This is a genomic window from Ralstonia pickettii (assembly GCF_016466415.2).
Lineage (GTDB): Bacteria > Pseudomonadota > Gammaproteobacteria > Burkholderiales > Burkholderiaceae > Ralstonia > Ralstonia pickettii.
The window spans coordinates 844,964-956,871 of sequence record NZ_CP066771.1; the positions used below are offsets into that span (position 1 = coordinate 844,964).

Annotated in this window: 104 protein-coding genes, 1 tRNA gene and 2 pseudogenes (2 of these 107 running past the window's edge); 57 read left to right on the forward strand and 50 right to left on the reverse strand. The window is 64.2% G+C overall.

Annotated elements, in window-relative coordinates:
• On the forward strand, positions 1-667 hold the 3' portion of the coding sequence (locus RP6297_RS04025; RefSeq protein ID WP_009238633.1) for a PA0069 family radical SAM protein. It extends 458 nt beyond the left edge of the window; 667 of the gene's 1,125 nt are visible here — the last part of the coding sequence; its start codon lies beyond the left edge, outside the window; its stop codon occupies positions 665-667.
• Here RP6297_RS04025 and RP6297_RS04030 read toward each other — a convergent pair whose 3' ends face one another.
• From RP6297_RS04030 to RP6297_RS04045, 4 genes are all read right to left on the reverse strand, one after another.
• Entirely contained in the window at positions 668-1,123 is a 456-nt protein-coding gene (locus RP6297_RS04030; protein ID WP_009238632.1) for an NINE protein, read from the reverse strand.
• A gap of 187 nt (positions 1,124-1,310) precedes the next feature.
• The gene (locus RP6297_RS04035; protein WP_009238631.1) at positions 1,311-1,490 is read right to left on the reverse strand and encodes a hypothetical protein; all 180 of its coding nucleotides are present in this window, start codon (positions 1,488-1,490) and stop codon (positions 1,311-1,313) included.
• 124 nt (positions 1,491-1,614) lie between these two features.
• Entirely contained in the window at positions 1,615-2,004 is a 390-nt protein-coding gene (locus RP6297_RS04040) for a hypothetical protein (protein ID WP_009238630.1), read from the reverse strand.
• A 193-nt stretch (positions 2,005-2,197) separates the two neighbouring features.
• A complete protein-coding gene (locus tag RP6297_RS04045; RefSeq protein ID WP_037027451.1) occupies positions 2,198-3,271 on the reverse strand; it encodes a PQQ-dependent sugar dehydrogenase in 1,074 nt (357 codons plus the stop codon).
• A 145-nt stretch (positions 3,272-3,416) separates the two neighbouring features.
• Here RP6297_RS04045 and rpsP point away from each other — a divergent pair, with 145 nt between their 5' ends.
• From rpsP to RP6297_RS04075, 6 genes are all read left to right on the forward strand, one after another.
• Entirely contained in the window at positions 3,417-3,671 is a 255-nt protein-coding gene (gene rpsP / locus RP6297_RS04050) for a 30S ribosomal protein S16 (protein ID WP_004629147.1), read from the forward strand.
• Positions 3,672-3,804: 133 nt separating this feature from the next.
• The gene (rimM, locus tag RP6297_RS04055) at positions 3,805-4,359 is read left to right on the forward strand and encodes a ribosome maturation factor RimM (RefSeq protein WP_009238628.1); all 555 of its coding nucleotides are present in this window, start codon (positions 3,805-3,807) and stop codon (positions 4,357-4,359) included.
• A gap of 23 nt (positions 4,360-4,382) precedes the next feature.
• Positions 4,383-5,171 carry a tRNA (guanosine(37)-N1)-methyltransferase TrmD gene (gene trmD, locus RP6297_RS04060; RefSeq protein ID WP_009238627.1) on the forward strand — a complete coding sequence of 263 codons (789 nt, stop codon included), beginning with the start codon at positions 4,383-4,385 and terminating at the stop codon, positions 5,169-5,171.
• A 73-nt stretch (positions 5,172-5,244) separates the two neighbouring features.
• Positions 5,245-5,631: a 50S ribosomal protein L19 gene (gene rplS / locus RP6297_RS04065; RefSeq protein WP_004629138.1), complete on the forward strand. Its 387-nt coding sequence runs from the start codon at positions 5,245-5,247 to the stop codon at positions 5,629-5,631.
• A 106-nt stretch (positions 5,632-5,737) separates the two neighbouring features.
• The gene (locus RP6297_RS04070) at positions 5,738-6,442 is read left to right on the forward strand and encodes a CoA pyrophosphatase (RefSeq protein WP_009238626.1); all 705 of its coding nucleotides are present in this window, start codon (positions 5,738-5,740) and stop codon (positions 6,440-6,442) included.
• Positions 6,443-6,549: 107 nt separating this feature from the next.
• On the forward strand, positions 6,550-7,491 hold the full coding sequence (locus tag RP6297_RS04075; protein ID WP_009238625.1) for a CobD/CbiB family protein: 942 nt from the start codon (positions 6,550-6,552) through the stop codon (positions 7,489-7,491).
• Positions 7,492-7,527: 36 nt separating this feature from the next.
• Here the strand turns inward: RP6297_RS04075 and RP6297_RS04080 are convergent, their stop codons facing one another.
• Genes RP6297_RS04080 through RP6297_RS04090 form a run of 3 tightly spaced genes read right to left on the reverse strand, consistent with a single transcriptional unit; the run spans position 7,528 to position 10,087 of the window.
• Positions 7,528-7,842, reverse strand: a complete 315-nt coding sequence (locus tag RP6297_RS04080; RefSeq protein WP_009238624.1) for a putative signal transducing protein — start codon at positions 7,840-7,842, stop codon at positions 7,528-7,530.
• A gap of 32 nt (positions 7,843-7,874) precedes the next feature.
• Positions 7,875-8,822 carry a ribosome small subunit-dependent GTPase A gene (gene rsgA / locus RP6297_RS04085; protein WP_009238623.1) on the reverse strand — a complete coding sequence of 316 codons (948 nt, stop codon included), beginning with the start codon at positions 8,820-8,822 and terminating at the stop codon, positions 7,875-7,877.
• Entirely contained in the window at positions 8,819-10,087 is a 1,269-nt protein-coding gene (locus RP6297_RS04090) for a M48 family metallopeptidase (protein WP_009238622.1), read from the reverse strand. The genes rsgA and RP6297_RS04090 overlap by 4 nt, the downstream gene beginning before the upstream one ends.
• A 166-nt stretch (positions 10,088-10,253) precedes the next feature.
• Between RP6297_RS04090 and orn the strand changes: the two genes are divergently transcribed.
• Complete coding sequence (gene orn, locus RP6297_RS04095; protein WP_253913043.1) at positions 10,254-10,811, forward strand: oligoribonuclease; 558 nt, start codon at positions 10,254-10,256, stop codon at positions 10,809-10,811.
• Here orn and mog read toward each other — a convergent pair whose 3' ends face one another.
• A complete protein-coding gene (gene mog / locus RP6297_RS04100; RefSeq protein WP_009238620.1) occupies positions 10,812-11,459 on the reverse strand; it encodes a molybdopterin adenylyltransferase in 648 nt (215 codons plus the stop codon).
• Complete coding sequence (yjgA, locus tag RP6297_RS04105; protein ID WP_280525955.1) at positions 11,456-12,073, reverse strand: ribosome biogenesis factor YjgA; 618 nt, start codon at positions 12,071-12,073, stop codon at positions 11,456-11,458. The genes mog and yjgA overlap by 4 nt, the downstream gene beginning before the upstream one ends.
• A gap of 93 nt (positions 12,074-12,166) precedes the next feature.
• Here yjgA and pmbA point away from each other — a divergent pair, with 93 nt between their 5' ends.
• Positions 12,167-13,540, forward strand: a complete 1,374-nt coding sequence (gene pmbA / locus RP6297_RS04110; protein ID WP_009238618.1) for a metalloprotease PmbA — start codon at positions 12,167-12,169, stop codon at positions 13,538-13,540.
• Positions 13,541-13,604: 64 nt separating this feature from the next.
• Here pmbA and RP6297_RS04115 read toward each other — a convergent pair whose 3' ends face one another.
• Together RP6297_RS04115 and RP6297_RS04120 are read right to left on the reverse strand one after the other, a co-directional pair.
• Positions 13,605-14,108: a dihydrofolate reductase gene (locus RP6297_RS04115; RefSeq protein WP_009238617.1), complete on the reverse strand. Its 504-nt coding sequence runs from the start codon at positions 14,106-14,108 to the stop codon at positions 13,605-13,607.
• Positions 14,109-14,112: 4 nt separating this feature from the next.
• The gene (locus tag RP6297_RS04120) at positions 14,113-14,907 is read right to left on the reverse strand and encodes a thymidylate synthase (protein WP_009238616.1); all 795 of its coding nucleotides are present in this window, start codon (positions 14,905-14,907) and stop codon (positions 14,113-14,115) included.
• A 215-nt stretch (positions 14,908-15,122) separates the two neighbouring features.
• On the opposite strand from RP6297_RS04120, the gene RP6297_RS04125 reads away from it, so the two are divergent.
• Positions 15,123-16,124, forward strand: a complete 1,002-nt coding sequence (locus RP6297_RS04125) for a threonine dehydratase (RefSeq protein WP_009238615.1) — start codon at positions 15,123-15,125, stop codon at positions 16,122-16,124.
• On the opposite strand, the gene RP6297_RS04130 is transcribed toward RP6297_RS04125, so the two are convergent.
• Entirely contained in the window at positions 16,121-16,813 is a 693-nt protein-coding gene (locus RP6297_RS04130) for a TerC family protein (protein WP_009238614.1), read from the reverse strand. The two genes, RP6297_RS04125 and RP6297_RS04130, sit on opposite strands and share 4 nt — an antisense overlap.
• 515 nt (positions 16,814-17,328) lie before the next feature.
• On the opposite strand from RP6297_RS04130, the gene egtD reads away from it, so the two are divergent.
• Both egtD and egtB read left to right on the forward strand, forming a co-directional pair.
• Positions 17,329-18,375 (forward strand): L-histidine N(alpha)-methyltransferase, encoded by a 1,047-nt coding sequence (gene egtD, locus RP6297_RS04135; RefSeq protein WP_009238613.1) that lies wholly within the window; start codon positions 17,329-17,331, stop codon positions 18,373-18,375.
• Positions 18,376-18,442: 67 nt separating this feature from the next.
• On the forward strand, positions 18,443-19,741 hold the full coding sequence (gene egtB / locus RP6297_RS04140; protein ID WP_009238612.1) for an ergothioneine biosynthesis protein EgtB: 1,299 nt from the start codon (positions 18,443-18,445) through the stop codon (positions 19,739-19,741).
• Between the two features lie 137 nt (positions 19,742-19,878).
• Here the strand turns inward: egtB and RP6297_RS04145 are convergent, their stop codons facing one another.
• Positions 19,879-21,762, reverse strand: coding sequence for a DEAD/DEAH box helicase (locus tag RP6297_RS04145; RefSeq protein WP_009238611.1), 1,884 nt, complete (start codon positions 21,760-21,762; stop codon positions 19,879-19,881).
• A 499-nt stretch (positions 21,763-22,261) separates the two neighbouring features.
• Between RP6297_RS04145 and RP6297_RS22750 the strand changes: the two genes are divergently transcribed.
• Entirely contained in the window at positions 22,262-22,450 is a 189-nt protein-coding gene (locus RP6297_RS22750) for a hypothetical protein (protein WP_009277350.1), read from the forward strand.
• 113 nt (positions 22,451-22,563) lie between these two features.
• Here the strand turns inward: RP6297_RS22750 and RP6297_RS04155 are convergent.
• A tRNA-Arg gene (locus RP6297_RS04155) sits at positions 22,564-22,638 on the reverse strand.
• A gap of 308 nt (positions 22,639-22,946) precedes the next feature.
• Between RP6297_RS04155 and RP6297_RS04160 the strand changes: the two genes are divergently transcribed.
• Positions 22,947-23,162, forward strand: coding sequence for a hypothetical protein (locus RP6297_RS04160; protein ID WP_004629101.1), 216 nt, complete (start codon positions 22,947-22,949; stop codon positions 23,160-23,162).
• Between the two features lie 80 nt (positions 23,163-23,242).
• Here RP6297_RS04160 and RP6297_RS04165 read toward each other — a convergent pair whose 3' ends face one another.
• Both RP6297_RS04165 and RP6297_RS04170 read right to left on the reverse strand, forming a co-directional pair.
• Positions 23,243-24,154, reverse strand: coding sequence for an amino acid ABC transporter substrate-binding protein (locus RP6297_RS04165; protein ID WP_009238609.1), 912 nt, complete (start codon positions 24,152-24,154; stop codon positions 23,243-23,245).
• Positions 24,155-24,624: 470 nt separating this feature from the next.
• Complete coding sequence (locus tag RP6297_RS04170; RefSeq protein ID WP_009238608.1) at positions 24,625-24,831, reverse strand: hypothetical protein; 207 nt, start codon at positions 24,829-24,831, stop codon at positions 24,625-24,627.
• A 173-nt stretch (positions 24,832-25,004) separates the two neighbouring features.
• Between RP6297_RS04170 and RP6297_RS22855 the strand changes: the two are divergent.
• The 10 genes and pseudogenes from RP6297_RS22855 to RP6297_RS04210 all read left to right on the forward strand — a co-directional run.
• Positions 25,005-25,838, forward strand: a pseudogene (locus RP6297_RS22855) (ABC-F family ATP-binding cassette domain-containing protein); the annotation flags it as partial.
• Between the two features lie 201 nt (positions 25,839-26,039).
• A pseudogene (locus tag RP6297_RS22860) lies at positions 26,040-26,351 on the forward strand (ATP-binding cassette domain-containing protein); the annotation flags it as partial.
• Positions 26,352-26,654: 303 nt separating this feature from the next.
• The gene (locus RP6297_RS22865; RefSeq protein ID WP_411172363.1) at positions 26,655-26,915 is read left to right on the forward strand and encodes a hypothetical protein; all 261 of its coding nucleotides are present in this window, start codon (positions 26,655-26,657) and stop codon (positions 26,913-26,915) included.
• Positions 26,916-27,087: 172 nt separating this feature from the next.
• Positions 27,088-29,073, forward strand: coding sequence for a DNA topoisomerase IV subunit B (locus RP6297_RS04180; protein ID WP_009238606.1), 1,986 nt, complete (start codon positions 27,088-27,090; stop codon positions 29,071-29,073).
• Positions 29,074-29,089: 16 nt separating this feature from the next.
• Positions 29,090-29,980, forward strand: a complete 891-nt coding sequence (locus tag RP6297_RS04185) for a lytic transglycosylase domain-containing protein (protein ID WP_009238605.1) — start codon at positions 29,090-29,092, stop codon at positions 29,978-29,980.
• A gap of 49 nt (positions 29,981-30,029) precedes the next feature.
• Positions 30,030-32,372, forward strand: a complete 2,343-nt coding sequence (parC, locus tag RP6297_RS04190) for a DNA topoisomerase IV subunit A (RefSeq protein WP_009238604.1) — start codon at positions 30,030-30,032, stop codon at positions 32,370-32,372.
• Positions 32,373-32,376: 4 nt separating this feature from the next.
• Positions 32,377-32,955 carry a chromate transporter gene (locus tag RP6297_RS04195; RefSeq protein WP_009238603.1) on the forward strand — a complete coding sequence of 193 codons (579 nt, stop codon included), beginning with the start codon at positions 32,377-32,379 and terminating at the stop codon, positions 32,953-32,955.
• On the forward strand, positions 32,937-33,482 hold the full coding sequence (locus RP6297_RS04200; RefSeq protein ID WP_171924770.1) for a chromate transporter: 546 nt from the start codon (positions 32,937-32,939) through the stop codon (positions 33,480-33,482). Before RP6297_RS04195 ends, RP6297_RS04200 begins: the two co-directional genes overlap by 19 nt.
• 238 nt (positions 33,483-33,720) lie before the next feature.
• Positions 33,721-35,103 (forward strand): amino acid permease, encoded by a 1,383-nt coding sequence (locus tag RP6297_RS04205; RefSeq protein ID WP_009238601.1) that lies wholly within the window; start codon positions 33,721-33,723, stop codon positions 35,101-35,103.
• 43 nt (positions 35,104-35,146) lie between these two features.
• Positions 35,147-36,466, forward strand: coding sequence for an MFS transporter (locus tag RP6297_RS04210; RefSeq protein ID WP_009238600.1), 1,320 nt, complete (start codon positions 35,147-35,149; stop codon positions 36,464-36,466).
• A gap of 3 nt (positions 36,467-36,469) precedes the next feature.
• Here RP6297_RS04210 and RP6297_RS04215 read toward each other — a convergent pair whose 3' ends face one another.
• On the reverse strand, positions 36,470-38,302 hold the full coding sequence (locus RP6297_RS04215) for an ABC transporter ATP-binding protein (protein WP_009277352.1): 1,833 nt from the start codon (positions 38,300-38,302) through the stop codon (positions 36,470-36,472).
• Positions 38,303-38,745: 443 nt separating this feature from the next.
• Positions 38,746-40,422, reverse strand: coding sequence for an L-lactate permease (locus RP6297_RS04220; RefSeq protein WP_009238598.1), 1,677 nt, complete (start codon positions 40,420-40,422; stop codon positions 38,746-38,748).
• Between the two features lie 268 nt (positions 40,423-40,690).
• On the opposite strand from RP6297_RS04220, the gene RP6297_RS04225 reads away from it, so the two are divergent.
• The 3 genes from RP6297_RS04225 to RP6297_RS04235 all read left to right on the forward strand — a co-directional run bounded on the left by RP6297_RS04225 (position 40,691) and on the right by RP6297_RS04235 (position 47,563).
• The gene (locus RP6297_RS04225; RefSeq protein WP_037027444.1) at positions 40,691-43,054 is read left to right on the forward strand and encodes a patatin-like phospholipase family protein; all 2,364 of its coding nucleotides are present in this window, start codon (positions 40,691-40,693) and stop codon (positions 43,052-43,054) included.
• A gap of 169 nt (positions 43,055-43,223) precedes the next feature.
• On the forward strand, positions 43,224-44,405 hold the full coding sequence (locus RP6297_RS04230; protein ID WP_009238596.1) for an efflux RND transporter periplasmic adaptor subunit: 1,182 nt from the start codon (positions 43,224-43,226) through the stop codon (positions 44,403-44,405).
• 2 nt (positions 44,406-44,407) lie between these two features.
• On the forward strand, positions 44,408-47,563 hold the full coding sequence (locus RP6297_RS04235; RefSeq protein ID WP_009238595.1) for an efflux RND transporter permease subunit: 3,156 nt from the start codon (positions 44,408-44,410) through the stop codon (positions 47,561-47,563).
• Positions 47,564-47,575: 12 nt separating this feature from the next.
• Here the strand turns inward: RP6297_RS04235 and RP6297_RS04240 are convergent, their stop codons facing one another.
• The 7 genes from RP6297_RS04240 to RP6297_RS04270 all read right to left on the reverse strand — a co-directional run bounded on the left by RP6297_RS04240 (position 47,576) and on the right by RP6297_RS04270 (position 53,966).
• On the reverse strand, positions 47,576-48,388 hold the full coding sequence (locus RP6297_RS04240) for an alpha/beta hydrolase (RefSeq protein WP_009277354.1): 813 nt from the start codon (positions 48,386-48,388) through the stop codon (positions 47,576-47,578).
• Positions 48,389-48,396: 8 nt separating this feature from the next.
• Complete coding sequence (locus RP6297_RS04245) at positions 48,397-49,683, reverse strand: MASE1 domain-containing protein (protein ID WP_009238593.1); 1,287 nt, start codon at positions 49,681-49,683, stop codon at positions 48,397-48,399.
• Positions 49,684-49,771: 88 nt separating this feature from the next.
• Complete coding sequence (locus tag RP6297_RS04250) at positions 49,772-50,413, reverse strand: glutathione S-transferase family protein (RefSeq protein ID WP_004629060.1); 642 nt, start codon at positions 50,411-50,413, stop codon at positions 49,772-49,774.
• Between the two features lie 47 nt (positions 50,414-50,460).
• Positions 50,461-51,651 (reverse strand): aminotransferase-like domain-containing protein, encoded by a 1,191-nt coding sequence (locus tag RP6297_RS04255; protein ID WP_009238592.1) that lies wholly within the window; start codon positions 51,649-51,651, stop codon positions 50,461-50,463.
• A gap of 131 nt (positions 51,652-51,782) precedes the next feature.
• A complete protein-coding gene (locus tag RP6297_RS04260) occupies positions 51,783-52,253 on the reverse strand; it encodes a RidA family protein (RefSeq protein ID WP_009238591.1) in 471 nt (156 codons plus the stop codon).
• Positions 52,254-52,298: 45 nt separating this feature from the next.
• Positions 52,299-53,237, reverse strand: coding sequence for a DMT family transporter (locus RP6297_RS04265; protein WP_009238590.1), 939 nt, complete (start codon positions 53,235-53,237; stop codon positions 52,299-52,301).
• Positions 53,238-53,246: 9 nt separating this feature from the next.
• Positions 53,247-53,966, reverse strand: a complete 720-nt coding sequence (locus RP6297_RS04270; protein ID WP_009238589.1) for an alanyl-tRNA editing protein — start codon at positions 53,964-53,966, stop codon at positions 53,247-53,249.
• Positions 53,967-54,021: 55 nt separating this feature from the next.
• Here RP6297_RS04270 and RP6297_RS04275 point away from each other — a divergent pair, with 55 nt between their 5' ends.
• The 6 genes from RP6297_RS04275 to RP6297_RS04300 all read left to right on the forward strand — a co-directional run bounded on the left by RP6297_RS04275 (position 54,022) and on the right by RP6297_RS04300 (position 60,716).
• Positions 54,022-55,575, forward strand: a complete 1,554-nt coding sequence (locus RP6297_RS04275) for an aminotransferase-like domain-containing protein (RefSeq protein ID WP_171924915.1) — start codon at positions 54,022-54,024, stop codon at positions 55,573-55,575.
• 104 nt (positions 55,576-55,679) lie between these two features.
• The gene (gene htpG, locus RP6297_RS04280; RefSeq protein ID WP_037028706.1) at positions 55,680-57,602 is read left to right on the forward strand and encodes a molecular chaperone HtpG; all 1,923 of its coding nucleotides are present in this window, start codon (positions 55,680-55,682) and stop codon (positions 57,600-57,602) included.
• Between the two features lie 8 nt (positions 57,603-57,610).
• Positions 57,611-58,108, forward strand: coding sequence for a DNA-deoxyinosine glycosylase (locus tag RP6297_RS04285; protein WP_009238586.1), 498 nt, complete (start codon positions 57,611-57,613; stop codon positions 58,106-58,108).
• A 278-nt stretch (positions 58,109-58,386) separates the two neighbouring features.
• Positions 58,387-58,896 carry a DUF1993 domain-containing protein gene (locus RP6297_RS04290; RefSeq protein ID WP_037028705.1) on the forward strand — a complete coding sequence of 170 codons (510 nt, stop codon included), beginning with the start codon at positions 58,387-58,389 and terminating at the stop codon, positions 58,894-58,896.
• A gap of 177 nt (positions 58,897-59,073) precedes the next feature.
• A complete protein-coding gene (locus tag RP6297_RS04295) occupies positions 59,074-59,832 on the forward strand; it encodes a tetratricopeptide repeat protein (RefSeq protein WP_009238584.1) in 759 nt (252 codons plus the stop codon).
• Between the two features lie 8 nt (positions 59,833-59,840).
• Positions 59,841-60,716, forward strand: a complete 876-nt coding sequence (locus tag RP6297_RS04300; RefSeq protein ID WP_037027443.1) for a class I SAM-dependent methyltransferase — start codon at positions 59,841-59,843, stop codon at positions 60,714-60,716.
• A gap of 68 nt (positions 60,717-60,784) precedes the next feature.
• On the opposite strand, the gene RP6297_RS04305 is transcribed toward RP6297_RS04300, so the two are convergent.
• The 4 genes from RP6297_RS04305 to RP6297_RS04320 form a co-directional block, all read right to left on the reverse strand.
• On the reverse strand, positions 60,785-61,183 hold the full coding sequence (locus tag RP6297_RS04305; RefSeq protein WP_009238582.1) for a nuclear transport factor 2 family protein: 399 nt from the start codon (positions 61,181-61,183) through the stop codon (positions 60,785-60,787).
• A 148-nt stretch (positions 61,184-61,331) separates the two neighbouring features.
• Complete coding sequence (locus tag RP6297_RS04310; RefSeq protein WP_009238581.1) at positions 61,332-62,507, reverse strand: vWA domain-containing protein; 1,176 nt, start codon at positions 62,505-62,507, stop codon at positions 61,332-61,334.
• Between the two features lie 16 nt (positions 62,508-62,523).
• Positions 62,524-63,132: a GNAT family N-acetyltransferase gene (locus tag RP6297_RS04315; protein WP_009238580.1), complete on the reverse strand. Its 609-nt coding sequence runs from the start codon at positions 63,130-63,132 to the stop codon at positions 62,524-62,526.
• Positions 63,133-63,145: 13 nt separating this feature from the next.
• Positions 63,146-64,027, reverse strand: a complete 882-nt coding sequence (locus RP6297_RS04320; RefSeq protein ID WP_009238579.1) for an AAA family ATPase — start codon at positions 64,025-64,027, stop codon at positions 63,146-63,148.
• Positions 64,028-64,327: 300 nt separating this feature from the next.
• Here RP6297_RS04320 and RP6297_RS04325 point away from each other — a divergent pair, with 300 nt between their 5' ends.
• Both RP6297_RS04325 and RP6297_RS04330 read left to right on the forward strand, forming a co-directional pair.
• Positions 64,328-64,696, forward strand: a complete 369-nt coding sequence (locus RP6297_RS04325) for a c-type cytochrome (protein ID WP_009238578.1) — start codon at positions 64,328-64,330, stop codon at positions 64,694-64,696.
• Positions 64,697-64,707: 11 nt separating this feature from the next.
• The gene (locus RP6297_RS04330; protein ID WP_009238577.1) at positions 64,708-65,106 is read left to right on the forward strand and encodes a c-type cytochrome; all 399 of its coding nucleotides are present in this window, start codon (positions 64,708-64,710) and stop codon (positions 65,104-65,106) included.
• Between the two features lie 59 nt (positions 65,107-65,165).
• Here RP6297_RS04330 and RP6297_RS04335 read toward each other — a convergent pair whose 3' ends face one another.
• A complete protein-coding gene (locus tag RP6297_RS04335; RefSeq protein ID WP_009238576.1) occupies positions 65,166-65,600 on the reverse strand; it encodes a DUF1841 family protein in 435 nt (144 codons plus the stop codon).
• Between the two features lie 114 nt (positions 65,601-65,714).
• On the opposite strand from RP6297_RS04335, the gene RP6297_RS04340 reads away from it, so the two are divergent.
• Positions 65,715-66,650 carry a DMT family transporter gene (locus tag RP6297_RS04340; RefSeq protein WP_009238575.1) on the forward strand — a complete coding sequence of 312 codons (936 nt, stop codon included), beginning with the start codon at positions 65,715-65,717 and terminating at the stop codon, positions 66,648-66,650.
• Between the two features lie 72 nt (positions 66,651-66,722).
• Here RP6297_RS04340 and RP6297_RS04345 read toward each other — a convergent pair whose 3' ends face one another.
• On the reverse strand, positions 66,723-68,528 hold the full coding sequence (locus RP6297_RS04345; RefSeq protein ID WP_169743512.1) for a S10 family peptidase: 1,806 nt from the start codon (positions 68,526-68,528) through the stop codon (positions 66,723-66,725).
• Between the two features lie 608 nt (positions 68,529-69,136).
• Between RP6297_RS04345 and RP6297_RS04350 the strand changes: the two genes are divergently transcribed.
• Positions 69,137-69,724: a malonic semialdehyde reductase gene (locus tag RP6297_RS04350; protein ID WP_009238573.1), complete on the forward strand. Its 588-nt coding sequence runs from the start codon at positions 69,137-69,139 to the stop codon at positions 69,722-69,724.
• A 60-nt stretch (positions 69,725-69,784) separates the two neighbouring features.
• On the opposite strand, the gene nth is transcribed toward RP6297_RS04350, so the two are convergent.
• Positions 69,785-70,429: an endonuclease III gene (gene nth, locus RP6297_RS04355; RefSeq protein WP_009238572.1), complete on the reverse strand. Its 645-nt coding sequence runs from the start codon at positions 70,427-70,429 to the stop codon at positions 69,785-69,787.
• 13 nt (positions 70,430-70,442) lie between these two features.
• Positions 70,443-71,273, reverse strand: coding sequence for an electron transport complex subunit RsxB (gene rsxB, locus RP6297_RS04360; RefSeq protein WP_009238571.1), 831 nt, complete (start codon positions 71,271-71,273; stop codon positions 70,443-70,445).
• A 140-nt stretch (positions 71,274-71,413) separates the two neighbouring features.
• Here rsxB and RP6297_RS04365 point away from each other — a divergent pair, with 140 nt between their 5' ends.
• Positions 71,414-72,109 carry a TetR/AcrR family transcriptional regulator gene (locus tag RP6297_RS04365; protein ID WP_009238570.1) on the forward strand — a complete coding sequence of 232 codons (696 nt, stop codon included), beginning with the start codon at positions 71,414-71,416 and terminating at the stop codon, positions 72,107-72,109.
• Positions 72,110-72,177: 68 nt separating this feature from the next.
• On the opposite strand, the gene RP6297_RS04370 is transcribed toward RP6297_RS04365, so the two are convergent.
• Entirely contained in the window at positions 72,178-73,449 is a 1,272-nt protein-coding gene (locus tag RP6297_RS04370; protein WP_009238569.1) for a polyhydroxyalkanoate depolymerase, read from the reverse strand.
• 205 nt (positions 73,450-73,654) lie between these two features.
• Complete coding sequence (locus RP6297_RS04375) at positions 73,655-74,851, reverse strand: amino acid aminotransferase (RefSeq protein ID WP_009238568.1); 1,197 nt, start codon at positions 74,849-74,851, stop codon at positions 73,655-73,657.
• 336 nt (positions 74,852-75,187) lie between these two features.
• Here RP6297_RS04375 and uvrB point away from each other — a divergent pair, with 336 nt between their 5' ends.
• Both uvrB and RP6297_RS04385 read left to right on the forward strand, forming a co-directional pair.
• Positions 75,188-77,278 carry an excinuclease ABC subunit UvrB gene (gene uvrB, locus RP6297_RS04380; RefSeq protein WP_009238567.1) on the forward strand — a complete coding sequence of 697 codons (2,091 nt, stop codon included), beginning with the start codon at positions 75,188-75,190 and terminating at the stop codon, positions 77,276-77,278.
• Positions 77,279-77,442: 164 nt separating this feature from the next.
• Positions 77,443-79,527: a site-specific recombinase gene (locus RP6297_RS04385; protein ID WP_009238566.1), complete on the forward strand. Its 2,085-nt coding sequence runs from the start codon at positions 77,443-77,445 to the stop codon at positions 79,525-79,527.
• Here the strand turns inward: RP6297_RS04385 and rbsK are convergent.
• The 5 genes from rbsK to RP6297_RS04410 are packed head-to-tail and all read right to left on the reverse strand — an operon-like array spanning position 79,524 to position 85,152.
• Positions 79,524-80,489: a ribokinase gene (gene rbsK / locus RP6297_RS04390; protein ID WP_009238565.1), complete on the reverse strand. Its 966-nt coding sequence runs from the start codon at positions 80,487-80,489 to the stop codon at positions 79,524-79,526. The two genes, RP6297_RS04385 and rbsK, sit on opposite strands and share 4 nt — an antisense overlap.
• A gap of 37 nt (positions 80,490-80,526) precedes the next feature.
• Positions 80,527-81,567: a LacI family DNA-binding transcriptional regulator gene (locus tag RP6297_RS04395; protein WP_009238564.1), complete on the reverse strand. Its 1,041-nt coding sequence runs from the start codon at positions 81,565-81,567 to the stop codon at positions 80,527-80,529.
• 18 nt (positions 81,568-81,585) lie between these two features.
• A complete protein-coding gene (locus tag RP6297_RS04400) occupies positions 81,586-82,593 on the reverse strand; it encodes an ABC transporter permease (RefSeq protein WP_009238563.1) in 1,008 nt (335 codons plus the stop codon).
• Positions 82,583-84,163: a sugar ABC transporter ATP-binding protein gene (locus RP6297_RS04405; RefSeq protein WP_009238562.1), complete on the reverse strand. Its 1,581-nt coding sequence runs from the start codon at positions 84,161-84,163 to the stop codon at positions 82,583-82,585. Before RP6297_RS04405 ends, RP6297_RS04400 begins: the two co-directional genes overlap by 11 nt.
• Before the next feature lie 29 nt (positions 84,164-84,192).
• Positions 84,193-85,152 (reverse strand): sugar ABC transporter substrate-binding protein, encoded by a 960-nt coding sequence (locus RP6297_RS04410; RefSeq protein WP_009238561.1) that lies wholly within the window; start codon positions 85,150-85,152, stop codon positions 84,193-84,195.
• 423 nt (positions 85,153-85,575) lie between these two features.
• Here RP6297_RS04410 and iscR point away from each other — a divergent pair, with 423 nt between their 5' ends.
• The 9 genes from iscR (at position 85,576) to iscX (ending at position 91,609) form a co-directional block, all read left to right on the forward strand.
• Positions 85,576-86,169 (forward strand): Fe-S cluster assembly transcriptional regulator IscR, encoded by a 594-nt coding sequence (gene iscR, locus RP6297_RS04415; RefSeq protein ID WP_009238560.1) that lies wholly within the window; start codon positions 85,576-85,578, stop codon positions 86,167-86,169.
• Positions 86,170-86,242: 73 nt separating this feature from the next.
• The gene (locus RP6297_RS04420) at positions 86,243-87,460 is read left to right on the forward strand and encodes an IscS subfamily cysteine desulfurase (protein ID WP_004635713.1); all 1,218 of its coding nucleotides are present in this window, start codon (positions 86,243-86,245) and stop codon (positions 87,458-87,460) included.
• A gap of 59 nt (positions 87,461-87,519) precedes the next feature.
• On the forward strand, positions 87,520-87,921 hold the full coding sequence (gene iscU, locus RP6297_RS04425; protein ID WP_004635709.1) for a Fe-S cluster assembly scaffold IscU: 402 nt from the start codon (positions 87,520-87,522) through the stop codon (positions 87,919-87,921).
• 26 nt (positions 87,922-87,947) lie between these two features.
• Positions 87,948-88,268, forward strand: a complete 321-nt coding sequence (iscA, locus tag RP6297_RS04430; protein ID WP_004635708.1) for an iron-sulfur cluster assembly protein IscA — start codon at positions 87,948-87,950, stop codon at positions 88,266-88,268.
• 10 nt (positions 88,269-88,278) lie between these two features.
• Positions 88,279-88,479, forward strand: coding sequence for a DUF3565 domain-containing protein (locus tag RP6297_RS04435; protein WP_009277356.1), 201 nt, complete (start codon positions 88,279-88,281; stop codon positions 88,477-88,479).
• 44 nt (positions 88,480-88,523) lie between these two features.
• A complete protein-coding gene (gene hscB / locus RP6297_RS04440; RefSeq protein ID WP_009238559.1) occupies positions 88,524-89,063 on the forward strand; it encodes a Fe-S protein assembly co-chaperone HscB in 540 nt (179 codons plus the stop codon).
• Positions 89,064-89,132: 69 nt separating this feature from the next.
• Entirely contained in the window at positions 89,133-90,998 is a 1,866-nt protein-coding gene (hscA, locus tag RP6297_RS04445) for a Fe-S protein assembly chaperone HscA (RefSeq protein WP_009238558.1), read from the forward strand.
• Positions 90,999-91,044: 46 nt separating this feature from the next.
• Positions 91,045-91,383, forward strand: coding sequence for an ISC system 2Fe-2S type ferredoxin (fdx, locus tag RP6297_RS04450; RefSeq protein ID WP_004635701.1), 339 nt, complete (start codon positions 91,045-91,047; stop codon positions 91,381-91,383).
• Positions 91,384-91,414: 31 nt separating this feature from the next.
• Entirely contained in the window at positions 91,415-91,609 is a 195-nt protein-coding gene (gene iscX / locus RP6297_RS04455; protein ID WP_009238557.1) for a Fe-S cluster assembly protein IscX, read from the forward strand.
• 97 nt (positions 91,610-91,706) lie between these two features.
• Here the strand turns inward: iscX and RP6297_RS04460 are convergent, their stop codons facing one another.
• From RP6297_RS04460 to RP6297_RS04480, 5 genes are all read right to left on the reverse strand, one after another.
• A complete protein-coding gene (locus RP6297_RS04460; protein WP_009238556.1) occupies positions 91,707-92,450 on the reverse strand; it encodes an outer membrane lipoprotein in 744 nt (247 codons plus the stop codon).
• 265 nt (positions 92,451-92,715) lie between these two features.
• Positions 92,716-94,260: a lysine--tRNA ligase gene (gene lysS / locus RP6297_RS04465; protein ID WP_009238555.1), complete on the reverse strand. Its 1,545-nt coding sequence runs from the start codon at positions 94,258-94,260 to the stop codon at positions 92,716-92,718.
• Between the two features lie 24 nt (positions 94,261-94,284).
• Positions 94,285-95,025: an SDR family oxidoreductase gene (locus RP6297_RS04470; RefSeq protein WP_009238554.1), complete on the reverse strand. Its 741-nt coding sequence runs from the start codon at positions 95,023-95,025 to the stop codon at positions 94,285-94,287.
• A 25-nt stretch (positions 95,026-95,050) separates the two neighbouring features.
• A protein-coding gene (gene prfB, locus RP6297_RS04475) for a peptide chain release factor 2 (RefSeq protein WP_012435212.1) occupies positions 95,051-96,155 on the reverse strand; the annotation gives its coding sequence in 2 pieces (ribosomal slippage) (positions 95,051-96,073 and positions 96,075-96,155; 1,104 coding nt in all).
• Complete coding sequence (locus RP6297_RS04480) at positions 96,072-96,344, reverse strand: hypothetical protein (RefSeq protein ID WP_037027439.1); 273 nt, start codon at positions 96,342-96,344, stop codon at positions 96,072-96,074. Before RP6297_RS04480 ends, prfB begins: the two co-directional genes overlap by 84 nt.
• Between RP6297_RS04480 and pncB the strand changes: the two genes are divergently transcribed.
• From pncB to rmuC, 5 genes are all read left to right on the forward strand, one after another.
• The gene (pncB, locus tag RP6297_RS04485; RefSeq protein WP_009238551.1) at positions 96,337-97,506 is read left to right on the forward strand and encodes a nicotinate phosphoribosyltransferase; all 1,170 of its coding nucleotides are present in this window, start codon (positions 96,337-96,339) and stop codon (positions 97,504-97,506) included. The two genes, RP6297_RS04480 and pncB, sit on opposite strands and share 8 nt — an antisense overlap.
• 89 nt (positions 97,507-97,595) lie before the next feature.
• Positions 97,596-98,315, forward strand: coding sequence for a LutC/YkgG family protein (locus RP6297_RS04490; RefSeq protein ID WP_009238550.1), 720 nt, complete (start codon positions 97,596-97,598; stop codon positions 98,313-98,315).
• Between the two features lie 141 nt (positions 98,316-98,456).
• Complete coding sequence (locus tag RP6297_RS04495; RefSeq protein ID WP_009238549.1) at positions 98,457-99,866, forward strand: sodium:proton antiporter; 1,410 nt, start codon at positions 98,457-98,459, stop codon at positions 99,864-99,866.
• A 19-nt stretch (positions 99,867-99,885) separates the two neighbouring features.
• Positions 99,886-100,887, forward strand: coding sequence for a 2-hydroxyacid dehydrogenase (locus RP6297_RS04500; protein ID WP_009238548.1), 1,002 nt, complete (start codon positions 99,886-99,888; stop codon positions 100,885-100,887).
• Between the two features lie 12 nt (positions 100,888-100,899).
• Positions 100,900-102,372 (forward strand): DNA recombination protein RmuC, encoded by a 1,473-nt coding sequence (gene rmuC / locus RP6297_RS04505; protein ID WP_009277359.1) that lies wholly within the window; start codon positions 100,900-100,902, stop codon positions 102,370-102,372.
• A gap of 84 nt (positions 102,373-102,456) precedes the next feature.
• On the opposite strand, the gene RP6297_RS04510 is transcribed toward rmuC, so the two are convergent.
• The 5 genes from RP6297_RS04510 to RP6297_RS04530 all read right to left on the reverse strand — a co-directional run bounded on the left by RP6297_RS04510 (position 102,457) and on the right by RP6297_RS04530 (position 109,160).
• Positions 102,457-102,735: a hypothetical protein gene (locus tag RP6297_RS04510; protein ID WP_004635681.1), complete on the reverse strand. Its 279-nt coding sequence runs from the start codon at positions 102,733-102,735 to the stop codon at positions 102,457-102,459.
• A gap of 151 nt (positions 102,736-102,886) precedes the next feature.
• Positions 102,887-104,167, reverse strand: coding sequence for a molybdopterin molybdotransferase MoeA (gene moeA / locus RP6297_RS04515; protein ID WP_009238546.1), 1,281 nt, complete (start codon positions 104,165-104,167; stop codon positions 102,887-102,889).
• A gap of 32 nt (positions 104,168-104,199) precedes the next feature.
• A complete protein-coding gene (gene mobA / locus RP6297_RS04520; RefSeq protein ID WP_009238545.1) occupies positions 104,200-104,814 on the reverse strand; it encodes a molybdenum cofactor guanylyltransferase MobA in 615 nt (204 codons plus the stop codon).
• 20 nt (positions 104,815-104,834) lie between these two features.
• Positions 104,835-105,956, reverse strand: coding sequence for a GTP 3',8-cyclase MoaA (gene moaA / locus RP6297_RS04525; RefSeq protein ID WP_009238544.1), 1,122 nt, complete (start codon positions 105,954-105,956; stop codon positions 104,835-104,837).
• Between the two features lie 183 nt (positions 105,957-106,139).
• Positions 106,140-109,160, reverse strand: coding sequence for an Rne/Rng family ribonuclease (locus tag RP6297_RS04530; RefSeq protein WP_009238543.1), 3,021 nt, complete (start codon positions 109,158-109,160; stop codon positions 106,140-106,142).
• A gap of 739 nt (positions 109,161-109,899) precedes the next feature.
• Between RP6297_RS04530 and RP6297_RS04535 the strand changes: the two genes are divergently transcribed.
• The 3 genes in view from RP6297_RS04535 to RP6297_RS04545 are tightly spaced (each overlapping or abutting the next) and all read left to right on the forward strand, a layout consistent with a single transcriptional unit that may run on beyond the window.
• A complete protein-coding gene (locus RP6297_RS04535) occupies positions 109,900-110,934 on the forward strand; it encodes an RluA family pseudouridine synthase (protein WP_009238542.1) in 1,035 nt (344 codons plus the stop codon).
• Complete coding sequence (locus RP6297_RS04540; protein ID WP_004635673.1) at positions 110,915-111,574, forward strand: HAD-IA family hydrolase; 660 nt, start codon at positions 110,915-110,917, stop codon at positions 111,572-111,574. Before RP6297_RS04535 ends, RP6297_RS04540 begins: the two co-directional genes overlap by 20 nt.
• Positions 111,567-111,908 carry the 5' portion of a Rieske (2Fe-2S) protein gene (locus tag RP6297_RS04545; protein ID WP_009238541.1) on the forward strand. It continues 60 nt past the right edge of the window, so only the first 342 of its 402 coding nucleotides appear in the window; its start codon is at positions 111,567-111,569; its stop codon lies beyond the right edge, outside the window. The genes RP6297_RS04540 and RP6297_RS04545 overlap by 8 nt, the downstream gene beginning before the upstream one ends.

The window sequence follows — 111,908 nt, forward strand, 5'->3', positions numbered from 1 at the left end:
ACGCGACGTGCTGCAGGTGCTGCACGATTGCGATCACCCCGTCGGGCTGATCACCAAGTCGACACTGATTGAGCGCGACATCGATCTGCTCGCCACGATGGCGGCGAAGAACCTTGTCGTAGCCGCCGTCACCCTCACCACGCTCGACGCTGATCTGGCGCGCAAGCTGGAGCCCCGCGCTGCCACGCCATCGCGCCGCCTGCGCACGATTCGCACGCTGGCCGAGGCCGGTATTCCGGTGGGTGTCAGCGTCGCTCCAATGATCCCCTTTGTTACCGACGACCACATGGAGCAGATCCTGGAAGCCGCGCGCGAGGCGGGCGCCACGTACGCGAGCTACATCGTGCTGCGCTTGCCGAACGAGCTGAACGCGGTGTTCCAGGATTGGCTGATGGCGCATTTCCCCGACCGCGCGCAACGCGTGATGAACCGCATCCGCGATCTGCACGGCGGGCAAGACTACAAGGCGGATTTCGCCACGCGCATGCGCGGCACCGGCATTTGGGCCGATTTGTTGCGGCAGCGTTTCTACAAGGCCGCAGACAGGCTCGGCTTCAGCTACCACCGCTACAACGAACGGGTGCTCGACACCTCGCAGTTCAAGCCGCCCGCGCGTGCCATCAAACCGCGAAAACCGACTGACGAGCGCCAGGGCAGCTTGTTTTGACTACTGCGACAGTTCTTTCGCTGCCTGCACCTGCGTTTCGAAATAGGTCTGAAAGGTGATGGCGAGGCCCGCCATGAGCAGGCCCGTGCCGATCATCAGCGTGAGAATGCTCAGCAGTACGACAGGCCAGCCCGAATGTGTGGGCGTGCCGTCGGGATTGAATTGAGCGTCCCATTTTTCGTCGGGGCGCAAACCGTAGACGAGCGCAGACAGATAGCCCGCCAACACGGAAGCCCCGCCGATCATCGCGCAGACCCAGCCCGGGACGCTCGCCCGCTGGGTGGACCACAGCAGCGCCACGCCAATCACACCGAGCACCATGGCAAGCACTTGCGACCACGCCCAGAAGTCGCGTCCGCCCTTGAGGTAGAAACGATGCGCGCCCACGCTTCCGAACAGGAAGGCGAGCAGCACGGTCAGCAGCTTGGATTTTTTTTGAAGAGCGGTCGTAGGCATAGCGGGCGGTGAACACACGGCGAGACACAGCGCCGCGCATTCTACGCCCAACATCCACCACGGCGCAGCCCAGTGGCGGCGCCGGGAGCGCGTCCTAAAGACGCATCAGCAACGGGGAGAAGAGGCCGTCAGTTCGGCCGGATGCGCACAACGCTGCTCGACGCTTGCGGCAGGTGGGGCAGGATCACTAAATCGGAACCGGACGCAGCGACGGCACGCTCATAGAAATCGTCGTCGATTCCTGCTGCGGCGCCCGATGGTGGGATGCTGCTTCACCGTAGAGCAGGTGAGCCAGCATCAGCATGAATGCCGTGGTCCAGACCAGACCGAGGATAAGCCGCACATGGCGGTGGAGAGGAAATGACATTGGAGCACCTGTTGTCGTTGTGATGGGTGTGATGGCACCGTCGCTTCAAACGTATGCGTGCCACCCGATACGACCCAGGCGTCCCGGCCAAGTTCCGGGATGTGAAATGGGACGGCGACTCAGCTCAACCGCGGCGGGAGCCGTGCCAGTTCCCCTGATCGCCGTTCCCGCGTTCCTGGCGCATACGTTCCTGTTGCTGCCAGTCCCCACGGCCGCCGCCGTCGCGGGGCTGAATCCGACCGTTCAGGCGGTCATCAGCGCGGGCGCGCGCTTCCATCCGCTCCATCTGCGCGCGGATACGGGCGGCCTGTTCGCCTCGGCTGTCCGCGAAGAGTTGCGCCACCAGCGGGCGCGCCCGCGGCATGGTCTGTGCCGCTTGCGTCCATGTGGGCATGGTGGATTCTGCAAAGGCGGCGGCGGTTTGACGCCCCGTTGCGTTGGCAGCCACAGCGCCCGCAGAGGCGACGATCAGAACGCCTGCCGCGAAGGTGCGAAGCAATGCACGGATCGGCATGGCTATCTCCTGTCGGGCAAGAACTCGAAAGCGCGACGCGCCGCGTGCTTCTGGCAGTTGAGAGAGAGATCGACAGCGCGTGTTCATGCCTGTCAATGTAAGGCTTCACTCATCGGGCATCCACTGTCCGAACGTTACCCATGTAACGAGATGTTTCGTGCACGCTTTGCCCGAGCGGTGGGCGACGCAAAGATCATTTCCCGGTGTAGTGGATGCGATACACCGCGCCCGCCAAGTCGTCTGAGACCAGCAGGCTGCCGTCCGGTGCCACGAGCACATCTGCGGGGCGTCCCCAGGCTCTCTCGCCTTGCAGCCAGCCCTGGGCGAACGGCTCCTGCTTCGTGACATTGCCGGCGGCGTCCAGAACGACGCGCACGACGCGGTAGCCCACCTTTGACGATCGGTTCCACGAACCATGCTCCGCAATGAAGACATTGTTTCGGTATTCCGGCGGAAAGCTGCTGCCCGTATAAAAGCGCATGCCTAATGCCGCTACGTGGGCTCCCAGCTTCGCGGCCGGTGGTGTGTAGTCTGAGCACGGATGTCCGGCACCGAACTCAGGGTCCGGAATGTCGCCGGCGTGGCAGAACGGATAGCCAAAGTGCGGATTGGGCTTGGTGATGCGGTTCAGTTCGTCGTCTGGCACGTCGTCACCCATGAGATCGCGGCCGTTGTCGGTGAACCACAATTCGTGCGTGCTCGGGTGCCAGTCGAAGCCGACCGTATTGCGGATGCCGCGCGCCACGAGTTCCAGTCTGCTTCCATCGGCGTTCATGCGCATGAGGTTGGCGTACCGGTTCTCATCGGGGCGGCATATGTTGCAAGGTGCGCCCACCGGCACATACAGCTTGCCGTCCGGCCCGAACGCAATGAATTTCCACCCGTGATGCGTTTCCGTCGGCAGCTTGTCGTTGACGATCACCGGGTCCGGCGGATTACCGAGCCGGCTGTCAATGCCGTCGATCCTCAGCACGCGTGAAACGGCCGACACATAAAGGTTGCCGTCACGCCATGCCACGCCCACCGGCAATTGCAGCCCAGACGCGACCACATGGATCGGCGCATCCGGCGTTTGCAACGACATCGCGTACACCTTGCCCGCGCGGCTGCCTACATAAAGAATGCCGGCTGGAGAGAGTGCCATTTCGCGGGCTGCTGGCATTGCGTCGGTCAGCACTTCGACATGGAAACCCGGCGGTACCCGCACTGACTCGACGGGCAGCTTTGCGAGCGCTGCCGGCCCCGCGCCAAGCCAAGCGGCGAGCACAACCGCCGGCCACAAGCATCGTCCCCGCAAGGCGCGCCAACGGCTACATCGTTTGGATACGCCTAAGTGTTTGTTTGGTCGGAGAAATTGCGCTATACTTGCGCGTTTCTCTGTACGCATATCCAGTTTTTCAAGGAAAAGATCCATGGTCGTGATCCGTCTGGCCCGCGGTGGCTCCAAGAAGCGCCCGTTCTTCAATATCGTTGCGACCGACTCGCGTAACCGCCGTGATGGCCGTTTCATCGAGCGCGTCGGTTTCTACAACCCGCTCGCCGGTGAAGGCGAAGAAGGTCTGCGCATCGTGCAAGACCGCCTGACCTACTGGGAAGGCGTGGGCGCACAGCTGTCGCCGACGGTTGCCCGTCTGGTGAAGCAAGGCGCCAAGAAGGCGGCTGCCTAAGTTTTAGCATGCGTCGATCGACGGTGCCGTCCGAGCACTTCCTGCTGTGACGCGCGCCGCATCGACACGGCCCGGTCCTGTGGCTGCTGCAACGCAGGCAACCTCGCAAAAGGTTGCCGAACGGCTGCAAGCCATGCGCCCGGGCACGGGCACCAACCCGACGCTCCCCGACGATCTCGTCGAGGTGGGTTATGTGGGTGGGGCCTACGGTATTCGCGGCTGGATCAAGGTCCAGTTGCACGGCGACGCCGACGCGCTGCTGAATGCCCGTACCTGGTGGCTCAAGCCGGCTGCTGGCGCACTGGCAACGTCAGCGGACTGGCGGGTGTTTCCCGTTGGCACGTCGCGTGAGCATAGCGGCACGGTGGTGGCGGGTTCGCCTGCCGCACCCGATCGCAATGTCGCCGAAGCTCTGCGCGGCTATGCCGTGTGGGTCAGCCGGGCCGACTTTCCCGAGCCTGACGATGACGAGTTCTACTGGGTCGACCTGATCGGCGCCACGGTTGTCAACGAGCAGCAGGAAACGCTTGGCACGGTGGGTGGCCTGATCGACAACGGTGCGCATCAAATCCTGCGTGTCGTTGGTGAGGGCGAGGTCGAGCGGCTGGTGCCGTTTGTCGAGGTTTACGTGAAGTCGGTGGATGTGGCAGGCAAGCGCATCGTCGTCGACTGGGGTCTGGATTACTGAACATGCGGCCGGAGAATTCGGCGATGCAGTTCGACGTCGTCTCGCTGTTTCCGGATATGTTCCGGGCGCTGACGGACTGGGGTATCACCAGCCGCGCAGTCAAACAGCAGGTGTACACGTTGCGCACCTGGAACCCGCGCGATTTCACGACGGACAACTACCGTACCGTGGACGACCGCCCTTATGGCGGTGGTCCAGGCATGGTGATGTTGGCCAAGCCGCTGGAAGCTGCACTGGACGCGATTCGCCAGGCGCAAGCGCCGGCGGCGTCGCATGTGGTGCTGCTGTCGCCGCAAGGCAAGCCGCTCACGCACAAGCGGGTGATGGAGCTGGCGCAGCTGCCGGCACTCACGTTGCTGTGTGGGCGCTACGAAGCGATCGATCAACGCTTGGTCGACCGTCGCGTTGATGAGGAAATCAGCCTTGGCGATTTTGTCCTCTCCGGCGGCGAGATTGCGGCGATGGCGATCATCGACGCGGTAGTGCGACAGTTGCCTGGCGTGCTGGGCGATGCGCAATCGGCAGTGCAAGACAGCTTCGTCAACGGTCTGCTCGACTGCCCGCACTACACGCGGCCGGAAGAGTACGAAGGTGTGCGTGTGCCCGATGTGCTGCTGGGTGGCCATCACGCCGAGATCGAGAAGTGGCGCCGCCAGCAGGCGCTGATGAACACAATGCGCAAGCGGCCCGATCTCATCGAGGCGGCGCGCAAGCAGGGTTTGTTGTCCCGCAGCGATGAGGTTTTCCTCGCTGCCGCGGCGATAACGGCAAAGGGGTCAGAGGCTTCCGTCCCGGAAGGCTCGGCCAAGTGAAGTTCCCATCCTCTACCGGGGCCGCGGTCTACCGACTGGGCAAAACGCCGGCATGATGGTCAAGGAGAAAAAGATGAATCTCATCGAGCAAATCGAGCAGGAAGAAATCAAGCGACTGACGGCCAACAAGACGATCCCCCCGTTCGCCCCTGGCGACACTGTGATCGTCAACGTGAACGTCGTTGAAGGCACCCGCAAGCGTGTGCAGGCGTATGAAGGCGTCGTGATTGCCAAGCGCAATCGTGGCCTGAACTCGTCGTTCATCGTTCGCAAGATCTCTTCTGGCGAAGGCGTGGAGCGTACGTTCCAGCTGTACTCGCCGCTGCTTGCCAGCATCGAAGTGAAGCGTCGCGGTGATGTGCGCCGTGCGAAGCTGTACTACCTGCGCCAACGCTCGGGCAAGTCGGCACGCATCAAGGAGAAGCTGACCTTCAAGCGCAAGGAAGCCGCTGCGGAGTAATCTGCGCGCGTTGCGAAAAGGCACCTTCGGGTGCCTTTTTTCTCTTCTGCGGCGGAAGATTGACCCCATCTATTTCTTTCGCCCTCGACTCATTCATTCCCATCGTATGCGCCGTCCCGTGTTCGACCCTGAGCAGTTGCCGGTGGTGCCGACCGAGGCATCCTTGCCGGCGCTCGGGCTCGCGCGGCTGACCGCCGAGTTCGTGCGCGAGCGGCTGCAGACGCAGCCCGACTGGCAACCGGAACAGACGGATGAATCCCGCCTGATCGACGCTTCGCTCAAGTTGCGCGAGGCGGCGGTGCTGGTGCCGCTGGTGCAGCGCGAGGCGGGTCTGACGGTGCTGCTGACCCAGCGCAATGCGTCGCTTAGCCAACATGCCGGTCAGGTCAGCTTTCCCGGCGGCGGGCGTGAAGACTTTGATCGGGACATGGTCGACACGGCGCTGCGCGAGACGATGGAAGAGGTCGGCATCAGTGCGGACCACATCGAGGTGATCGGTCGCTTGCCGGACTACATCACCGGAACGGGCTTTCATGTGAGCCCGATCGTCGGATTGCTGGCGCCCGATTTCACGCTGCAACCCGACCCAAGTGAAGTGGCCGAGGTGTTTGAAGTGCCGCTGGCCTTTTTGATGGATCCGGCCAACCACGAAGTGCGCGAGCTGCGGTGGGAAGACCGCGTGCGTCGTTTCTATGCGATGCCTTACCGGCGATCTGGGCGATCTGACCAAGCGCCTGACTCTGGCCACCACTTCATCTGGGGCGCGACGGCGGGCATGCTGCGCAACCTGTATCACCTGCTGGCAGCGTAACGCTGGCGCGAATATGGGCACCCTGTGCGCTGTTGCGCGCACGCTGTGTGCTATCGTCTTGCACATCGCATTCACCGCGTGATTCACGCCCTCGCAACGCCCTTCCAATGACTTTTTTCTCCGTACTCTGCGCGCTGATTCTCGAACAGTTCCGTGCGCTCAGCCGGGACAACCCGATCTACGACGTCGTGCGCGCACTGGCCGCCAGGGCGGAAGAATGGTTCGATACCGGTCATCGTCGCGATGCCGTGCTTGCCTGGTGCGTGGTCACGCTGCCGGCAGTGGTGGTCGTAGCACTGGTGCACTACCTGCTGTCGTCAATCAGCCTTGGGCTGGCGTTCCTGTGGAACGTAGTGATGGTGTACTTGACGCTCGGCTTCCGCCAGTTCAGCCACTACTTCACCGATATCCACGAGGCCTTGCGCAGCGATGACGTTGTCACCGCGCGCCTGCTGCTGAATGAATGGTCGGGACGCGACACGACCGACATGCCGGTCAATGAGATCGTCCGTCACACGCTCGAATGCGCGATTGTGGCGGCACATCGACACGTGTTTGGCGTGTTTTTCTGGTTCTTGGTGCCGATTGGGCCGGCGGGTGTTGTGCTGTATCGCGGCGCTGAATACCTCGCCCGACACTGGAGCGATACGTCCACGGAACGCAGCCCTGCGCTTGGTCTTTTCGCCCGGCAGGCCTTTTTCATCATCGACTACATCCCCGCGCGTCTCACTGCGATCGGCTTCTCCATCGTCGGCAACTTTGAGGATGCCGTGTACGCGTGGCGCAACCGTGCGGCCAAGTGGAACGATGAAGTGAATGGCATTCTGCTCGCGGCCGGCGGCGGAGCGCTTGGCGTCCGGCTCGGCACGCCCATTCCGCAACGCGATTCGGCCGATAGCATTGCCGATGAGGACGGCGCCTATCCGATGGAAGTAGGGCAGGAGCCGAACGTTCGGACGCTGCAGTCGGCTGTAGGTTTGGTGTGGCGTGCTGTGGTGCTGTGGATGCTGCTGCTGGCAATGCTGTCGATTGCCGTGTGGCTCGGCTGATTGGGCACGACACCTAGCCGCTGAAGGATCGTTCAATCAGGCCGCATTTTCACGGTCTTTGCCGCAGCGCCAGCACTGGGCGAACTGCGGTTCATGGCTCTCTCCACAATAGGCGCAACGCCATGCCGGGCCGGTCGGCGGGTGCTGCGCCTGATCGAGCAGCGCGCGGGCCTGCGCTTCCTGCGCGGGGTTCACCAGCCAGACCTGCGCTGCGCAATCCTGCGGCGGAACGTCACCCGCCACACTGCTCAAGTAGATGTTGCGCAGCTCGGTGCGAATGCCGGCGGCAGACAGCACGTTCTGCCAGTGCGCCGCCATGCCGAGCGATGAACTGCTGATCAGCAACTTCATCCCAGCCTCCCTTCGAGCGTTTTGCTACGCCGTTACCAGGGCTTCTGCTGTTCCGATTCATGCAGCAGTTGCGCGTAAAGCTGGTGCCGGCGTGGATCGATCTTGCCTTCGGCCATCGCGCCCAGAATGCCACAGCCGGGTTCCTGCAGGTGCCGGCAGTTATAAAAGCGGCACTCGGTCAGGCGCGGGCGGAACTCCGGGAAGGCGCGTTCCAGCATGCCTTCGCTGAGGTGATGCAAGCCGAATTCCTGGAAGCCCGGCGAGTCGATCAGCACGCCGCCCTGGCCCCATTCGGCGGGGAGGTGATAGAGCCGCGTGAACGTGGTCGTGTGCTTGCCGGAGTCGAGTTTCTCGGAGATCTCGCGCGTTTGCGCATCCACACCCGGAATCAGCAGATTCAGCAGCGACGACTTGCCCATACCCGACTGCCCGATCAGGATCGATGCGCGCCCGGCTACGTGCGGTTCGAGCGCGGTATGCGCGGCTTCTGGCGCGCCGTGCACGGTCAGTTCGACGATGGTGTAGCCCAGGTCCCGATAGAGCGCCAGGCGCGAGCGAGCCGTCTCGAGTCGCGCGGTCAGGTCGATCTTGTTCAGCAGGATCAGGGGGGTGATGCCGAGGGATTCTGCAGCGACGAGCGCGCGGCCGAGCAGGTCTTCCGAAAAACTCGGCTCGGTGCCGAGCATGATGATGATCTGATCCAGATTCGCGGCCAGCACCTTCGATTTGAACTGATCTGAGCGATAGAGCAGGTTGCGGCGCTCGTCCACACGCACCACCACGCCCTGGTCGACGGCGGTGGTTTCATAGACCACGCGATCGCCGACAGCGCATTCGCTGCGCTTGCCGCGTGGGAAGCATTGCAGGAAACCGCCGCCCTCGCGTTCTACCAGGTAATGGCGTCCGTGTGCCGCGATGACGAGCCCGTGCTCGCCAGCGGCAGCCTGCTTATGGGCGCGGCCCGGTTTGCCGCGCGTCATGCCGTGCGGGCCTGCACGAGGCGCTCCACGCGCTGCGATGCAGTGGGGTGCGAATAGTAGAACGTCGAATAGACCGGATCCGGGGTAAGCGTTGAGGCGTTGTCCTGGAAGAGCTTGACCAGCGCCGAGACAAGTTGATTGGCGTCGGCGTGCTCGGCGGCAAAGGCGTCTGCTTCGTACTCGTCCTTGCGCGACGACAGGCTCGCCAGCGGCGAGACGAAGAACGTGAACACCGGCAGCACCAGGAAAAACAGCATCAGTGCCAGCGCATGGTTGTCGGAGAACAGGTTCGGGGCGACGCCAAGGCCCAGGTAAAACCACGTGCGCGTCATCAACCAGCCGAGCAGAGCTAGGGCGCCAAGGCTCAGCACGAACGTGACGGCGATCCGCTTGGTGATGTGGTGGCGCTTGAAATGGCCCAGCTCATGCGCCAGCACGGCTTCCATTTCGCAGGGGTTCAGGCGCGCGAGCAGCGTGTCGAAGAAGACGATGCGCTTGGTTGCGCCAAAGCCGCTGAAGTAGGCGTTGCCGTGGGCGCTGCGGCGGCTGCCGTCCATCACGAACAGGCCCTTGCTGGCGAAGCCGCAACGCTGGAGCAGGCTTTCAATGCGCGAGCGCATTTCCTCGTCCTGCAGCGGAGTGAACTTGTTGTAGAGCGGTGCGATGACGTTCGGGTAGATCGCCTGGACAAACAGCATGAAAGCCATCCACACGATCCAGGTGTACAGCCACCAGTAGGCGCCCATCTTGTCCATCAGCCAGAGCACTGCCAGCAGCAGCGGCAGACCCAGCACGGTACCAATGGCCAGGCCCTTGAGGTTGTCGGCCAGCCAAAGCTTGAACGTCATGCGGTTGAAGCCGAAACGCTCCTCGACCACGAACTGCCCATACAGCGAAAACGGCAATTCGATCACACTGCTGATCGCGATGACCGACGCGATCAGAGCCACCCCATATGCGTAACCGGGGCCAAAAACCCCCAGCCACGCCTGGTTGATCCAGTTCAGGCCGCCGAGCAGCGTCAGGGCGATCAGCAGGGCCGCCTGGACCGGCACTTCCAGCATCGCCAGGCGCGTGCGGGCGATGGTGTAGTCGGCAGCCTTGCGGTGCATGTCCAGTGTGATCGATGCGGCAAACTGCGCGGGCACGGCATCGCGGTGACGCGCGACGTGACGGACTTGCCGCGCGGCCAGCCACAGGCGCGTGGCGGACATCAAGACAAGGGCGATCAGGAAGACAACGCTAAAGACGGTCGGGGCGGGCATGTGGGGAAACACCTATCAGATATGCGAAAATTATAGCCTTCAGTCATTTTCTCAAGGCCCTTGAGTGAGCACCCCAGTGAGTACCCCTGTTTCCCCGTCAGCCGGTTCCCCGTCGACCCCGAACCGCGTTGCAGCCAAGAGCGACAACAACCTGATCTGGCTCGACATGGAGATGACCGGCCTGAGCCCCGAGAACGACCGCATTATCGAAGTGGCCGTGGTGGTGACGGATTCAGAGCTGAACATCCTGGCTGAAGGCCCCGTGCTGGTGATCCACCAATCCGACGAGCTGCTCGACGGCATGGACGCTTGGAACAAGGGCACGCACGGCCGTTCAGGCCTGATCGACAAGGTCAAGGCATCGACCACGACCGAAGCGGAAGCGGAAGCGGAGCTCTTGGCATTCCTTAGGAAGTGGGTGCCGAAGAGCAAGTCGCCGATGTGCGGCAACTCCATCTGCCAGGACCGCCGCTTCATGGCGCGCTACATGCCCAAGTTGGAGGAGTACTTCCATTACCGCAACCTGGACGTCTCCACGCTCAAGGAGCTCTGCAAGCGCTGGCAGCCGGCCATTGCGAAGGGCTTCACGAAGCACCAACGGCACACGGCGTTCGCCGACATCATCGAATCGATCGAAGAGCTGCGCTATTACCGCGAGCACTTCATCCGCGATGTGCCGCAAACGCCGGACGCTGAGGCGCTGGCGTCTTCTGTCGCCCCGTAATCAGACCTGCAGCGGTTTTGCGCGCACAGCGTGTTTGGGCCGCCAGGCCTTGACCACGCTGTCGCGCGTCTCGATATAGGGGCCGCCGATCAAATCGATGCAGTAAGGCACGGCCGCAAAGATGCCCGGCACCGTGGCGCGGCCCTCCACATCCTTCAAGCCCTCGAGCGTTTCCTTGATGGCGCGCGGCTGGCCGGGCAGGTTGATGATCAGCGCGGCGCGTGACGGCGTTTCGCGGATCACCGCCACCTGGCGCGACAAGATCGCCGTCGGAACGAAATGCAGGCTGATCTGGCGCATCTGCTCGCCAAATCCCGGCATTTCCTTGGTGGCGACGGCCAGCGTGGCCTCGGGCGTCACATCGCGGCGCGTCGGGCCGGTGCCGCCCGTGGTGAGCACCAGATCGCAGCCGGCATGGTCGACCAGGTCGATCAGCGTTTCGGCGATTGTCGCCTGGTCGTCCGGAATCAGGCGCTCCACCCCTTGCCACGGTGAAGACAGCGCGGCGCCCAACCAGTCTCGCAGCGCGGGGATGCCTTCATCCTGATACGTGCCGGCCGAAGCGCGGTCCGAAATGGACACAAAGCCGACGATCAGCTCGTCGGTATGGCGGCGGGTGATCGGCGCGGAGGGGGCAGGGGCGGTCATGCTTCGTCGTCTTCGGCTTCGGGTTGATCGGCGTCGTCTTCGTCGCGGTCGTGGCCGGACAGGGCCTGCTTGACCATCTGGAACAGCTCGCGCGACGACTTGGGCGGCTTGGCCAGCTGCGCTTCCTTGCGCGCATTGCGCACGAGCGTACGCAGGGCCTGCACGTCGGCATCCGGGTGCGCTGCAATGAACTCGGTGATGGCGTCGTCGCTGGCGATCAGGCGATCGCGCCAACGTTCGATTGCATGCAGGCGTGCAGTCTCGGCCTTGGAGGCCCCGACGAAGGTGGCGAGGACGCGGCGGATGGCCTCGACTTCCTCGTCGGTCAGCGCGCGCATCAGCTTGCCGATGTACTGCATCTGGCGGCGCTTGCCTTCATGCGCGGTGGTGCGTTTGGCCTCGCGCAGGGCGTCGATCAGCTTTTCGGGCAGCGGCACCTTGGCGAGTTTGTCCTTGGGCAGCGCTTCCAGGGCGGTGCCCAGGTCTTGCAAGGCGTTGACCTCGCGCTTGCGCTGCGATTTGCTCTTGGGCGTATCCGGATCGTCCTCATCACCGATGTCAGTGCGCACGACGGGTTGCAGATACGTGGGATTATGTCGGGATGCTCGGCTCATGGCGCGCATTGTATCTTGCTATGATGGGCGCTTTCGCCAGTTCTGCCCGCTTTTGGCAAAATCGCGGCACCCGTTTCTCCCCCTCCATTGCCTATGTCTCAAACGCTCGATTCCAAGACCGCCCCCGTGTTTGCCTACCGCCGCGAACAGCTCGAGGAGATGGCCACCGATGTGCTGCGCATTGCACGCGAACTTGGCGCCTCCGATGCAGCGACGGAAATCTCCGAAGGTCAGGGCCTGTCGGTCACGGTGCGCAAGGGCGAAGTCGAGACCATTGAGCAGAACCGCGACAAGGTTGTCGGCGTGACGGTCATGCTGGGCAAGAAACGCGGCAACGCAAGTACGTCGGACTTCTCGCCGGCGGCATTGCGATCCACCGTCGAGGCCGCCTACAACATCGCGCGGTTCACCGCCGACGATGACTGCGCCGGCCTGGCCGAAGAAGAGCTGCTGGAGAAGCACCCGCAAGACCTGCAGCTTTATCACCCGTGGATGATCGACGCCGAAGCCGCCGTGGAGATCGCACGCGCTGCGGAAGCCGCTGCCTTTGCCGTGAGCCCAAAGATCCGCAACAGCGATGGCTCGAGCATCTCGGCGCAGCATTCGCACTTCGTGTTGGCCACGTCGCGCGGTTTCATGGGCGGCTACCCATATTCGCGCCACTTCATTTCGGCCGCGCCGATCGCCGGGTCGGGCGCGCACATGCAGCGCGACGATTGGTACTCGTCGAAGCGCTCGCCGGACGATCTTGCCGCACCGGAGGCGATCGGTAAATACGCGGCGGAACGCGCGCTGGCACGTCTGGGCGCGCGCCGGCTGACCACGCGCAAGTGCCCGGTGTTGTTCGAGGCGCCGCTGGCGGCGGGTTTGCTCGGCGCGTTCGTGCAGGCGGTGTCGGGCGGCGCGCTGTATCGCAAGTCGACGTTCCTGCTCGATACGCTGGGCAAGGAAGTCTTCGCGCCGCACGTGCAGATCACGGAAGATCCGCACGTCCTCAACGGTATGGGCAGCGCGCCGTTCGACGAGGAGGGCGTACGCACGCAGCGTCGCGATGTGGTGAAGAACGGCGTCGTGGAGGGCTACTTCCTGTCGACGTATTCCGCGCGCAAGCTCGGTATGCAGACCACCGGCAACGCGGGCGGCTCGCACAATCTGACGCTGTTCTCCGACAAAACGACCGCCGAAGATGACTTTGCCGGCATGCTGCGCCGCATGGGCACGGGTCTGCTCGTGACCGAACTGATGGGCCAGGGCGTGAACTATGTGACGGGCGACTATTCGCGCGGCGCGTCGGGCTATTGGGTGGAGAACGGCGTGATCCAATATCCGGTGGAAGAGATCACGATCGCGGGCAATCTGCGCGAGATGTTCCGCCAGATCGTCGCCATCGGCGCGGATGCGCTGGTGCGCGGCACGAAGGAAACAGGCTCGATCCTCGTCGAACAGATGACGATTGCCGGCGAATAAATCGCCCCAGCCGAAATAAAAAAACGCGCTCGAAACTGAGCGCGTTTTTTATTGCCTGCTGCGGTTACTGCTCGTCCGATGGGGGGCGTTCATAGGTAACGAACGCGTAGTCGAAATCGTTGGGCGCTGCCGCGTGGTGCGTCTCGCGGGAGACTTCGTGCCAGACCTTGGGGTCGGGCGCGGGGAAGTGCGCATCGCCTTCGAAATCGGCGTCGATCTCGGTCACGATCAGTCGATCCGCGCTTGGCAGGGCATCCGCATACAGCTGCGCGCCGCCGATCAGGAAAATCTGCTCGGCACCCACACACAGGCGTTGCGCGTCTTCCATCGAATACGCGATTTCGCAGCCCGGCAGTTCAAGCTTGGCATTGCGCGTGACGACAATGTTGCGACGACCGGGCAGCGGGCGGCCGATCGAATCGTACGTCTTGCGGCCCATTACGATGGGCGCGCCCATTGTGGTGCGCTTGAAGTGCGCGAGGTCTTCTGGCAGGCGCCAGGGCAGCGTGTTGTTGCGGCCGATCACGCCATTGCGGGCGCGGGCGACGATGAGCGTCAGAATGGTCATACGGTTACACGGCCACCGGCGCTTTGATCGCAGGGTGGCTCTGGTAGCCCACGATCTCGAAGTCTTCGTACTGGTAGTCGAAGATACTCTCGGGCTTGCGCTTGATGTGCAGTTTCGGCAGCGGCAGCGGTTCGCGCGCGAGTTGCGTCTGGACCTGTTCGAAATGGTTGTTATAGAGGTGGCAATCGCCGCCGGTCCAGACGAAATCGCCCACATCTAGGCCGGTCTGCTGCGCAACCATGTGCACGAGCAGCGCATAGCTGGCAATGTTGAACGGCACGCCGAGGAAGATATCGGCGCTGCGCTGGTAAAGCTGGCACGACAGCTTGCCGTCGGCCACATAGAACTGGAAGAACGCATGGCAGGGCGGCAGCTTCATGCGCGGGATGTCCGCCACGTTCCAGGCAGACACGATCAGCCGGCGCGAATCGGGGTTGCGCTTGATCTGGGCGATCAACTCGGCGATCTGGTCGATATGTTCGCCGTTGGGCGTCGGCCACGAGCGCCATTGGGAGCCGTAGACGGGGCCCAGCTCGCCGTCCGCGTCGGCCCATTCGTCCCAGATCGTCACGCCGTTGTCTTGCAGCCACCGCACGTTGGTCGCGCCCTGGAGGAACCACAGCAGTTCATAGACGATGGACTTGATGTGGACCTTCTTGGTGGTCACCAGCGGAAAGCCGTCCTGCAGGTTGAAGCGCATCTGGTGGCCGAACACGGAGCGCGTGCCAGTGCCGGTGCGGTCGGCTTTGTCGGTGCCATGTTCGTAGACATGGCGCATCAGGTCGAGATAGGGCTTCATGCGAGCGCGGGCGAAGAGGCGGTGCGTCTGAAATCGGGTGAGCCGCATTGTAACGTGACAGGCGCGGCGTCGACTGTACCGGCAGTGTCTGGAAACTGGCCCGGTCGAATGGGCGGCACGGCTGGACTGGCCATGTGCGGAATTGTCGATGTTGCTAGACGGACGGGGCGGGCAGGATGGCTCCATCGCTTCAAACTGTCTGCCGGAGAGACACCATGTCGCTCATTGCTACCGCCGCGACGCTCGATCGAGCCACCGGACTGCGCCATCTGCGTGCAGCAGCCGGCGTCGTCGGGGCCGTTCTTCCCCCGACCCCGCAATACTGTTGGCCATTGCTCTCGCAAGCCATGGACGCGACGGTGTGGGTGAAGCATGAAAACCACACCGAAGTGGGTGCGTTCAAGGTGCGGGGCGGGCTGACCTACCTGCATGCGTTGCGCCAACGTGCGCCCCAGGTGCGTGGTGTGATTGCGGCGACGCGTGGCAACCATGGACAGTCGATTGCGTTGGCGGCGCGCCGGAACGGTCTCGCCGTCACCATCGTCGTGCCGCACGGCAATAGCGTGGAGAAGAACGCCGCCATGCGCGCACTCGGGGCCGAGCTGCTTGAAGCGGGCGAGGACTTTCAGGCGAGCCGCGAGTTGGCCGATCAGTTGGCCGCTGAACGCGGCTTGCACTTTGTGCCCTCGTACCACGACGATCTGGTTGTCGGGGTGGCGAGCTACTGGCTGGAGTTCTTTGAAGCCACGCCGTTGGATGTGGTCTACGTGCCGATCGGCATGGGTTCGGGTATTTGCGCGGCGGTACGGGCGCGCAATGCGCTGGCGCTGTCGACGCGCATTGTGGGCGTCGTGTCGGCGCATGCCCGATGCTATGAGCAGTCGCTCAAGAGCGGTACCGTGGTGTCGGCGCCGGTCTCGACGCTGCTGGCCGACGGGCTAGCGTGCCGCACGCCTGATGCGAACGCGCTTGAGGTCATCCGCGCTGGCGTCGACGAGGTCATTGCGGTGACGGATGACGAAGTAGCGCAGGCCATTCGCCTGTATTTCTCCACCACCCACAACGTGGCCGAGGGCGCTGCCGCCGCGGCCTTGGCGGGAGCATGGCAGCAGCGCGAACAGATCGCCGGCCAGCGCATCGGCCTGCCGCTGACCGGCGGCAACATCGATCGCGCCACGCTGGCGCGCGTGCTAGCCGGTCAGCCGATCCTGCCTTAGGCAGGCTGTTGGCGGCGACGCTGCACCAGCCAACCGCCGCCCAGCACGATCAGGAACACCGCCACATACACGGCCCACTTAAGCGGCGGCTGCGCGGCAAAGAGCGCCTTGAGCACCGGTTCGGCCACGATCATGTGCGCGGCCGTGTAAGCCAGCACCGCGGCGCCTCCGTAGATGATGATCGGGAAGCGCTCGATCAGGCGCAGTACCACGCCGCTGCCCCACACCACGACAGGCACGCTGATCAGCAGGCCCAATACCACCAGAAGGAAGCTGCCGTGGGATGCGCCGGCAATGGCGAGCACGTTGTCGATGCCCATGACCGCATCTGCAATGATGATGGTCTTCATCGCGCCCATCAGCGTGGTGCTGCCTGCGCCGTGTTCATCGCCGCCCTGGCCGTCGTCAGCCAGAAGCTTCCACGCAATCCACACCAGCGCCAGACCGCCGACGAGCATCAGGCCTGGAATCTTCAGCAGCCACACCACCGCCAGCGTCATCAAGGCGCGTACCACGATGGCGCCCGCGGCGCCCCACATGATGGCTTTCTTCTGCAGCTCGGGGGGCAGGTTGCGCGCAGCCAGCGCGATGAGGATGGCGTTATCGCCCGCAAGCACAAGGTCGATCACGATGATCGATGCCAGCGCGGCAGCAAACTGCATGGTGAAGATGTCAGACAACCATTCCATGGCGGCTCCAGGTCAAACAACAATAAAAATCGGTTGACCGAATTGCATGGATGCTGGGGCGAGACGCTTTGCAGACCATGAAATCCGGTTGCAAAGGTCTTGCTCGACACGCGCAGGTTGTGAACCTGCTGGTGCCGGCACGACCGGAAGCTTGCGCTTCGTCATGACGATCGTGCCTGGGGCTGAAGAACCCCCGAGCTACTCCCCTTTGAGGAAGTCCGCATTGTATCGCAGCGGGCCGATTGTGCGCTGCAAAAATGCAACATCGGCACGATGGCGCGCTGCGCGCGGTTTTTTCAGCGGCGTGGGTGATTTTTACGATTGGCGCGATGCCGCGTTGTTGCGCCCTCCGGCGAAAGAACGGTGGCGCTGTCACAAAGCGGCGTCTACGCTGCAATTTCATTCGCGCGCCACCGGCGAGCGGTGATGGCTTCGGCGCGATGGCACATTTCTCGCTGTCGATGGCCTTCATGACCATGCAGCACCGCGCCGTTCCACCCACAACGGGAGACACCATGCAGGCCACCAAGCCGTCCGCCGATGCCTATGCCCGCCGCGCGCTGGCTCGACTGATCCAGCCGCAGCCCACGGTCGATGCCGTTGGCGCGGGCTTGACCTTCTACCAACTCTTTACGGAAGACGACGCTGCGCTGCGCGCCGAGGCAGAAGCCGGCCTGCTGGCACCCGCGGCCAGCATCAGCCCGAAGTTTTTCTACGATGCCCTCGGTTCGCGCCTGTTCGAGGCGATTACCGATCTACCCGAGTACTACCCGACGCGCACCGAAGCCGCCATTTTCAGCCTGCATGCGGCTGAGATCGCGCTGCGCGTGGGCCGCGGCGCCACGTTGATCGACCTGGGCGCCGGCAACTGCGAAAAGGCCGCGCGCCTGTTCCGCACGCTGGCGCCGTCACGGTATGTGGCGATCGATATCTCGGCGGAGTTTCTGCGCGACACGCTGCGCGGGCTTGCACGTCAGCATCCGCAATTGCCGATGGTCGGAATTGGCGCCGATCTGTGTGCGCCGCTGGTGCTGCCCGATGCCGTCGGCGACGGACGCCGCGTGTGGTTTTACCCCGGTTCGAGCCTGGGCAACTTCACGCCGGAAGAAGCGGGCGCATTTCTGTCGCGCTTGCACGAAGCTTCGGCCCCCGGCGACAGTGTTCTGATCGGCATCGACCTCATCAAAGAGGCCCAACGGCTGGAAGCCGCTTACGATGATCCGCTCGGTGTGACGGCGGCTTTCAACCTGAACGTGCTGCGCAATCTGAATCGCCTTCTGGGTACGAATTTCGACGTGCGGGATTGGCGCCATGTTGCGCTGTACCGCGCAGAGGCGCACCGCGTTGAGATGCATCTCGAAGCGCGTCGCGATGTCACGGTGCGGTGGGGCAAGCACGCGCGGGCCTTCGCGGCGGGTGAACGCATGCACACCGAGAACTCGGTCAAGTACGACCTGCCCAGCCTGCAAACGATGTTTGCCGATGCCGGCTTCGAAGACCTGCATGCCTGGACCGACGCCAGCGGCGACTTTGCCGTCTGCCACGCGAGCGTGGCCCGGTAGGCGGGGCGGCAGAACGCCAGGCAGGCCGGTGCGATAATGGACCGATTCCCGCCCGAGGTGTGCCGCGATGGCTGAATTCTTCATGCTCCCTGATCCGACGTTCATCGGGTCGCTTCCCGACTGGACCGACGGCCGCCGCCTGCCGCGCCAGGGCATCGCGCACAGCCTGGTCGACGCGCGCAATCGCACGCTGGCGCTGTTGTCGGCGTTTGGCGACACACAGCGCGGCTGGCAGATTGAACGCGTCGAGCATCACGCCCCGCCGCTCTGGACGCTGGGCCAACTGGCCTGGTTCGCCGAGTTCTGGTGCCTGCGCGAACCGCGTCGCAATGGCAGCGACACGATCGAAGACGGCGCGGGCACCGAATGGGACTTGGCCCGTTGGCAAGCGACGCAACCTGCCGCCCTTGACGGTGCCGATACGTTTTTCGACATGGATCGCATGCCGCCGGAGGCGTGCTGGGAGCTGACGCTGCCCGGCATTGCAACGATCAAGCAGTACGCTCATGACGTGCTCGACCGCGTGCTGCGCAAGCTCGCCACGCTCGGCACCGACGACGATGCGGCACTTGAGCCGTTCCGCTGGGCGGTATTCCACGAAGACCTGCGCGCCGAACACCTGCACGGCCTGCTGCAGATATTGCGCCTGCAACCCGCTGGACAGCCGCCGCTGGCCGCGGTGGCTGTGCCGGCTACGCAGACCTTGTCGTTGCCGGGCGGCCGCTTTCAGATGGGCTGGCCAGACGCCGATGGCTTCTTCTTCGACAACGAATGTCCGCCGTATCGCACATACGTGCCGGCGTTCGAGATTGATGCACAGCCTGTCACGAATGGCCAATACCTGGAGTTCATCGAGGACCGTGGTTACGACCATCCGCAATGGTGGTCGCCGGCCGGCATGGAGTGGCTGATGATGCAGGAGCGCTCGGCGCCGCTCGGTTGGCAGCGCGATCCCACCACGCGCAGCTGGCAGGCACTGCGCTACGGTCAGGCGCGTACGATCAACCGTGACGAACCCGTGCGCCATGTGAGCCTGTACGAGGCCCAGGCGTGGTGCCGCTGGGCGGGCCGTCGCTTACCGACGGAAGACGAATGGGAGATGGCCGCGGTGCAAGGCCGCGCAGGCTTCCATTGGGGGCAGGTGTGGGAGTGGACGTCGTCGCCGTTCGAGCCGTATCCGGATTTTGTGCCGGGCATGCCGCGCGGCCGTGTGGCGAGCCTGTCGGCGCCGCACTTCCAAACGATGCAGGCGGTGCGGGGTGCGGCCGCACATACGCCACAGCGCGCGCGCCATCCGCGTTTTCGGGGCTTCCTGCTGCCGGAGCGCGACGACGTCTTTGTCGGCTTCCGAACCTGTGCGCTTTGACGGAAGCTTGTAGACAGGACTGGCAAGTCGAACGCAATTCATCAAGGTTGCCGCCCAAACAAAAACCCCACGCCGTTAGACGTGGGGTTTTTGTTGGCTCGCTGCGAAGGCCATCCGACGGGATAGCCCTTTATCGATCAACGATCGAAGTCGCGCGAACGGCCCTTGCTGCCGTAGCTGTCGCGGTTGCCGTCGCGATTGCCATAGCTGCGACGCTGTGCGCCGTTGCCAGCGTCGCCGAAGCGGTTGCCGCCGTTGTTGTCGCCGAAGCGACGCGGGGCGGCGCCTTCACGGTTGCCATCGCGATTGCCATAACCGCCACCGTTGCCGGTGCCGGCGCTGTTGCCGTAGCCACGGTTGCCGTCTTGCGTGCCTTGCGTGCGCGCGGGGCGTTGCTGCCAGTCGCCACGGTTTTGCTGGCCTTGGCCATACGACGGACGCGGGGCGCGGTCGTCGCGGTTCCATTCGCGTTGGGCGCCTTGGTAGCCGCCGCTGTTGCTATTGCTGTTGCCATTGCGGTCGTCGCGGCGCGGAGCAAAGCCGTCGCGGTCGCCGGCGAAGCTGCGCTGGAAGCGGCCTTCGTTGTTGCCGCTATTGCCACCGTTGCCGCCTTGGCGTGCGCCGTAGCCTTCACGCTGGCCGCGATAACCGCCGCCATTGCCACCGTTTCCGCGGTAGCCGCCACGGTCGCCGCCGGCACGCGGGCCACCTGTGCGGGGCTTGGCCGAGCGCTTCGGCTCCAGGCCCTCAACCACCGATGCGTCGATGCGGCGATCAACGAAGCGCTCGATACGGCGCCATTGGAACGTGTCGTTGTGGTTCACCAGGTTGATGGCGATGCCGCTGCGGCCCGCGCGGCCCGTACGGCCGATGCGGTGCACGTAGTCTTCCGCTTGCTTGGGCAGGTCAAAGTTGACCACGTGCGTGATGTCCGGCACGTCGATGCCGCGCGCTGCCACGTCGGTGGCCACCAGCACGCGCAACTGGCCGCGGCGCAGCGCCGTCAGCGTGCGGTTGCGCGCGCCCTGGTGCATGTCGCCATGCAAGGCCCCGGCGGAGAAGCCGTGCTCGGTCAGGCGTTCGGCCAGCGAATCGGCATCACGCTTGGTCGCCGTGAAGACGATGGCTTGCTTGAGCGATGCATCGCGCAGCAGGTGATCCAGCAGCTGCTGCTTGTGCGACATGTCGTCGGTGAAGTGCAGGCGCTCTTCGATGTTGCTCTGGTCGACCTTGGCGGCGGCGATTTCGATGCGCTGCGGCTCGCGCATCATGCGCTCGGCCAGTTGCTCGATGCGGCGGTCCATGGTGGCCGAGAACATCAGCATCTGGCGCGTGGCCGGCGTAGCGCCGACGATGGCTTCGATGTCATCCGAGAAGCCCATGTCCAGCATGCGGTCGGCTTCGTCAAAGACGAGCATGTCGAGTGCCGACAGGTCGATGCGGCCCGAGTCGATGTGGTCGAGCAGGCGGCCCGGCGTGGCGATGATGATGTCCGGCATGCGGGCCAGCATGTCGAGCTGCTTCGGGTACGGCATGCCGCCCAGGATGCTCGCGCAGACGATACGGCGCAGGTGGCGGCCGTACTGTGCGGTGGCGGTGGTCACTTGCAGGGCCAGTTCACGCGTGGGCGTCAGCACCAGCAGCGACGGCTTGGCCGGCGCCGGGCGAGGGCGACGGCCCTTCATGCGTTGCGGCGGGCCGTCCATGCGCGGACGCTGCGGCTCAGGCTGCTCGCTGATGCGCTGGATGGCCGGCAGGATGAACGCGGCGGTCTTGCCCGAACCAGTCTGGCTCGTGACCAGCAGGTCGCGGCCGGACAGGCAGGCCGGAATGGCTTGCGCCTGCACCGGCGTGGGCGTGGTGTAGTTCACTTCACCAAGCGCGCGGACGATGCGGTCGTCCAGGCCCAGTGCAGCAAAGGCGCTGGCACGGGTCGCGGTTTCGGCGATGAGGTTTTCGGTATTGGTGTTGATGGTTTCAGCGTGCGCAATGGCGCCGCTGCCGTCTTGAGGCTGCGTCATGTCGAATAGGTAGTAAGGCTGCCGCGTCGCTACATCAACGGATGCAGGCGACGGAAATGGGATACGGCGACCGGTTAATCACGGGCGTCGGCGCCAATCGGATAAGGCCGGTTCGACAGACGGGCTGCAGAACGGACAAGGCGGGGGAGTGGGCCGGCCTCAAGCTGAACAGGTCAGCGAGGTGGGGCGGCGGTCCCTTCGGCGTGATGTGAATCCACGCGGGAGATCGGAGACGATGCCAAGCACAATGGCAATCGGCTGCGCATGCTTGCAACGGGCGGTGGTTCGGACGATGCACGCCGGTTTGGAACCAGCACATCGGCCAATCGCGGACCGAAAAATACGGCAGTAAGCAGCCAAGTTGCGGACTATAGCATGAATTTTTGCAGTGCGCAAAAAATTGCCGGTGGCGCTGATGTACGCGCCGCCGCCGCTTGCCGGATTGGCCTCGCGTCCTATACTCGAAGGACCGGCCACGCTGACGGCCGGAAAGGGGCGGATGATGGAATTCCCGATGGCCTTCTCCAACCTGTACCTGTTGCTCGCCGTTTGCGTTGCGGGCGTGATCGGACTGGCGTCTGCGCCACTGGTGATTCGAGGTGCGCGAGTAGGGATCCGCGTGCTTCTGACGATCATTGGGGTGTTGATCGGGCTGCTCTTGCTCGAAGCGCTGCCGGTGCTGACCTAGATGGCCCGGGGCCATCCGCAGCCATAGGCCCGCCCGCGTGTGGCGGGCCTCGTTGTTTTGTGCGGGCAAGAGAACAAAAAGCCAGGCGTGCAGCCTGGCTTTGTCGTATCTGCTGGTCCCGCCGACAGGAATCGAACCTGTATCTCACGCTTAGGAGGCGCGTGCACTATCCATTGTGCTACGGCGAGAGACCGACCCCGGGTGACGCAAACGGCCGCCCGGGCGAGGCGCGATTCTACGCAATTTGCAGGGCCAAGACCAGTGAGGCACCGGTGCAGCGGGCCGCGCGGGCGCTCGCTACCGACGCCATATGAAATGATGATGACGCCACGTGTTCTGTGGGTTGCCGCCCACAGTTCAGGCGTTCTTGTGATGAGGCAAACGCTAAAGCGAACGAACGATCGGTCGGAGAATCAGATTTAAGTATTACGAACTTTCCACGATTGTTCACGGAAGTTATCCTTCATCACCCTTTCAGAAACCCTAGGCGACCAACATGCTGACATCCGAAGAACGGGACGATCCGTGGACGGTGGAGCCGTCGCTGGAAAGCCTGTTCCCCAAGCATCGGCCCGGGTCGATTGATCGGCCGATCTATTTCCGTCACACCGATACGCCCGACGGCCACGTCATCAAACAGTTCCCTGACGGCTCACGCCAGCTCGTGCGCTTTGTTGGCCTGGAAGAACAGGTCGTCAAACACTTCCTTTAAAGCCTATTTCCGTTTGTGTCATACACAAACAAAAACGCCGCCGTGCGTGACGGCGGCGCTCATGCTGCGTGCGGCTTTGTTCAATCGGCGACTTTGTCGCTCGGATACTTGAACGAGTCGCGCAGCAGGAAGCTCATCGGGATATCGAGCTTTGCGCTGTGCGGCGGAATCGGTTGCTGGAACCACTTCTTGTAGAGCTTCTCGGCGTCGTAGTCGAGGATGATGTTGGTCATCGCGCGATCCACCAGGCGCTTGAACTCGGTGTCGTCCTTGCTCAGCATGATCGCGTAGGGCTCGACCGTCAGCATGTCACCGACGACGGCGTAGTCGCCCGGCGTCTTGGTGTTGGCGCGGAAGCCGTAGAGCAGCACGTCGTCCATTGCAAAAGCGTCGGCCTTGCCGGTTTCGACCATCGCGAAGGATTCAGCGTGGTCCTTGGCTTCGAGAAAGTTCATGTTCAGCACGCGCACGTCGTTCATCTTGCGCAGCTCCGCCACGCTGGTGGTGCCCTTGGTGGTGACGACGGTCTTGCCGCGCAGGTCATCCCACTTGCGGATGCCCGACGACGTCTTGACGAGCATGCGGATGCCCGCGATGTAGTGCGGGATCGTGAAGGCCACTTTCTCCCGGCGCTCGCGGTTGTTCGTGGTCGAGCCACATTCGAGATCCGCTTTGCCTTCGATGATGGCCGGCATCCGGGTGGAAGGCGTGACCATCACGTATTGGACTTTCAGGTCAGGGCGTTTCAGATCAGTGCGCAGCTTGTCGACCACGCGCAGGCACAGGTCCATGGCATAGCCGATGGGCTTTTTGTCGGCGTCGTAGAACGAGAATGGCACGGAGCTTTCGCGATAGGCGACGCGGACGGCGCCGGTGTCGCGGATGCGGTCGAGCACCGGCGTGGACGAGGCCTGGACAGTGCCCGGTGCAAAACTGGAGAGCGAAGCGAAGAGCAGCGCTGCAGCGGGCAGCGCGCGCGTGAAGAACGGCATGGTTGTATCCCCCGGGAAGAATCGGCAGCCCACGTTATCGTTATGCCCGGCTCGTGACCGGAGGGCCTGCCGCATGATACGGCCCGCCGCAGCAAGCTGCAGGCCCGTGCTTTTTTGGTGTTGTACGCAGGCTGCACGAGTGGATTCCGGTCTCTAAAAGCGGCGACGGCGCGTGCTTTTCAGTGGTGCGCCGCGCACATGGGATGTGCGTAGCGCACTGTCCGTGCGGTTCAGCCGGTGCAGCGGACTCGCCCGCGGTGCATACCTGGCCCAGCATGCGTTGCTGCGGTGCGAAGCCGCACCGGGCCTAGCGTTAGGCGTTTTTCCCTACCGGGTTTGTCCCGACTGCCCGAGACGGACGAGGGGCGCTATGCTGCGCCAATGTCTTGTTCGCAAGGCATCGAGGAGAGACTCTTCCGGCCCGCCGAAAGCGGGCCGTTTTCTTTGGCGCCTGCGCGTTCGAGGCCAGCTCAGTTCTGATTCGGAAGCACGTTGCCCGGCTGAGACGACTGCCGCGGCCAGTTCGAGAACGCGAAAATCCACAGCGCTACCAGGTTCGCCACCGGTACCAGCACAAGCAGGGTCCACCACGGTGAGAAGCCGGTCCGCAGCAAGATCTGCCGCACCGGAATGCCTGCCACGATCAAGATGATCAACAGCCCGAATAGTCCGCGCATCGTCGCTCCCCTTCTGTAACGGTATGGATGGCGCGGCCGGAAAAAGCGAGTCCGGCGGCACAAGCGTTATAGCACTGGCAACTGCAAGCGCAATGCTGCCGATGGGCGACGCGCGGGGCGACTACAATACGCGCCTTCCGGCCGTACGCGGCCCGCACCTTTTTCACTCCAGCATGGCCCTGTTTTCCATTACCGATGCGCAACTGGCGTTCGGCCACGTGGCGCTGCTCGACCACACCGATTTCTCGCTTGAAGCCGGCGAGCGCGTTGGCCTGATCGGCCGCAACGGCACCGGCAAGTCGTCGCTGCTCAAGATCGTGGCAGGGATGACCTCGCCCGATGACGGCCTGATCGCCCGCCAGAGCGGCGTGACCTCGGCCTATGTGCCGCAAGAGCCCGAATTCGACCCCGAACAGACCGTGGCCGAAGCCGTGGCGATGGGCGTGCCGCATGCCGCCGGCCTGCTGGCTGAATACGAGGCGCTGATCGCGTCGATGGGCGATGCGCACAATGATGAGGCGATGCACAGGCTGCAGGCGCTGCAATCCCAGTTGGAAGCGGCAGACGCGTGGCAGCTGCGCACGCGCGTGGAAACGACGATCGCCCAGCTGGGCCTGCTGCCCGGCGCGCGCATCGGTTCGCTGTCGGGCGGCCTGACCAAGCGTGTAGCGCTTGCGCAGGCGCTGGTGGGCGCGCCTGACATCCTCCTGCTGGACGAGCCTACCAACCACCTGGACTACGACTCCATCCGCTGGCTCGAAGACTTGCTGCTGGCCTTCCGCGGCAGCGTGTTGTTCATCACGCACGATCGCGCGTTTCTCGACCGTGTGGCCACACGCATCATCGAACTCGATCGCGGCAAGCTGCGCTCGTACCCCGGCAACTTCACGGCGTATCAGACGCGCAAGGCGCAGGAGCTGGAAGCCGAAGCGCTCGAAAACGCCCGCTTCGACAAGCTGCTCGCGCAGGAAGAAGTGTGGATCCGCAAGGGTGTGGAAGCGCGGCGCACACGCAGCGTCGGCCGCGTGGCGCGGCTTGAACAGATGCGTGTGGAGCGCCAGGCGCGCCGCGAGGTGCAGGGCAACGTCAAGCTTGAGGTATCCCAGGGCGATCGCTCCGGCAAGATCGTCGCCGAGTTGATCGACGTGACCAAGCGCTATGGCGACAAAACCGTTGTCGACAACTTCACAGCCACCATCATGCGCGGGGACAAGGTCGGCATTCTCGGCGCCAACGGCGTCGGCAAGACCACGCTGCTGAAGTTGATTCTCGGCGAACTCGCACCCGATTCGGGCACGGTGCGCAATGGTACCAACCTGCAGGTGGCCTATTTCGACCAGATGCGCGCGCAACTCGACTTGAACCGGTCGCTCGCCGACACCATCAGCCCCGGCAGCGACTGGATCGAAGTCAATGGTCAGCGCAAGCACGTGATGAGCTATCTGGGCGACTTCCTCTTCCCGCCCGAGCGTGCCCGCTCGCCGGTGGCTTCGCTGTCGGGCGGCGAGCGCAACCGGCTGCTGCTGGCGCGCCTGTTTGCCCGTCCGGCCAACGTGCTGGTGCTCGACGAGCCGACCAACGACTTGGACATCGACACGCTCGAACTGCTGGAAGAACTGCTGCAGGAATACAGCGGGACGGTATTCCTGGTCTCGCACGATCGCGCGTTCGTCGACAACGTCGTCACTTCGGTGATTGCGGCGGAGGGCGAAGGCCGGTGGCGCGAATACGTGGGCGGGTTCTCGGATTGGCAGATGCAATCGGCACGCTCGGCGCAGATGGCGCAAGCCGCCAAGCCGGCCGCCGAAGAGAAGAAGCCCGAGATGGCCAAGCCGCGCGAGCGTGCCACGGTCAAGCTCAGCTACAAAGAGCAGCGCGAACTCGACGCGCTGCCCGCCACCATCGAGGCGTTGGAGGCCGAGCAGAAGCAGGTCGGCGGCGAACTGGAGGACGGCACGATCTACGGCCGCGACCCGGAGCGCGCGCAAAAGCTGGCCGAGCGCCACGAGGCCATCGAACTGGAGTTGCTGGAGGCGCTGGAACGTTGGGAAGCCCTCGAAGCCAAGCGCGCCGGCACGGTATGACGCTGCATTAACCACGCAATATGTCAGCGGGATGTCGAGCGAATGTGAGTTTCGGCTCGCATCCCGGCGCTGACGATCCCTCCGCATTGTCGAGGACAGCTTCCTTTACAATGCGCGCTGCATTCCCGGTGCTTGGGGACAGACCCAAGCCTGGTCAGTTTTTCCGCCTTCCATGAGCAAAACCTCCCAATACAGCGAATCGTCGATCAAGGTCCTCAAGGGCCTCGAACCGGTCAAGCAACGGCCGGGCATGTACACGCGCACCGACAATCCCCTGCACATCGTGCAGGAAGTCATCGACAACTCCGCTGACGAGGCGTTGGGCGGCTACGGCAAGCTGATTGCCGTGACGCTGCACAGGGACGGCAGCGTGAGCGTGGAAGACGATGCGCGCGGCATTCCCGTCGGCATCCACCCCGAAGAGGGCGTGCCGGTGGTCGAGATCGTCTACACGCGTCTGCACGCCGGCGGCAAGTTCGACAAGGGCCGAGGCGGCGCATATGCGTTCTCCGGCGGCCTGCACGGCGTGGGCGTGTCGGTCACGAACGCGCTGTCGACGCGGCTGGAAGTGACGGTCTGGCGTGACGGCAATGTATCGACGCTCGCATTCTCCGGTGGCGACGTGATTGAACCGCTGACCACCCGCAAGGCCGAACGCGGCGAGAAGAAGAGCGGCACACGCGTGCGTGCGTGGCCGGACGCCAAGTATTTCGATTCCGAGAACATCCCGCTTGCCGAGCTGCAACGCTTGCTGCGCAGCAAGGCCGTGCTGCTGCCGGGCGTGAAGGTCACGCTTACGCTGGAAAAAACCGGCGAGACGCTCGAATGGCAATACGACCAGGGCCTGCGCGGCTATCTGGTCGAATCGCTTGCGCAGGGCAGCGGCGCCGAGCCGGTGATCCCGCTGTTCGAAGGCGAACACTTTGCCGACCCAGACAAGCCCGGCGAAGAAGGTTTTGCCTTCGGCGAAGGCGCCTCGTGGGTGGTGGCCTGGACAGAAGAAGGCTCCCCGGTGCGCGAGTCATACGTGAACCTGATCCCGACGCCCGCTGGCGGCACCCATGAATCCGGTTTGCGCGAAGGGTTGTTCCAGGCTGTGAAGAGCTTTGTCGAGATGCATGCGCTGCTGCCCAAGGGCGTCAAGCTGATGTCCGAAGACGTGTTTGCGCGTGCTTCGTTCGTGCTCTCGGCCAAGGTGCTCGACCCGCAGTTTCAAGGCCAGATCAAGGAACGCCTGAACAGCCGCGATGCGGTGCGGCTGGTGTCCACCTTCAGCCGCCCGGCGCTCGAGCTGTGGCTGAACCAGCACGTCGACCACGGCAAGAAACTGGCCGAACTCGTCATCAAGCAGGCGCAGGCGCGTACACGTGCCGCGCAGAAGGTCGAGAAGAAGAAGGGCTCCGGCGTGGCCGTGTTGCCCGGCAAACTGACCGATTGCGAATCCGACGACGTCACCCGCAACGAACTCTTTCTGGTGGAAGGCGACTCCGCCGGTGGCTCGGCCAAGATGGGCCGCGACAAGGAATTCCAGGCCATCCTGCCGTTGCGCGGCAAGGTGCTGAACACCTGGGAGACCGAGCGCGACCGCCTGTTCGCCAACAACGAAGTACACGACATTGCTGTCGCCATCGGTGTGGACCCGCACGGTCCGAACGATACGGTCGACCTGTCGGGCCTGCGCTACGGCAAGATCTGCATCCTGTCCGATGCTGACGTGGACGGCGCGCACATCCAGGTGCTGCTGCTCACGTTGTTCTTCAAGCACTTCCCGCAACTGATCGATCGGGGGCACGTGTGCGTGGCCCGTCCGCCGCTGTATCGTGTCGATGCCCCGGCGCGCGGCAAGAAGCCTGCGCAGAAGCTCTATGCGCTGGACGACGGCGAACTGGAAGCCATTGAAGACAAGCTGCGCAAGGATGGCGTGAAGGACGGCGCCTGGCAGATCTCCCGCTTCAAGGGCCTGGGCGAAATGAGCGCCGAGCAGCTCTGGGAAACCACCATGAACCCCGATACGCGCCGTCTGCTGCCCGTGGCGCTGGGCGAACTGGGCCAAGACCAGACCATCAACATGATGAACATGCTGATGGGCAAGGGCGAAGCCGGCGCGCGCCGCACGTGGCTGGAAGCGCGCGGCAACGAAGTCGAAGCCGATATCTGACCGCAAACCGACAACGATGAAGCTTTCCGTACGTTTCGCATTCGCATTGACGGCGCTGGCCCTGTTGGCCAGCCAGCCGGCGCGCGCGGACGTCTACGGCTACATCGATGAAAACGGTCTGGCGCACTTCGCTGCCGAACGGCTGGACGATCGCTACGTGCTGTTCATGAAGGGCGCGGCGGTGGCGGGCAAGGGCGACGACAAGGCCAAGGACGATAGCGCCATCGCCCTGCCGGAAACCGAGCTGCCCGATACCGATGCCTATCTCAACGCCAGCAAGCGCGATGCACTCGACAACGCCGCCGGCATGCGCCAGCGCCTGGTGCGCGCGGTGCTGCAGCACCCGAACGTGCCGACGGTGGAACCGCTGATCCGCCAGGCCGCGACCAAGCACGGTATCGACCCCGCGTTAGTGAAGGCCGTGATTGCCGCTGAATCGGGTTTCAACCCGCAGGCCGTGTCGCCCAAGGGGGCAATCGGGCTGATGCAGGTGATTCCGGACACCGGCGCGCGCTACGGCGTGACCGGCGACGCCCGCCGCTCGGCCGCACAAAAGCTGGCCGATCCGAAGACGAACATCACCACCGGCGTGCGTTACCTGAGCGATCTGCTGCGCATGTTCTCAGGCAACCTTGAGCTTGTGCTGGCCGCCTACAACGCGGGCGAGGGCGCCGTGCAGAAGCACGGCAACGACATTCCGCCCTACGCCGAGACGCAGAACTACGTGAAGACGGTGCTGCAGTTCTATCGCTACTACAACCCGGTCGCCGCCGTGCCCGGGTTGATGAACGCGAGCGGCAACGGCGTCATCGCCACACGCAAGCCAGGCCGCACGGGCCGACCCGCACGCATCGAACTCGTATTGGACCCCGCCACCGGCGTGGCCACGAACCTCCCCCAACATTGATCCCGGCGGCGCCGCCACGTTGAAGCGCGCCGCTTTCGCTTGAGCATCCATGGAACAACAAGACATCCTCTTCGACCCCAGCGAGCCGGCCGAAGCGCTCACGCTTGGCGCCTATGCGGAGCGCGCCTACCTCGACTACGCCATCAGCGTGGTCAAGGGCCGTGCGCTGCCCGAAGTGGCCGATGGCCAGAAGCCGGTGCAGCGCCGCATCCTGTTCGCGATGCACGAGATGGGCCTGCGCTCCGATGCCAAGCCCGTCAAATCGGCGCGCGTGGTCGGCGACGTGCTGGGCAAATTCCACCCGCATGGCGATCAATCCGCCTACGACGCACTGGTGCGCCTGGCGCAGGATTTCTCGCTGCGTTACCCGCTGATCGACGGGCAGGGCAACTTCGGCTCGCGCGACGGCGACGGTGCGGCGGCGATGCGCTATACCGAAGCGCGACTCACGCCCATTTCGCGTCTGCTGCTCGAAGAGCTGGACCAGGGCACCGTCGATTTCATCCCGAACTACGACGGCTCGATGGAAGAGCCGAAGCTGCTGCCGGCGCGCTTGCCGTTCGTGCTGCTCAACGGCGCATCGGGCATTGCGGTCGGGATGGCCACGGAGATCCCGTCGCACAACTTGCGCGAAGTGGCGGCCGCCACCGTGGCGCTCATCCGCGACGACAAGCTCACCAGCACCGACCTGATGCAGTACATGCCGGGCCCGGACTTCCCGGGTGGCGGTCAGATCATTTCGTCGGCAGCGGACATTGCGCAGGTGTACGAGAGCGGTCGCGGCAGCCTGAAGGTGCGCGCGCGCTGGAAGATCGAAGAACTCGCACGCGGCCAGTGGCAACTCGTAGTGAACGAATTGCCGCCCAACACCTCGTCGCAGAAGGTGTTGGAAGAGATTGAAGAGCTGACGAACCCGAAGGTGCGCACGGGCAAGAAGTCGCTGTCGCCGGATCAGCTCACCATGAAGCAGACCATGCTGGGTCTGCTCGATGCCGTGCGCGACGAGTCCGGCAAGGACGCGCCGGTGCGCCTTGTGTTCGAACCCAAGAGCAAGAACATCGACCAGCAGGAATTTGCCAACGCGCTGCTCGCCCATACGTCGCTGGAGTCGGGCGCGGCCATCAACCTGGTGATGATCGGCACGGACGGGCGGCCTCGGCAGAAGGGCCTGGCCGAGATCCTGCGCGAGTGGATCACGTACCGCTTCGCCACGGTCACGCGCCGCACGCGCCATCGTCTGGGCAAGGTGGAAGACCGCATCCACATCCTCGAAGGTCGGCAACTGGTACTGCTGCGCGTTGAAGACGTGATCCGGATCATCCGCGAGAGCGAGGAACCCAAGGCCGCGCTGATCCAGGTCTTCAACCTGAGCGACCGCCAGGCCGAAGACATTCTGGAAATCCGCCTGCGTCAGCTTGCTCGCCTGGAAGCGATCAAGATCGAGCAGGAGCTGAAGAACCTGCGCGAAGAGCAGGGCGAGCTGGACGTGCTGCTGAAGTCCGAGACCATGATGCGCCGTCGCATCATCAAGGAAATCGAGACCGACGCGAAGCAATACGGCGACGACCGCCGCACCTTCATCCAGGAAGAGCGCCGCGCCGCTGCCGAAGTGAAGGTGGTCGACGAACCCGTCACGGTGATTGTTTCGCAGAAGGGCTGGGTACGCACGCGCCAGGGCCATGGCCACGACGCCACGCAATTCACCTTCAAGGCAGGCGACACGCTGTACGACACGTTTGAATGCCGGACCACCGATGCGCTGTTGATCTTCGGCACGCGCGACGACAAGGGCACGGGCCGCGTCTATTCCGTGGCCGTGGCCAACCTGCCGGGCGGCCGTGGCGACGGTGTGCCGCTGACGACGCTGATCGAACTCGCGCCGGGCACGCATATCGCCCACACGTTCGCGGGTCACGCCGAACAGAGTCTGGTCATTTCCACGCGCGGCGGCAACGGCTTCCTGGCCAAGGTGGGCGACATGGTCGGCCGCCAGAAGGCTGGCAAGGCGTTCCTAACGCTGGATGAGGGCGACCAGCCCAACAAGCCAGCGCCGGTGCCGGCCGACGCCTATGGCGTGGCGTGCCTGTCCGAAGGCGGCCGCTTGCTGCTGTTCCAGATCAGCGAGTTGAAGACGCTCGCCAGCGGTGGTCGTGGCGTGATCCTGATGGAACTGGAGAAGAACGAAGCGCTGCTCCAGGCGGTGGCCTTTGGTGCAGCGGGCTTTGTGCTCTCTGGCACCGGCCCACGCGGCGGCAAGGCGGTCGAGCAGACTATGACGACCCGCGCGCAGGAGCCGTACGCCGGCAAGCGCGCGCGCAAGGGTAAGACGCTCGAGCCCAAGCTGCGCGATCCGAAGCTCTCGTTGCCCAAGCCCGCGCCGGACGCCGCCTGAGCCCATGAGCGATCCGAGCGCCGCACCTGACGCCAACACCGCAGCAAACACAAACATTCCGTCCTGCAGCAAGCTCTTCACCGAGTTTGCGCGGATGGGCCTGTCGGGCTTCGGCGGCGTGCTGCCCTTTGCGCGCGCCGGTATTGTCGATCGCAACCGCTGGCTCTCCAATACCGAGTTCGCCGAGTTGCTGAGTCTGGGTCAGGTGTTGCCCGGCCCGAATGTGGTCAACCTCTCGGTGATGCTCGGCTACCGCTTTCACGGGGTGCGGGGCGCCGCAGCCGCAATGGCCGGACTGGTGCTGACGCCTTCGGTGCTGCTGTTGCTGATCGTCATGCTGTACGACCATTTCAGCGCCCTCTCGGTGGTGCAGAACCTGCTCAAGGGCATGGCGGCGGTGGCAGCGGGGCTGGTGCTTTCAACGGCCGTCAAGCTGGCGCAGGGGCAGTCGCGCACGTGGCGAGCGCTCGGCATCGGCCTGGCGGTTTTCCTGACCATTGGCGTCCTGCAGTGGCCGCTGCTTCCCGTGATGCTGGTGCTGATTCCGCTCGCACTCGTGCTCGAATGGTGGGCGATGCGATGAGCTACCTCACCACCGTCTTCGACCTGTTCTGGCACTTTCTTGTGCTGTCGTTTCTCGCCATCGGCGGGGCCAGCTCGACGCTGCCCGACATGCACCGCTTTCTGGTCGACACCCGGCACTACATGACGAGCGAGCAGCTGAGCGCCATGTACGCCATCTCGCAGGCGGCGCCGGGCCCCAACGTGCTCTTCGTGGAGTTGTTCGGCTGGCAGGCGGCGGGTCTGGGTGGGGCGATTGCCTCGCTGGTCGGCATCTGCGGGCCGTCGTGCGTGATTGCCGCCGTCATCGCGCGCGTCATGGACCGCAAGCCCGACGCGCGCTGGATTGCGCTGGTCCGCCGCGGCCTCGCACCGCTCACGATCGGCCTGCTGTTCTCCACTGGCTGGGTGCTCGCACGCGGCGCAAACAGCAGCTTCAGCACCATCGCGCTGACCGTGGCGACGGTCTTGGCGTGCTCCTTCACCCGCGTCCACCCGCTGGTGCTGGTGGGGCTCGGCGCATTGGTCGGCGGCATGGGCTGGGTGTAGCGCCCGGGTCGCCCGGCCTGCAAAAACCAAGGCGGACGCATGTCCGCCTTTTTTGTTGGCCCGCTCGCCAACGAGACGGCGCCACGGCCCTCGGGAATACCCCAATGCCGTTCATGATGTATATACAACAACATATCGATCAAAGCGATGTTGTCTGTATGTGAATTTCGATCCGCTCGACGCATCCGTACAGCCCGGCACTGCGCTGACAGCCTCGCCGACATAAAGAGGAGACAGTTTGGAACACCTTCAACGCAACCTGCGCGCGCGGCATATCCGCTTTCTCGCGCTCGGTTCGGCCATCGGCACGGGCCTTTTCTACGGGTCCGCTTCGGCCATCCAGTTGGCCGGGCCGGCCGTGATCCTCGCGTACATCATCGGCGGCGCGGCCGTCTACATGGTCATGCGCGCGCTCGGCGAGATGGCGGTGCGCCAGCCGGTCTCCGGTTCGTTCGGGCGCTATGCGCGCGACAACCTCGGTCCGCTCGCCGGCTTTCTCACCGGCTGGACGTACATCCTCGAAATGGTGATCGTCTGCCTGGCCGACGTGACCGCCTTCGGCATCTACATGGGCTTCTGGTTTCCCGAGGTGCCGCAATGGGTTTGGGTGCTCGGTATCGTCATGCTCATCTGCGGCCTGAACCTCTGCAACGTCAAGGTGTTCGGCGAGATGGAATTCTGGCTCGCGCTGATCAAGATCGCGGCGATCGGCGCCATGATCGTCGGCGGCACCGTCATCCTGTTCCTCGGCGTGAAGATGAACGGCGAGCACGCGTCGGGCCTCAGCAATCTCTGGTCGCACGGCGGGTTCCTGCCGCACGGCGTGGGCGGCCTCGTGGCGTCGTTTGCCGTGGTGATGTTTGCGTACGGCGGCGTCGAGATCATCGGCATTACCGGCGGCGAGGCACAGAACCCCGACAAGGTCATCCCGAAGGCCATCAACGCCGTGCCGGCGCGCATCCTGCTCTTCTACGTGCTGACCATGTGCGTGCTGATGGCGATCTTCCCGTGGACCGGCATCGACGGCCAGGGCAGCCCGTTCGTGCAGATCTTCTCCGGACTGGGCATCCAGTCTGCGGCGGCGATCCTCAACCTCATCGTCATTTCGGCAGCCATCTCGGCCATCAACAGCAACATCTTCGGCGCGGGCCGGATGATGTACGGCATGGCCGAGCAGGGCCAGGCGCCGCGCATCTTTGCGGCCACGTCGCGTCACGGTGTGCCCTGGGTGACGGTGCTGTTCATGGCCGGCGCGCTGCTGTGCGGCGTGGTGCTGAACTATCTGATTCCCGAAAACGTCTTCGTGATCATCGCGTCGATCGCCACGTTCGCGACCGTCTGGGTCTGGCTGATGATCCTGCTCTCGCAGGTGGCCATGCGCCGGCGCCTGTCGGCTGAAGAGGTGCGCGCGCTCAAGTTCAAGGTGCCGCTGTGGCCCGTCGGGCCGGCCCTTGCCATCGCGTTCATGCTGTTCGTGATTGGCGTGCTGGGCACCATGGAAGACACGCGCGTGGCGCTCTACGTTGGCGCAGGCTGGGTGCTGCTCATGTCGGCAGCGTGGTATCTGCGCGTGAAGCCCAACGCAGCAGCCGTTCTGGCTGAAGAGGCAAGCGGGGTTTGAACCCGGCCCCCCGCCAAGAACAGACAAGTTTCGGAGATAACCCATGTCGAACCACACCTCTGCGCCGTCGTACGCCGGCCGCGCCGACGCGCAGGCGACCGGCCACGCGCAACCGCTGTCGCGCACGCGCGCCATTGCCGCCATCACCATCGGCAACGGCCTGGAGTTCTATGACTTCGTGGTCTATAGCTTCTTCGCCACGCTGATCGGCCGGCTGTACTTTCCGGTCGGCAACGCGACCGGCCAGTTGCTCATGTCGTTCGCCACGTTTGGCGTCGGCTTCCTGATGCGGCCGCTCGGCGGTCTGCTGATCGGCATGTACGCCGACCGCGCAGGCCGCAAGCCCGCCGTGGCGCTCACGCTGTGGCTGATGGGCCTGTCGTCGCTGATCTTCGTCATCACGCCGACCTACGCCCAGATCGGCATCCTCGCGCCCATGTTCGTCGTGCTGGCGCGGCTGGTGCAGGGCTTTGCCATCGGCGGCGAGACGGGCGCTTCGACAGCGCTGCTGCTGGAGTACGCCGACGACCGCTCGCGCGGTTTCTACACGAGCTGGCAGCCGTTCAGCCAGGGGCTGGCGGCGCTGTTTGGCGCGCTGGTCGGCTTGCTGCTGAGCAATGTGCTGGCGCCCTCGGCACTGGAGTCGTGGGGCTGGCGGCTCGCATTCGTGATCGGCATTCTCGTGATCCCGGTCGGCCTGATCATCCGACGCCGGCTGGAGGAAACCGCCGCATCGCCCAGCACGCGCGAAGCCGACGCCACGCTGCCGCTGCTGCGCGAACACCGTCGCACGCTGGTGGCGAGCATTCTGCTGATGATCGGCGTGGCGTCGTCCACGTACATCATCGTGTACTACCTCAGCAACTACGCCGTGAGCGTGCTGCACATGCCGCTGTCGCTGGGCATCTGGGCCGCGTGCATTGCGGCGCTGGTGCAGGTAGTACTGTCGCCGTTTGCGGGCCGGCTGGCCGATCGCGTCGGGCGCCGCAAGGTCGTGCTGTGGTCGCGCGTTGCGCTGCTGGCGATGATCTATCCGGCCTTCGCTCTCATCAACGCCGACCCTTCGCTGACTCGGTTGCTGATCGTGGTCGGCTGCCTGTCGGTGCCGATGTCGATGACCTCGCCGGCATCGATGGTGCTGGTGAGCGAGGTGCTGCCGCAGCGGCTGCGCGCCACGGGGCTGTCGATTGCCTACTGTGTGGCCATTGCGATCTTCGGTGGATTTGCGCAGTTCTTCTCCACCGAGCTGATCGACCTCACGGGCAACGCGAATGCGCCGGCCTTCTACGTGATCGGCTGCGGGTTGGTCTCGCTGATCGGGCTGGCGATGGTGCCCGAAACGCTCGGCCGCCCACTGTCGTAACGCTCAGTCCACCCCGACGAAACCGCCGGTCTGGTGCGCCCACAGCCGCGCATACAGCCCGCCATGTTCCAGCAACTCGGCGTGCGTGCCGCTCTCGACGATGCGCCCGCCATCGAGCACGACCAGCCGGTCCATGCGCGCGATGGTCGAGAGCCGGTGCGCAATGGCAATCACGGTCTTGCCCTGCATCAGCGTTTCCAGGCTTTCCTGGATGGCGGCTTCCACTTCCGAATCCAGCGCTGACGTGGCTTCGTCCAGGATCAGGATCGGCGCGTCCTTGAGCAGCACACGCGCAATCGCAATGCGCTGGCGTTGACCGCCCGACAGCTTCACGCCACGTTCCCCAACCAACGCATCAAAGCCGCGCCGCCCTTGCGCATCGAACAGCTGCGGGATGAACTCGTCGGCGCGGGCCCGGTGCACCGCTTGCATCAATTCCGCCTCGGTGCTGTCGGGTTTGCCGTAGCGCAGGTTATCGCGGATGGAGCGGTGCAGCAGCGACGTGTCTTGCGTGACCATGCCGATCTGCTCCCGCAGGCTCTCCTGTGTCACGGCCGCAATGTCCTGGCCGTCGACGAGAATCCGGCCGCGCTCCACGTCGTACAGCCGCAGCAGCAGATTGACCAGCGTCGATTTGCCCGCACCCGACGGGCCGACGAGCCCGATGCGTTCACCGGGGCGCACCACGAGGTCCAGCCCTTCGATCACGCCGCTGCCCTTGCCGTAGTGAAAGCCGACGTGCTCGAAGCGCACTTCGCCCCGTGTCACTTGCAGCGGCTTGGCATCAGGCTGGTCGATCACGGCGCGCGGCAGCGCGATGGTCTGCATGCCGTCCTGCACCTGACCGACGTTTTCAAAGATGCCGTTCACCACCCACATGATCCAGCCCGACATGTTGTTGATGCGAATCACCAGCCCCGTGGTCAGCGCAATGGTGCCGGCGCTCACACGGCCCTGGCTCCACAACCACAGCGCGAGCGCCGACGTGCCGACAATCAACAGGCCGTTCATGGCCGTGATGGTGAAATCCATGCCGCTGATCATGCGGCCCGACAGGCGGGTCTTGTCCGTCTGCTCGGCCATGGCCTCGCGCGCGTAGCTTTCTTCATGCTGCGTATGCGCGAACAGCTTGAGCGTGGTGATGTTGGTGTAGCCGTCAACGATGCGGCCCATCAGCTTGGAACGCGACTCCGTGGCGATGACCGAACGCGCTTTCACGCGCGGCACGAAATAGCTCAGTGCCGCGATGTAGCAGCCAATCCACACCAGCAGCGGCACAACGAGCCACCAGTCGGCCCGGGCGAACAGCACCATCGCACTGATCGCGTAGATGACGACATGCCAGAGCGCGTCCACGGCCTGCACGGCGGAATCGCGCAGCGAAAAACCGGTCTGCATGATGCGTTGCGCGATGCGGCCCGCAAAGTCGTTCTGGAAAAACGTCAGGCTCTGCTTGAGCACGTAGCGGTGGTTCTGCCAGCGGATCAGGTTCGACAGGTTGGGGTTGATGACCTGATGCACGAGCACGTCGTGCAAGCCGAAGATGACCGGCCGCGCGATCAGCGCCACAAAGGCCATCCACAGCAGTTCGCTGCGGTGGCGGCCGAAGAACTCCGCGCCGGGGGTTGCCTGGATCATGTCGACGATGCGGCCGAGGAAGTCGAACAGCGCGACTTCAATCAGCGCGCCCAGCAACCCCACGAGCAGCAGGAACGCGAAGACGCCGCGCACCTCGCGCAGGAAGTGGGCGTAGAAGCGCCAGACATTTGCCGGAGGCTGGGTGTCGGGCAGCGGGCGGAACGGATCGATGAGCTTTTCCAGGCGGCGCAGCAGCATGTCGGGTCGGGGGGGGAAGAGGAGACCGACGCCCCAGGGCGGGACGTGCGCGGAAGAGCCGCCCATGATACGCGCGTGAAAGTGCCCATGTTGGCGGGGCGGCTTACGGAGTGCAGGGCTCGGCGATCGGCGTTCTGAACGCCGTGCGTGAGGTTTTGAACTTGACGATTGGGGTTCCGAACGCCACGCGTGGGGTTGTTGAACTTGGCGATTGGGGTTCAGAACGCGACGCGCGAGGTTTTGGACCCGGTGGTTGGCGTTCAGAACGCGACGCGTGAGGTTGTCGAACCAGGCGATTGGGGTTCGAAACTGGACACGAGAGGTTTTGAACTTCGCCGCTGGAGTTCGGAACCGGACGTGCGAGGTTTTTCGCTCGACGTGTCGGGTTCGCATGAAAAAAGCCGCTCGATTGAGCGGCTTTCGGGTTCCGTCGGGAGCGGGGCTCAGTGCACTACCATCCGCGAGAACGGCTCCACATAAGCCTGCAGGGTGATCATCAGCCCCACCAGGAAGGCGAGCGCCAGCGAATGGAAGAACACATACCGCAGGATGTCGCCCTCGTGGCCATACCACTTGGTGGCGGTGGAAGCCACGACGATGGACTGCGCGTCGATCATCTTGCCCATCACGCCGCCCGAACTGTTGGCCGCCGACATGAGGATCGGCGACAGGCCAAGCTGTTCGGCCGTGGTCTTCTGCAGGCCGCCGAACAGCACGTTCGATGCCGTATCGGAACCGGTGAGCGCCACGCCCAGCCAGCCCAGCATCGTGCCGAACAGCGGGTACAGCACGCCCGTGTGGGCGAAGGCCAGACCCAGCGTCGCGTCCAGGCCGGAGTAGCGCGTGAGGTAACCGATGCCGAACATCGCGCAGATCGTCAGCAGCGAATAGCGCGTGAGCTTGATGGTGTTCCAGTACTCCTTGAGCATGCGCGGCAGCGAGTAGCCCATCAGCAGGCCGCCGACGATGGCCGATACCAGGATGCCCGTACCCGCCATCGACAGGACGTTGAAGTTGAACACTGCGCCTTCGGCAATCACCTTGGGCACCACCGGCGGGCCCTTGAGCACCATCTTGTCGAGGCCCGGGATGGCGAACTTGAATGCCCAGAGGCCGTCGGCAAATGCCTTGAATTGCGGCACGCCCCAGATGAACACGAACACGGTCAGGATGACCCACGGCAACCATGCCTGCACGCGCGTGATCTTGCCGTTGGTGGCCGTGGTGGTTTCGCGGGCTTCGGCCGCGGCTTCGGGGTCGACGCGGGAGTTGTCTTCGCGGTTGCGCAGGGCGGTCGAGGTCCAGATCGTCTTGGGCTTCCACACCTTCAGGAACAGCGTGAGCGTGCCCATCGACACCAGCGCCGCAATCACGTCCACCAGCCACGGGCCGTGGAAGTTCGACACCAGGAACTGCGGAATCGCAAACGACACGCCCGCCACCAGGATTGCCGGCCAGATCTGCAGCATGCCGCGGAAGCCCGCGAACGCCCAGATCAGCCAGAACGGCACCAGCACCGAGAAGAACGGCAACTGGCGGCCAACCATGGCGGAGAGCTGCAGCAGGTCCAGCCCCGTGACCGAAGCCAGCCCGATGAGCGGGGCACCCAGCGCGCCGTAGGCCACCGGTGCGGTGTTGGCGATCAGGGCCAGGCCCGACGCGGCCAGTGGCGAGAAACCCAGGCCGATCAGGATGGCCCCCGTGACGGCCACCGGCGTGCCGAAGCCCGCCGCGCCTTCAAAGAACGCGCCGAAGCTGAACGCTACCAGCAGCAGCTGCAGGCGGCGGTCTTCGGTAATGCCGGAAATCGAGCTCTGTAACACCTTGAACGACCCGTTCAAGGTGGTGAGCCGGTGCAGGAAGATGATGTTGAGAACAATCCAGCCAATCGGGAACAGGCCGGAGACGATGCCCAGACCGGCTGCCTTGCTGGCCATCGCGGTCGGCATGCCGAACACGAACGAGGCGATTCCCACCCCGACGATCAGCGCCAGGCCGGCGGCCAGATGCGCCTGCATATGGAAGAACGCCAGCGAGCATAGCAGCACCGCCACCGGTATCCCGGCTGCGATGGTCGACCACACGGCGCTGCCGAGCGGGTCATAGACTTGATTCCACATCTTGATCTCCTCCTGTTTGGGCGTTTCAGTTCTTGTCGATACCGAACGTCTTCTGTTGCCCCTTTTCGCAGGGGCAAACGCGGATTGTAGGAACAAGCGTGTCCGGGTCCCGGCAATATTCTGTCACTTTCGCCCTGAAAAGTATTCATCGGCGCCGAGGCGTTGTTTGGCGCGGCGCACGCAATTGCACCGGGTAAATCCGGGTTGTGGAATCATTGCGCCTGCAGCGCTGCCCAGCATCCCCATAACCCTAGTTCGCCCTCCATTCATGGCTTCTCTGATGGCCTTCCTGCTTCGCCGCCGCGGCTCCCGATTGGCTGTCGCCGTGCTTACCGCGTTTGTGGCACTGACGACGTTGCCGCCCGCCGTGCATGGCCAGACTGCGGCGGCGCCAACGCAGGCGAACACCGAATCGACGCGGCCGCGAATCGGTCTGGTGCTCTCGGGCGGCGGGGCGCGCGGCTATGCGCATATTGGCGTGCTGAAGATGCTGGAGCGCCTGCGCATTCCCGTGGATGTGATTGCCGCCACGAGCATGGGCGCCGTCGTGGGCGGGTTGTACGCCAGCGGTATTCGGGCGGATGCGCTGGAGCAGAAGCTCTCGCAGGTCGACCTGAGCGACATCGCGTTCGATCGCAACGATCGCGCCAAGCTGCCGCAGTCGCTGCGCGAGGATGATTTCCAGTATCCGATCGGCCTGTCCGCCGGCTATGGCAACGGCAACCTCAAGCTGCCGGCCGGGCTGGTGCAGGGCAACCGCCTGCTCGCGCTGCTCAAGAACTGGACGGCGCAGTGGCCCGACAACATCGAGTTCTCGCGCCTGCCGATTCCGTTCAAGGCCATGGCGACGGATCTGGCCACGGGCGACGGGGTGATTCTCGACCACGGCTCGCTGCCACTGGCCATGCGGGCCAGCATGGCGGTGCCGGGGCTGTTCGCGCCCTTCGAGGTGGGCGGGCGCACGCTGGTGGATGGCGGCCTGGTGAGCAACCTCCCTGTGCAGCTTGCGCGCGACATGGGGGCTGACATCATCATCGCCGTCAACATCGGGTCGGACTTGGAGCGGCCTGAAGACCTGGCCTCGCCTGCGGCGGTGACACAACAGATGATCACCATCCTCGTGGGCCAGAACGTGCGTGCGCAAAAGGCGCTGCTGCGCGACAAGGATGTGCTGATCGAGCCACAGCTCACGGAACTTTCGTTCACCGATTTCGCCAAGGGCCCGCAGGGTGTGCGGCAAGGCGAGCGCGCGGCGCAGGGCGTCGAGGCGAAGCTCGCGACGTTGTCGCTGTCGCCGCAGGCGTATGCCGCGTACCGCGCTGCCCATCAGCCGCAAGGCACGTTGGTGGCAGGCGCGCGCATCGACGCCATCGATGTGACCACCAACGGCCGTGTGCCTGCGGCGCGTGTGCGCCAGTTGATCAAGGTGCGCGAAGGCGATGCGTATGACGCCGAGGCGCTGAACCGCGAGCTGTCGGCGCTAGCCACCACCGGCGACTTCGAAACCGTCACGCAGCAACTGGTGGAACAGAACGGCGTACATACGCTCAAGATCGACGCACACGAGAAGTCGTGGGGCAACCAGTTCTTCCTGTTCGGGCTGGGCATGTCGACCAACTTCGACGGGCGTGGCGCATTCAACATCAACCTTGGCCATCGGTATCCGTGGCTCACGCAGAGCGGGCTGGAGTGGCGCAACGACATCGTGCTCGGCAGCAACCGGGCGAGCATCCATACCGAGCTGCGCCAGCCGCTGTGGCAGGCGCGCGGGTTCTACGTGGCGCCGTACGCCGAGTACTCGCGCCGGCGCTCCGATCTTTACTTTGACGATCAGCCCCCCACCCGGGACGCCAAGCCGTTCAACAACCTGACCATCGAGACGGCACGCGCCGGCGTTGACCTGGGCATCCCGCTGGGCCGCAAGGGTGAACTGCGCCTGGGCGTGAACTACGTCAGGAAGACGGCAACGTTCAATTACCTGCAATTGATCGCGGACGAATTCGGGAATGTCGTGGATGCGACGGCTGTTGACCCCACGCGCGCGCAGCAACCGGCCTTCCGCGCCCAGCTCACGCTGGACCAGCTCGACGATCCGCTGTTCCCGCGTAGCGGCTATTACTTCTACAGCAGCGTGGAAACGGGCTTCGGCTCGCTCGACAAGAAGTTCAACACCGCCCAGGCCAAGGGCTTATGGGCCACGAGCTATGGGCGCCACACGTTCAATGTGGCGTTGGAAGGGGCGGGCCAGTTTGGCATCAACAGCCCGACGCGTGAAAACGACGGCAACACGAGCAACGGCGCCAACGAAGGCTTCTTCCTGGGCGGCTTCCAGCACCTTTCGGCGTATGCGCAGGATCAGTTCAACGGCCAGTACATGCTGTATGGCCGCCTGACCTATCTGTACGACCTGCGCGTCGAAGATCTGCTCGGCCTGCGCGCGCCGGTGTTCGGCGCCAGCGCCGAGGCCGGGAATGTCTGGCAGCTGCGCAACAACTTTGGCAAGGGCCCTTACCTGAAGAGCGGCAGCGTATTTGTTGGCGGCACCAGCCCGATCGGGCCGCTCTACTTCGGTTTTGCGGTGGCGCCGCAGGGCGTGTGGAACGTGTACCTGCAGCTCGGTCGCGTCTTCTGAAACCGCATCAAGGGGCAGCAGGCCAGCCTGGCGTACGGTCAGCGCCTGCTTCGTAAGGTCTTGATCAGATTGGGAAATCAATCGGTCAGCTTGCAGCGGATGTGCGTGCTAGCCTTCCGCTTCGCTTCGTTCAAGACCTCGGGCGCGGTCGCGCCCAGCCCCCTTTCCCATGATGTTCTCCGTGTTGTTCCGTCGTTACCGTTCGTCCCCGTGGTTGCTGTGCGTGTGCGCCTTGGCTGCGTTGCAGGGCTGCGGCAAGCATGCTGATGAGGCCGCCAAGCCCGCTGGCCCGCCGGAGGTCGAGTTTGTCGTTGCACAGCGCTCCGATGCGCCGCTTGTGACCGAACTGCCGGGCCGCCTGGAGCCGTATCGCACGGCGCAAGTGCGCGCGCGCGTGGACGGCATCGTCCTCAAGCGCGCCTATGAAGAAGGCCAAGTGGTCAAGGCCGGCCAGGTGCTGTTCCGCATCGATCCGGCGCCGCTCAAGGCACAGGTGGACGCCGCGCAAGGCGCGCTTACTCGTGCGCAGGCACAACTCGCCATCGCGCGCGACAAGGCTGCCCGCTACAAGGGGCTGGCCGCCACGCGTGCCGTGAGCGAGCTGGAATACGCAGAAGCGCAAGCCGCAGAGCGTCAGGCCGCCGCAGACGTGGTGTCCAGCCGTGCTGCGCTGGAAACCGCGCAACTGCGTCTGGGCTATGCCACTGTTACGGCGCCGATTGCCGGCCGCTCGCGCCGCGCGCAGGTCACCGAAGGCGCGCTGGTCAAGGAAGACGCCGCCACGCCGCTGACCACCGTCGAGCAGATCGACCCGATCTACGTCGACTTTGCGCAGCCCGCCGCCGAGGTGCTGGCCTTGCAGCGCGCGCTCAAGAAGGGCCAGGCCGCTGCATTGAGCGGCAAGGACATCGGCGTGCAGGTCATCCTGAGCGATGGCGTGGCGTACGAGCGCCCCGGCAGGTTGCTGTTCTCCGATCTGGCGGTGGACCGCGCGACCGATAACGTTTCGATGCGCGCCGTGCTGCCCAACCCCGATGGCTTGCTGCTGCCCGGCATGTATGTGCGCGTGAAGCTCTCGCACGCCGTGCAGCAGGGCGCGGTGACGGTTCCGAAGGGCGCATTGCAGCGCGATCGCCAGGGGGCATCGGTGTTCGTGGTGCAGGCCGACAATACGCTGGCCGCGCGGCCCGTGGCTGCGCAAACGTTGGCCGGCGACCAATGGCTGGTGACCAGTGGGCTGTCCGGCGGAGAGCGCCTCGCCATTCCGGGCATGCAGGCGCTGGAAGCGGGCATGGCGGTCAAGCCGGTGCCCGCAGCACCGCGTGCTGACACCGAGCCGAAGAAAGGCTGACCATGGCGCGCTTCTTTATCGACCGCCCGGTCTTTGCCTGGGTGATTGCGCTGGCCATCATCCTGGCCGGCGTGCTCGCACTGCCCAAGCTGCCGGTGGCGCAGTATCCGAACATCGCGCCGCCCAACGTCAGCATCTCGGCCAACTACCCGGGCGCGTCCGCGCGCACGGTGGAGAGTGCCGTCACCGCCATCATCGAGCGCGAGATGAACGGCGCGCCGGGGCTGCTGTACATGTCGTCGTCGTCCGATGCGGCGGGCAACGTGTCGATCAACCTGTCGTTCACGCAGGGTACGAGCCCGGATCTTGCGGCGGTGGAGGTGCAGAACCGGCTGAAGATCGTCGAGGAGCGCCTGCCTGAAGTCGTGCGCCGCAATGGCATCCGCATCGAGAAGGCGGCCGAGAACTACATGATGTATCTGTCGCTGACGGCCGAGCGCGGGCGCTTTGACGGCATCGACCTGGGCGACCTCGCTTCGTCTGATCTGATTCCGCAGTTGCGCCGCGTGCCGGGCGTCGGCACTGCGCAGTTGTTCGATGCGGAATACGCCATGCGCATCTGGCCCGATGCCGACAAGTTGACTGCATTGGGCCTGACCGCCGGTGATTTGAGCGATGCCGTGCGCCGGTACAACGCGCGCATCACCGTGGGTGAAATTGGCAGCGGCGCCGTGCCGGGCAGCGCGCCCATCAACGCGAGCGTCACCGGTGACGATGGGCTGACTACGCCCGATGCGTTCGGCCAGATCCCGCTGCGTGCGGACGCGCAGGGCCGCATGGTGCTGCTGCGCGATGTGGCGCGTGTGGAACTGGGCGGTAGCGATTACCTATACCTCTCGCGCATGAATGGCAAGCCGGCCACGACCATCGGAATCAAACTGGCGCCGGGTGCCAACGCCGTGGGCGTCGCCAAGCGCGTGCGCGCGGTGCTGGACCAAGCGCAGGCGCGATTCCCGCCCGGCGTGCGCTACGAGGTGGCGTACGATAGTTCGCGCTTTGTCGGTATCGCCATCGAGCAGGTGGTCAAGACGCTGCTCGAAGCCGTGGTGCTGGTGTTCCTGGTGATGATGCTGTTCATGCAGAACCTGCGCGCGACGCTCATCCCGACGCTGGTCGTGCCGATCGCGCTGCTGGGTACGTTCGCGGTGATGCTGCCCATGGGTTTCTCCATCAACGTGCTGACGCTGTTCGGCCTGGTGCTCGCCATCGGCATCCTTGTCGACGATGCCATCGTGGTGGTGGAAAACGTCGAACGCGTGATGCACGAAGAAGGGCTCTCGCCGCGCGAGGCAACGGCCAAGGCGATGCGGCAGATCAGCGGTGCGATTGTCGGCATCTCGCTGGTGCTGACGGCAGTGTTCGTGCCGATGGCGTTCTTTGGCGGCGCGGTAGGCAACATTTACCGGCAGTTTTCGCTGTCGCTTGCCGTGTCGATGGTGTTCTCGGCATTCCTGGCATTGACGCTCACGCCGGCGCTTTGCGCGACGCTGCTCAAGCCGGTGCAGCCGGACCACGGCGCCGAGCGCAAGGGCTTCTTCGGCGCATTCAACCGGGGCTTTGCGCGGTTGACGGCACGCTACCGGGGCGGCGTTGCCATGCTGCTGAATCGCACGGGCCGTGCACTGGTGGCGTACGGCGCGGTTATCGGCGTGGTCGTGCTGCTGTTCATGCAACTGCCGACGGCCTTTCTGCCGGAGGAAGATACCGGTGAGTTCATGACCGTCGTCATGCTGCCGACCGGCGCCACACAGGCGCAGACGCTCGACGTCGTTCGGCAGGCAGAGCAGTACTTCATGACGCAGGAACCGGCCGTGGCGTCTACGCTCGCCATCACCGGGTTCAGCTTGTACGGCAACGGCCAGAACGCGGCCATGCTGTTCCTGACGCTCAAGGACTGGAAGCAGCGCAAGGGTGCTGGCCAGCATGTCGATGCCGTGGTCGAGCGCGCCAACGCGGCATTCGGCAAGATCAAGGGCGCGATGGTCATGGCGATGAACTCGCCGGCCCTGCCGGAACTGGGCAGCAAGCCGGGGTTCGACCTGCGCTTGCAAGACCGCGGCGGTGCCGGCTACGAGCGCCTCGCGCAGGCACGCGACCACATGCTCGCCGAGGCGGCGAAGCATCCTGCGCTGTCGGAAGTCACGTTTGCAGGCCAGGGCGATGCGCCGCAGGTTCTGATCGATGTGGACCGCAAGAAAGCCCTGGCGATGGGCGTGTCGATCGAAGACATCAACCGCACGCTGGCCGTGATGTTCGGCTCCGACTACGCGGGCGATTTCGTCTACCGCAACCAGGTGCGCCGCGTGATCGTGCAGGCCGACGGCAAGCAGCGCGTTTCGGTCGAGCAGCTTGGCCGCATGCACGTGCGCAATGCAGCAGGGGCCATGGTGCCGCTTTCCGCATTCACCACCACCAAGTGGATCGTCGGGCCGCTCAAGCTGGATCGCTACAACGGCTTTCCGGCCATGACGATCACCGGCGCGCCTGCACCCGGTCATAGCTCCGGCGAGGCGATGGCGGCGATGGAGTCGATCGCGCGCGGCCTGCCTGCAGGCTTCGGCTACGAGTGGACGGGGCAGTCGTTCGAGGAGCAGCTGTCGGGCGCGCAGGCGCCGGCGCTGTTTGCGTTGTCGATCCTCGTCGTGTTCCTGTGCCTGGCCGCGCTGTACGAGAGCTGGTCAATTCCGCTGGCGGTCTTGCTGGTGGTGCCGCTCGGCGTGCTGGGCGCGCTGTTGGGCGCCACGCTGCGCTTCCTGCCCAACGACATCTACTTCAAGGTCGGGCTGATTGCCACCATCGGCCTGTCGGCCAAGAACGCGATCCTGATCATCGAAGTGGCCAAGGATCTGGTGGCGCAAGGGATGGGCTTGATTGAAGCCACGCTGGAAGCTGCGCGGTTGCGGTTCCGGCCGATCGTGATGACGTCGCTCGCGTTTGCGTTTGGCGTCGTGCCACTGGCGCTTGCAAGCGGCACGGCATCGGCCAGCCAGCGCGCTATCGGCACGGGCGTGCTGGGCGGGATCATCGCTGCAACGGTGCTGGCGGTGTTCCTGGTGCCGGTGTTCTTTGTGGTGGTGCGGCGCGTGTTCAAGGGCAGCGAGCGGCAGCGCCGGCTGGACGCGGCGCACGAGCACGAGACGGCCGGGCCGGCCGCCTGATCGGCGTCGGCATCAATCTGCGGCGGCTGGGCCTTTGCGCCTGGCTGCTGCCGGGTCGAAGCCGAAAAAGCCAAGGACCTCTGCTGCGACCTGATCGCGGTCGTTGTCCACGCAGATCATGTGGTAGCTGTTTTCCAGCACCACGCTGCGCGCATGGGGCAGGGTGGCCTGCAGCGTTTGGGCGGAACGCAGGCTGGTGAGTTCGTCTTCACGCGAATGGATCACCAGCGTCTGGCACTGCGTATCGGGCGCCCCGGCCAGTGCCCAGCGTCGCAGCCGGTCCACCTGCCGAATGCACGCCAGCGGCACCCACGGGTAGTGGAAGCTGTCACCGCGTGCGAGCTTCGCCTTGATGATCCGCCGCAACAGCGGGTTCTTGATGCCGAACGGCTCGTCCTCTTCCACGCGCATGCGCGCCGCCATGCCCGGGATGCGATACACCGCGTAGCGTAGATCCCGATACCACGGTGTCGACCAGCCATCGATATGGACGGGCGTGGCGAGCAGCGCCAGCCTGTTCTGCGGGCGCGCAATGCCATGCCGAACCCGGTGCGCCAGCACCAGTGCCAGCAATGCGCCCATGCACATCCCCGCGATATGCACGGTGTCATGCTCGGCGGCAAGCCGTTCATACGCTTGCGTAAGCGTTTCAAGCCACGCCTCGGCAGGCATGTGGATCAGGTCTTCCGGGCGCGTGCCGTGGCCGGGCAAGGTCGGCACGTGCGTGACCGCGCCGGCGTTGCGCAGCGCTTTCTGCAGCACGCCCACGTCGTAGGCTGTGCCGCCCAGACCATGGATCAGCAGCACGGCCGTGCTGCCGGGCACCGATGGGGTCACAGTGCGGTCTCGACCGACCAGGTCCCGGCCACGAGCGCCGTGTTGCCAACCGCATCCGTCAGGGGGCGACCGGTATCCACCACGGTGTGCAGTGTGCCGTCGCGTGCGGTGATGCGCAGCGTCTGGCGGCGTGCGGGCGTTGCTGCATCGCCCTCCAGCACGGCGGCCCCGAGCCAGCGCGCGCGCAGCGCATCGCGGTCATCCGGATGCACCAGTTGCAGTACGGTCGAGATCGACGCCATGCTTGCCGGTTCGTGTCCGAACATGAGCGCGACGTCGCCGCCCCAGTCAATGCGGCCGCTGGCTGGGTCGATGGTGTAGACAAGCTGGCCCGACGCCGCCAGCGCCAGTTCGACGCGGTTTTGCCACTGCGCGCTTTGCTCGTGCAGTTGTTCGCGCGTGGTCTTGAGTGCGCTCACCAGCAGCACCAGCAGCGCGGCAATGCCGAGGTACAGCTGCGTTTCCAGCAGCGACTGGCCATAGTGGTGATCCAGCACGGCGAACGGGCCGTCGCCTTCGGCGGTTTGCGTGAGCGCCACCAGCGTGAGCAGCAGCACCGCCAACGAGCCACCGCGGCCGCCCCACATCAGCGCCACCACCACGGCAAAGAACAGCGGGACGTACGTCAGCGCAAAGCCGATTCCATCGCCAAACTTGGCATCGCTGTTGCCATCGAAAATGATGTATGACGACAGCGCCAGCGCAACGACGGCCGCCAGACCGAGCAGGAAATCCGTGCGGTCGGTGCCACCCGAGCGGAATGCGCGAAAGCGCGACCATGCCGCGAGCACCGGCGTGACGATCAGCACGCCCAGGAAATCCGAAGCCGCCCAGATGCGCAGCACGTGTCCGAACGAGCCGCCCTGCGACCAGGCAAACCACGCCGCGCCGAACAACGCCCCAAGCAGCGCACTGACCGCGCCCGCCACCAGCATTGCGCGCACGAAGTAGAGGCCTTCGAGCGGCACGCGCGCGAGCCTCACCAGCGCCACGGCCAGGGCCGCACTACCGGCTTCGTCGAGCACGAAGAGCATGGCGTGCGCGGGGTTGGTGCGCTCGATCGCCGCCAGCATCAGCTGCGCCACGGCAAACGCTGCCCCCAGCCCGGGCCATTCGCGATACGGCCGCAGCATGAACGCGGCCATGGCCACGCCCGCCGGCAGCCAGATGTAGCCCGTCATGTCGATCGGCCCGTTCAGCCGGTGCGACACGATGGCGGCAACCAGGTAAAGCGCGCCCCAGAGGGCCGTGGCGACGGTCGTTGAAGGTCGGTTCAATGGCATCCGGGTTTCCCTCGGTGAAAACAAAAACCGCGCCGGCGTCGGTGCCGTGCGCGGTTGATGATGCTACCGCAATCGGTTTCAGGCGGGCTTAGACCACGGGCAGTGCCAGGACTTCCCGCGCGGCGCGGCGGTCGCGCAGTTCGGCCATCCAGCGCTCGAGGTTCGGTCGCGCAGGACGGTCCATCGGCAGGCCCAGCCAGCGGTGCGTGGCGCAGCCGCAGACGATGTCGGCCATGGTGAAGCGACGGCCGGCCACGTACGGCTGCTTGGCCAGCACGGCTTCGAGGATGGCGGTGCTGCGCTCCGCGGCCTGGCGCGAGCGTTCAATGCGCGCGGCGTCGCGCTGGTCTTCCGGCGTGCGCACGAGCTGCAGGAACGCATCCACCATCGATGGGCTGTAGGACGTGGTCTGCCAATCCATCCAGCGGTCGGCATCGGCGCGCTCGTGAAGTTCGAGGGGGTAGAGGTTGCCCGGGCCGTAGCGCGCCGAGAGATAGCGCACGATGGCGTTGGATTCCCACAGCACGAAGCGCGTGTCGCCGGCATCGTCCAGGCCATCTTCGATGACAGGGATCATCCCGTTCGGGTTCATCGCCTTGAATTCCGGCGTGTCAACGCCGCCGAAGGCGCCGCCGACGTCGATGCGCTCGTGGTCCAGCGACAGCTCATGCGCGCACCAGACGACCTTCTGAACGTTGACCGAAGAGAGTCTTCCCCAGATCCGCAGCATCGACGACGGCTCCTTTTTTGAATGGATGGAGTGGTTAGTTAGGTAATTTAGGCGGCCTTGGGCGTGAGCGCCGCGATTTCCGCGCGCATCAACTCGCCCAGCACGGCAATGCCTTGCTCGATACGCTCCGGTGTCACTGTTACGAACGCGAGGCGGAGTGTGTTGCGGCGCGGCGCATTGGCATAGAACGGCGCGCCCGGCACAAACGCCACGTTGCGCGCGACGGCCTTCTCCAGCAGCGCCATCGTGTCGATGCCTTCCGGCACTTCCACCCAGATGAACATGCCGCCTTCCGGACGGTTCCAGTGCACGCCGGCCGGCATGTGGCGCGTGAGCGAGTCGAGCATCGCTTCGCATTGCTTGCCGTAGAGGTTTCGGATGCTCGGGATGTGCGTATCGAGCAGCCCGGTCTTCAGCACCTCGTACGCCACACGCTGCGTGAAGCTCGGCGTGTGCAGATCCGATGCCTGCTTGGCCTGCACGAGTTTGAAGTGGATGTGTTCGGGCGCAATGATGTAGCCCAGGCGCATGCCCGGTGCCAGGATCTTCGAGAACGAGCCCATGTAGACCACGCCGTCCGGATTGAGCGAGCGCAGCGAGGGCAGGGCGTCGCCGGTGTAGCTCAGTTCACCGTACGGATCGTCTTCTACGAGCAGCACGCCCAGTTCCTTCGCGCGGGCCACCAGGGCCTGGCGGCGGTCCAGCGGCAGGCGGCGGCCGGTCGGGTTCTGGAAGTTCGGGATCGTGTAGAAGAAGCGCGCGCCCGCCGCCAGCTCCGGCGTGAGCGCGTCCGGCAGCAGGCCTTGGTCATCGGTGGCGATGGACGTATAGGTCGGCTCGAACAGCGAGAACGCTTGCAGCGCGCCCAGGTACGTCGGCGTTTCGACCAGCACCTTGCTTTGCGGGTCGATGAAGATCTTGCCGAGCAGGTCCAGGCCCTGCTGCGAGCCCGTGGTGATCAGCACGCGCGAGGCGGTGGTGCCATGACGCTGGGCAATCCACTCGCGCAGCACCGACAGGCCTTCCGTCGGCGTGTATTGCAGCGAGGCCTGCGGATTGTCGGCAAACATGCGGGCACACGCCGCCTGAATCGCTTCGACCGGGAAGGTGACCGGGGCGGGCAGGCCGCCGGCAAACGAAATGACCTCAGGACGTTCGGTGATCTTGAGGATTTCCCGGATCGCCGAGCTGGTCAGTTTCTGAGCGCGGCTGGAGAAGGTACAGGCGGTGTGGTCCATGGTGTGGTCCTAGTGTTACAGCGCCCACCTCGTGAGCGAGCGCCGTGGGTGGGCAAGACGGTGAGAATAGCAGGCAACCGACCCGTCTAACACTGGCCGGCTGCCGGTGGCACAGCAGGAAAAAGCGTCGCTCAGGCGACTTCTGCAATCAGCTCGATCTCGACGCACGCACCAAACGGAATCTGTGCGACGCCGAAGGCGCTGCGTGCGTGCTTGCCGGCGTCGCCAAACACCTCGACGAACAGTTCCGATGCGCCGTTGGTCACCAAGTGCTGCTCGGTGAACTCCTGGGTGGAGTTGACCAGGCTCATCACCTTGACGATCCGCTTGACGCGGCTGAGATCACCGCCCAGGTGCGTGTTCAGCGTGGCGATCAGGTCGATGGCGATGGCGCGTGCCGCGGCCTTGCCTTGTTCCGTGGTCATGTCGGCGCCGAGCTTGCCAACCCACGGCTTGCCGTCTTTCTTGGCGATGTGGCCGGACAGGAAGACCTGGTTGCCGGTTTGCGCGGCCATGACGTAGGCGGCAGCGGGGGCGCCGGCGGCAGGCAGTTCGATGCCGAGTTGCTTGAGCTTGGCCTGAGCGTCGTGCGAGGCGGTCATGAAGACTCCTTGGTAAGTGCGGTCAACAAAAGAGGGAAGACGTTGCTATCGGCGGACCGACGTGCGCCGGCCGATGCCGACCACGGCAATCACGGCCAGCGCAAACAGTACGGTCGGCGCATCGAGCGATTCGCCCAGCAGCAGCCAGCCGCCGATCAACGTCATGAAAGGTTGCAGCAATTGTATCTGCCCGACCCGCGCAACACCGCCTGCCGCCAGGCCGGAGTACCAGAACAGGAAGCCGATGAACATGGAAAAGGCCGATACATAAGCCAGCCCCATCCAGGCACGGGACGACGCATGCACCAGGGCTTCGGCCTGATGGGATGACGGCATCCACGCTAGCGCCCCCACGATCGGGAGCAGCACAGGGAGCGAGACGACCAGCGCCCAGGCAATCGTCCGCGTGCCGCCCAGCTCGCGCGCAAGCTTGCCGCCGGTGGCATAGCCGAGGGCGCCGGTCACCATCGCGGCGAAGAGTAGCCAATCGGCGCGGTGCAGGGCGCCCGCTCCTTGCAGCAGTGCAAATGAAACAACAAGCACGCTGCCAATGACCGCGCAGAGCCAAAACCCGGGGGACGGCCGCTCGCGCCCAAACCAGGCGGCGAAGATGGCGGTCGCAAGCGGCAGCAGGCCGGTGATGATGGCGCCATGCGCTGCCGGCACATCGCGCATCGCCAGCGACGAGAACAGCGGAAAGCCGACCACCACGCCCATCGCCGTCACCGCCAATTGCCACCATTGATGGCCGCGCGGGCGCTTGCCGGCCGAGAACGCGCCCGTGACCGCGAGCAGCACGAGCGCCAGAACGCTTGCCAGAACGGCACGCGCCAGTGCCACGAAGGTCGCATCCAACTCGGCGACGGCCATGCGCGTGAATGGCAGCGTCTGGCTGAAGATGGCCACGCCGATGAAGCCGAGCAGCAAGCCCCGGCGTTCGGCATGGTCGGCGTGTTGCATGGGGAGGGCGGCGGACTTGTTCATGGTGGCCGCTCAGTCTGCAAACGCTACGGCCACGCGTCGGTTCTGGCGGCTCTTCTTTTCGATCTTGGTGACGATCACGCGGCCGATTTCGCCGGTGGCGCGCACGTGGGTGCCACCGCACGGCTGCCGGTCGATGCCGTCGATGTGGATGATGCGGATGGCCGATGCGCCCGCCGGCGGCGCCGCGCCGATGGTGCGCACGAGTTCGGGCTGGGCGGGCAGTTCTTCCGGGGTGATCAGGTCGATGCGCACCGGCGTGTTACGGCCGATGAGTTCGTTGAGCTGTGTGGTCAGCGTGTCGCGGTCGAGCGTCGATTCCGGCAGGTCGAAATCGATGCGGCCGGCGTCTGGCGAGATACCGCAGCCCGTGACGGGCACCGGAATTAGCGAGCCCAGCAGGTGCAGGCAAGTATGCAGCCGCATCAGCCGGTGGCGGCGGTCCCAGTCGATGGTGGCCGTGATGGCCGTGCCGGGTGCGAGCAGCGTGAGGCCAGCATTGTCGGCGGGCACATGCAGGACGGTTTGGCGATCCGGGCTGTAGACGGTGTCGGCAATCGCGATGGTTGTTCCATCGGCCAGGACGAGTGTGCCGGTATCGCCAGCCTGGCCGCCGCTGCGGGCGTAAAACACCGTTGCGTCCAGCTCAATGCCTTCCGGGTGCAGAGCGACGACGGTGGCATCGCAGGTGGTGCGGTAAGCGTCTTCGTCAAAACGTTTCAACGTTGGCATGGCGGCGTCTCCGGGTTCGCTGGGGGCGGAATTCTGACCTTGATCCTACCGAACTGTGTCTGTACAGTACCTGTACACTTTGTCGTGGCGCTTTCTGTACAGTTTTCGGCCCGCTCACGCCTACCTCGTCATGAATTCCACCTCCCACATCATCAGCCTGGATGCCCGCCGCGCAGCCGCCCGCCCGGCGGCGGAGCAGTTGCCCGATCCGATTCCATCCGCGCAGATGACGCTGGTGGATCAGCTCACCGAATGGGCGCGCATGCGCATCGACGAGCGCGTGTTTCGTGCCGGCATGCGCATGCCGTCGATCCGGCAACTGGCGCAGGAGAAGAGCATTTCGCGCTTCACCGTGGTGGAGGCGTACGAGCGGCTGGTGGCGCAGGGGTATCTGGAATCGCGCCGCGGATCGGGCTTCTACGTCAAGGAGCGCCAGGCGCCACTGCCCGAGGAGCCGGTTGCGCCGCCGCCCACCGCCGCCCGCAAGATCGACGTGACATGGCTGCTGCGGAACATGTTCCATTCTGCCGAGCCGCGCAAGGCGCCGGGCATCGGCTTTCTGCCCAACGGCTGGCTCGACGGCGAGCTGATCGCCAACGCGCTGCGCACGCTCGGCCGGCAGAACGGCAACCAGTTTCTCGCGTGGGGATCGCCGCAGGGCTTTTTGCCGCTGCGTCAGCAGTTGCAGACACGGTTGGCGGAGCTGGAGATCGGCGCGCGGCCGGAACAGATCGTCATGACCTCGGGCATCACCTCGTCGCTGGACCTGATCGCGCGCCAGTACGTGCAGCCCGGCGATACGGTGCTGGTGGGCGATCCGGCGTGGTTCCTGATGTTCGGCCGCTTTGCCGCGCAAGGGGCGCAGGTGATCGGCGTGCCGTACACCGCCGAGGGGCCCGACCTGATGGCGCTGGAGGGGCTGGTGCAGGTGCGCCGGCCCAAGCTGCTGATCATCAACTCGATCCTGCATAACCCGACGGGCACGTCGCTGTCGGCGGCCAAGGCGTTTCAGTTGCTGCGGCTGGCCGAGCAGTACGGTTTCCTGATCGTCGAAGACGATATCTACGGCGATCTCGCCCCGCCCGGACACCCCGGCACGCGGCTGGCCAGCCTCGACCAGCTGCGCCGTGTGATCTACCTGAGCAGCTTCTCCAAGACGCTCGCGGCCAACCTGCGCGTGGGGTTCATTGCCTGCCACCCCGAGCTGGCCAAGAACCTCGTCGACGGCAAACTGCTGACGGGCCTGGTCACGCCCGAGATCATCGAGCGCGTGCTCTACAAGATCCTGACCGAAGGCCATTACCGCAAGCATGTCGAACGCATACGCGCCCGTCTGGACCGCGCCCGCGACGGCGTGCAGCGCAGCCTCGAGCGCATGGGGCTGAAGCTGTTTGCGCAGCACGGCGCGGGCATGTTCCTCTGGGCCGATACGGGGCAGGACACCAACGCCATTGCCCGCGCCGGGCACGAACAGGGCTATGTGTTTGCGCCCGGAAGCCTGTTCTCGCCGTCGCAGATGCCGTCGACGTGGATGCGCTTCAACATTGCGACCAGTGCGGACCCGGATCTGCTCCGGTTCCTGGCCGGGCAGCTCGATCGTGGGGCTTGAAAACCGAGCCCGACGCCCTATCTAGCCTCACAAATCCATACGGGCGCACGTGCAAGGTGTCGCCCGCTTCTCTTTCCATTTTTCAGACCATTTTGATGCAGACCATGAGCGCACCGCACGAGAAGATGGCTTTCCAGGCAGAAGTGAAGCAGCTTCTGCATCTGATGATCCACTCGCTGTACAGCAACAAGGAAATCTTCCTGCGGGAACTGGTTTCCAATGCGTCCGATGCGGTGGACAAGCTTCGTTTTGAGGGCATCGCCAATCCGTCGCTGCTGGAAGGCGGCGGCGAGCTTGGCATCCGCATCGGCTTTGATGCGGCCGCGCGCACCATCACGATCGCCGACAACGGTATCGGCATGAGCCGCGACGAGGCCATCCGCAACCTCGGCACCATCGCCCGCTCGGGCACGCGCGAGTTCTTCAGCCAGCTTTCGGGCGACCAGCAGAAGGATGCTGCCTTGATCGGGCAGTTTGGCGTGGGTTTCTACTCGGCGTTTATCGTGGCCGACCGCGTGACGGTGGAATCGCGCCGCGCCGGTGTGGCCGCCAATGAAGCCGTGCGCTGGGAAAGCACCGGCGACGGCGAATTCACCGTCGACAGCATCGAACGTGCCGAGCGAGGCACCACCATCACGCTGCACCTGCGCGAGGGTGAGGACGATTTCCTCTCCGCTTGGCGCATCAAGTCGGTCGTGCAAAAGTATTCGGACCACATCTCCCTGCCAATCCAGATGCGCAAGGAAGCGTGGGACGAAGAGAAGAAGGCGATGGTGGCCCAGGACGAATGGGAAACCATCAACCAGGGCAGCGCGCTGTGGGCCCGTCCGCGCGCTGACGTGACCGATGATCAGTACATCGCGTTCTACCAGCACATTGCCCACGAAAACGGCAAGCCGCTCGCCTGGACGCACAACCGCGTGGAAGGCCGTAGCGAATACACGCAGCTGCTGTACCTCCCGACCAACGCGCCGTTCGACCTGTGGGACCGCGAGCGCCGCAGCGGCCTGAAGCTGTACGTCAAGCGCGTCTTCATCATGGACGACGCAGAGCAACTGCTGCCGGGCTACCTGCGTTTTGTGAAGGGCGTGATCGATTCGGCCGATCTGCCGTTGAATGTCTCGCGCGAAATCCTGCAGGAAAGCCGCGACGTGAGGGCTATCCGCGAAGGCTCCACCAAGCGCGTTCTGGGCATGCTGGAATCGATGGCCGAGTCGGATGACGCAGCCGAGAAGGAGAAGTACGCCACGTTCTGGCAGAACTTCGGCCAGGTGCTCAAGGAGGGCATCGGCGAAGACCACGCCAATAAAGACCGCATTGCCAAGCTGCTGCGCTTCGCTTCCACGCACAACGAAGACAGCGCCCAGACCGTCTCGCTGGCCGATTACGCCGGCCGCATGAAGGAAGGCCAGGACAAGATCTACTACGTGACCGCCGAAAACTGGACGGCCGCCAAGTCGAGCCCGCATCTGGAAATCTTCCGCAAGAAGGGTGTGGAAGTGCTGCTGCTGACCGACCGCGTGGACGAGTGGATGCTGTCGTTCCTGCACGACTTCGAAGAGAAGGAACTGGTGTCGGTGGCGCGCGGTGATCTCGACCTGGGCGCCTTGGAAGACGAAGCCGAGAAGGCCGAGCACGCCAAGGTGGAAGGCGAGTTCAAGCCGCTGGTCGAGCGTGCCAAGGCTGTGCTCGGCGACAAGGCCAAGGACGTGCGCATCACGCATCGTCTGACCGATTCGCCGTCGTGTCTGGTGGCCGATGAAGGCGACATCAGCGGCACGCTGGCCCGTCTGCTCAAGCAAGCCGGCCAACAAGCCCCCGACAGCAAGCCGGTGTTGGAGCTGAACCCGACGCACCCGCTCGTGCGCAAGCTCGCGCTACTGGAAACCGTGACCGGCAACGAAGCCGATCGCGCCGCTTTTGAGGATCGCCTGCACGTGCTGTTCGACCAGGCCCTACTGGCTGAGGGCGGCGCGTTGGCCGACCCGGCGGCGTACGTGCAGCGCGTGAACCGCCTGCTGGCCTGACGACCCGCGTGACGCTCAAGCGATGCTTTCCGCCTGTGGTCGACGCGCACGCGCGCGTGCTGATCCTGGGCAGCCTGCCCGGCGAAGCATCGCTTGCGCAGTCGCAGTACTACGCCTACAAGCACAACCAGTTCTGGCGCCTGGCCGGTGCGGTCATCGGCCAGGACCTGCCGGGCATGGAATACGCCGCGCGCTTGAAGGCGCTGCTCGCGCATCGCATCGGCTTGTGGGACGTGGTGGCCGAAGCCAAGCGCGAAGGCAGCCTCGACAGCAAGATTCGGGATCATGCCGGGAATGATCTTGCCGGGTTGATCGCCTCGTTACCTGAACTGGCCGTCATTGCCTTTAACGGCGGCACCGCAGCGCGCATCGGCATGAAGGCGCTGGGCGACATTGGCGACCGCCACGCCATCCTCAAACTCCCTTCCAGCAGCCCGGCCTATGCAGCCGTGCCGTATGACCAGAAGTTGGCCGCGTGGCAGACATTGCGCGAGTGGCTGTCGTAGCGCGGCCCGGCAAATCTGACTACGAAGTGGTCGCGTCATTTCTTGTCGAGCCAACTGCCATGCTGCGCAAGAGCTGCCGACGTGCATGTCGAGCGGCGCATGGCCAAAGGCTCCGCCCCACCAATCTCGTGCCAAATGCCGCATGACAAGGCATGCGTGCGCGCCATGCACCGCCCGAATCGCTGGCCTACACTGTGCCCAGCGCAAGAATGCGCTGCGCCCGCGGTTGCCTGAAGACTGTTGGCGGCCACAACACGGATACCAAGGAAATCACTCCCATGACCACACCTTCGATGTACGAGTTTCTCGTACCGACTGCCAACCGCATGCTTGGCAATCTGTCGGCCCTGCTCGACAAGGCTGCCGCCCATGCAGAAGCGAAGAAGTTCGACCCGGCCAACCTGATGACCGCGCGTCTTGCGCCGGACATGCATCCGTTCACGCGGCAGGTCCAGATTGCCTGTGATCAGGCCAAGGGCGGCGCGGCGCGTCTGTCCGGCAACGAGGTGCCGTCGTATCCGGATGTGGAGACGACCATTCCGGAGCTGAAGGCGCGCATTGCCAAGACGCTGGAGTTCGTCAACAGCATCGACCCCGCAGCCTTCGCCGGCAGCGAGGGTCGCCAGATCACGCTCAAGAGCCCGACCCGCGAACTGCAGTTCACAGGCCTCGATTATCTGCGCGGTTTCGTGCTGCCGAACCTGTATTTCCATGTCACCACGGCTTACGCGCTGCTGCGCCACAACGGCGTGGAGATCGGCAAGCTGGACTTCCTGGGTCATCCCTGAGGTTCGCTTCGCCTAGGCCATTGCCCCATCGACCCTGAAGACCGGCTCTATGCGGCTTCCGGGCGAGCAGGGTGCAGGCGTCAAGGGCGCGGCATCCCCCCGCTGCAGCGCATCTGTCACAATCGCGCCCGAGGCCGACGCGGGGGGCGTCGGTGCATTTCTCTATCGGGCCTTCACATGCCGTTTCTTGGAATCGGGTTTCACGTCATCGTCGCGCTGTTCTTTGCGGTGCACGTCGTGCGCAACAACCAGAACATGTACTGGTTGTTCATCCTGTTTGCGTTCCCGCTGCTGGGCAGCGTGGTCTATTTCTTCGCGATCTATCTTCCGGAGATGCGCCACTCGCGCGGTGCCCGCGTTGCCAGCCGCGCTGTGACGCAACTGATCGACCCCAACCGCGCGGTGCGCGAAGCCCGCAACGATTTCGACCGTGCGCCGACCGTGCAGCACCGGCTGCGCCTGGGCGAAGCTCTGCTGGACGCCGGCGATGCGAAGGAAGCACGCCAGCACTTCGAGCAGGCAGCCACCGGCCCGTTTGCCGGCGACCCGGCCGTGCTGCTCGGCCTGGCCCGCGCGCAGTTCGCCACGGGCGATGCGGCGCTCGCCAAGTGCACGCTCGACAAGCTGTTCGAAGCGCATCGCGTGACTCGCCAGCAGCCCGATCCGACATTGCTGTACGCACGTGCATTGGCCGCGACGAATGCGCCGAATACGCGTGAAGCGTTCGAGCAGGCCCTGACCTGCGCGAACGATGCTGCGGCCCGTTGCCTCTTCGGCGAATGGCTCCTCGCCATGAACAACGATGCCGACAAGCAGCGGGCGCAGGCCCTGTTTGAAGAGATCCTGCGCGACGCCAAGCACTGGACGCGCTACGCCAAAGACCACAATCGCGAATGGCTGCAGCGTGCCGCGGCCGCTCAGTCTTCTTCCCGTTGATCCGCTTTATGATGCTGTTGAAACGTAAATCCATCGAGGCCGTCGCCTCGCGCCGTCCGGCCCGTGCCAAGCGCGAAGACCGCCAGAGCCACGATGACGAACCGAAACGCATGGCCCCGCGCTTTGCGCCCGTCACGTTCTCTGAACTGGCGGGGGTCCGCTATCTGCATTTCGGTACCGAATGGGTGCAGGGCGCTATGCGGCTGTCCAAGCCCGATGCCATCGAGCTGGAATATGCGCAGCAGATGATGGCGTGGCTGCTGTTTCTCGACGCGGCTGCGCGAGCGGACTTCCACGTCGTGCAACTGGGTCTCGGCGCTGCCGCTCTGACCAAGTTCTGCCATCGTCATCTCGCGCCCGCGCAGGTGACGGCGGTGGAGCTGAACCCGTCGGTGATCGTCGCGGCGCGCAGCATGTTCGGCCTGCCGTTTGACGATGCACGCTTGAGCGTGCTCGAGCAGGATGCGTACGACTGGGTGACGGACGCGAGCCACCACGGCACCGTCGATGCGCTGCAGATCGACCTGTATGACGCCACCGCGCGCGGCCCCGTGCTCGATACTCCGGCGTTCTACAAGGCTTGCCGCCAGGTATTGCGCTCGCCGGGTGTGATGACGATCAACCTGTTTGGCGACCACACCAGCTTCCCGCGCAATATCGAGCGCATCTGTGACGCGTTCGACAATCGCGTGCTTGTCTTTCCCGAAGTGCATGACGGCAACGTGATTGCGCTGGCATTCAATGGCCCGCCGCTGCAGGTCAGCTGGGAAGCCGTGCAGGCGCGCGCCGCCGCGCTGCAGGCCTCGCTCAAACTGCCGACCAAGGGCTGGGTCGACGGCCTGCGCAGTGCCAATGCCGGTCAGGAAGACGCGCTGTCGATCTGATCGCTGCCGCGCGCCGTCCCATTCAAAACGCCCCGACTTTCGGGGCGTTTGCTTTTGTGCGGGCGCGCTCAGCCGGCGCCGCCCATGCCTGGCATCTGGTCGATAAAGCCGGTCACCGTCTGCATGCGGTCGCCTTCGATGCGTACGAAATCGGTGCCCTTGACCAGTGCCTGGCCCTCGGGCCCGAGGGTCCAGCGGAAGCGGATCGTGTCCTGCACGACATCCGCGCTGCCGTCGCGCGCGAAGCGGAAGCCCGGAAACTTGGCCTGCACGCTGGCAATGAGCGCCTCGATGCCGTCATGGCCGGCGCCCTGCATCAGAGGATCGTCATACGTGGCGCTTTCAGTCCAGGTTTGCGCGACGAGGGCGCGGCGCTGGGCAGCGTCTGTTGCGTTCCACGCAGCGATGTAACGGTCGACCAGCGTATCGGCGAGCGTGTCGTTGGCGGCGAGTTGGGTGGCGGTCATGACGTTTCTCCGTTCGAAGTGGGAAGCTTGCCCAGCGCGGTGATGGGTCATGCGCTGGATGGCTTCATCTTCGGCGGCAGCGTGGATGGTGTCGATTACGCGTCAGGTAATCACCGCGTCCACGCCCGGAGAAACGTGGGGAGGTGCGTTACTTCGATAACAGCCGCATCGCCGATTCCAACCCGGCAATCGTCACCGGATACATCCGCGTCTTCACGATCTGGTTGATGACCGAGATGGACTGGCGGTATTCCCACAGGCCCTCCGGCTCGGGGTTGAGCCAGACAAACTTCGGGAACTGTTCGATCAGCCGCTTGAGCCATGTGGCGCCGGCTTCGGCGTTGTTGTATTCCACCGAGCCCCCCGCCTGCAGGATTTCGTACGGGCTCATGGTCGCGTCACCCACGAAGATCAGCTTGTAGTCGGGCGGGTATTTGCGGATGACGTCCCAGGTGGAGAAGCGCTCCGCGTGGCGGCGCCGGTTGTGCTTCCACAGCCATTCGTAGACGCAGTTGTGGAAGTAGTAGTACTCGAGGTGCTTGAATTCGGTCTTGGCGGCGGAAAAAAGTTCTTCCACGCGCTTGATGTGGTCGTCCATCGAGCCGCCCACATCCATCAGCATCAGCACCTTGACGTTGTTGTGCCGCTCGGGGCGCATCTTGATGTCGAGCATGCCGGCGTTGGCAGCGGTGGAGTGGATGGTGTCGTCCAGGTCCAGCTCGATGTCGGCACCATCACGCGCGAACTTGCGCAGGCGGCGCAGCGCCACCTTGATGTTGCGGGTGCCGAGTTCAACGGTGTCGTCGTAGTCCTCGTACGCGCGCGCTTCCCATACCTTGACCGCAGTGCGGTTGCCCTTCGATGGCCCGCCGATGCGGATGCCTTCCGGGTTGTAGCCGCCGTGCCCGAACGGCGACGTGCCACCCGTCCCGATCCACTTGTTGCCGCCTTCGTGACGCTCGTGCTGCTCGTTCAGCAGTTCTTTCAGCCGCTCCATCAGTTTGTCGAGGCCGCCCATGACCTCGATCTTGGCTTTCTCCTCGGGCGAGAGTTCGCGCTCCAGCTTCTTGGTGAGCCAATCCAGCGGAATGTCCGCACGCCAATCGACCGCACCTTCCACGCCCTTGAAGTAGGCGCCGAACGCTTGGTCAAACTTGTCGAAGTGCTTTTCGTCCTTCACCAGCGTCATGCGCGCCAGGAAGTAGAACTCGTCGAGCGACGGCGCGATGACCTGCTGCTTGAGCCCTTCCAGCAGCGTTAGGTATTCCTTGACCGAGACCGGCAGCTTGGCGTGCCGCAGCGTGAAGAAGAAATCGATGAGCATGGTGGTCCTCCGGCGCTCAAGCGCGCGGTTGCTCGAGCTTGTATTGCAGATGGCGTTTCACGGTCAGCCATTCCGATTCGATGATCGAAAACACGACCGTGTCGCGGAAGCTGCCGTCCGGCATGCGCTGGTGATTGCGCAGCACGCCGTCCTGCTTGGCGCCCAGCCGGGCGATGGCCGCGCGGCTCTGGTGATTCATCCAGTGTGTGCGGAATTCCACCGCAATGCAGCGCAGTGTCTCGAATGCGTGCGTGAGCAGCAGCAACTTGCATTCGGTGTTGACGGCCGTGCGCTGTACGGATTTGGCGTACCACGTGTGGCCGATTTCGAGCCGGCGGTTAGCTTCGTCGACGTTGAAGAGGCGCGTCGCACCGACCACCTTGCCGGGCTGTCCGTCACGCATATCGCGCACGACAAACGGCATCGCGCCGAGGCGTTCACGCATGTCCAGCGCAATGGCCAGCCACTCGCCGGTCTTGTCGGGCGACGGGACGGACGTGTACCAAAGCTTCCACAGCTCGCCATCGGCGGCCGCGGCGCGCACTTCGTCCTCGTGCTCCGGGCCGAGCGGCTCCAGCCAGGCGTGCTGGCCGGACAGCGTGACAGGCTCGATCAGGCGCGGCATGGTGGTGGCTCGCTCAGCGGTTGGCGCGGTTCATGAATACCAGGCGCTCGAACAGGTGTACGTCCTGTTCGTTCTTGAGCAGCGCCCCGTGCAGCGGCGGAATGGCGGCGTTCTTGTCCTGGCTGCGCAGCGATTCCGGCGGAATGTCTTCGGCCAGCAGCAGCTTGAGCCAGTCGATCAGCTCCGACGTCGACGGCTTTTTCTTCAGCCCCGGCAGGTTGCGCATCTCGTAGAACGCATCCAGCGCAGCCTTGACCAGCGCCGGCTTGATACCCGGGTAGTGCACATCGACGATCGCCTGCATCGTCTCGGCATCGGGAAACTTGATGTAGTGGAAGAAGCAGCGGCGCAGGAACGCGTCGGGCAATTCCTTCTCGTTGTTCGACGTGATGATCACCAGCGGGCGGTGCTTGGCGCGGATGGTTTCGCGCGTTTCGTACACGTAGAACTCCATGCGATCCAGTTCGCGCAGCAGATCATTGGGGAATTCGATGTCGGCCTTGTCGATCTCGTCGATCAGCAGCACGACAGGTTCGTCCGCCTCGAAGGCCTGCCACAACACGCCCTTGACGATGTAGTTGCGGATGTCGTGCACTTTGTCATCGCCGAGCTGCGAGTCGCGCAGGCGCGAGACGGCATCGTATTCGTACAAGCCCTGCTGGGCCTTGGTGGTCGACTTCACGTGCCACTGCAACAGCGGCATACCCAGTGCGGCGGCCACTTCCTCGGCCAGCATGGTCTTGCCTGTGCCCGGCTCGCCCTTGATGAGCAGCGGCCGCTGCAGCGTCATCGATGCGTTGACGGCAAGCTTGAGGTCATCGGTGGCGACGTACTGGTCAGAGCCTTCGAAGCGTGTGCGCTGGTCGGATGGGGCAGGCGAGGTGGTGATGTTCATCGTGCAAGCCTACTGAGCGGTAAAAGATTTGGAAACGGCCAGTATAAGAGCATTTGGGTGTTTGACGCCGAACGCCAGCGGGGCGCGCGCGCCGTGCCATTCCTTGCTGTCAAGTCACGGGAGCCCTAACTGGACTGGCAAAAAAACGGTGCGGTACAATGCGCCGGTTTGACGCACCTCAAATGACCGTCTTCTGGCTTGTTGCCAACGGCGGGTGAATGCGCCCAGCGAGACAGCCGGCTGAGACGAGCCAAGCCGGCAGGGCGAGCAGGATTCTGAAACTCCACGCTTAAGAACGAGATGAAAAAGATCCTCACCATGGTGGCCGCATTGGGCACGTTAGGCGCACTGTTCGCCGCACCCAGCAGCGCCGCCGCAGCCGACGTCCAGGGCAACGCTGCCGCCGCGGAAAACAAGGTCGCCATGTGTATCGGCTGCCATGCCATCCCCGATTACAAGGCGTCGTTCCCCGAGGTGTATCGCGTGCCCTATCTGGGCGGCCAGAACGCCAAATACATTGAAAGCGCGCTGCATGCGTATCAGAAGGGTGACCGCAAGCACCCGACCATGCGCGCCATCGCCGGGTCGCTGACTGACCAGGACATCGCCAACCTCGCCGCCTACTACGCGGCGCAGACGCCGGCCACCCAAAACAATCCGCAGAAGTGACGAGGAACAATATGAAGAAGATCTCGCTCGCAATCTCGTTCAATCTGGGCGCGCTGATGCTGGCAGCCGCTGTGTCTGCGCAGGCTGCCGATATTGAAAAGGGCAAGCAACTGGTGGAGAAGGGCGCTTGCGTGGCCTGCCATGGCGCCGGCCTGAACGCTCCGATCTCGCCGGACTATCCGAAGCTCGCAGGCCAGCACGGCGATTACATCTATCACGCGCTGCTGGCCTATCAGACCAGCAACAACCCGCTGGTGGGCCGCAGCAACGCCATCATGGCGGGCCAGGTCAACAGCAACCCCGCCACCATCGGTGCCGACGGCAAGCCGCGTCCCTTTACGCAGGCTGAGCTGAAGGACATTGCTGCGTACATCGAATCGCTGCCGGGCTCGCTGGTGCTCAAGAAGTAATGCGGCATCGCCGGTAAAGAAAAACCGCTCTTCGGAGCGGTTTTTTGTTGGCTTCAGATTCAGCGGGCGGTGGCGCGCTTGCGCACGCACTCGATATAGGCGTCGCCGTCGGGCGGCAGGCCCGTGCGCTGCGCCGTCCAGAGCATCTGGCCAAGGCATTCCATCACCTGGTGCTGCGCCTCATGCGGCGAGTCGAGCCGCTGGGCCAGCGCTTCATACGCAGCGCGAATGCCGCGCGGCTGATCCACCGACACCTGCTCGCTGATCGACAGGTGCATCGACAGGTGGAGGAACGGGTTGCTCTGTCCGCTTTCCGGCGTGTAGTCGCGGGCGAGCGCTTCTTCGCCGGCCTCCAGGGTGTCGTGGTATTCGGGATGCTGCAGCATCCAGTCGAGCGCCATGGCCTCGAGCGGCGTGAGGATTTCTGCCTGGCGGTGCTTGCGCCATGCGCCACAGAAGAATTGACGGACTTCGTCGCGGGATGGATTGAACATGATTTCAACATTGTACCGGCGCGCCTTGACGCCTGCCGGCAGCTTGGCGAGACGGCAACGCTACAATGGCGCCCCCATCTCCAGACGGCGACCCCAACAAGAACGCCGCATGCCATGAGACAACCGATCACTTCCTCCCTCGCTGCGCGCGCCGCCGACAAGCTCCTAGGCGTGCTGCTGATCGCCGTGTCCGCCGCATCCTTCGGCGCGATGGCCATCTTCACGCATTACGCCTATGCGAGTGGCGCCAACGTGGTGGGTCTGCTGATCGTGCGCTTTGTGATCGCGGCCGCGGCGCTGATGGTCGTGATGCGAGTCCGCCGCATCGGCATACCGCCGTGGTCGCGCGTAGCGGGGCTGGCGGCCATGGGCGGCATCGGCTATGCCGGACAGTCGTTCGCGTTTTTCACGGCGTTGAACTACGCACCGGCCAGCCTGGTGGCGCTGCTGCTGTATCTGTATCCGATGTTCGTCACGGTGCTGGCGGCGATTTTCCTGCGCGAGCGGCTGACCACCACGGCGATCATCGCGCTGGTGCTGTGCTCGGTCGGGGCGGGGCTGACGGTGGGCGGTGCGGGCCTGTCGGGCGGCAGCCTTCTCGGCATCGGGCTGGGCGTGGCCTCGGCGGTCATTTACTCGATCTACATCACGGTCGGTGCCCGTGTGACGCGCGGGCTCGATCCACTGGCGTGCACGACCGTCATCTGTACCGCTGCGGCCGTCGTGTACACGGGGATGGCGTTGCTCGGTGCACCGGCGCATCTGCCGGGCACGTTCAGCGGCTGGGCCGCGGCGCTGGCCATTGCAGGCTTGTCGACGGTGGTGGCTATCCTGACGTTCTTTGCCGGCCTGCAGAAACTGGGGGCGGCGCAGGCGTCGATGCTGTCGACGCTGGAGCCGGTGGTGACCGTGCTGCTCGCGGCGTTGCTGCTCGGCGAGTCGATCGCGCCCATGCAGGTGACAGGCGGCGCATTGATCCTGGCGGGCGTGCTGTGGTTGACCCGTGCAGATGCCAAGCCTGCCGGTCACAGCGCGGACGAAATGGCCTGAAGCGGAATCTTCACGCCCCCAAAAAAACCGCCCAGCAAGAACTGGGCGGTTTTGCTTTCGGCCTTCAGTCGGTTACTTCTTTGGGCCGCTCGGCAGGCGTTGCAGGCTCTGCACCCGCATCAGGGCCGGACGATCGGCCATCACGCCATCGTAAAACGAAGCCAGGTCGCCCTTGAGTGCGGTGCGCGACGCATCGTTCAGATAGATCATGTGGCCCGACGGATAGTTCTTGATCGTCAGGTTCTTCGCCTTGAGTGTCGGATCGAGCGGCATTTGCGCCAACGTCAGCTCGGTCTGGTGGAACGGCGTGACGGCGTCGAAATAGCCGCTCGCCTGCAGCACCTTCAGGTCGGGGTTCAGGCTCATCGTCGCGGCCAGGTCGCCAGCCGTGTACAGCGTATTGCCGCCGCCCTTGTTGGCACCCGTCGGGTCGATGTGACTGAAGTTCCAGTTGTTGAACACGGCGTCGTTCAGGTCCACGAACGAGGAGGTCGACGTGTACTTGAGCTGGGTGTTCAGGTAGCTGTTCCACAGCACCGTATACGCGCCCCCGATGTTCGAGATCGACGGATCGTTGCTGCCCGAGTTCGGCAGGATGAACGGCGCAATGCCCTGGCCCGTGTAGTTGGCGCGGCCGTCATACTGGCCGATCTGGATGCCCGGGTTGAGCGTCAGGAAGAACGTGTACGGCGGGTTGTTGTTCTGCGACGGAACATTGCCCAGCGCTGCCGGATTGCCGAACGTCTGGATCAGCGAGACCGGATCAGTGCCGATGTACGAGCCCATCGTCTGCGCCGTCGCCAGGTTCAGGTTCAGACGGACGTTGACGAACCCGCCATCTGCGGCGCTCGGTGCTTGTGCCAGCGGGGCGAGCGTGTTGTCGGCGTAGTTGCGGGCCTGGACCATGTAGCTGTCGAGGTCCGTCGGTGCCGGGTTGAGCGTCGTCTTCTTCCAGTAGAAGGCGTCGGCGGCCAGCGTCGGGAAAGTACCGACGGCCGAGAGCGCATTCGCGTAGTCGAGGATCGACGATTGCAGCGTGATCCCGTTCAGCTCGATGCCGTCTTCATGCAGCACCCATGACAGCACCGCACTGCGCGCCGTGCCATACGACTCGCCATACAGGAACTTGGGCGAATTCCAGCGCGAGTTCTTCGTCAGGTAGCGCTGGATGAAGCGGTCGATGGAGCGGGCGTCTTGGTCGGTGCCCCAGAAGTCTTTGTTCTTGGCCGGGGCGATGGCCGCCGAGTATCCGGTGCCCACGGGGTTGATGAACACGAGATCGGAGCGGTCGAGCAGGCTGTCCGGGTTGTCGGGCAACTTGTACGGTGCAGGCGGTGTGAAATTCGGGAACGACGACTGCAGCCGCTTCGGGCCGAACGAGCCCAGCAGCAGGAACACCGACGACGAGCCGGGGCCGCCGTTATAGAAGAACGTCACCGGACGTGGCTTTGCCGGATCGGGGTTGTCTTGCGTGTAGGCCACGTAGAACATCGTGGCGTTCGATTGCGACGTGACCGGGTCGATGGTCGTCAGGTGGCCCGCGGTGGCCGTATAGGCGATGCTCTTGCCGCCGATTGTCACCGTGTGGTGCGTGATGGCCGCACTTTCGCCAGGATCGGCGGCAAGCGCGTCGTTGGGCCCGGTGCCGTAGACGTTCGGGTCGACGTAGGGCTGGTCGGGCGGCACGGCGGCCGTCACCGGCTGTGTGGTTGCGTTGCCGGCGTTGGCGGCAACGCCGCTGGGGTTGGCCGTGGCGGACGAGTCTCCGCCGCCGCAACCCGTCATCAGCACGGCGGACAGCGCCGCGGCCGCAAACGATACACCAAGGGTCCGGGACAAACCTGCAAAATCACTGGTCGATAACCTGGATTTTTTCATGGCGATAATGGCCTTTTTCAGGGTGACGAACGCCATCACTTAAAACGTGTGGTTTTAAGTGGGCTCCATATTCGCTTTGCGTTTTTTCATTTCTATGCGACGCGAAACGAATATTCTGATTTCCCGCCTTGTTTGCGGAAATTAATGCAATTGTTATTTATTCGGCAAAAGAAGCCCCTGAAATCCAAGCGGATCTCAAAAACAGATGGATTGCGGGGTCAAGCCCTCAAGGCTTTTGCGCAAAGCTTGGCAAGGGCTGTGCGAAAACATGGAGATGAACGGAGCCGCGCGCCCTTTTTAAAACAAGGCGCGAATCCGATACGTCCAACCCTGCGGGTAATGCAATGACGAACGAAAAAGTAGTTCGTAAGCAAACCGTTGTAAAGGGCTGTTTTTCATCGTGTGCGATGGACTGTAAAAATGGCCATGTCAATGCGGTGGTGCATCGCAGTAAGTGCGATTAAATACAAAGAAGGCATGTCGGTTTTTCTCAAGCCACTGGGCTGCTGACGGCGCCCAGGGTGTCCATCCGGGGCGTGCGGGTGTCCGGCGCACGCGGATATGGCGCATTACAATGCGGTCCTCAACTTTTTCCGGAGCACCTTGCAATGCCGATGCTTGAACCGTCCGCGCTGGACCAACTGTTCCACGCAGCCCGTACCCACAACGTGTGGCTGGACAAGCCGGTCGATGACGAACTGCTGCACACGCTGTATGACACCGTGAAGTACGGCCCGACCGCTGCGAACAGCACGCCGGCCCGTTTCGTATTCGTCAAGAGCGCTGCTGCCAAGGAGCGTCTGATTCCATGCATGTCGGCCGGCAATCAGGAAAAGACCCGCCAAGCGCCCGTGGCCGTGATCGTCGCGTACGACACGCAGTTCCACGAGCAACTGCCCAAGCTGTTTCCGCACGCCGATGCACGTTCCTGGTACGCCGGCGACCAGGCCAAGATCAACGCCGCCGCGCTGATGAACGGCTCGTTGCAGGGCGGCTATCTGGTGCTTGCTGCCCGTGCGCTCGGTCTGGACTGCGGCCCGATGGCCGGCTTCGATGCCGACAAGGTGAACGAGACGTTCTTCCCCGATGGTCAGTGGAAGGTCAACTTCATCATGAACATCGGCTACGGTGACGCCGAGAAGCTGCACCCGCGCAACCCGCGCCTGTCGTTCGAAGAGGCGTGCAAGATCCTTTGATCGACGACCGGTCGCACAAAGAAAACGGGGACTCGCATCAGACGGTGCAGTCCCCGTTTTTCATTCCTTCGGCGCTGGCGTCTTCGGCCTGAATTCACACAGCGGCTCGATCGCGCAATGCCAACACTCGGGCTTGCGCGCCTTGCACACATAGCGCCCATGCAGGATCAGCCAGTGGTGCGCGTCCTGCCGAAACGCTTCCGGCACCACCTTGAGCAGCTTCAGCTCGACTTCGAGCACGTTCTTGCCGGGCGCCAGCCCGGTGCGATTGGCCACGCGAAAAATGTGCGTGTCGACCGCGATCGTCGGCTCACCAAAGGCCGTGTTCATCACCACGTTGGCGGTCTTGCGGCCCACGCCCGGCAGCTCTTCGAGCGCGGCGCGGTCACGCGGCACTTCACCGCCGTATTGGTCGAGCAGGATGCGGCACGTCTGCAGGATGTGCTTGCACTTGGTCCGATATAGCCCGATGGTCTTGATGTATTCGGTGATGCCTTCCTCGCCGAGCGCCAGCAGCTTGGCGGGTGTATTGGCCACGGGAAACAGCTTGCGCGTCGCCTTGTTCACGCCAACGTCGGTCGCCTGTGCCGAGAGCAGCACCGCGATCAGCAGTTCGAACGGCGTGGTGTATTCCAGCTCGGTGGTCGGCGTCGGGTTGTTCTCGCGCAGGGTCTCGAAGATGGCGTGGCGCTTGGCAGGATTCATCGTCGGGCTGGGTTCAGTGGGCGTCTGCGTCGGGTTTGGTGCTCTGTTCGATCTGGCTGGCGATGCGCTTGCGGCGGGCTTCGGCCTCGTCGATCTGGGCTTGCACGTCCGCCGTCACGTTGGTCACGTTGCGTGGACCTTGTCCGCGCGCGGCCATCTCGGCCTGCTTCTGGCGCGCCCGTTCAATGGCGGCCTGGATGATCGCCTTCTTGCGCGCTTGCGCGGCAAGCTCAGCCTCATCGGCCGGTTGTTCAGCGCCGAGGGCAGCGAGTTTGGCCGCTGCCTTGGCGGCGAGGCGCGCTTCGTTCTCGGCTTGTTCGCGCTTGAGGCGCGCGTTGCGGAAGACGTAGCGGTCCCGCGCGACATCGGCCTGTTGCTGGCTCCACGCATCCCAGCCCGTGCGTTCGCCAGTGACAGGGATCATGTCGATGCAATCGACAGGGCAGGGGGGCACGCAGAGGTCGCAACCGGTGCACCAGTCCTCCAGCACCGTGTGCATCGCCTTGGGCGCGCCCACGATGGCGTCGACCGGGCACGCCTGAATGCACAGCGTGCAACCGATGCAGCGTTCCGGGTCGATGACTGCGATGGCGCGAGGCTGTTCGATGCCGTTGGACGGGTCCAGCGGCAGCAGTTCGCCTGTGCGGCCAAGTGCGTCGGACAGCCGGCGAATACCTTCCGCCCCGCCAGGTGGGCAACGGTTGGGGAGCGCCTCGCCGCTGGCCATGGCTTCCGCGTAGGGACGGCAGCCGTTGTAGCCGCACTTGGTGCATTGCGTTTGCGGCAAGAGGTTTTCGAGCCGGTCGGCCAAGGATGCGGCCACTGCGGGGACCAAGGAAACCACGATGGGACTTGTCGTTTGAATAGTCTGCCATTATCGCCGATTTGGCCCCTGCGCAAGGCGTGCATGCCCTGACATCGCATACGGCGGGCATGTCTTGACCGTATGACATAATTCCTGCGTTCTAAACGGACCGACGTGCCATGCCGTCTCACCCAGCCGCGCCACTCGCCGACATCGAAGCCGATGCTCACGGCGAATCCGCCGCACCCCGCACGCGTCGCGACCCCGCCGGCACGCGCCGACGCATCCTTGCTGCTGCAATCGAGGAGTTTGCGCGCGGTGGATTTGCCGGCGCGCGCGTCGACGCCATCGCCCGGCGCGCCGAGACCAACGAGCGCATGCTGTATTACTACTACGGCAGCAAGGAAAAACTCTTCCTGACCGTGCTCGAGCACATGTATTTCCGCTTCAAAGAGGCGGAAGAGCAGGTACAGATCGAGTCGTCGGACCCGCGTGAGGCGGTCATCCAGCTTGCGCGGTTCGTCTGGGATTTCTATTACGAGAACCCCGAGTTCATCCGCTTGCTCAACAGCGAAAACCTGCACGAGGCGCGGCATCTGAAGACCTCGCCGCACTTGGGCGAGCTGGTCAACCCGGTCATCGAGGTGCTGCGAGGTGTGGTGGAGCGCGGCCGGCGCGCCGGCATCTTTCGCGACGACGTCGATGTGTCGCGTCTGTATCTGACGATCTCGGCGCTGGGCTATTACGTGCTGTCCAACCGTTACACGATCAGTGCCGTGGTGGGGCGCGACATTGCCTCTGCCGACGAGCACGAAGCCTTCGCGCAACTGCATATCAAGATGCTGCTGGCGTATCTGGATCGGCCCAAGGGCTGATCGGCGAAAGTATCGTCGCGCAACAAAAAGCCTCGCAACTGCGAGGCTTTTTGTTGGGTGCTCCAGGCTCAGGCGACGGCCTTGATGCGCGGTGCGGTTTCTTCGTTGCGGCGGATGAAATCACGCAACTGCGGATACACCTGCTCGCGCCAGCGGCGGCCCGAGAAGATGCCGTAGTGCCCGCACTTGGGCGCCGTCAGATGTTGCTTGCGCGTGCTCGGGATGCCGGTGCACAGGCCATGTGCGGCTTCGGTCTGGCCGCTGCCGGAGATGTCGTCCAATTCGCCTTCGATGGTGAAGAGCGCGGTGCTCTTGATGTCCTGCGGACGCACCGGCTTGCCTTCCACCACCCACGTGCCGTTGGCCAGGTGGAACTCCTGGAATACGTCGCGGATGGTCTCCAGGTAGTACTCGGCGGCCATGTCCAGCACAGCGTTGTACTCGTCGTAGAAGCGTACGTGGGCCTCAGCGTCTTCCGTGTCGCCCTCGATCAGGTTCAGGTAGTAATCGTAGTGCGATGACAGGTGGCGGTCCGGGTTCATCGCGACGAAGCCGGCGTGCTGCAGGAAGCCCGGATACACCTTGCGGCCGTGGCCCGGATAGTTGGCGGGCACCGTGTAGATCACGTTGTTTTCGAACCAGCTATGCGCCTTGTTCGTCGCAAGCGAGTTGACGGCGGTCGGGCTCTTACGTGCGTCGATGGGGCCGCCCATCATGGTCATCGTGCGCGGCGTCTTCTCGCCGTCCGAAGCCATCAACGAGATGGCGGCCAGGACGGGCACGGTCGGTTGGCACACCGAGATCACGTGCAGCTTGTCGGCGCCAATGTGATTGATGAATTCGCGGATGTAGTTGATGTAGTCCGACAGGTGGAACGCACCTTCTTCAATCGGCACCATGCGTGCGTCGATCCAGTCGGTCACGTACACCTTGTGATCCTGCAGCAGCGTGCGCACGGTGTCGCGCAGCAGCGTGGAGTGATGGCCAGACAGCGGCGCACACACCAGCACAACCGGCTCATCCTTGAGCAGCTTGATGGTCTCGGCGTCGTCGGCGTAGCGCTTGAAGCGGATGAGGCGGCAGAACGGCTTCTCGATGATGGTCTGCTCGACGATCGGAATGTCGCGGCCGTTGGATTTGACGGAGCGGATGCCGAATTCCGGCTTTTCGTACTCTTTGCCCAGGCGATACAGCAGTTCGTAGCCCGCAGCGTAGCGTTGGGCGCCCGGCATCAGAGACAGCGGACTCAGGGGGTTGGTGAAGGTCTTGGCAGTTGCCTGGGCCCAAGCCGTCATGGGGCTGAGCAGGGCGCGCTGGAATTCGTGAAGCTGGTAAAGCATGGCTGGACCGGTCTGTGGTGGCGAGGGCAACGCAAACGATTATGCACCTGAGTGCAGGTTACTGCGATGCAGCATAAACCCTGATACGAGAGTGTTGCGCTGCTTCTATGATGCGCCCGTGTCAGTCTATTCCCATGCAGCAAAAAAGCGGCCGAAGCCGCTTTTCTTTTTGCAATTGCCTGTAGGGCGTGACGCCTACCGCACCTTACAGCACATCTGCAATGGCGTTCACCACGGCGTCGATGTTGTGGGTGTTCAGCGCGGCCACGCAGATACGGCCGGTCGACACAGCGTAGATGCCGTGCTCGGTACGCAGGCGATCCACTTGTGCGGAGGTCAGGCCCGAGTATGAGAACATGCCGCGCTGTGCCTTTACGAACGAGAAGTCGGTCTTCACGCCCTTGGCGGCCAGTTTGTCGACCAGTGCATTGCGCATCGACTTGATGCGATCGCGCATTTCGCCCAGTTCCTGCTCCCACATCGCGCGCAGCTCGGGGCTCGTCAGCACGCTGGCGACGATCGTGCCGCCGTGCGTCGGCGGGTTCGAGTAGTTCGTGCGGATCACGCGCTTGACTTGCGACAGCACGCGGGTGGCTTCGTCCTTGCTGGTCGTCACGATCGACAGCGCGCCGACGCGCTCGCCGTACAGCGAGAACGACTTCGAGAACGAGCTGGAGACGAAGAACGGCAGGCCCGATTCAGCAAACAGGCGCACAGCCAGGCCGTCTTGCTGGATGCCGTCGGCGAAGCCTTGGTAAGCCATGTCGAGGAACGGGATCAGGTTCTTGGCCTTGATGACTTCCACGACCTGCTTCCACTGCTCGGTGGTCATGTCCACGCCAGTCGGGTTGTGGCAGCAGGCGTGCAGCACGACGATGGTGTTCGGCGCGTAGCTGTTCAGCGAATCCATCATGCCGGCGAAGTTCAGGCCGTGCGACGGGGCATCGTAGTAGGCATAGTTGACCACTTCGAAACCGGCCGACTCGAACAGCGCGCGATGGTTTTCCCAGCTCGGGTCGGAAATCGCGACCTTGGCGTTCGGGTACAGGCGCTTGAGGAAGTCGGCGCCGATCTTCAGCGCGCCGGTGCCGCCCAGGGCTTGCGCGGTGACCACGCGGCCTTCGGTGATGAGGGGCGAATCAGCGCCGAACAACAGCTTCTGCACAGCCTGGTCGTAGGCGGCGATGCCTTCGATCGGCAGGTAGCCGCGCGGAGCAGCGGCGGCCAGGCGGGCCTTTTCGGCTTCCTGCACGGCGCGCAGCACCGGAATTTTCCCTTCGTCGGTGAAGTACACGCCCACGCCCAGATTCACTTTGGTGCTGCGGGTATCGGCGTTGAAAGCTTCATTCAGGCCCAGGATGGGATCGCGCGGAGCCAGTTCGACGGCGGAGAAAAGCGACATGAGATGTCTCGATCGGTTGGTTCGGAATTCAGTGGGATCTTGCAGGCGGTGCGGCGTGGACTTCGGGGCGGGTCGCCCGGCGCCAGATGCACAACGAGGCGCGCCCGAGGATGAATTGTACCGAATACACGCTCTAATCGCCCGCAAAATCCTTGCAGAACAGGGGCCTAAAGCGGTTCAAAGGCCAGTACAGAGGTGCGGCCCCGGCTGTCCAAACGATTGCTCGAGCTGCAGGCTACACTAGACGATTGGTTGCAATTGCCGCTGCTGCCCTCATCTGGACAGGGCGTGCAAGTCACTTTGTCGACTTCCCGCGCTGCCATCCCACCCGCCGCCATGACCGATCTGAGCCAAGTCCCCAGCCCGCACGACGAGTCGAAGTTCGTGACTTTCGAGGGCTCGCCGTTCCAGTTGTACCAGCCGTATCCGCCGGCCGGCGACCAGCCGGAAGCGATCCGCCAGCTCGTCGAGAACATCGAAGACGGCCTGTCGTACCAGACACTGCTGGGCGTGACGGGCTCGGGCAAGACCTTCACCATGGCCAATGTGATCGCGCAGGTGGGGCGTCCGGCGATTGTGTTTGCGCCGAACAAGACGCTGGCGGCGCAGCTGTATTCGGAGTTCCGCGAGTTCTTCCCGCGCAATGCGGTCGAATACTTCGTCTCGTACTACGACTACTACCAGCCTGAGGCCTACGTGCCGCAGCGCGACCTCTTCATCGAGAAGGATTCGTCGATCAACGAGCACATCGAGCAGATGCGGCTCTCCGCCACCAAGAGCCTGCTGGAGCGCCGCGATGTGGTGATCGTGGCCACCGTCTCGGCCATCTACGGTATCGGCAATCCGAGCGAATACCACCAGATGATCTTGACGCTGCGCGCGGGGGACAAGGTCAGCCAGCGCGACGTGATCGCGCGCCTGATCGCCATGCAATACACACGCAACGAGACGGATTTCCAGCGCGGCACCTTCCGCGTGCGCGGCGACACGGTCGACATCTTCCCCGCCGAGCATGCAGAAATGGCGGTGCGCCTGGAGCTGTTCGACGACGAAGTCGAATCGCTGCAGCTGTTCGATCCGCTGACCGGCCGTGTGCGGCAGAAGATTCCGCGCTTTACGGTGTACCCGTCGAGCCACTACGTGACGCCGCGCGAGACCGTGCTGCGCGCCATCGAGACCATCAAGGCTGAACTGCGCGAGCGGCTCGATTTCTTCTACAAGGAAAACAAGCTGGTGGAAGCGCAGCGGTTGGAGCAGCGCACGCGCTTCGATCTGGAGATGCTGCAGGAGCTGGGCTTCTGCAAGGGCATCGAAAATTATTCGCGGCACCTTTCTGGCTCCGCGCCCGGCGAACCGCCGCCGACGCTGGTCGACTACCTGCCGCCCGATGCGCTGATGTTCCTTGATGAATCGCACGTGCTGATCGGCCAGCTCAACGGCATGTACAACGGTGACCGCGCGCGCAAGGAAACGCTGGCCGAATACGGCTTCCGGCTGCCTTCTGCGCTCGACAACCGGCCGCTGAAGTTCGCCGAATTCGAGACCAAGATGCGGCAGGTGACCTTCGTGTCTGCCACGCCGGGGGATTACGAAAAGAAGACCGCGGGCACGGAAGTCGTCGAGCAGGTCGTTCGCCCCACGGGCCTCGTCGACCCGATCATCGAGGTGCGCCCCGCCACGACGCAGGTCGACGATCTGCTTTCCGAGATCCATGTGCGTGTCGAGGCCGGCGAGCGCGTGCTGGTGACCACGCTCACCAAGCGCATGGCCGAGCAACTGACCGAGTTCCTGTCGGAGAACGGCGTCAAGGTCCGCTACCTGCATTCGGACATCGATACCGTGGAGCGCGTGGAGATCATCCGCGACCTGCGTCTGGGGACGTTCGATGTGCTGGTCGGGATCAACCTGCTGCGCGAGGGCCTGGATATTCCCGAAGTGTCGCTCGTGGCGATCCTGGATGCGGACAAGGAAGGCTTCCTGCGCGCCGAGCGTTCGCTTATCCAGACGATTGGCCGCGCCGCGCGGAACGTGAACGGGACCGCCATTCTCTATGCGGATCGCATGACCGATTCGATGAAGAAGGCGATCGACGAAACCGAGCGCCGCCGCGCCAAGCAGATCGCCCACAACGAGGCGCATGGCATTACGCCGCGCGGCGTGGTCAAGCGCATCAAGGACATCATCGACGGTGTGTACAACGTCGACGATGCGCGCGCCGAGCTGAAGGCCGCGCAAGAGGCCGCCAAGTACGAAGACATGAGCGAGAAGCAGGCGTCCAAGGAAATCAAGCGCCTGGAAAAACAGATGCTCGACCACGCCAAGAACCTCGAATTCGAAAAGGCGGCGGCGGTGCGCGATCAGCTTGCCAAGCTCAAGTCGCAGCTCTTTGGGGCGAGCGGCGAAGACCATATCGTTCCGGCCGCCTGAACCGCGCGGCCGTCGCTTGACACCTCGCTACCTCGTGCCGGGTAGAGGATGTTGCTGTTGACACCATTTCGGATCAAATTCGGGCGGCTGTGCGCGTTGTCTGACCGGGAAGCCGGCATCTGCGGCAGCGCGTGGCTGCGCGCGTCTGCCATCAAGGGAGTTCGATGTTCAAATTTTTGCTTAGCCCGTGGCGCAAGTGGCGCGATTCCCGGCACGCCAGCCATCAACTCGATGCCATCCTGGCGCAGTTCGAGCCCACGCGCAGTCTCGCCGAACGCAATGAATGGCTCATCGAGCTGGCTTACTGGTTGCGCCGGGCGGACCGGCCAGCGGGGGCCGCATCGGAGTCCTGGCGTTATGCCCGCCTGCGTTATCTCCTGCAGGTGCTGGAAAACAATCCGGCCCTGGCAGAGCGTGTCGGGCGGACACTGCGCAGCATCGTGCAAGACAACGATCCGGTGTCGCTGCTGTGCGATACGGGGTTGTCGTCACGCTCCGGATTCTGGAGCGAGTTGCTCGACCGCTGGCAGGCGCGCCTGCTGCCGCCTGCACCCAATCAGCCGCAGCTGGCGACGTTGTTTGCGCTGATGTTTGTAGGGCCCACCGACGCGCAGTGGGTCGATGGCCTGGACGACGAACTGGTGACGCGCCTCTACGCGCTGTTCCGTGCCGGGATGACCGAAGACGAGCACGCGGCGGGCCAGACACGGTTGGAGCGCAGCCTCGGCATCGGTATCCAGATCCTGATCAGCCAGGTACGCGCGGCGGGGCTGTCGCGGGGCATCCGCAGCCGCATGGACCATGCGGAAATCACCGACTCTCCGTTCTATCTGCTGGCCGATGCGGCCAACGCGATCTTCCTGGAGCGACCCAACGCGGAGCTGGCAAGCCCCGAGCGGTTTCTGCAGGAACTGAACTATTTCCGCGCGGTGCTGGACCGTTGCCGCACGGCGACGGCCAGCGTGTATCAGCACCTGGACGAGAACGGCGTTTCGGTGGAAGTCGTGTTCCAGGTCGAGCGGATGAAAGCCTGGCTGGGCCGCATCGATCTGCTGCTGACGGCATGGGCCAACGCCAAAGGCTCGCGCCGCTTCGTGCATATGACGGCCGAATTGGTATCGGCGAGCCAGCATCGCCGCAGCGTGGGGTATCTGATCCGCTCCACGTTTGCCGATCTGGCACGCAAGGTGGTCGAGCGGTCTGCCCAGAGCGGCGAGCACTACATTACGCGCGACGGCAAGGAATACGGCGCGATGGTCAAGGCGGCGGCCGGCGGCGGCGTCATTACGGCGGCTACGGTGTACATCAAGTTCTTCATCACCGGGGCGCATCTGTCGCGCTTTACCGAAGGGCTGTTCGCGTCGATCAACTATGCGGTCAGCTTTCTCGGCATCCATTTCGCGCATTTCACGCTGGCGACCAAGCAGCCTGCCATGACGGCGCCCGCACTGGCGCACCGGCTCGACCAGGTGAGCCGTCCGGAAGGGCTGGACCGCTTTGTCGACGACACCGTCGCCATGATCCGCTCCAACGCGGCGGCGATTGCGGGCAACCTCGTGGCCGTGGCGCCGGTGGCCTTTCTGGCGCAGTGGTTGGCCGGGCGGTTCTTCCATACGGACCTGATTTCGGCCGCAAAAGCGATGGCGACCATCGATTCGTTTTCCATTCTTGGGCCGACGCCGCTGTATGCCATCTTCACGGGCGTTCTGCTGTGGGCGTCAAGCCTGGCCGCGGGTTGGGCCGACAACTGGTTTGCGCTGCACCGTGTGCACGACGTGATTGCCTACCACAGGCGCCTGCGTTTCATGGTCGGCCCGCAGGGGGCGCAACGCATTGCCAGCTTCTGGAAGCGCAATTTGTCGGGCATCGTGGCCAATGTGTCGCTGGGCTTCATGCTGGGGCTGGGGCCCGAGATCCTGTCGTTCTTCGGCCCGCATATGGAAGTGCGTCATGTCACGCTGTCGACGGGTGCGGTGGCAACCGCCGTGGGCGTACTGGGGCCCAGCGTGATGCACACGGCGCCGTTCTGGCTGGCCGTGGCGGGCATTGCGCTGATGGGCGTGCTGAACGTCCTGGTGTCGTTTGCGCTGGCCTTCAACATGGCGATGCGCTCGCGCAACCTGCGCGGCGTCGATCGCAAGCGAGTGACGGGTGCCGTGTGGCGGCGCATCTTGCGGGATCCGCTTTGCCTGCTGATACCGCGCGCCCCGACCGCGAGCACGCCGCCCGGCACCAGTACGCCGGTCTAGTGGGTGGCAGGCGCGGCAGGCGCACCCAGCTCGCTGCGGAACGGAATGGACGGCTGCGCGCCGAGCCGCGTGACTGACACGGCCGCCGCGGCTTGCCCAAACTCGATGGCTGCATCGGCTGCCGCGTCTTCCGCCAATGCCGCTGCCAGCGCACCCACGAACGTATCGCCAGCGGCGGTGGTATCGATGGCATGCGCGGTGGGCGCCGGCATCAGCAGGCGCGAGTGGGCATCCACGTAGGCAACGCCGCGCGCGCCCAGCGTGACAATCACGTGCCGCGCACCTTGCGCGTGGAGATCGGCAGCGGCATCCAGAGCCGCTTCCGGCGAATCGACGGGCCGGGCCGTCAGCAGCGCGGCTTCGGTTTCGTTCGGGATCAGGTAATCGCAGGCGGCGATCCACGGCGTAGGCAAGGGGCCGATCGCAGGTGCCGGATTCAGGATGACCGTCTTGCCAAGCCGCTGGCCCAGCTTGAGCGCGCATTCCACCGCATCCGGTGGTGATTCCAACTGGCAGACGATCACGCGTGCGCGCTCGAACGCGGCACGCTGCGCTTCGATCATCGTTGGCGTCAGCATTTCGTTGGCGCCGGCCACGATGACGATGGTGTTCTGGCCGCTCTTGGCCACGGTCACGCACGCGATGCCGGTGGCCGCCCCGGCGTGTACCGACACCATCGATGTGTCCACGCCTTCGCGGCGCAGGCCCTCGCGCAACGCGGTGCCGTACGCGTCATCACCCACGCAGCCGAGCATGGCGACACGGGCCCCCAGGCGTGCGGCTGCCACGGCCTGGTTGGCGCCCTTGCCGCCGGGGATGGTTTCCAGCGCAGGGGCTGCAACCGTTTGCCCGGGACGCGGCAAGCGGGGCGTGCGGATCACGAGATCCATGTTCAGGCTGCCGACGATCAGCACGTCGGCAGCGGGGTGCGCGGAAGAGGCGGAAGGGCGCTTGGCCACCATGTCGGGACGACGTCGAAAGCGTGAAAGGAATACGGAATCAGGCGGCGCGGGCCGGGCGTTCGGGTTCGGCGGTCGACTCGCGCAAGGACAGGCGCGGCGGCAGCACGATGCGGCGTGCGCGCGGCTCTTCCACGGGATGCCGCAGGGCGTTGTCGCCGAGATGCTCGAGCAGCGTCTGCGCGGTGGTCTCGCCCAACTGGCGGATCGATTGGCCGACAGTGGACAGCGCGGGATAGACGTAGCGGCTCAGTTCGATGTCGTCAAAGCCGATCACCGATAGGGCCTTCGGAACGGGAATGCCCAGCTCGGCGGCAGCGCGCAGTGCACCGATGCCCATCAGGTCGTTGCCGGCAAAGATCGCGGTGGGCATTTCGCCTTCGGTCAGCAGCTGGCGCGCCGCGCGGTAGCCGCCGGGGCTGGTGAAATCGCCTTCGGCAATGCGGACGGTGGCTTCGGGCACGCCGGCTTCGCGCAGCGCGCGGTGGAAACCGGCCAGGCGCTCCGCCGTCACGCTCAGCGACGACGGCCCGCTGATGCAGGCGATGCGGCGGTGGCCGAGGTCCAGCAGATGCTTGGTCGCCATGTACGCACCTTCTTCGTGATCGACCTGCACCTGATCGGCCTGGATGCCTTCGGTCGGGCGGTCGACCATCACGATGGGAAGGGCGGATTCACCAAGCGCTTCGATCAATGCCGTGTCGGGCCCGGCGCTGCTGACGATGATGCCGTCGACGCGTTTTTCCATCAGCACGCGCAGGTAGTCGCGCTGCTTGCGGGGGTCGTCGTCGGAGTTGCAGAGGATGACGCTGTAGCCGGCGGCGGCGCACACGTCTTCAATGCCCCGCGCCAGCTCTGCAAAGTAGGGGTTGGTGGCCGTGGGCACGAGCACGCCGATGGTGCGCGTGGTGCGGTGCTTGAGCGAGCGGGCCACGGCGCTGGGCACGTAGCGAGTGGCCCGGATGGCTTCTTCCACGCGCTTGCGCGTCTCGGCGTTGACTGGCCTTGTGTTGTTGATGACGTGCGAGACGGTGGTGAACGAAACTCCGGCCAGTGCGGCCACGTCTTTGATGGTTGCCATGACGATCTCCTCGGTCTCTTAATGGTGTTTGCTGCGGTTGCGCTTGCTGCGATAGGTATCCATGACCACGGCCGCGACGATGACCGCGCCCGTGATGATGCGTTTGGTGGGCTCGGAGGCGCCGATCTGTGCAAGGCCCGATTCGAGCACCGAGATGATCAGCACGCCGAACAGCGTGCGCACGACCGACCCGCGTCCGCCCATCAGGCTCGTGCCGCCGATCACCACGGCCGCGATCACCTGCAGCTCCATGCCGACGCCAGCATTCGGATCGGCGGCTTCCAGGCGCGACACCTGGAACAACGCAGCCAGGCCCGAGAGCAGCCCCATCAGCGCGAACACCGCAATCTTGTAGGGGCGCGGATTCACGCCCGCCAGCCGCACGGCCTCTTCATTGGTGCCGATGGCCACCAGGTAGCGGCCGAACACCGTGCGCACCAGCACGATCTGGCCAACCACCGTGATGGCAATCGCAATCAGGAACGACGGCGCGATGCCCAGCGCGATGGGGTTGGCCAGCCAGTCGACCGCGCTGCCGATGTACACCGTGCGCGAATCGGTGAGGCTGTAGGCGAGGCCCCGCGCCATTTCCAGCACGCCCAGTGACACGATGAACGACGGAATGCCCCAGTGCACCGTGACCGCGCCCGTCAGCATGCCGGCCGCCGTGGCCAGCACCACGCCCGCGAGCGCAGCCGGCAACAAGCCCCAACCCAATTGGCTCATGGCCACCGACAGCACCGAAGCCGACAGCGCCAGCACCGAGCCCACCGACAGATCAATGCCGCCGATCATCAGGATGAATGTCATGCCCACCGCCATCACGAGCAGGTCGGGAATCTCGTTGGCGATGGTTGTGAACGTGGGCAGCGAGAAGAACGTTGGCGACAGCGTGCCGAACAGCACCAGCATGGCGATCAGCGCAGCGAGCAACCCGCCGATGGTGCCAAGCGACATGCCCAGCGCCGCGCGCGTGCCGGCTGTTGCAGCGGGCCGCGTCGGGGGGATGGTGGAATCAGAGCGCATCTGCGGTCTCCGAGGGCGATTGAGGTGCATATGAATCGGATTCTTCCGATTCACCGAAGGCAGCGGCGAGCAGGGCGTCCTGGCTCCAGCCACCGCGTTGGAAGATGTGCGTAAGCCGCCCGGCGCGCATGACGCCAATGCGACCACACAGTTGCATGAGTTCGCGCAGATCGCTCGACACCACGACCAGCGCCTTGCCTCGCGCGGCCAGCGCGTCGAGCAGCGTATAGATGTCGAACTTGGCGCCGACATCCACACCCCGCGTGGGCTCATCGAAGAGCAGCACAGGCGTGTCGCGCTCCAGCCAGCGCGCAATTGCCACCTTCTGCTGATTGCCGCCCGAGAGTTCACCGACCGGTTGCTCAGGCCCAGCGCAACGGATGCGCAATGCGCCGATGTGCCGCTGCGCCAGCACCCGCTCGCGCGCCGGTTGCAGCCAGCCTCGCTTCGTTACGCTTGGCATGTTGCCCAGCGCGATGTTGGTCGCGATGGGCAGGCTCAGCATCAGGCCTTCGTCCTTGCGGTCCTCGGTGAGCAGGCTGATGCCGTGGCGCACCGCGTCGCCCGGCGAACGGATGCGCACTGGCGCCAGCGGCGAGCCGACTTCGACGCTGCCCGCATCCGCGCGGTCCGCACCGAAGATCAGCCGCAGCAGTTCCGTGCGCCCCGCACCGACCAGGCCCGCGATGCCGAAGATTTCTCCCGGCGCCACGTCAAAGCTCACATCGCGCACAGCCGGGGCACGCGTCAGCCCGGTCACCCGCAGCGCCGGTGAGCCGTCACCGAGCCACGGTTCGCGCGCGGCCCGCTGCGTTTCGGACGAGGCGGCCACGTCGCGACCGACCATCGCCTGGATCAGCGCATCCTGCGTGACCGTCGCAGCCGGCGCATCGGTGACGAGCTTGCCGTCACGCAGCACGACGATGCGATCGGCAATGCGCGCCAGTTCGTCCAGGCGGTGAGAGATGTAGAGGATCGCCACGCCTTCGCGGCGCAGCGCGTCGATGCGCTCGAACAGCGTGGCGCTTTCGTGCGCGCTCAGCATCGCCGTCGGCTCGTCGAGGATCAGCACACGGCATGCGCTTGCCAACGCGCGGGCAATCTCGATCATCTGCCGGTGGCCGATGCCGAGCGTGTGTACGGGCGTCCAGGGGTCGAGGTCCAGGCCCACGCGCGCAAGCGCCTGTTCGGCCCGAAAGCGCAGCGTAGAGCGATCCACGAAACCCAGCCGCCGGGGGAGTTCGCCGAGGAACAGGTTTTCGGCCACTGTCAGCGTCGGCACCATGCTCAGTTCCTGCAGCACCATGCGCACGCCCAGCGCCTCGGCTGCGCTGCGCGAATCAGGCGCGTAGAGCGTGCCGGCAAGCGTCATCGACCCGCAGGTTGCCGTCTCCAGCCCGCAGAGGATCTTGGAGAGCGTGCTCTTGCCGGCGCCGTTCTCCCCCGTGAGCGCAAGCACCTCGCCCGCGTGCACGTCGAGATCGATATCTCGCAGCACGGGGGCGGCGTAGTGCTTGCTGAGCGCGGAGACGCGCAGCAGCGGTGTGCGCGGTTCGTAAGCGGCAGACATGGCTGGCGGCGGCTTGCCGGTCTGTGGCGTCAGGAGCGCGTGACGAGGTTGACCGGTGTCTCGACGACACCCGACAGCTTCGCCTGCGGCGTCTTGGAGGCCAAGGCCTTCAGCGCGGTTTCGATGCCGTAGACGGCTTGCTGATCGGCGTGCTGATCGGCCGTCGCAACGACACGCCCGTCAGCCAGCATGGCCTTGATGGCGTCGATGTTGTCATAGCCGCCAATCAGCACCTTGCCCAGCTTGCCCGCCGCGCGCACAGCCGATACGGCGCCGATCGCCATGTTGTCGTTGCCGCACAGCAGGGCCTTCAGGTCGGGCTCGGAGCGCAGCATGGCGGCTGCCACCTTGTTTCCCTTGTCGATTTCCCATTCGCCCGATTGCACCCCCGCGATCTTCAGCTTGGCGGCTTCGGCGGCGTCCTTGAAGCCAGCGGTACGTTGCTGGGCGTTCGTGGTGGTCGGTATGCCTTCGATGATGCCCACGGCATCGCCCGGCTTGAGCGACTTGGCAACGAAGTCGCCCACCAGTCGTGCACCCTTGCGGTTGTCCGGCCCCACGAAGGGCACGTTCAGCCCTTTCTCTTTCAGTGCCGCGGGGTCCAGCCTGTTGTCGATGTTGATGACGAGAATGCCCGCGTCCACGGCCTTCTTGACGACCGGCACCAACGCCTTGGAATCGGCCGGGGCCAGCACCAGCGCATCCACGCGCGCGACGATCATCTGCTCGACCAGACGAATCTGGCCAGCGGTGTCGGTTTCGTCGCGAATGCCGTTGGTCAGCAGTGAATACTCCGACGCGTGATCCTTCTGATGCTTACGTGCGCCGTTCTCCATGGTCAGGAAGAACTCGTTGGCAAGCGACTTCATCACCAACGCCACCTTGGGCGGCTGGTTAGCGGCATGCGCGAGCGAAAACGGGAACGGCAGAGCAGCGGCTACGGCAGAGCCCACGCCAAGTTGCAGGGCGCGGCGACGGCGGATATCCATGGTGTCTCCTCCAGGAAGAGGGCTATCTGGGGCGGGTGGGTGCGGGCGTCGTCGCTGCCCCATACCGTCAGGCATAGGTAAGGGCAATTGCGCCTCGCTCTTCGCAAACGTTTGCGTACCTGACAGTCTCGGCTACCGCGTAACAGAAGTCAACGAAATTGCGCTTTCCACCGCATAAGTAAAAACCCGGAGTGATGGTGCCCTGACGATGGACTCGCAAGTTGCGCTGCGGGAGTGACGGGATAGCCCTATCCAACGTGGTTGATTGTTTTAGTCCACAATACGGCCTGCCGCGTGGCCATCCCGTTTTTCGGGCTCTGCAAATCCCCTTGCTGCGACGCGGAATCCCCCGACACCTTAGTTGACCGATTTTGTCGGGTTCCTTTATACTTGAGCAAAACGATCAGGTATTTCCCCGACGCCATGAGATTGACCACCAAAGGCCGCTTCGCGGTCACCGCCATGATTGACTTGGCGCTGCGCCAAGAGCAGGGCCCGGTCACGCTGGCCGGCATCAGCCAGCGTCAGAAAATTTCGCTGTCGTATCTGGAGCAGCTGTTCGGCAAACTGCGCCGCCACGAAATCGTGGAAAGCGTGCGCGGCCCGGGCGGCGGCTACAGCCTCGCGCGCCGCGCCGACGACGTGACCGTTGCCGACATCATCATTGCCGTGGATGAGCCGCTCGATGCGACCCAATGCGGCGGCAAGGGCAACTGCGGCGGCGAAGAGCATGTCGGTGGCCATACGGGCCGCTGCATGACGCACGACCTGTGGGCCACACTCAATCAGAAGATGGTCGAGTATCTCGATTCGGTGTCGCTGCAGAACCTGGTCGATCAGCAACGCGAGCGTCAGCCCGAAGTGATCCAGGACATGCGTGAAGCGCGTCCGGCTCGCCGCGAACGCACACCGACACGCGCCCGCGCCGTTGATACGCCGGCTACCACGTCGGTGGCCGCCGAGCCCGTCAAGCGAGCACCGCTGGTCAACTCCGTTTTCAGTCTGGCGCAGTCGTGATTGCGCCAGCGTGAGACTGGCCACGACGCCAGTCCACACAAGAACATCGCCCCCCACACAAGGCAGACAAGATATGAGCACCCCGCAACTTCCCATCTACATGGACTATTCCGCGACGACGCCGGTGGACCCGCGCGTGGTCGACAAGATGATTCCGTATCTGCGCGAGAGCTTCGGTAACCCGGCTTCGCGCAGCCACCCGTTTGGCTGGGAAGCCGAGAAGGCCGTCGAGACCGCGCGCGAGCAGGTCGCCGCGCTGGTGAATGCCGACCCGCGCGAAATCGTCTGGACGTCGGGTGCGACCGAATCCGACAACCTGGCAATCAAGGGCGCTGCCAACTTCTACAGCAGCAAGGGCAAGCACATCATCACCGTGAAGACCGAGCACAAGGCTGTGCTGGACACGACGCGTGAGCTGGAGCGCCAGGGCTTCGAGGTGACCTACCTGGACGTGAAGGACAACGGCCTGATCGATATCGACGTCTTCAAGCAAGCCATCCGCCCCGACACCATTCTGGCGTCGGTGATGATGGTGAATAACGAGATCGGCGTCATTCAGGACATCGAGCAGCTCGGCGAAATCTGCCGCGAAAAGGGCGTGATTTTCCACGTCGATGCTGCCCAGGCCACGGGCAAGGTTGAAATTGACCTGCAGAAGCTGAAGGTCGACCTGATGTCGTTCTCGGCGCATAAGACGTATGGTCCGAAGGGCATCGGGGCGCTGTACGTGCGCCGCAAGCCGCGTATCCGCATCGAAGCGCAGATGCACGGCGGTGGCCACGAGCGCGGCATGCGTTCGGGTACGCTGGCCACGCACCAGATCGTCGGCATGGGTGAGGCCTTCCGCATCGCCAAGGAAGAAATGGCGACCGAGAACGAGCGCATCCGCATGCTGCGCGACCGCCTGTATCGCGGCCTGAACACGATGGAAGAGGTGTACGTGAACGGCGACATGGAAGCGCGTGTGCCGCACAACCTCAACATCAGCTTCAACTTTGTGGAAGGCGAGTCGCTGATCATGGCGATCAAGGACGTCGCCGTGTCGTCGGGATCGGCCTGCACGTCGGCCTCGCTGGAGCCTTCGTACGTACTGCGTGCGCTGGGCCGCAACGATGAACTCGCGCACAGCTCGATCCGCTTCACGGTGGGCCGCTTCACGACGGAAGAAGAAGTCGACTACGTGGTCGAGCTGCTCAAGAGCAAGATCGGCAAGCTGCGCGACCTGTCTCCGCTGTGGGAGATGTATAAGGACGGCGTGGATCTGAACAGCATTCAATGGGCGGCGCACTGAGCGCGGCGTTTGAGAACAACGGCGCCCCCGCGCCAGCCAACGATTGAAAGAGGTGTGAAATGTCTTACAGCAACCAAGTTCTGGACCATTACGAAAACCCGCGCAACGTCGGTTCGTTCGAGAAGGGCGACGACACGGTCGGCACCGGCATGGTCGGCGCGCCGGCTTGCGGCGACGTGATGAAGCTGCAGATCAAGGTCAACGAGCAGGGCGTGATCGAAGACGCCAAGTTCAAGACCTACGGCTGCGGTTCGGCCATCGCTTCGTCGTCGCTGGTGACGGAATGGGTGAAGGGCAAGACGCTGGATCAGGCACTGGAAATCCGCAACACGGCCATCGCTGAAGAGCTGGCCCTGCCGCCGGTGAAGATCCACTGCTCGATCCTGGCCGAAGACGCCATCAAGGCGGCCGTGGCCGACTACAAGGAAAAGCACGGCTCGGCCGAGCAGAAGGCTGCTTGAGCCGGATTGGATAGAAAGGACGCAGCATGATCACCCTGACCGACAAGGCCGCGCAGCACGTTTCCCGCTATCTGACCCGCCGTGGCAAGGGCGTGGGCCTGCGCGTGGGCGTGAAGACCACGGGCTGTTCGGGCCTGGCCTACAAGCTCGAATATGCAGATGAGATTGCCACCGAAGACCAGGTTTTCGAATCCAACGGCGTCAAGGTGATCGTCGATCCTAAGAGCCTGCCGTATATCGACGGCACTGAGCTGGACTACGCACGCGAGGGGCTGAACGAAGGGTTCCGCTTCAACAATCCAAACGTGAAGGACGAGTGCGGCTGCGGCGAGTCGTTCCGCGTGTGAGCGGGGCACATTGAAGCAGCCGATTGTCGGTTTCGAGCGGGACGAGGAGGGTCATTGGGTCGCCCGTCTCGCTTGCGGACATGGGCAGCATATGCGTCACGATCCGCCTTGGCAGTTGCGCCCCTGGACTGAAACCGAAGCCGGGCGCGCCAGCAAGATTGGCGCGGTGGTCGAGTGCCTGAAGAGCGATCGGGGTGACCCGGCCGAATAAGAAACACGAAGGAACACGAGGCGGCGCGGCCGCTTTTTTTATTCATGAATTCCGGCTTGTCAGCGAACACGACGCATTTTTCCCTCTTCGGTCTGCCCGAGCACTTCGAGGTCGACGACGACGCGCTGAACGCTGCGTATCGCACCGTGCAGTCGCAGGCGCATCCGGATCGTTATGCCCATGCGGGCGATGCCGAACGCCGCGTCGCCATGCAGTGGGCCACACGTGCGAACGAGGCGTATCAGACGCTGCGTGACCCGCTCAAACGGGCGACGTATCTGCTGCACCTGCGCGGTATCGACGTGCAGGCAGAGAACAACACGGCCATGCCGCCCGCGTTTCTGATGCAGCAAATGGAATGGCGCGAAGCCTTGGGCGACGCCAAGGCGGAGCGCAACGTCGATGCGCTGGATGATTTGCTTGGCATGCTGCGCAAGGAAAAACGCACGCGCTATCAGGCGCTGTCCGGTCTGCTCAATAGCGATGGCAACACCGCAGCAGCAGCCGATGCCGTGCGCCAATTGATGTTCATCGAAAAGATCGAACGCGACACCGCCGAGGCCATCGACCGGCTGGACGACTAGAACCCAGAATTTGCGACAATGCCGGGTTTGCCCCGGCAGGCAGCCCATCCGCGCAATCGAGACATCCCCATGGCGTTACTGCAGATTTCCGAACCTGGCGAATCACCCGCACCGCACCAGCGCCGTCTGGCGGTCGGCATCGACCTGGGCACGACCAACTCGCTGGTGGCCTCCGTGCGCAGCAGCGTGCCGGAAGTGCTGCCTGACGATCAGGGGCGCCCGCTGTTGCCCTCTGTGGTGCGCTATCTGCCCACGGGCGGCGCCCACATCGGCTACAAGGCGCAGGCCGAAGCCGTGCGTGACCCGAAGAACACCATCATCTCGGTCAAGCGTTTCATGGGGCGCGGCCTCAAGGATGTTGCTCACATCGAGAACACGCCGTACGACTTTGTCGACGCGCCCGGCATGGTCCAACTGAAGACCGTGGCCGGCGTGAAGAGTCCGGTGGAAGTGTCGGCGGAGATCCTGGCCACGCTGCGCCAGCGCGCCGAAGACACGCTCGGCGACGAGCTTGTCGGCGCCGTCATCACCGTCCCGGCGTACTTTGACGACGCACAGCGCCAAGCCACCAAGGACGCCGCCAAGCTGGCGGGCCTGAACGTGCTGCGCCTGCTGAATGAACCGACCGCAGCCGCCATCGCCTACGGCCTGGACAACGCCGCCGAAGGCATTTACGCCGTCTATGACCTGGGCGGCGGTACGTTCGACATCTCGGTGCTCAAGCTCACCAAGGGCGTGTTCGAGGTGATGTCGACGGGCGGTGACTCCGCCCTTGGCGGGGACGATTTCGACCAGCGTATCGTCTGCTGGATCGTCGAGCAGGCCGGCCTGCAACCGCTCTCTGCCGAAGACACGCGCCTGCTGCTGAACAAGGCGCGGGCCGCCAAGGAATGGCTGTCCACCGCCGACAGCACCGAGATCGACGCGATGCTCTCCACCGGCGAGACCGTGCATCTCGTGCTGACCGCTGAGACCTTTGCCGAACTGACCGCCACTCTCGTGCAGAAGACGCTGTCGCCCGTGCGCCGTGCGCTGCGCGACGCAGGCGTGACGGTGGAAGACGTAAAGGGCGTGGTGCTCGTAGGCGGCGCGACGCGCATGCCGATCATCCGCCGTGCCGTGGGTCAGCTGTTCGGTCAGACGCCGCTCACGAACCTCGATCCGGATCAGGTGGTCGCCATTGGTGCAGCCATGCAGGCGAACCTGCTGGCCGGCAACCGTGCGCCGGGTGAAGACTGGCTGCTGCTCGATGTGATCCCGTTGTCGCTGGGCGTCGAGACGATGGGCGGCCTCGTCGAGAAGATCATCCCGCGCAACAGCACGATTCCCGTTGCGCGCGCGCAGGAGTTCACCACGTTTAAGGACGGCCAGACGGCCATGGCGATCCACGTGCTGCAGGGCGAGCGCGAACTGGCGAGCGATTGTCGATCCTTGGCGCGTTTCGAGTTGCGCGGCATCCCGCCGATGGTGGCTGGCGCCGCACGCATCCGCGTGACGTATCAGGTGGATGCCGATGGCTTGCTATCGGTGTCCGCACGCGAAACGGTGTCGGGCGTGGAAGCGTCGATCACTGTAAAGCCGTCGTACGGCCTGGCTGATGACGATGTCGCGCGCATGCTGCAGGAAGGTTTCCAGTCCGCCGAAGACGACATGCGTCGTCGAGCGCTGGCGGAGGAGCGTGTTGAGGCCGAGCGCCTGCTTGAGGCGCTGTCGCAGGCCCTGGCGGCCGATGGCGATCTGCTGTCGCCCGAAGAGCGCGCCGCCATCGACGCCGAGATCGTTGCGCTGCGCACCACCATGCAGGGCGAAGACCATCGCGCCATCAAGGACGCCGTGGATGCCCTGTCGCACGGCACCGACGAATTCGCCGCGCGCCGCATGGACCGCGGCATTCGCAAGGCGCTCGCCGGCAAACGGATCGAGGAGCTCGGCTGATCGCCGATCGCATCTCCTAAAACACACTTATCGAACGAGTTTCTTCATGCCACACATCGTCGTCCTTCCTCACGTCGAATACTGCCCGGAAGGGGCCGTGATCGAAGCCAAGCCCGGCACGACCATCTGCGATGCGCTGCTGGGTGCCGACATCGAGATCGAGCACGCGTGCGAGAAGTCGTGTGCCTGCACGACCTGCCACGTGATCGTGCGCGAGGGCTTCAATTCGCTCGATGAGGCGACCGAGAAGGAAGAGGATCTGCTCGACAAGGCCTGGGGCCTGGAGCCGAACTCGCGCCTGTCCTGCCAAGCCAAGGTGGCGGAGTCGGACCTGACCGTCGAGATTCCGAAGTACACGATCAACCACGCCAAGGAAAACCACTGAGCCGAGCAGCCAGCGGTGGAGGGAGCCCATCATGAAATGGAACGATATCCAGCAGATCGCAGAAGCGCTGTACGACAAGTACCCCGACGTCGATCCGACGCGCCTGAACTTTGTCGACCTGCATAACAAAGTCGTCACGCTGGAAGGCTTTGATGACGACCACAAGCGTGGCGGGGAGAAATTCCTCGAAGCCATCCAGCAAGCCTGGATCGACGAGGCGGAATAAGCGCGGGAATATGCGCGCAGCCTCGAACGCTCAAACGCGTGCGCATGAAAAAACCGGCCCGAAGGCCGGTTTTCTTTTGGGCGAAGGCGATGCCGATTTAGCCGGCCACCAGCGTCCCGTTCTCGATATGCACGCGTTCGCCTGCCTGGAAGCCCGGGGCCGCCTTGTACATGAAGCTGCGGGTCGTGCCGTTGTCCATGCGGACGTTCACACGGTACTCCGTATCGCGGTGGTAGTAGTTTTCTGCCACATGGCCGCCGTAACCGCCGGCCAACGCGCCACCGACTGTTGCGAGTGTACGACCATTGCCGCGGCCAATCTGGTTGCCCAGCAGCCCACCCACCACAGCGCCACCAATCATGCCGAGGCCGGTTTCCTTGCCTTGCATGGTGATCGGCGTGACCGACGTTACGTGGCCTGCATAGGGGCTGGCCGACTGGCGCGGTTGTGTCTGCGCATAGCTGGGGTTGCCCGACGGCGCGCGCTCGGCATACGACGGCTCCCGGGCGCGCACTGGGGCGGGCGCCACGTTTTGTGCCGGATACGGAGCAGCCTGGGCCGGTTGCGTCGTCTGGCCCGGTGCAGCCAGTGCCATCGGCGTCGAAGCGCCGGGCATGGCCGCTGCCGATTGTGCTGCGACATTCGGGTCGGTGCTGCCTTGCGTTGCCTTCGAGGTGGGCAGCACGCCGGTAATGGCGGCCACCGCCGTCAGGCTGGCGATGATCACGGCGACAGCAGCCGTCGTCATCAGTGGATGCATGCGGCGCGAAGACGGAGGCACTTGCCCCGGCGACGTGCCGCCGTATTGTTGACCTTGATTCGGTTGGATGTTGTTGTTCATCTTCGTTCTCCTGCGGCCCGTGATGGGTTTGTTGCGGCCTTTCGATGAACACAGTGTGGTTCATCGCCGAAACAGATGCCGTTTTAATTTGTAAGCATCTGTACCGAGATTTTTCCCTTGAAAATCAGTTATTTGGCGTACTTTGATACATATTGTGGAAACGGGGCGATGTTACAAATAGCGGGGTGGGCGCGTCTTTTGCGCTTGTGCAGGCAACAAAAAAACGCCCCTAGGGGCGTTTTTCCACGGCGCTCGACCGAACCGGTCAGTCTTCGCGGCGCAGGTGCGGGAAAAGGATCACGTCGCGGATGTTTGGGCTGTCGGTGAGCAGCATCACCAGACGGTCAATGCCGATGCCGCAGCCGCCGGTCGGGGGCATGCCGTATTCCAAGGCGCGGATGTAATCGGCGTCATAGAACATGGCTTCTTCGTCGCCGGCGTCCTTCTGTTCGACCTGCTTGCGGAAGCGCTCGGCCTGGTCTTCCGGATCATTCAGCTCGGAGAAACCGTTGGCGATTTCGCGGCCGGTGATGAACAACTCGAAGCGCTCGGTGATGCCCGGCAGCGTGTCGGAGCCACGTGCCAGCGGCGACACTTCGACCGGGTAGTCAATGATGAAGGTGGGCTCCCACAGTTGCGACTCGGCGGTTTCTTCAAACAGCACAAGCTGCAGGGTACCCACGCCGGCGTTCAGGAATTGCGGCGCATTGGTGTCGATCTTGAACTTCTTCAGCTCGGCGCGCAGGAAGTCGACGTCAGCCAACTGCGCGTCCGTGTATTGCGGCGCGTACTTCTGGATCGCCTGGCAGATGGTCAGGCGATGGAACGGCTTGGCCAGATCCAGCTCGCGGCCCTGATAGGTGAGCGTGGCGGTGCCCGACGCGTCGATCGCCGCCTGGCGGATCAGCTGCTCGGTGAAGTCCATCAGCCAGCGGTAGTCCGTGTAAGCCGCGTAGAACTCCATCATCGTGAACTCGGGGTTGTGTCGCGGCGACACGCCCTCGTTACGGAAGTTGCGGTTGATCTCGTACACGCGCTCGAAGCCGCCGACGATCAGTCGCTTGAGATACAGCTCCGGCGCGATGCGCAGGAACATCTGCATGTCCAATGCGTTGTGATGCGTGATGAACGGCTTGGCCGCCGCGCCGCCCGGAATGGGGTGCAGCATCGGCGTTTCGACTTCCATGAAACCGTTGCCGGCCATGAAGTTGCGCAGCGAGGCCATGGCCTTGGTGCGGGCGCGGAATGTGTCGCGCGTTTCCTTCGAGACGATCAGATCGACGTAGCGCTGGCGGTACTTCTGCTCCTGGTCAGCCAGGCCGTAGTAGTCGCCCGGCAGCGGACGCAGGCTCTTCGAGAGCAGGCGCAGCTCCGTCACAGCCACCGACAGTTCGCCGGTCTTCGTCTTCATCAGCGTGCCGCGCGCCGCCACGATGTCGCCCAAGTCCCACTTCTTGAAGCTGGCGTAGACGTCTTCGCCCACGGCGTCGCGGCTGATGTAGAACTGGATGCGGTCGGTGCTGTCCTGCACGGTGGCAAAGCTGGCCTTGCCCATCACGCGCTTGAGCATCATGCGTCCCGCAATGGCCACCTGCACCGGTTCCGCTTCCAGAGCAGCCTGCTCCAGCTCGCGGTACTTGGCTTGCAGATCACCGGCATGGTGCGTCGGGCGAAAATCGTTGGGGAACGCGACGCCTTGCTGGCGGATCTCCGCGAGCTTCTCGCGGCGCTCGGCGATGATCTTGTTGTCGTCCTGCGCCGGCACGGCGGCCGCGGTACTCGATTCGGCCGGGTTGTTCTGTTCGGTCATGATGGTGATGAGAGGAATGTCGGTTCAGGCGATGTTGCGCAGGTCATCCAGCTCGGTCGCGCCAAAGTCGGGGCGGACGAGGTAGGCGGCGATGCGCGCGGCGGCGTCTTGCGGCGAGACCAGCTCGCCATGCGCGTGCAGATCGCGGAAGCGCTGCACGCCGGCAAAGTCGGCGCCACGGATGGTGCGTTGCATGTCGGTGTCGATCACGCCAGGGGCGAGTGCCACGGCGCGCACGCTCGCGTCGCCATCGGCATTGATGGCGCGCACGAACATGTCCAGCCCGGCCTTGCCGGTGCAATACGCCGCCCAGCCGGCGATCGGCCGGCGCGCGGCGCCCGACGAGATCGCCAGCACGCGGCGCTGCGCGTTCCACGGGGCGGTGCCGCGCAGCAGGGCAGCGGTCAGCGCCATCGGGCCAGCCAGGTTCAGCTGCAGATGCGGCAGCAGCGTATCGGCGCGCAGTGTGTCGACGGTGCCGATCGGCTCGACCGCGCCGGCGTTGAGCACCAGCGTCACCTTGGCAAAGGCGGGCAGGGCGGCAAGCGTCTTGGTCATCCACGCCTCGGCGGCATGCGCGTCGGACAGGTCGACCTGGTGCCAGTCGAGCGTCACGCCGGCGGCTGCCGCCTGCGCGCGCAATTCGGCGTTATCGCCGCGTGCGACGCAGATTAGGCGGTGGCCGGGTTGCATCAGCGCCTGGGCCAGCGCGGCGCCCAGGCCGCGCGAGGCACCGGTCAGGATGAACAGGGACGTGTCAGACATGGCAGTCGCTCTGGTTTGGCTCGGATCAGACGCCCTGCTTCAGGCTGGCCTGAATGAACGGGTCAAGGTCGCCGTCCAGCACCTTCTGCGTGTTGGAGATTTCCACGTTGGTGCGCAGATCCTTGATGCGGCTCTGGTCCAGCACGTACGAGCGGATCTGATGGCCCCAGCCCACGTCGGTCTTCGCAGCTTCCTGCGCGTCGGCGGCGGCCTGACGCTTGCGCAGCTCGTGCTCGTACAGACGCGACTTCAGCATGGTCATCGCCTCGGCGCGGTTGCGGTGCTGCGAGCGGTCGTTCTGGCACTGCACGACGATGCCGGTGGGGATGTGCGTAATCCGCACGGCCGAATCGGTTTTGTTGATGTGCTGACCACCCGCACCCGAAGCGCGATACGTATCGACGCGCAGATCCGCGGGGTTGACCTCGATCTCGATCGAGTCATCGACTTCCGGATACACGAAGATCGACGAGAACGATGTGTGACGGCCACCCGCCGAGTCAAACGGTGATTTGCGCACCAGACGGTGCACGCCGGTTTCGGTGCGCAGGAAGCCAAACGCGTATTCGCCCTCGACCTTGATCGACGCGCTCTTGATGCCTGCCACGTCGCCTTCGGATTCTTCCAGGACTTCGGTCTTGAAGCCCTTGCGCTCGCAATACTTCAGGTACTGGCGCAGCAGCATCGATGCCCAGTCGCACGCCTCGGTGCCGCCAGCGCCGGCCTGGATGTCGATAAAGCAGTTGGCGGCGTCCATCGGGCCGGAGAACATGCGGCGGAATTCCATGTCTTCGACAATGGCGCGCATGCCTGCGGTGTCAGCCTCGATAGCTTCGATGGTCTCGTCGTCGCCCTCTTCGCGGGCGAGCTCGAACAGTTCGGCGGCGCCGGTGAGATCTTCGTCGAGCTTGGTCAGCGCCAGCACGACGGTTTCAAGCGACTTCTTCTCGCGGCCCAACTCCTGGGCGCGTTTGGGATCGTTCCAGACCTCGGGGTTTTCGAGTTCCTTGTCGACTTCGACTAGACGTTCAGATTTGACGTCGTAGTCAAAGATACCTCCGAAGGTCGTCGGCGCGCGACTTCAGGTCGGCCAACGTGTTCTGGATGGCATTGAGGCGTTCTGCTTCCATGGTACAAAAATCCGGTCGGAAACCAGAAATTATAGCGGAATCAAGGGGTTTCTCGCCCGCATTGACCGTCGAAACGCCCATTTTCCGCGCCGGCGTGCCGGCATTTATCTGACCGCCACAGGCGTCCCGCCTGCCTTCGGTTAGCATGACGACCAGTCCACATGTCTTTTGGCGCTGTCCGATGATCATCCGCTCGCTGCTCGATACCGATCTGTACAAATTCACGATGATGCAGGTGGTGCTGCATCACTTTCCCGGCGCGCATGTCGAATACCGCTTCAAGTGCCGCAACGCGGGCGTCGATCTGGTGCCGTTCATTGAGGAGATTCGCGCCGAGATCCGCCAGCTCTGCACCCTGCGCTTTACCGATGCAGAACTCGATTACCTGCGCGGCATGCGCTTCATCAAGAGCGATTTCGTCGATTTTCTCGGGCTGTTCCATCTCAACGAGAAGTACATCGACCTGCGTCAGGCACCCAGCAACGATGGGCAGATCGAGATCGTCATCGCGGGGCCGTGGCTGCACACGATCATGTTCGAGGTGCCCGTTCTGGCCATCGTCAACGAGGTGTTCTTCAGCCGCACGCAGACGCACCCGCAGTGGGAGGAGGGCAAACGCCGCCTGACCGACAAGCTGGCATCGCTGAAGCGCCCCGGCCTGGAAGACTGCCGCATTGCCGACTACGGCACCCGCCGCCGTTTTTCGCACACCTGGCATGAGCATGTGCTGCTGGAGACGCATGCGCAACTCGGCGCCCAGTACGCGGGCACGAGCAACGTCTACTTCGCCATGAAGCACGGCATGACGCCGCTGGGTACCATGGCGCATGAATACCTGCAGGCCTGCCAAGCGCTGGGTCCGCGCCTGCGCGATTCCCAGACCTTTGCGCTGGAAACCTGGGCCAAGGAATATCGCGGCGACCTCGGCATCGCGCTGTCGGATACCTACGGCTTTGACGCCTTCCTGCGCGATTTCGACATGTTCTTCTGCAAGCTCTTCGACGGCGTTCGCCATGATTCTGGCGACCCGTTCGAGTGGGGCGAGCGCATGCTCAAGCATTACGACGACATGCGCGCCGAGCCGAAGTCCAAGGCGCTGATCTTCTCCGACAGCCTCGACATGCCGAAGGTCATCGGCCTGTATGAGCGCTTTCATGGCCGCTGCAAGCTGGCGTTTGGCGTGGGGACCAATCTGACAAACGACCTGGGCTACACGCCGCTGCAGATCGTCATCAAGATGGTCCGCTGCAATGGCCAGCCGGTGGCCAAACTGTCGGACGCGCCGGAGAAGACGATGTGCGACGATCCAGCGTACCTCACGTACCTGAAGCAGGTATTTGGCGTGCAATAAGGCTCACGCCGACGCCGAATAAGTTTCAACGGCGGGGGCGGATCGTGCAGGAAGCGGCTCGTATAATCGATCGATCTTTCGGAGCCGCCATGGAATCACAACCGGACACCCCCGTCGACCCGCTCGACACCAGCCGCGCACGCGACGCTATCTTTGCGCGCATCCGCAATGCGCAGCATCGTCCCGCGCAACCGACGCAGGGTGAGCGCGATGCCGTGGCGGATTACCTCGCGCGCCATCCGGCCGGGCCGCGCCCGCCAGTGCCTGCAGATCTCGCCGCGTATTTCGCCGAGCAAGCACTGAAGATGGCTTCGACGCTGGATACGGTCGAGACGCTGTCAGACGTGCCTGGCGCTGTGGCCCGCTATCTGTCTGGCCTGAACCTCAAGCCGCAGGCGGTGGCCTGGACCACGCTGCAATCGCTGGACTGGGCTGGGGCGGGCATTGGCGTTGAGTTCCGCCCGCCCGTGCGCGAGGCGCAAGCCGACCAGGAACACGGGGATTTTGTCGGCATTACGGGTTGCTTCTGCGCGATTGCAGAGACGGGCTCGCTGATGCTGCTGTCTGGACCGGAGAACGTCGCATCAACTGCGCTACTACCCGAGACGCATATCGCCGTGGTGCCGCAGTCGCGCATCGTCGCCAATCTGGAAGACGCCTATGCGCTGATGCGCACGGAGCGCGGCGAACTGCCGCGCGCTACCAACGTCATCAGCGGGCCGTCGCGCACGGGCGATATCGAGCAGACCATCGTGCTGGGTGCACATGGCCCCTATCGCGTTCACGTGATCGTGGTGACGGCTGCCTGAGGCGTCGTCGTCTTGTCATTGGCCCATCAAACATCCGTGGACGTTTAGCAGGCGACAGACCTCGGGCGTTTACACTGGCGTCTTTGTTTGTGTGGCGCGGCCGCGTTTGCGGTGCGCCCCCACGCTTAGGAGAACGCCTACGTGAAACGCCTGTGGCCCCTTGTCTTCCTGTTTGTCTGTGGCCTGGCGCGCGCCGCTGATGTGAACGGCGCGGAGTTGTCCGTGCTCTGGGGTGTGCCGTTCGCGGGCATCCTGCTCTCAATCGCCATCGCACCGCTCCTCGTGCCCAAGCTGTGGCACGACCACTACGGCAAGATCGCAGCGGCTTGGGCGTTGGTGCTGCTGGTGCCTTTCGGAATGGTGTTTGGCCCGGAGGCAGCCATCGCTTCCGTCAATCACGCGGCGCTTGCCGAATACATTCCCTTCATCGCGCTGATTGCCGCTTTGTACGTTGTTGCGGGCGGCATCTGTATTCGCGGCAACCTGCATGGCACGCCAAAGCTCAATACGGGCTTGATTGCGCTTGGCACGGCGCTGGCCAGCATCATGGGGACGACTGGCGCAGCGATGCTGCTCATCCGGCCCTTGCTGCGGGCCAATGAAGCACGCCGGCATCGCGCACACGTTGTCGTGTTCTTCATCTTCCTGGTGGCAAATGCCGGCGGGGCGCTTACGCCCCTGGGCGATCCGCCGCTGTTCCTGGGTTTCCTGCAGGGCGTCGATTTCTTCTGGACCACACAACATCTGTGGCGCCAGACGCTCACGATGTGGGTGCTGCTGCTGGCGATCTTCTTCGTCATCGATAGCTACTTCTATCACTCCGGCAAGGAAGAGCTGCCCAACATCACTGACGCCACGCCGGACGACGCGGGCCCGCTGCGCTTCGAAGGTAACGTCAACTTTGTGCTGCTGGCAGGCATCCTCGGCCTCGTGCTGATGAGTGGGCTGTGGAAGCCCGGCATCGTCTTCTACGTGATGGGGACGGAGGTGCTGCTGCAGAACGTGGTGCGCGATGTTGGGCTGGTGGTGATTGCGCTGCTGTCGTTGTGGCTCACGCCGGGCAGCGCGCGCGCCGGAAACGAGTTCAACTGGGAGCCCATCCTGGAAGTCGCCAAGCTGTTCGCCGGCATCTTCGTCACCATCGGGCCCGTGATTGCCATGCTCAAGGCCGGCGTGGACGGCCCGTTTGCGGGCATCGTCCATCTCGTCAACGACAGCGCGGGCCAGCCGAACAACGCGATGTACTTCTGGGCGACGGGGTTGCTATCGTCGTTTCTGGACAATGCGCCGACGTATCTGGTGTTCTTCAATACCGCTGGCGGTGACGCTTCCATGCTGATGAGCGAGGGCGCCTCCACGCTGGCCGCGATTTCCGCCGCGGCCGTCTTCATGGGCGCCAACACCTACATCGGCAACGCGCCCAACCTGATGGTGAAGGCCATTGCCGAAAGCCGCGGCTTGCAGATGCCCAGCTTCTTTGGCTACATGCTGTGGTCCGTGTGCATTCTCTTGCCGATTTTCGTTCTGATGACCTTCGTCTTCTTCCGCTAACCGAACGTGTGCTGAACGTATGAAACCCGGAATCCTCGTCACCCGCGCGATGTTTCCCGAAGTGCTTGAGCGCTTGCGTGAGACCTTCGACGTGATCGACAACCAGGCGGACATCGAGTATCCGCCCGAAGCGCTCGCCGAGCGGCTGCAAGGCCGCGTAGGCCTGCTGTCCAACGCCGCCGACACGATCAACGCCGAGTTGATCAGCCGCGTGCCGACGCTGCGCGCGGTGTGCAACATGGCCGTCGGCTACAACAACTTTGACCTTGCCGCGATGACGCGCGCGGGCATCCTGGCCACCAACACGCCGGACATCCTGACTGAGACTACCGCCGACTTCGGCTGGGCCCTGCTGATGGCCGCCGCACGCCGCGTCTCCGAGTCAGAGCGCTGGCTGCGTTCAGGACAATGGAAGCGCTGGACTTACGACATGTTCCTCGGCGCCGAGGTGTATGGCAGCACGCTGGGCATTCTCGGCATGGGCCGCATCGGCCAGGCGCTGGCGCGGCGCGCGAGCGGCTTCTCGATGCGCGTGATCTATCACAACCGCAGCCGGCTTTCGCCTGAACTCGAACAGGACACGCGCGCCACGTACGTCAGCAAGGATGAGTTGCTGAAGCAGGCAGATCATCTCGTGCTGGTGCTGCCGTATTCCAAGGAAAGCCACCACGCCATCGGTGCGGCCGAGCTGGCACAGATGAAGCCGACCGCCACGCTGGTCAATCTCGCGCGCGGCGGCATCGTTGATGACGCCGCGTTGGCGCAGGCGCTGGCGGACAAGCGCATCTTTGCGGCCGGCCTGGATGTGTACGAGGGCGAGCCTAAAGTGCATCCGGCATTGCTCAACGCTGAGCACGTCGCGCTCACGCCGCACATTGCCAGTGCCACCTTGGGCACGCGCCTCGGCATGGCCAACCTGGCCGCCGACAACTTGATCGCTGCACTCGGCTTCGGCCCGCACGCAGGGCAGCCGCCTAACTTGTTGAACCCGGACGCGCTGGCGCAGCGCGCGTCCTCCTGACCGAACGCTGATATGGACTGGTTGGCTTTACTGACGTTGCTGGGCATAGCTGCGGTGGCTGTGCTGTGCGTATTGATCTGGCGTGGTGTGTCTCGCCCGGCAGCAAGCGATATATCACCGATGCTCGCGACACTGCGCGATGAACTGGCGCGCGGCAATGAGCGCATCGAGCGCGAACTCCGCGGCGAAATCGCCGAGACGGCCCGCATCGGCCGCAGCGACGTCACGCAGCAACTGGGGCAGTTCCAGCAGGTGCTGGCCACGCAACTCACCAGCGTCGCCACGCTGCAGAACAACCAGATCGACACGTTCGCGCAGCAGCTCACCAAGCTGACCGAGACGAACACGCAGCAGCTCGAAGCCGTGCGCCAGAACCTGCAGCAGCAAGCTCAACAGGCGCGCGACGAGCAGGGCAACGCGCTGCGCCGCTTTGGCGAGACGATGCAGCAGCAGCTCGCCCAACTCGGCGAGGGCAACGAGCGCCGCCTGGCGGAGGTGCGTGCCACGCTGGAGCAGAAGCTCAAGGACATCGAGGCGAACAATGCGACCAAGCTCGACGAGATGCGCCGCACGGTCGACGAAAAGCTGCACGCCACCCTGGAGCAGCGTCTGGGCGAATCGTTCAAGCTGGTGTCGGACCGGCTGGAGCAGGTGCATCGCGGCCTGGGCGAAATGCAGGCGCTGGCGCAGGGCGTGGGAGACCTGAAGAAGGTGCTGACCAACGTGAAGACGCGCGGTACCTGGGGCGAAGTCCAGCTGGAGATGCTGCTGGAGCAGATGCTCACGCCCGAGCAGTACGACAAGAACGTCGAGACCGTGCACGGTACGGGTGCGCGCGTGGAGTTCGCCATCCGCCTGCCCGGCAAGACCGATGCCGATCACGATGCAACGGTCTGGCTGCCGATCGACGCCAAATTCCCGAAAGAGCAGTACGAGCGCCTGCTCGACGCACAGGAGCGGGCCGACGCCGACGCAGCCGCCGCTGCCAGCCGCGAGCTGGAAGTCGCGGTGCGCAAGGAGGCCCAGACGATCCACGAGAAGTACATTGCGCCGCCGGCCACGACCGACTTCGCCATCCTGTTCCTTCCTACCGAGGGACTCTACGCTGAAGTGCTGCGCCGTCCGGGCCTGACCGACGAGTTGCAGCGCAAGTTCCGCGTGACGGTGGCGGGTCCGACCACGCTCACCGCGATCCTCAACAGCCTGCAGATGGGCTTCCGAACGCTGGCGCTGGAGAAGCGCTCCAGCGAAGTCTGGCAGGTGCTCGGTGCCGTGAAGAGCGAGTTCGGAAAGTTTGGCGACGTGCTGGCCGCGACGAAGAAGACGCTGGAGCGCGCCGTCAGCAATATCGAGCAGGCCGAGGTGCGGACGCGCCAGATGAACCGCAAGCTCAAGGCGGTGGAGGCGTTGCCGAGCGATTCTGCGCAGAGCGTGCTGGGGCTCGAGTCCACTGTGTCGCCGGACGAGGAAACCGAATCCGAGTAAGGCCGGGCCGGATAGGTCATCGGCATCAGCAAAAGAAAAGGGGCGGATATTTCCGCCCCTTTTTCTTGAACCGCACAGCCGCGATCAGGCTTCTTCCGGCACGTCGCGCAGCAGGATTTCGATGCCGCCAAAGCGCTCGGCAACCCAGTTATAGGCATGGCAGGCCAGCCACAGTGCGCCAAAACCGACCAGGGCGTTGAGGATCAGGCCGCTGAGCACGACGATCGTCGGCAGTTCACCATAGCGGACGAAGCCCACGAAGAAGAACAGTCCCACGACCGGCAGCGAGAAACAGAGGTACACCAGTACCAGCGCGCGGGCGGTATGGGCCGGGTGAAGATACGCAATCTCCTTGGTCATCATGGCAGTGCTCAGGCTCAAATCCGAAACAATCAAACTGGCGCAGAGTGTAGCGAATCGACTGATGCACCGATACCCGCAGCCCGGAGGTGACGCAAAAAACCGACAGCATGCGGTGTTGCTGTCGGCACAAAAGCCGCCGTTGCCACGCCGCCTAGACGAGGCCGTCGAACAGCAAGACCTGCACGGCGTCGCCGGCGTTGACCTGACCCTGTTCGTGAGCGAGCACGACGAAGCAATTTGCTTCGCTCATGGAACGCAGCACGCCCGACCCTTGCTGGCCGGTGAGGCGGACTTCGAGCTGGCCGCGATCGTTCAGGGCGGCGATTGCGCGCTGATATTCCGTACGCCCGGGCCGCTTGCGGATCGGGGTGGCGCTCACGGCCGGCACCAACGGTGCGCCGGCGTCGGTGGCGCCCATCATGCGCAGCAGCGCACCGCGCACGAAGTGATAGAACGTCACCATCACCGCCACTGGGTTGCCGGGCAAGCCAAAAAGGAACGCACTGCGGCCATTTGACGCGATGCGTCCGAACGCCATCGGCCGGCCCGGGCGCATGGCGATCTTCCAGAACGTTACGTCGCCGAGCTTAGCCATCATCTGTTTGGTGAAGTCTGCTTCGCCGACCGAGACACCACCCGAAGTGATGATCGCATCGGCGTTTTCAGCGGCGGTGCGGAAGGCGGCTTCGAGCGCCGCCGGGTTGTCGCGTACAACGCCCATGTCGAGCAGGTCCACACCCAGGCGCGAAAGCATGCCGTGCAGCGTGTAGCGGTTGGAATCGTACACACAGCCGGCGTCAAGCGGTTCGCCAATGGAGCGCAACTCGTCGCCGGTCGAGAAGAACGCCACGCGCAGCTTGCGGCGCACCGACACTTCGGCGATGCCGAGCGAGGCGAGCAGACCGATATCTGCAGGGCGCAGCGTTCGGCCGGCGGACAGCGCGGCGCTGCCACGCGCGAGGTCTTCGCCGCGCAGACGGCGGTTGTCGCCGGTGCGCACGGCATCGCGAGCAAAGCGAACGGTATCGGCATCGCCTTGCGTGAATTCCTGTGGAATGACCGTATCGCAGCCGGCCGGCATGACGGCACCGGTCATCACGCGCACGGCTTCGCCTGCGCTGGGTGCACCATCAAAGGAGGCACCCGCATACGCCGTGCCGATCACGCGCAAGGAGATTTCGCCCGCATGGCCTGCAAGTTCTGCACTGGCGAAGGCGAAACCGTCCATCGCCGAATTGTCGTGCGAAGGCACGTCGATGGACGACAGCACGTCTTCGACCAGCACGCGATCGAGCGCACTGCGGATGGGCACGCGGGCAACGCCGCTTACGGGCTGCACGAAGTCGCGCATGATGGCTTGCGCTTGCGCGACGGGCAGGGCATTCGGATCGTAATCGGACAGACACGAAACGACGGAGGCAAGGGTGGTCATGACGTCGATGAGGGATCGGTGGCGTTGGCGTTCTAGCGGCGCTCGGCCAGCTGGTGCAGTTCTTCCAGCGTGTTGATGTTGGCGAAGGCGGAACTGTCGTCAAACAACACGTCCACCGTCGGGTGGCGCGCGGTCCAGCTTTCGATCTTGCGGCCACCGCCTTGCAGATAGACGATCAGGTCGTCGGCCAGCAGCGCATCGATCAAACAGAATACCGGCTGCACTTGCCGGCGCGGGTGACCTTGTTCGTCCGGCTCCATCGTCACCGGCATGGCGATGCGCGCGCGGGCCTCATCCATTGCGTGCGAGAGCTTGACTGCCAGGTCGGTCGGCACGAACGGCGAATCGCAAGGCGCAGTCAGCAGGTAGCGCGTCTCACATTGCTCCAGCCCGGCCAGGATGCCCGCCAAAGGGCCGGCAAAATCCGGCACCGAATCCGCCACCACCGGCACGCCAAACGACTCGTACGCGGCCAAGTTGCGATTCGCGTTGATCAGCATGGGGCCCACCTGGGGTGACAGGCGCATCAGCGTGTGCATCGCCATCGGCGCGCCGCGAAACGTCTGCAGGCCTTTGTCGACGCCACCCATGCGGCTGCCCCGGCCGCCGGCCAGGATCAGGCCGGTAATGTCGGATGTCGGAATCATGTGGTTGAACGCTGGCGGATTCAGCCGCCGATGTAGGACATTTCGATGCGCCGGCCGGCTGGCTGGGCCTCGCCGCTGGCACGCAATTCGGAGTAGCGATCGGCGCGGCCTTGCCAGACCGTGCGGATCGCGTTGGAGAGTTCCAGATCGGTCGCGCCGCCGCGCAATAACGCGCGCAGGTCGAAGCCTTCGGTGGCGAACAGGCAGAGATACAGCTTGCCTTCGGTCGACAACCGCGCACGCGTGCAATCGTGGCAGAACGCCTGGGTCACGCTCGAGATCACGCCGACCTCGCCAGCGCCGTCGACGTAGCGCCAGCGCTCGGCCGTTTCGCCACCGTAATTGGCCGACACCGGCTCCAGCGCAAACTCCGACGAAAGACGCTTGATCACCTCGGCCGACGGCACGACGGAACGCATGTCCCAATGGTTGGTCGTGCCCACGTCCATGTATTCGATAAAACGCACGATGATGCCGCTGCCGCGGAAGTGACGCGCCATGGGCACGATCTGGTCATCGTTATCGCCTTTCTTGACGACCATGTTGACCTTGATCGGCGCCAGTCCGGCGTTCTGCGCGACTTCAATGCCGTGCAGCACTTCGCTCACCGCAAAATCGACATCGTTCATGCGGCGGAAAGTCGCATCGTCGATGCCGTCGAGGCTGACGGTCACGCGGCTGAGGCCCGCATCTTTCAGCGATTGCGCCTTGCGAGCGAGCAGGGCGCCGTTGGTCGTGAGCGTGAGGTCTAGCGGCTTGCCTTCGGCGGTGGTCAGACGCGCGAGCTTTTCCACCAGGCGTTCGATGTCTTTGCGCAGCAGCGGCTCGCCGCCGGTCAGGCGGATCTTTTCGACGCCGTGCTCGATAAACAGCCGCGCCATCCGCTCGATCTCTTCGAACGACAGCAGCTCGGAATGCCGCAGAAAGCGGTAATCCTTGTCGAACACGTCCTTCGGCATGCAGTAGACGCAGCGGAAGTTGCAGCGGTCTGTCACCGAGATGCGCAGATCGTGCAGCCGGCGGCCGCGCGTGTCCGTCAGCCTACCCTCTGCCGGGACGAGCACATGGGGCACGGCGGGCACCGTGGCGCGATGGTGCTGGCCATCACGCAGATCGTAGAGGGGGATGACGGTTTCGGTCATGGTGTGGTGCGGTGCGTCAATCCACGAAGCGGGAGAGTTGCACTCGATACAGGTTCGAGTGTAGCGCAGCCCCTGTTCCGCGCGAGCGGTGGGGTTTCATACTCGATAGATCGCGCACAGGAAAAAGGGCGGCCGAAGCCGCCCCCAGGCACTTGCTCCGGCGGTTGCCCGCCGGTGTGCTGCTTACTGCTGGTCCATGCCAGCCGCTGGGCGGTTGGTTTCGACCAGGATCATCGGGCCTTGCTGGATCGGCGGCAGCGGCTTGCGTTCACGGGGCACACGCGGCGCGGCAACGGTGCGCGCAGCTTCTTCCTGCGACGCACGCAGCTTCTGGCTATCGGTGTGGACCCACGTCATGCCAGCGTTGTCGAGCACGCTTTGCAGCGTCTCGATCGGCAGCGGCGAAGCCTGGGCGATCGTGCTGACCGGTGCCGGCACTTCGGCAAACGCCGTCACGATGGCCTCTTGCGGCGCCGCCGCTGCGGGTGCGGGCGCTGCAACAGCCGTCGCGAGCGCGGGCTCTGTCGGCTGCACTTGCGGCAGTGCCGACACAGGTGCCACGGCTTCCGCGGCATGCACCGGCTCGTGCACCACCGGAGCCGGGTTTTCGACCGGTGCGAACGAAGCGGTCAGCACAGGTTCCGTCAAGGTTGCGGGCAGCACCGGCTCGGCATGCATGACGGCGACGGCTTCGTCTGCGCTTTCGGTGCCTTCGTTTTCGCCTTCACCTTCACCTTCCGCACGGACGCCTTCCGCGCCCTCGCGGTCACGGCGATAGCGGTTGCGGCCACGGCGCCCACGGCGCCGGCGCTCTTCACCTTCACCGTTGCCCTCCGCGCCCGGCGTCACGCCTTCGCCCTCGATGCCTTCTACCGGAGCAGCGGTGTCGAGCAGCGGTTGCGGCACTTGCGATGCGGCGGTCTGGTCGATCAGGGCTTCGGCGGCCACGGCTGCGGCTTCCTTGGCTTGTTGGTCGCGCTCGCCACGGTTTTCGCGCGGCTCGCGGTTTTCACGTGGCTCACGCGGCTCCCGGCCCTCGCGGGCTTCTCGGCCCTCACGCGGTTGGCGCTCGCGACGTTCCTGGTTGCGCTCCCGGCGGCCTTGACCCTGGTTCTGACCCTCGGAGCGAACCTCCTGACCTTGCTGCGGCTGGCGCGCTTCAGCCGTCTCGCGGACAGCGCCTTCGACCTGGGCCGGCTGGCGGTTGCGATCGCGGTTGCCGCGCTGACCGTCACGTTGACCTTCGCGCTGGACTTGTTGCTGTCCTTCACGGGCTTCGTTGCGCTCACGGCCCTGGCGGCTGCCATCGCGGCCGTTCTGACCTTGACCTTGGCGCTCGCCACGCTGGCCACGCCCACCACGGTCCTGGCGATTGCCGCGGCCTTGGCGGTTGCCTTCTTCAGCACGTTGCTTCGGCGTTTCCACCGGTGCAGTCACTACCGGCTCGGCCGGTTTGGCGCCAAACAGCGCCTTCAGCCACGAGACAAAACCACGCTGGGCAGGGACCGGAGCCGGAGTCGGCGCTTGCGGTGCCGGAGCAATTTCCGCACGGGCCGGACGCTCGGCACGCGGTACCGACACGGGTGCCGGTTGGTCCGGGGTGATGCCCTTGACGGCGGCTTCCTGACGCGGCTTGGCAGCTTCCTTGCGCGTGCTGTAAGCCGTGTCGGCTTCCAGTTCCTTGGCAGCCTCTTCGGCCATCTTGTAGCTGGCCTTGTCTTCGTCCAGGCGCGGATCGTCGTGGCGCAGGCGCTCCAGCTTGTAGTGCGGCGTCTCCAGATGCTTGTTCGGGATCAGCAACACGTTGACCTTGAAGCGCGTCTCGATCAGGTTGATGTCCGGGCGCTTCTCGTTGAGCAGGAACGCGGCTACTTCCACCGGCACCTGGCAGTGGATCGCGGCGGTGTTTTCCTTCATCGCCTCTTCCTGGATGATGCGCAGCACCTGCAGGGCGGACGATTCGGTATCGCGAATGTGGCCCGTGCCGTTACAGCGCGGGCAAGTGACGTGCGAGCCTTCCGACAGCGACGGACGCAGGCGCTGGCGCGACAGCTCCATTAGGCCGAAGCGGCTGATCTTGCCCATTTGCACCCGGGCGCGGTCGTGACGCAGCGCGTCTTTCAGGCGGGTTTCGACATCCTTCTGCGCCTTGCTCGACTCCATGTCGATGAAGTCGATCACGATCAGGCCGCCGAGGTCACGCAGGCGGAGCTGGCGGGCGATTTCGTCGGCAGCCTCGAGGTTGGTGCGCGCGGCGGTTTCCTCGATATCGGCGCCCTTGGTGGCGCGCGCCGAGTTCACGTCAATGGCGACGAGCGCCTCGGTGTGGTCGATCACAATTGCGCCGCCCGAGGGCAGCATGACCATGCGCGAGTACGCCGATTCAATCTGGTGTTCGATCTGGAAGCGCGAGAACAGGGGAACGTCGTCGCGGTACTTCTTCACCCGATTCATGTTGTCGGGCATCACCACGCTCATGAAAGCGCGGGCCTGATCGTAGATATCGTCCGTATCGATCAGGATTTCGCCGATATCCGGCTGGAAGTAATCGCGAATCGCCCGGATCACCAGGCTGGATTCGAGATAAATCAGCAGCGGGGCCTTGTTGTCGACAGCAGCGCCGTCAACGGCTTTCCACAGCTGCATCAGGTAGTTCAAGTCCCACTGCAGCTCTTCAGCCGAGCGGCCGATGCCGGCGGTGCGGGCGATGATGCTCATGCCGTCCGGCACTTCCAGCTGCGCCATGGTTTCGCGCAGTTCCTGGCGGTCTTCGCCCTCGATGCGGCGCGACACGCCGCCGCCCCGCGGGTTGTTCGGCATCAAAACCAGGTAGCGGCCAGCCAACGAGATGAAGGTGGTCAGGGCAGCGCCCTTGTTGCCGCGCTCTTCCTTCTCGACCTGGACGATCAGCTCCTGGCCTTCGCGCAGCGCATCCTGGATGCGCGCATTGCGCACGTCCACACCGTCCTTGAAATAGGCGCGGGCGACTTCCTTGAAGGGGAGAAAACCGTGTCGCTCTTCGCCGTAATTGACGAAGCACGCTTCCAGCGACGGTTCGATGCGGGTGATGACACCCTTGTAGATATTGCCTTTGCGCTGTTCGCGCCCGGCGGTTTCGATGTCGATGTCGATGAGTTTCTGACCATCGACAATGGCGACGCGCAATTCTTCTTGCTGCGTCGCATTGAACAACATGCGTTTCATTGCAACCTCACTCCAATGCCGTGCAAGCACGGCGCTTCATGGAGCACGCAAAGGCGGAGCGGGTGGTCAACGAATTGCCGAGGTGCCGGCCAACAAAACAAGGAAGGCGCGACGGGGCACGGGCGAAAGAAATGAGGGCATTCCACGCGTCATCATGGATGGCAGGGCGGAGTCCGCGGACGCCGTTGGCGTCCAGTTGCGCGTCCTGTCACTCGTGCCGCGGGCCCCTTGCATCTGCAGGCGGGCCGGCGGCGGCGAGTCGCGTGAAGCGACCACAAAGAGCGAATTGACGGACGGCCTGTCCGGACGAAACCCGCGGCGGGGCAAATCGGGCGGCGTGCTGCTTTTTAGAGTTTTGCCGCCGGACCGCCATGGCAACGCGGTAACCGGATGTTCAGCCGGCCGGCACCAGTCTGGTGCGGCAAGGGCTTCTTTCACCAAGCGGGCGCCGTATGGATGACCATGTGGCGCCCGCCTTTGAATTCTGTTCTACCAGCTGCTCGTTCTACGCTGGCCGACGTTGCCGACGTGATCTTTGGTTCACGTCTTGCGCGATGGGACAGCGGTGCGTGCTGCTTTCGTGCCGAAGTCGGCCACGTAATTAGCTTTGTAACACAAGTGGGCAAGAGATCGGCACGTTCCGGACCGAAACGGTGGCTGTGTACAATACCTGTTGTTTCGTTCCGACCGGCTGTTGCTGGCACATAAACGACTGTCCAGCGAGAAAATTATATTGAAAATGAATGAGTTACGCCATCCATTTGATGGCCGCATTCAACAGGCCGGACGTGGCACACTCGGCGACGCACTCGACGGCAAGTCAGTCGCCTATGTCGAAATCGGTGAAGAAGCCGAAGGGCAGCGCATCGACAATTTTCTGATGCGCGTGGCCAAGGGCGTGCCTAAAAGCCATATCTACCGCATCCTGCGCTCCGGCGAGGTGCGAGTCAACAAAGGCCGCATCGACGCGGAATACCGTCTGAAACTCGGCGATCTGGTTCGTATTCCGCCGCTGCGGATTGCCCAGCAGGTGGAAGCGGCCCGCCCTGTGCCGGCGGCAGAATTCACGATCCTTCACGAAGATACGCATCTTTTGGTGATCGACAAGCCCGCCGGGGTGGCCGTGCACGGCGGCTCCGGGGTGGCCTTCGGGGTGATTGAACAATTGCGTCAGTCGCGCCCGGACGCCAAGTTCCTGGAACTGGTGCACCGCCTTGACCGCGAAACGTCTGGCGTGCTGCTGCTTGCCAAAAAACGTTCTGCACTGGTGGCGCTGCACGAGCAGATCCGCGAAGGCCAGTTGGACAAGCGGTACTTTGCGGCGGTGAAGGGCGTCTGGCCGCACAAGCGACAACACATCAAATCGCCACTGTATAAATACACTACACCGGAGGGCGAGCGCCGCGTACGCGTGCAGGCCGATGGGCAGGCGTCGCACACGATCTTCAACAAGGTCGGCGTGTTTGGCCCATACACGTTGCTGGAGGCCGAACTGAAGACGGGGCGCACGCACCAGATTCGGGTGCATCTGGCGCACGCCGGTTTTCCGATCCTGGGCGACGACAAGTACGGCGACTTTGCCCTGAACAAAGTGCTATCCCGCGCGAATGCTTCGCCGCGACTGGCGCGGATGTTCTTGCATGCGCATCGCCTACAACTGACGCATCCGCATAGCGGTGAAGTCGTCACGTTCAATGCGCCGTTGCCCGCCGAATGTACCGATTTCCTCAACGCTTTCCAGGGCCCCGATTCCGATGCCGCAGCAGCGCTTTGATCTGATCGTCTTCGATTGGGATGGCACGTTGATGGATTCGACGTCGGCCATCACCCGGTCGATCCAGCTCGCATGCCGGGATCTTGACCTGCCGGTGCCCGACGATGCACGGGCGAGCCACGTGATTGGCCTGGGCCTGCGGGATGCGCTCGAATATGCCGTCCCGACGCTTGATCCCGCCGACTACGGCAAGCTGGCGGACCGGTATCGTTTCCATTACCTCAGCCGTGATGCGCATCTCGTCCTGTTTCCGGGCGTGCGAGAAATGCTGGAAGCACTGCGCCGCCAGAACTATCTGCTGGCTGTGGCGACGGGCAAGTCCCGCGTGGGCCTGCAACGTGCAATGGAGGCGACAAATCTGACGGGCGTGTTCGACAACACCCGTTGCGCCGATGAGACGTTCTCTAAGCCGCACCCCGCCATGCTGCTCGAACTCACGCGCGATCTCGGCATGGAGGTCGAGCGCACGGTGATGATCGGCGACACGACGCACGATCTGCAAATGGCCGCCAATGCCGGCGCCGCCGGCGTGGCCGTCACATACGGCGCGCATCCTGCCGATGTGCTGGATTCGCTTACGCCGTTGTATAGCGCCAAGTCGGTTCCGGATTTACACAATTGGCTGACGCAACATGCCTGAGATGGTCGAGCCCGTTCGTGTATGTGAAAGCGCAGCGTTGGAAGATGGCGGCTTAGGTGTCCGGTTTCAGGTGGACGTGCGCGGTCGGCTCGTCAGCGCGTTCGTCGTCCGCTACGCCGGCGAGGCTCATGGTTATCTGAACCAGTGCGCACACGTGCCGATGGAAATGGACTGGCAGGAAGGCCAGTTTTTCGAAAGCTCTGGTCTGTATCTGATGTGCGCGACGCATGGTGCCATTTACGAGCCGGATACTGGCCGGTGCGTCGGCGGGCCTTGCCGGGGTTCGCATTTGTCCAAGCTTGAGGTTGCCGAGCGCGACGGCGCAGTCTGGTGG

What these genes read in the sequence shown, in the direction of transcription:
- RP6297_RS04030 (WP_009238632.1), bottom strand. Translation starts at nt 1,123, where the DNA reads ATGCCTACGACCGCTCTTCAAAAAAAATCCAAGCTGCTGACCGTGCTG.
- RP6297_RS04035 (WP_009238631.1), bottom strand. Translation starts at nt 1,490, where the DNA reads ATGTCATTTCCTCTCCACCGCCATGTGCGGCTTATCCTCGGTCTGGTC.
- RP6297_RS04040 (WP_009238630.1), bottom strand. Translation starts at nt 2,004, where the DNA reads ATGCCGATCCGTGCATTGCTTCGCACCTTCGCGGCAGGCGTTCTGATC.
- rpsP (WP_004629147.1), top strand. Translation starts at nt 3,417, where the DNA reads ATGGTCGTGATCCGTCTGGCCCGCGGTGGCTCCAAGAAGCGCCCGTTC.
- rimM (WP_009238628.1), top strand. Translation starts at nt 3,805, where the DNA reads ATGCGCCCGGGCACGGGCACCAACCCGACGCTCCCCGACGATCTCGTC.
- trmD (WP_009238627.1), top strand. Translation starts at nt 4,383, where the DNA reads ATGCAGTTCGACGTCGTCTCGCTGTTTCCGGATATGTTCCGGGCGCTG.
- rplS (WP_004629138.1), top strand. Translation starts at nt 5,245, where the DNA reads ATGAATCTCATCGAGCAAATCGAGCAGGAAGAAATCAAGCGACTGACG.
- RP6297_RS04070 (WP_009238626.1), top strand. Translation starts at nt 5,738, where the DNA reads ATGCGCCGTCCCGTGTTCGACCCTGAGCAGTTGCCGGTGGTGCCGACC.
- RP6297_RS04075 (WP_009238625.1), top strand. Translation starts at nt 6,550, where the DNA reads ATGACTTTTTTCTCCGTACTCTGCGCGCTGATTCTCGAACAGTTCCGT.
- RP6297_RS04080 (WP_009238624.1), bottom strand. Translation starts at nt 7,842, where the DNA reads ATGAAGTTGCTGATCAGCAGTTCATCGCTCGGCATGGCGGCGCACTGG.
- rsgA (WP_009238623.1), bottom strand. Translation starts at nt 8,822, where the DNA reads ATGACGCGCGGCAAACCGGGCCGCGCCCATAAGCAGGCTGCCGCTGGC.
- RP6297_RS04090 (WP_009238622.1), bottom strand. Translation starts at nt 10,087, where the DNA reads ATGCCCGCCCCGACCGTCTTTAGCGTTGTCTTCCTGATCGCCCTTGTC.
- orn (WP_253913043.1), top strand. Translation starts at nt 10,254, where the DNA reads ATGGAGATGACCGGCCTGAGCCCCGAGAACGACCGCATTATCGAAGTG.
- mog (WP_009238620.1), bottom strand. Translation starts at nt 11,459, where the DNA reads ATGACCGCCCCTGCCCCCTCCGCGCCGATCACCCGCCGCCATACCGAC.
- yjgA (WP_280525955.1), bottom strand. Translation starts at nt 12,073, where the DNA reads ATGAGCCGAGCATCCCGACATAATCCCACGTATCTGCAACCCGTCGTG.
- pmbA (WP_009238618.1), top strand. Translation starts at nt 12,167, where the DNA reads ATGTCTCAAACGCTCGATTCCAAGACCGCCCCCGTGTTTGCCTACCGC.
- RP6297_RS04115 (WP_009238617.1), bottom strand. Translation starts at nt 14,108, where the DNA reads ATGACCATTCTGACGCTCATCGTCGCCCGCGCCCGCAATGGCGTGATC.
- RP6297_RS04120 (WP_009238616.1), bottom strand. Translation starts at nt 14,907, where the DNA reads ATGAAGCCCTATCTCGACCTGATGCGCCATGTCTACGAACATGGCACC.
- RP6297_RS04125 (WP_009238615.1), top strand. Translation starts at nt 15,123, where the DNA reads ATGTCGCTCATTGCTACCGCCGCGACGCTCGATCGAGCCACCGGACTG.
- RP6297_RS04130 (WP_009238614.1), bottom strand. Translation starts at nt 16,813, where the DNA reads ATGGAATGGTTGTCTGACATCTTCACCATGCAGTTTGCTGCCGCGCTG.
- egtD (WP_009238613.1), top strand. Translation starts at nt 17,329, where the DNA reads ATGCAGGCCACCAAGCCGTCCGCCGATGCCTATGCCCGCCGCGCGCTG.
- egtB (WP_009238612.1), top strand. Translation starts at nt 18,443, where the DNA reads ATGGCTGAATTCTTCATGCTCCCTGATCCGACGTTCATCGGGTCGCTT.
- RP6297_RS04145 (WP_009238611.1), bottom strand. Translation starts at nt 21,762, where the DNA reads ATGACGCAGCCTCAAGACGGCAGCGGCGCCATTGCGCACGCTGAAACC.
- RP6297_RS22750 (WP_009277350.1), top strand. Translation starts at nt 22,262, where the DNA reads ATGATGGAATTCCCGATGGCCTTCTCCAACCTGTACCTGTTGCTCGCC.
- RP6297_RS04160 (WP_004629101.1), top strand. Translation starts at nt 22,947, where the DNA reads ATGCTGACATCCGAAGAACGGGACGATCCGTGGACGGTGGAGCCGTCG.
- RP6297_RS04165 (WP_009238609.1), bottom strand. Translation starts at nt 24,154, where the DNA reads ATGCCGTTCTTCACGCGCGCGCTGCCCGCTGCAGCGCTGCTCTTCGCT.
- RP6297_RS04170 (WP_009238608.1), bottom strand. Translation starts at nt 24,831, where the DNA reads ATGCGCGGACTATTCGGGCTGTTGATCATCTTGATCGTGGCAGGCATT.
- RP6297_RS22865 (WP_411172363.1), top strand. Translation starts at nt 26,655, where the DNA reads ATGGCCAAGCCGCGCGAGCGTGCCACGGTCAAGCTCAGCTACAAAGAG.
- RP6297_RS04180 (WP_009238606.1), top strand. Translation starts at nt 27,088, where the DNA reads ATGAGCAAAACCTCCCAATACAGCGAATCGTCGATCAAGGTCCTCAAG.
- RP6297_RS04185 (WP_009238605.1), top strand. Translation starts at nt 29,090, where the DNA reads ATGAAGCTTTCCGTACGTTTCGCATTCGCATTGACGGCGCTGGCCCTG.
- parC (WP_009238604.1), top strand. Translation starts at nt 30,030, where the DNA reads ATGGAACAACAAGACATCCTCTTCGACCCCAGCGAGCCGGCCGAAGCG.
- RP6297_RS04195 (WP_009238603.1), top strand. Translation starts at nt 32,377, where the DNA reads ATGAGCGATCCGAGCGCCGCACCTGACGCCAACACCGCAGCAAACACA.
- RP6297_RS04200 (WP_171924770.1), top strand. Translation starts at nt 32,937, where the DNA reads ATGGTGGGCGATGCGATGAGCTACCTCACCACCGTCTTCGACCTGTTC.
- RP6297_RS04210 (WP_009238600.1), top strand. Translation starts at nt 35,147, where the DNA reads ATGTCGAACCACACCTCTGCGCCGTCGTACGCCGGCCGCGCCGACGCG.
- RP6297_RS04215 (WP_009277352.1), bottom strand. Translation starts at nt 38,302, where the DNA reads ATGCTGCTGCGCCGCCTGGAAAAGCTCATCGATCCGTTCCGCCCGCTG.
- RP6297_RS04220 (WP_009238598.1), bottom strand. Translation starts at nt 40,422, where the DNA reads ATGTGGAATCAAGTCTATGACCCGCTCGGCAGCGCCGTGTGGTCGACC.
- RP6297_RS04225 (WP_037027444.1), top strand. Translation starts at nt 40,691, where the DNA reads ATGGCTTCTCTGATGGCCTTCCTGCTTCGCCGCCGCGGCTCCCGATTG.
- RP6297_RS04230 (WP_009238596.1), top strand. Translation starts at nt 43,224, where the DNA reads ATGATGTTCTCCGTGTTGTTCCGTCGTTACCGTTCGTCCCCGTGGTTG.
- RP6297_RS04235 (WP_009238595.1), top strand. Translation starts at nt 44,408, where the DNA reads ATGGCGCGCTTCTTTATCGACCGCCCGGTCTTTGCCTGGGTGATTGCG.
- RP6297_RS04245 (WP_009238593.1), bottom strand. Translation starts at nt 49,683, where the DNA reads ATGCCATTGAACCGACCTTCAACGACCGTCGCCACGGCCCTCTGGGGC.
- RP6297_RS04250 (WP_004629060.1), bottom strand. Translation starts at nt 50,413, where the DNA reads ATGCTGCGGATCTGGGGAAGACTCTCTTCGGTCAACGTTCAGAAGGTC.
- RP6297_RS04255 (WP_009238592.1), bottom strand. Translation starts at nt 51,651, where the DNA reads ATGGACCACACCGCCTGTACCTTCTCCAGCCGCGCTCAGAAACTGACC.
- RP6297_RS04260 (WP_009238591.1), bottom strand. Translation starts at nt 52,253, where the DNA reads ATGACCGCCTCGCACGACGCTCAGGCCAAGCTCAAGCAACTCGGCATC.
- RP6297_RS04265 (WP_009238590.1), bottom strand. Translation starts at nt 53,237, where the DNA reads ATGAACAAGTCCGCCGCCCTCCCCATGCAACACGCCGACCATGCCGAA.
- RP6297_RS04270 (WP_009238589.1), bottom strand. Translation starts at nt 53,966, where the DNA reads ATGCCAACGTTGAAACGTTTTGACGAAGACGCTTACCGCACCACCTGC.
- htpG (WP_037028706.1), top strand. Translation starts at nt 55,680, where the DNA reads ATGAGCGCACCGCACGAGAAGATGGCTTTCCAGGCAGAAGTGAAGCAG.
- RP6297_RS04290 (WP_037028705.1), top strand. Translation starts at nt 58,387, where the DNA reads ATGACCACACCTTCGATGTACGAGTTTCTCGTACCGACTGCCAACCGC.
- RP6297_RS04295 (WP_009238584.1), top strand. Translation starts at nt 59,074, where the DNA reads ATGCCGTTTCTTGGAATCGGGTTTCACGTCATCGTCGCGCTGTTCTTT.
- RP6297_RS04300 (WP_037027443.1), top strand. Translation starts at nt 59,841, where the DNA reads ATGATGCTGTTGAAACGTAAATCCATCGAGGCCGTCGCCTCGCGCCGT.
- RP6297_RS04305 (WP_009238582.1), bottom strand. Translation starts at nt 61,183, where the DNA reads ATGACCGCCACCCAACTCGCCGCCAACGACACGCTCGCCGATACGCTG.
- RP6297_RS04310 (WP_009238581.1), bottom strand. Translation starts at nt 62,507, where the DNA reads ATGCTCATCGATTTCTTCTTCACGCTGCGGCACGCCAAGCTGCCGGTC.
- RP6297_RS04315 (WP_009238580.1), bottom strand. Translation starts at nt 63,132, where the DNA reads ATGCCGCGCCTGATCGAGCCTGTCACGCTGTCCGGCCAGCACGCCTGG.
- RP6297_RS04320 (WP_009238579.1), bottom strand. Translation starts at nt 64,027, where the DNA reads ATGAACATCACCACCTCGCCTGCCCCATCCGACCAGCGCACACGCTTC.
- RP6297_RS04325 (WP_009238578.1), top strand. Translation starts at nt 64,328, where the DNA reads ATGAAAAAGATCCTCACCATGGTGGCCGCATTGGGCACGTTAGGCGCA.
- RP6297_RS04330 (WP_009238577.1), top strand. Translation starts at nt 64,708, where the DNA reads ATGAAGAAGATCTCGCTCGCAATCTCGTTCAATCTGGGCGCGCTGATG.
- RP6297_RS04335 (WP_009238576.1), bottom strand. Translation starts at nt 65,600, where the DNA reads ATGTTCAATCCATCCCGCGACGAAGTCCGTCAATTCTTCTGTGGCGCA.
- RP6297_RS04340 (WP_009238575.1), top strand. Translation starts at nt 65,715, where the DNA reads ATGAGACAACCGATCACTTCCTCCCTCGCTGCGCGCGCCGCCGACAAG.
- RP6297_RS04345 (WP_169743512.1), bottom strand. Translation starts at nt 68,528, where the DNA reads ATGAAAAAATCCAGGTTATCGACCAGTGATTTTGCAGGTTTGTCCCGG.
- RP6297_RS04350 (WP_009238573.1), top strand. Translation starts at nt 69,137, where the DNA reads ATGCCGATGCTTGAACCGTCCGCGCTGGACCAACTGTTCCACGCAGCC.
- nth (WP_009238572.1), bottom strand. Translation starts at nt 70,429, where the DNA reads ATGAATCCTGCCAAGCGCCACGCCATCTTCGAGACCCTGCGCGAGAAC.
- RP6297_RS04365 (WP_009238570.1), top strand. Translation starts at nt 71,414, where the DNA reads ATGCCGTCTCACCCAGCCGCGCCACTCGCCGACATCGAAGCCGATGCT.
- RP6297_RS04370 (WP_009238569.1), bottom strand. Translation starts at nt 73,449, where the DNA reads ATGCTTTACCAGCTTCACGAATTCCAGCGCGCCCTGCTCAGCCCCATG.
- RP6297_RS04375 (WP_009238568.1), bottom strand. Translation starts at nt 74,851, where the DNA reads ATGTCGCTTTTCTCCGCCGTCGAACTGGCTCCGCGCGATCCCATCCTG.
- uvrB (WP_009238567.1), top strand. Translation starts at nt 75,188, where the DNA reads ATGACCGATCTGAGCCAAGTCCCCAGCCCGCACGACGAGTCGAAGTTC.
- RP6297_RS04385 (WP_009238566.1), top strand. Translation starts at nt 77,443, where the DNA reads ATGTTCAAATTTTTGCTTAGCCCGTGGCGCAAGTGGCGCGATTCCCGG.
- rbsK (WP_009238565.1), bottom strand. Translation starts at nt 80,489, where the DNA reads ATGGTGGCCAAGCGCCCTTCCGCCTCTTCCGCGCACCCCGCTGCCGAC.
- RP6297_RS04395 (WP_009238564.1), bottom strand. Translation starts at nt 81,567, where the DNA reads ATGGCAACCATCAAAGACGTGGCCGCACTGGCCGGAGTTTCGTTCACC.
- RP6297_RS04400 (WP_009238563.1), bottom strand. Translation starts at nt 82,593, where the DNA reads ATGCGCTCTGATTCCACCATCCCCCCGACGCGGCCCGCTGCAACAGCC.
- RP6297_RS04405 (WP_009238562.1), bottom strand. Translation starts at nt 84,163, where the DNA reads ATGTCTGCCGCTTACGAACCGCGCACACCGCTGCTGCGCGTCTCCGCG.
- RP6297_RS04410 (WP_009238561.1), bottom strand. Translation starts at nt 85,152, where the DNA reads ATGGATATCCGCCGTCGCCGCGCCCTGCAACTTGGCGTGGGCTCTGCC.
- iscR (WP_009238560.1), top strand. Translation starts at nt 85,576, where the DNA reads ATGAGATTGACCACCAAAGGCCGCTTCGCGGTCACCGCCATGATTGAC.
- RP6297_RS04420 (WP_004635713.1), top strand. Translation starts at nt 86,243, where the DNA reads ATGAGCACCCCGCAACTTCCCATCTACATGGACTATTCCGCGACGACG.
- iscU (WP_004635709.1), top strand. Translation starts at nt 87,520, where the DNA reads ATGTCTTACAGCAACCAAGTTCTGGACCATTACGAAAACCCGCGCAAC.
- iscA (WP_004635708.1), top strand. Translation starts at nt 87,948, where the DNA reads ATGATCACCCTGACCGACAAGGCCGCGCAGCACGTTTCCCGCTATCTG.
- hscB (WP_009238559.1), top strand. Translation starts at nt 88,524, where the DNA reads ATGAATTCCGGCTTGTCAGCGAACACGACGCATTTTTCCCTCTTCGGT.
- hscA (WP_009238558.1), top strand. Translation starts at nt 89,133, where the DNA reads ATGGCGTTACTGCAGATTTCCGAACCTGGCGAATCACCCGCACCGCAC.
- fdx (WP_004635701.1), top strand. Translation starts at nt 91,045, where the DNA reads ATGCCACACATCGTCGTCCTTCCTCACGTCGAATACTGCCCGGAAGGG.
- iscX (WP_009238557.1), top strand. Translation starts at nt 91,415, where the DNA reads ATGAAATGGAACGATATCCAGCAGATCGCAGAAGCGCTGTACGACAAG.
- RP6297_RS04460 (WP_009238556.1), bottom strand. Translation starts at nt 92,450, where the DNA reads ATGAACAACAACATCCAACCGAATCAAGGTCAACAATACGGCGGCACG.
- lysS (WP_009238555.1), bottom strand. Translation starts at nt 94,260, where the DNA reads ATGACCGAACAGAACAACCCGGCCGAATCGAGTACCGCGGCCGCCGTG.
- RP6297_RS04470 (WP_009238554.1), bottom strand. Translation starts at nt 95,025, where the DNA reads ATGTCTGACACGTCCCTGTTCATCCTGACCGGTGCCTCGCGCGGCCTG.
- pncB (WP_009238551.1), top strand. Translation starts at nt 96,337, where the DNA reads ATGATCATCCGCTCGCTGCTCGATACCGATCTGTACAAATTCACGATG.
- RP6297_RS04480 (WP_037027439.1), bottom strand. Translation starts at nt 96,344, where the DNA reads ATGATCATCGGACAGCGCCAAAAGACATGTGGACTGGTCGTCATGCTA.
- RP6297_RS04490 (WP_009238550.1), top strand. Translation starts at nt 97,596, where the DNA reads ATGGAATCACAACCGGACACCCCCGTCGACCCGCTCGACACCAGCCGC.
- RP6297_RS04500 (WP_009238548.1), top strand. Translation starts at nt 99,886, where the DNA reads ATGAAACCCGGAATCCTCGTCACCCGCGCGATGTTTCCCGAAGTGCTT.
- rmuC (WP_009277359.1), top strand. Translation starts at nt 100,900, where the DNA reads ATGGACTGGTTGGCTTTACTGACGTTGCTGGGCATAGCTGCGGTGGCT.
- RP6297_RS04510 (WP_004635681.1), bottom strand. Translation starts at nt 102,735, where the DNA reads ATGATGACCAAGGAGATTGCGTATCTTCACCCGGCCCATACCGCCCGC.
- moeA (WP_009238546.1), bottom strand. Translation starts at nt 104,167, where the DNA reads ATGACCACCCTTGCCTCCGTCGTTTCGTGTCTGTCCGATTACGATCCG.
- mobA (WP_009238545.1), bottom strand. Translation starts at nt 104,814, where the DNA reads ATGATTCCGACATCCGACATTACCGGCCTGATCCTGGCCGGCGGCCGG.
- moaA (WP_009238544.1), bottom strand. Translation starts at nt 105,956, where the DNA reads ATGACCGAAACCGTCATCCCCCTCTACGATCTGCGTGATGGCCAGCAC.
- RP6297_RS04530 (WP_009238543.1), bottom strand. Translation starts at nt 109,160, where the DNA reads ATGAAACGCATGTTGTTCAATGCGACGCAGCAAGAAGAATTGCGCGTC.
- RP6297_RS04535 (WP_009238542.1), top strand. Translation starts at nt 109,900, where the DNA reads ATGAATGAGTTACGCCATCCATTTGATGGCCGCATTCAACAGGCCGGA.
- RP6297_RS04540 (WP_004635673.1), top strand. Translation starts at nt 110,915, where the DNA reads ATGCCGCAGCAGCGCTTTGATCTGATCGTCTTCGATTGGGATGGCACG.